At 55.2% G+C, this 115,343-nt stretch carries 102 protein-coding genes and 1 pseudogene (2 of these 103 running past the window's edge); 63 read left to right on the top strand and 40 right to left on the bottom strand.

Going from position 1 to position 115,343, the window contains the following annotated elements; translation table 11 throughout:
- The 5 genes from RW65_RS06800 to trxC form a co-directional block, all read right to left on the bottom strand.
- On the bottom strand, window positions 1–288 hold the 5' portion of the coding sequence (locus RW65_RS06800; protein ID WP_039055942.1) for a YfiM family lipoprotein. 33 nt of this gene lie to the left of the window's left edge; 288 of the gene's 321 nt are visible here — the first part of the coding sequence; it begins with the start codon at window positions 286–288; the stop codon falls past the left edge of the window.
- 45 nt (window positions 289–333) lie between these two features.
- On the bottom strand, window positions 334–1,689 hold the full coding sequence (gene pssA / locus RW65_RS06795) for a CDP-diacylglycerol--serine O-phosphatidyltransferase (RefSeq protein ID WP_039055941.1): 1,356 nt from the start codon (window positions 1,687–1,689) through the stop codon (window positions 334–336).
- Between the two features lie 119 nt (window positions 1,690–1,808).
- Window positions 1,809–4,463: a bifunctional acetate--CoA ligase family protein/GNAT family N-acetyltransferase gene (locus RW65_RS06790; RefSeq protein ID WP_039055940.1), complete on the bottom strand. Its 2,655-nt coding sequence runs from the start codon at window positions 4,461–4,463 to the stop codon at window positions 1,809–1,811.
- A gap of 32 nt (window positions 4,464–4,495) precedes the next feature.
- The gene (locus RW65_RS06785; protein ID WP_039055939.1) at window positions 4,496–5,194 is read right to left on the bottom strand and encodes a tRNA-uridine aminocarboxypropyltransferase; all 699 of its coding nucleotides are present in this window, start codon (window positions 5,192–5,194) and stop codon (window positions 4,496–4,498) included.
- Between the two features lie 69 nt (window positions 5,195–5,263).
- Window positions 5,264–5,683 (bottom strand): thioredoxin TrxC, encoded by a 420-nt coding sequence (gene trxC, locus RW65_RS06780; protein WP_039055938.1) that lies wholly within the window; start codon window positions 5,681–5,683, stop codon window positions 5,264–5,266.
- 204 nt (window positions 5,684–5,887) lie between these two features.
- On the opposite strand from trxC, the gene RW65_RS06775 reads away from it, so the two are divergent.
- The gene (locus tag RW65_RS06775; RefSeq protein WP_039055937.1) at window positions 5,888–7,006 is read left to right on the top strand and encodes a tRNA/rRNA methyltransferase; all 1,119 of its coding nucleotides are present in this window, start codon (window positions 5,888–5,890) and stop codon (window positions 7,004–7,006) included.
- A 48-nt stretch (window positions 7,007–7,054) separates the two neighbouring features.
- On the opposite strand, the gene ung is transcribed toward RW65_RS06775, so the two are convergent.
- A complete protein-coding gene (ung, locus tag RW65_RS06770) occupies window positions 7,055–7,744 on the bottom strand; it encodes a uracil-DNA glycosylase (RefSeq protein WP_039055936.1) in 690 nt (229 codons plus the stop codon).
- A 314-nt stretch (window positions 7,745–8,058) separates the two neighbouring features.
- Here ung and grcA point away from each other — a divergent pair, with 314 nt between their 5' ends.
- Complete coding sequence (grcA, locus tag RW65_RS06765) at window positions 8,059–8,442, top strand: autonomous glycyl radical cofactor GrcA (RefSeq protein WP_039055935.1); 384 nt, start codon at window positions 8,059–8,061, stop codon at window positions 8,440–8,442.
- A gap of 45 nt (window positions 8,443–8,487) precedes the next feature.
- Here grcA and srmB read toward each other — a convergent pair whose 3' ends face one another.
- A complete protein-coding gene (gene srmB, locus RW65_RS06760; protein WP_039055934.1) occupies window positions 8,488–9,819 on the bottom strand; it encodes an ATP-dependent RNA helicase SrmB in 1,332 nt (443 codons plus the stop codon).
- Between the two features lie 131 nt (window positions 9,820–9,950).
- Here srmB and trmN point away from each other — a divergent pair, with 131 nt between their 5' ends.
- Window positions 9,951–10,688, top strand: a complete 738-nt coding sequence (gene trmN, locus RW65_RS06755; RefSeq protein ID WP_039055933.1) for a tRNA(1)(Val) (adenine(37)-N(6))-methyltransferase TrmN — start codon at window positions 9,951–9,953, stop codon at window positions 10,686–10,688.
- On the opposite strand, the gene nadB is transcribed toward trmN, so the two are convergent.
- Window positions 10,673–12,292 carry an L-aspartate oxidase gene (gene nadB / locus RW65_RS06750; protein WP_039055932.1) on the bottom strand — a complete coding sequence of 540 codons (1,620 nt, stop codon included), beginning with the start codon at window positions 12,290–12,292 and terminating at the stop codon, window positions 10,673–10,675. The two genes, trmN and nadB, sit on opposite strands and share 16 nt — an antisense overlap.
- A 422-nt stretch (window positions 12,293–12,714) precedes the next feature.
- On the opposite strand from nadB, the gene rpoE reads away from it, so the two are divergent.
- The 11 genes from rpoE (at window position 12,715) to acpS (ending at window position 22,146) form a co-directional block, all read left to right on the top strand.
- Window positions 12,715–13,290 (top strand): RNA polymerase sigma factor RpoE, encoded by a 576-nt coding sequence (rpoE, locus tag RW65_RS06745; RefSeq protein WP_039055931.1) that lies wholly within the window; start codon window positions 12,715–12,717, stop codon window positions 13,288–13,290.
- 30 nt (window positions 13,291–13,320) lie between these two features.
- Window positions 13,321–13,968, top strand: a complete 648-nt coding sequence (rseA, locus tag RW65_RS06740) for an anti-sigma-E factor RseA (protein ID WP_039055930.1) — start codon at window positions 13,321–13,323, stop codon at window positions 13,966–13,968.
- Window positions 13,968–14,921: a sigma-E factor regulatory protein RseB gene (rseB, locus tag RW65_RS06735; RefSeq protein WP_039055929.1), complete on the top strand. Its 954-nt coding sequence runs from the start codon at window positions 13,968–13,970 to the stop codon at window positions 14,919–14,921. The genes rseA and rseB overlap by 1 nt, the downstream gene beginning before the upstream one ends.
- Window positions 14,918–15,397 (top strand): SoxR-reducing system protein RseC, encoded by a 480-nt coding sequence (gene rseC, locus RW65_RS06730; RefSeq protein WP_039055928.1) that lies wholly within the window; start codon window positions 14,918–14,920, stop codon window positions 15,395–15,397. The genes rseB and rseC overlap by 4 nt, the downstream gene beginning before the upstream one ends.
- A 156-nt stretch (window positions 15,398–15,553) precedes the next feature.
- Entirely contained in the window at window positions 15,554–17,353 is a 1,800-nt protein-coding gene (lepA, locus tag RW65_RS06725; protein WP_039055927.1) for a translation elongation factor 4, read from the top strand.
- A 15-nt stretch (window positions 17,354–17,368) separates the two neighbouring features.
- Complete coding sequence (gene lepB / locus RW65_RS06720; protein ID WP_039055926.1) at window positions 17,369–18,343, top strand: signal peptidase I; 975 nt, start codon at window positions 17,369–17,371, stop codon at window positions 18,341–18,343.
- Window positions 18,344–18,553: 210 nt separating this feature from the next.
- Complete coding sequence (gene rnc / locus RW65_RS06715) at window positions 18,554–19,234, top strand: ribonuclease III (RefSeq protein WP_039055925.1); 681 nt, start codon at window positions 18,554–18,556, stop codon at window positions 19,232–19,234.
- On the top strand, window positions 19,231–20,142 hold the full coding sequence (era, locus tag RW65_RS06710; protein ID WP_039055924.1) for a GTPase Era: 912 nt from the start codon (window positions 19,231–19,233) through the stop codon (window positions 20,140–20,142). Before rnc ends, era begins: the two co-directional genes overlap by 4 nt.
- 122 nt (window positions 20,143–20,264) lie before the next feature.
- Window positions 20,265–20,972, top strand: coding sequence for a DNA repair protein RecO (recO, locus tag RW65_RS06705; RefSeq protein WP_039055923.1), 708 nt, complete (start codon window positions 20,265–20,267; stop codon window positions 20,970–20,972).
- A gap of 62 nt (window positions 20,973–21,034) precedes the next feature.
- The gene (pdxJ, locus tag RW65_RS06700; protein WP_039055922.1) at window positions 21,035–21,766 is read left to right on the top strand and encodes a pyridoxine 5'-phosphate synthase; all 732 of its coding nucleotides are present in this window, start codon (window positions 21,035–21,037) and stop codon (window positions 21,764–21,766) included.
- Entirely contained in the window at window positions 21,766–22,146 is a 381-nt protein-coding gene (acpS, locus tag RW65_RS06695; RefSeq protein ID WP_039055921.1) for a holo-ACP synthase, read from the top strand. Before pdxJ ends, acpS begins: the two co-directional genes overlap by 1 nt.
- Here acpS and RW65_RS06690 read toward each other — a convergent pair.
- From RW65_RS06690 to RW65_RS06680, 3 genes are all read right to left on the bottom strand, one after another.
- Window positions 22,143–22,403 carry a YfhL family 4Fe-4S dicluster ferredoxin gene (locus RW65_RS06690; RefSeq protein WP_039055920.1) on the bottom strand — a complete coding sequence of 87 codons (261 nt, stop codon included), beginning with the start codon at window positions 22,401–22,403 and terminating at the stop codon, window positions 22,143–22,145. The genes acpS and RW65_RS06690 overlap by 4 nt on opposite strands.
- A 56-nt stretch (window positions 22,404–22,459) precedes the next feature.
- Entirely contained in the window at window positions 22,460–23,308 is an 849-nt protein-coding gene (locus RW65_RS06685) for a MurR/RpiR family transcriptional regulator (protein WP_039055919.1), read from the bottom strand.
- A gap of 129 nt (window positions 23,309–23,437) precedes the next feature.
- Entirely contained in the window at window positions 23,438–24,682 is a 1,245-nt protein-coding gene (locus tag RW65_RS06680) for an MFS transporter (protein ID WP_039055918.1), read from the bottom strand.
- Window positions 24,683–24,874: 192 nt separating this feature from the next.
- Between RW65_RS06680 and yfhb the strand changes: the two genes are divergently transcribed.
- Window positions 24,875–25,510 carry a phosphatidylglycerophosphatase C gene (yfhb, locus tag RW65_RS06675; RefSeq protein ID WP_039055917.1) on the top strand — a complete coding sequence of 212 codons (636 nt, stop codon included), beginning with the start codon at window positions 24,875–24,877 and terminating at the stop codon, window positions 25,508–25,510.
- 60 nt (window positions 25,511–25,570) lie between these two features.
- Entirely contained in the window at window positions 25,571–26,080 is a 510-nt protein-coding gene (gene tadA, locus RW65_RS06670) for a tRNA adenosine(34) deaminase TadA (RefSeq protein ID WP_039055916.1), read from the top strand.
- A 10-nt stretch (window positions 26,081–26,090) separates the two neighbouring features.
- Here the strand turns inward: tadA and mltF are convergent, their stop codons facing one another.
- Window positions 26,091–27,650, bottom strand: a complete 1,560-nt coding sequence (mltF, locus tag RW65_RS06665; RefSeq protein ID WP_039055915.1) for a membrane-bound lytic murein transglycosylase MltF — start codon at window positions 27,648–27,650, stop codon at window positions 26,091–26,093.
- A 269-nt stretch (window positions 27,651–27,919) separates the two neighbouring features.
- On the opposite strand from mltF, the gene purL reads away from it, so the two are divergent.
- The 5 genes from purL to glnB all read left to right on the top strand — a co-directional run bounded on the left by purL (window position 27,920) and on the right by glnB (window position 36,257).
- The gene (gene purL / locus RW65_RS06660; RefSeq protein WP_039055914.1) at window positions 27,920–31,807 is read left to right on the top strand and encodes a phosphoribosylformylglycinamidine synthase; all 3,888 of its coding nucleotides are present in this window, start codon (window positions 27,920–27,922) and stop codon (window positions 31,805–31,807) included.
- A gap of 532 nt (window positions 31,808–32,339) precedes the next feature.
- Window positions 32,340–33,773 (top strand): two component system sensor histidine kinase QseE/GlrK, encoded by a 1,434-nt coding sequence (qseE, locus tag RW65_RS06655; RefSeq protein WP_197058870.1) that lies wholly within the window; start codon window positions 32,340–32,342, stop codon window positions 33,771–33,773.
- Complete coding sequence (qseG, locus tag RW65_RS06650; protein WP_039055912.1) at window positions 33,773–34,510, top strand: two-component system QseEF-associated lipoprotein QseG; 738 nt, start codon at window positions 33,773–33,775, stop codon at window positions 34,508–34,510. The genes qseE and qseG overlap by 1 nt, the downstream gene beginning before the upstream one ends.
- The gene (gene glrR / locus RW65_RS06645) at window positions 34,507–35,844 is read left to right on the top strand and encodes a two-component system response regulator GlrR (RefSeq protein WP_039055911.1); all 1,338 of its coding nucleotides are present in this window, start codon (window positions 34,507–34,509) and stop codon (window positions 35,842–35,844) included. The genes qseG and glrR overlap by 4 nt, the downstream gene beginning before the upstream one ends.
- A 74-nt stretch (window positions 35,845–35,918) precedes the next feature.
- Window positions 35,919–36,257 carry a nitrogen regulatory protein P-II gene (gene glnB / locus RW65_RS06640; protein ID WP_002438074.1) on the top strand — a complete coding sequence of 113 codons (339 nt, stop codon included), beginning with the start codon at window positions 35,919–35,921 and terminating at the stop codon, window positions 36,255–36,257.
- 37 nt (window positions 36,258–36,294) lie between these two features.
- Here glnB and hmpA read toward each other — a convergent pair whose 3' ends face one another.
- Window positions 36,295–37,485 (bottom strand): NO-inducible flavohemoprotein, encoded by a 1,191-nt coding sequence (gene hmpA, locus RW65_RS06635; RefSeq protein WP_039055910.1) that lies wholly within the window; start codon window positions 37,483–37,485, stop codon window positions 36,295–36,297.
- A 103-nt stretch (window positions 37,486–37,588) separates the two neighbouring features.
- Here hmpA and RW65_RS23145 point away from each other — a divergent pair, with 103 nt between their 5' ends.
- Complete coding sequence (locus RW65_RS23145; RefSeq protein WP_286133775.1) at window positions 37,589–37,723, top strand: hypothetical protein; 135 nt, start codon at window positions 37,589–37,591, stop codon at window positions 37,721–37,723.
- A gap of 76 nt (window positions 37,724–37,799) precedes the next feature.
- Window positions 37,800–39,053 (top strand): serine hydroxymethyltransferase, encoded by a 1,254-nt coding sequence (glyA, locus tag RW65_RS06625; protein WP_039055909.1) that lies wholly within the window; start codon window positions 37,800–37,802, stop codon window positions 39,051–39,053.
- A gap of 53 nt (window positions 39,054–39,106) precedes the next feature.
- Here glyA and RW65_RS06620 read toward each other — a convergent pair whose 3' ends face one another.
- Window positions 39,107–39,967 carry a nickel/cobalt efflux protein RcnA gene (locus RW65_RS06620; RefSeq protein WP_039055908.1) on the bottom strand — a complete coding sequence of 287 codons (861 nt, stop codon included), beginning with the start codon at window positions 39,965–39,967 and terminating at the stop codon, window positions 39,107–39,109.
- A gap of 140 nt (window positions 39,968–40,107) precedes the next feature.
- Between RW65_RS06620 and rcnR the strand changes: the two genes are divergently transcribed.
- Window positions 40,108–40,380 (top strand): Ni(II)/Co(II)-binding transcriptional repressor RcnR, encoded by a 273-nt coding sequence (rcnR, locus tag RW65_RS06615; protein WP_039055907.1) that lies wholly within the window; start codon window positions 40,108–40,110, stop codon window positions 40,378–40,380.
- Window positions 40,381–40,485: 105 nt separating this feature from the next.
- On the top strand, window positions 40,486–41,628 hold the full coding sequence (locus tag RW65_RS06610) for a 3-phenylpropionate MFS transporter (protein WP_039055906.1): 1,143 nt from the start codon (window positions 40,486–40,488) through the stop codon (window positions 41,626–41,628).
- On the opposite strand, the gene csiE is transcribed toward RW65_RS06610, so the two are convergent.
- Window positions 41,625–42,902 carry a stationary phase inducible protein CsiE gene (csiE, locus tag RW65_RS06605; protein ID WP_039055905.1) on the bottom strand — a complete coding sequence of 426 codons (1,278 nt, stop codon included), beginning with the start codon at window positions 42,900–42,902 and terminating at the stop codon, window positions 41,625–41,627. The genes RW65_RS06610 and csiE overlap by 4 nt on opposite strands.
- Before the next feature lie 123 nt (window positions 42,903–43,025).
- On the opposite strand from csiE, the gene RW65_RS06600 reads away from it, so the two are divergent.
- Both RW65_RS06600 and RW65_RS06595 read left to right on the top strand, forming a co-directional pair.
- Entirely contained in the window at window positions 43,026–43,664 is a 639-nt protein-coding gene (locus RW65_RS06600) for a DUF1007 family protein (protein WP_039055904.1), read from the top strand.
- Complete coding sequence (locus RW65_RS06595; RefSeq protein WP_039055903.1) at window positions 43,655–44,635, top strand: nickel/cobalt transporter; 981 nt, start codon at window positions 43,655–43,657, stop codon at window positions 44,633–44,635. The genes RW65_RS06600 and RW65_RS06595 overlap by 10 nt, the downstream gene beginning before the upstream one ends.
- Before the next feature lie 39 nt (window positions 44,636–44,674).
- On the opposite strand, the gene suhB is transcribed toward RW65_RS06595, so the two are convergent.
- Complete coding sequence (gene suhB, locus RW65_RS06590; protein ID WP_039055902.1) at window positions 44,675–45,478, bottom strand: inositol-1-monophosphatase; 804 nt, start codon at window positions 45,476–45,478, stop codon at window positions 44,675–44,677.
- A 117-nt stretch (window positions 45,479–45,595) separates the two neighbouring features.
- On the opposite strand from suhB, the gene trmJ reads away from it, so the two are divergent.
- The 11 genes from trmJ to sseB all read left to right on the top strand — a co-directional run bounded on the left by trmJ (window position 45,596) and on the right by sseB (window position 54,297).
- Window positions 45,596–46,324: a tRNA (cytosine(32)/uridine(32)-2'-O)-methyltransferase TrmJ gene (gene trmJ / locus RW65_RS06585; protein WP_039055901.1), complete on the top strand. Its 729-nt coding sequence runs from the start codon at window positions 45,596–45,598 to the stop codon at window positions 46,322–46,324.
- A gap of 191 nt (window positions 46,325–46,515) precedes the next feature.
- Entirely contained in the window at window positions 46,516–47,007 is a 492-nt protein-coding gene (gene iscR, locus RW65_RS06580) for a Fe-S cluster assembly transcriptional regulator IscR (protein ID WP_039055900.1), read from the top strand.
- A gap of 120 nt (window positions 47,008–47,127) precedes the next feature.
- A complete protein-coding gene (gene iscS, locus RW65_RS06575) occupies window positions 47,128–48,342 on the top strand; it encodes a cysteine desulfurase (protein WP_039055899.1) in 1,215 nt (404 codons plus the stop codon).
- 26 nt (window positions 48,343–48,368) lie between these two features.
- The gene (iscU, locus tag RW65_RS06570) at window positions 48,369–48,752 is read left to right on the top strand and encodes a Fe-S cluster assembly scaffold IscU (RefSeq protein WP_017459010.1); all 384 of its coding nucleotides are present in this window, start codon (window positions 48,369–48,371) and stop codon (window positions 48,750–48,752) included.
- Window positions 48,753–48,769: 17 nt separating this feature from the next.
- Window positions 48,770–49,093, top strand: a complete 324-nt coding sequence (gene iscA / locus RW65_RS06565; protein WP_039055898.1) for an iron-sulfur cluster assembly protein IscA — start codon at window positions 48,770–48,772, stop codon at window positions 49,091–49,093.
- Between the two features lie 73 nt (window positions 49,094–49,166).
- Complete coding sequence (hscB, locus tag RW65_RS06560; protein ID WP_039055897.1) at window positions 49,167–49,682, top strand: co-chaperone HscB; 516 nt, start codon at window positions 49,167–49,169, stop codon at window positions 49,680–49,682.
- Between the two features lie 17 nt (window positions 49,683–49,699).
- Window positions 49,700–51,550: a Fe-S protein assembly chaperone HscA gene (gene hscA / locus RW65_RS06555; protein WP_039055896.1), complete on the top strand. Its 1,851-nt coding sequence runs from the start codon at window positions 49,700–49,702 to the stop codon at window positions 51,548–51,550.
- 1 nt (window position 51,551) lies between these two features.
- A complete protein-coding gene (gene fdx, locus RW65_RS06550) occupies window positions 51,552–51,887 on the top strand; it encodes an ISC system 2Fe-2S type ferredoxin (protein ID WP_039055895.1) in 336 nt (111 codons plus the stop codon).
- Between the two features lies 1 nt (window position 51,888).
- The gene (gene iscX / locus RW65_RS06545; protein WP_039055894.1) at window positions 51,889–52,089 is read left to right on the top strand and encodes a Fe-S cluster assembly protein IscX; all 201 of its coding nucleotides are present in this window, start codon (window positions 51,889–51,891) and stop codon (window positions 52,087–52,089) included.
- A 100-nt stretch (window positions 52,090–52,189) separates the two neighbouring features.
- Window positions 52,190–53,476 carry an aminopeptidase PepB gene (gene pepB, locus RW65_RS06540; protein ID WP_039055893.1) on the top strand — a complete coding sequence of 429 codons (1,287 nt, stop codon included), beginning with the start codon at window positions 52,190–52,192 and terminating at the stop codon, window positions 53,474–53,476.
- Window positions 53,477–53,520: 44 nt separating this feature from the next.
- Entirely contained in the window at window positions 53,521–54,297 is a 777-nt protein-coding gene (gene sseB / locus RW65_RS06535; RefSeq protein ID WP_039055892.1) for an enhanced serine sensitivity protein SseB, read from the top strand.
- Window positions 54,298–54,327: 30 nt separating this feature from the next.
- Here the strand turns inward: sseB and RW65_RS06530 are convergent, their stop codons facing one another.
- From RW65_RS06530 to RW65_RS06515, 4 genes are all read right to left on the bottom strand, one after another.
- Window positions 54,328–55,098, bottom strand: coding sequence for a MurR/RpiR family transcriptional regulator (locus RW65_RS06530; protein WP_039055891.1), 771 nt, complete (start codon window positions 55,096–55,098; stop codon window positions 54,328–54,330).
- Window positions 55,099–55,941 carry a 3-mercaptopyruvate sulfurtransferase gene (gene sseA / locus RW65_RS06525; RefSeq protein ID WP_039055890.1) on the bottom strand — a complete coding sequence of 281 codons (843 nt, stop codon included), beginning with the start codon at window positions 55,939–55,941 and terminating at the stop codon, window positions 55,099–55,101.
- 96 nt (window positions 55,942–56,037) lie between these two features.
- On the bottom strand, window positions 56,038–57,399 hold the full coding sequence (locus RW65_RS06520; RefSeq protein WP_039055889.1) for a 6-phospho-alpha-glucosidase: 1,362 nt from the start codon (window positions 57,397–57,399) through the stop codon (window positions 56,038–56,040).
- Between the two features lie 12 nt (window positions 57,400–57,411).
- A complete protein-coding gene (locus RW65_RS06515; RefSeq protein WP_039055888.1) occupies window positions 57,412–58,956 on the bottom strand; it encodes a PTS transporter subunit EIIC in 1,545 nt (514 codons plus the stop codon).
- A 277-nt stretch (window positions 58,957–59,233) separates the two neighbouring features.
- Between RW65_RS06515 and RW65_RS06510 the strand changes: the two genes are divergently transcribed.
- The 11 genes from RW65_RS06510 (at window position 59,234) to RW65_RS06460 (ending at window position 76,025) form a co-directional block, all read left to right on the top strand.
- Entirely contained in the window at window positions 59,234–64,195 is a 4,962-nt protein-coding gene (locus RW65_RS06510; protein WP_039055887.1) for an alpha-2-macroglobulin family protein, read from the top strand.
- 1 nt (window position 64,196) lies between these two features.
- Window positions 64,197–66,521: a peptidoglycan glycosyltransferase PbpC gene (gene pbpC / locus RW65_RS06505; RefSeq protein WP_039055886.1), complete on the top strand. Its 2,325-nt coding sequence runs from the start codon at window positions 64,197–64,199 to the stop codon at window positions 66,519–66,521.
- A 150-nt stretch (window positions 66,522–66,671) separates the two neighbouring features.
- A complete protein-coding gene (ndk, locus tag RW65_RS06500) occupies window positions 66,672–67,103 on the top strand; it encodes a nucleoside-diphosphate kinase (RefSeq protein WP_039055885.1) in 432 nt (143 codons plus the stop codon).
- 181 nt (window positions 67,104–67,284) lie between these two features.
- Window positions 67,285–68,451 (top strand): dual-specificity RNA methyltransferase RlmN, encoded by a 1,167-nt coding sequence (rlmN, locus tag RW65_RS06495; RefSeq protein WP_039055884.1) that lies wholly within the window; start codon window positions 67,285–67,287, stop codon window positions 68,449–68,451.
- 291 nt (window positions 68,452–68,742) lie between these two features.
- Window positions 68,743–69,753 carry a cytoskeleton protein RodZ gene (gene rodZ, locus RW65_RS06490; RefSeq protein ID WP_039055883.1) on the top strand — a complete coding sequence of 337 codons (1,011 nt, stop codon included), beginning with the start codon at window positions 68,743–68,745 and terminating at the stop codon, window positions 69,751–69,753.
- Between the two features lie 26 nt (window positions 69,754–69,779).
- Window positions 69,780–70,898, top strand: a complete 1,119-nt coding sequence (gene ispG, locus RW65_RS06485; RefSeq protein WP_039055882.1) for a flavodoxin-dependent (E)-4-hydroxy-3-methylbut-2-enyl-diphosphate synthase — start codon at window positions 69,780–69,782, stop codon at window positions 70,896–70,898.
- A gap of 109 nt (window positions 70,899–71,007) precedes the next feature.
- Window positions 71,008–72,282, top strand: coding sequence for a histidine--tRNA ligase (hisS, locus tag RW65_RS06480; protein WP_039055881.1), 1,275 nt, complete (start codon window positions 71,008–71,010; stop codon window positions 72,280–72,282).
- A 36-nt stretch (window positions 72,283–72,318) separates the two neighbouring features.
- Window positions 72,319–72,939: a YfgM family protein gene (locus tag RW65_RS06475; RefSeq protein ID WP_039055880.1), complete on the top strand. Its 621-nt coding sequence runs from the start codon at window positions 72,319–72,321 to the stop codon at window positions 72,937–72,939.
- Between the two features lie 10 nt (window positions 72,940–72,949).
- Entirely contained in the window at window positions 72,950–74,128 is a 1,179-nt protein-coding gene (bamB, locus tag RW65_RS06470) for an outer membrane protein assembly factor BamB (RefSeq protein WP_039055879.1), read from the top strand.
- A gap of 120 nt (window positions 74,129–74,248) precedes the next feature.
- Window positions 74,249–75,724, top strand: a complete 1,476-nt coding sequence (gene der / locus RW65_RS06465; RefSeq protein ID WP_039055878.1) for a ribosome biogenesis GTPase Der — start codon at window positions 74,249–74,251, stop codon at window positions 75,722–75,724.
- A gap of 85 nt (window positions 75,725–75,809) precedes the next feature.
- The gene (locus RW65_RS06460) at window positions 75,810–76,025 is read left to right on the top strand and encodes a zinc ribbon domain-containing protein (protein ID WP_039055877.1); all 216 of its coding nucleotides are present in this window, start codon (window positions 75,810–75,812) and stop codon (window positions 76,023–76,025) included.
- Here RW65_RS06460 and RW65_RS06455 read toward each other — a convergent pair.
- From RW65_RS06455 to xseA, 3 genes are all read right to left on the bottom strand, one after another.
- A complete protein-coding gene (locus RW65_RS06455; protein ID WP_039055876.1) occupies window positions 76,022–76,363 on the bottom strand; it encodes a protealysin inhibitor emfourin in 342 nt (113 codons plus the stop codon). The two genes, RW65_RS06460 and RW65_RS06455, sit on opposite strands and share 4 nt — an antisense overlap.
- On the bottom strand, window positions 76,363–77,388 hold the full coding sequence (locus tag RW65_RS06450) for a M4 family metallopeptidase (protein ID WP_039055875.1): 1,026 nt from the start codon (window positions 77,386–77,388) through the stop codon (window positions 76,363–76,365). Before RW65_RS06450 ends, RW65_RS06455 begins: the two co-directional genes overlap by 1 nt.
- A 71-nt stretch (window positions 77,389–77,459) precedes the next feature.
- Window positions 77,460–78,833 carry an exodeoxyribonuclease VII large subunit gene (gene xseA / locus RW65_RS06445; protein ID WP_039055874.1) on the bottom strand — a complete coding sequence of 458 codons (1,374 nt, stop codon included), beginning with the start codon at window positions 78,831–78,833 and terminating at the stop codon, window positions 77,460–77,462.
- A gap of 159 nt (window positions 78,834–78,992) precedes the next feature.
- On the opposite strand from xseA, the gene guaB reads away from it, so the two are divergent.
- The gene (gene guaB / locus RW65_RS06440; protein ID WP_039055873.1) at window positions 78,993–80,459 is read left to right on the top strand and encodes an IMP dehydrogenase; all 1,467 of its coding nucleotides are present in this window, start codon (window positions 78,993–78,995) and stop codon (window positions 80,457–80,459) included.
- Window positions 80,460–80,530: 71 nt separating this feature from the next.
- Window positions 80,531–82,108 carry a glutamine-hydrolyzing GMP synthase gene (gene guaA / locus RW65_RS06435; RefSeq protein ID WP_039055872.1) on the top strand — a complete coding sequence of 526 codons (1,578 nt, stop codon included), beginning with the start codon at window positions 80,531–80,533 and terminating at the stop codon, window positions 82,106–82,108.
- Window positions 82,109–83,503: 1,395 nt separating this feature from the next.
- Here the strand turns inward: guaA and RW65_RS06425 are convergent.
- From RW65_RS06425 to RW65_RS06415, 3 genes are all read right to left on the bottom strand, one after another.
- Window positions 83,504–84,466 (bottom strand): GlxA family transcriptional regulator, encoded by a 963-nt coding sequence (locus tag RW65_RS06425; protein ID WP_039055869.1) that lies wholly within the window; start codon window positions 84,464–84,466, stop codon window positions 83,504–83,506.
- A 112-nt stretch (window positions 84,467–84,578) separates the two neighbouring features.
- Window positions 84,579–85,355 (bottom strand): MBL fold metallo-hydrolase, encoded by a 777-nt coding sequence (locus RW65_RS06420; RefSeq protein WP_039055868.1) that lies wholly within the window; start codon window positions 85,353–85,355, stop codon window positions 84,579–84,581.
- A 345-nt stretch (window positions 85,356–85,700) separates the two neighbouring features.
- On the bottom strand, window positions 85,701–86,495 hold the full coding sequence (locus RW65_RS06415; RefSeq protein ID WP_039055867.1) for an AraC family transcriptional regulator: 795 nt from the start codon (window positions 86,493–86,495) through the stop codon (window positions 85,701–85,703).
- A 221-nt stretch (window positions 86,496–86,716) separates the two neighbouring features.
- Here RW65_RS06415 and RW65_RS06410 point away from each other — a divergent pair, with 221 nt between their 5' ends.
- The 7 genes and pseudogenes from RW65_RS06410 to RW65_RS06385 all read left to right on the top strand — a co-directional run bounded on the left by RW65_RS06410 (window position 86,717) and on the right by RW65_RS06385 (window position 93,794).
- Window positions 86,717–88,624: an FUSC family protein gene (locus RW65_RS06410; protein ID WP_231564367.1), complete on the top strand. Its 1,908-nt coding sequence runs from the start codon at window positions 86,717–86,719 to the stop codon at window positions 88,622–88,624.
- Complete coding sequence (locus RW65_RS06405; RefSeq protein WP_039055864.1) at window positions 88,614–88,829, top strand: DUF1656 domain-containing protein; 216 nt, start codon at window positions 88,614–88,616, stop codon at window positions 88,827–88,829. The genes RW65_RS06410 and RW65_RS06405 overlap by 11 nt, the downstream gene beginning before the upstream one ends.
- Complete coding sequence (locus RW65_RS06400) at window positions 88,826–89,701, top strand: HlyD family secretion protein (protein WP_039055863.1); 876 nt, start codon at window positions 88,826–88,828, stop codon at window positions 89,699–89,701. The genes RW65_RS06405 and RW65_RS06400 overlap by 4 nt, the downstream gene beginning before the upstream one ends.
- Before the next feature lie 9 nt (window positions 89,702–89,710).
- A pseudogene (locus RW65_RS21665) lies at window positions 89,711–89,902 on the top strand (hypothetical protein); the annotation flags it as partial.
- 147 nt (window positions 89,903–90,049) lie between these two features.
- A complete protein-coding gene (locus tag RW65_RS06395) occupies window positions 90,050–92,038 on the top strand; it encodes a tetratricopeptide repeat protein (RefSeq protein WP_039055862.1) in 1,989 nt (662 codons plus the stop codon).
- 179 nt (window positions 92,039–92,217) lie between these two features.
- Window positions 92,218–92,514: a helix-turn-helix domain-containing protein gene (locus tag RW65_RS06390; protein ID WP_039055861.1), complete on the top strand. Its 297-nt coding sequence runs from the start codon at window positions 92,218–92,220 to the stop codon at window positions 92,512–92,514.
- On the top strand, window positions 92,514–93,794 hold the full coding sequence (locus RW65_RS06385; RefSeq protein WP_039055860.1) for a type II toxin-antitoxin system HipA family toxin: 1,281 nt from the start codon (window positions 92,514–92,516) through the stop codon (window positions 93,792–93,794). The genes RW65_RS06390 and RW65_RS06385 overlap by 1 nt, the downstream gene beginning before the upstream one ends.
- 56 nt (window positions 93,795–93,850) lie before the next feature.
- Here RW65_RS06385 and RW65_RS21660 read toward each other — a convergent pair whose 3' ends face one another.
- Entirely contained in the window at window positions 93,851–94,042 is a 192-nt protein-coding gene (locus RW65_RS21660; RefSeq protein ID WP_072037709.1) for a YfgG family protein, read from the bottom strand.
- Between the two features lie 352 nt (window positions 94,043–94,394).
- On the opposite strand from RW65_RS21660, the gene RW65_RS06380 reads away from it, so the two are divergent.
- Window positions 94,395–96,611: a sensor domain-containing phosphodiesterase gene (locus tag RW65_RS06380; protein ID WP_039055859.1), complete on the top strand. Its 2,217-nt coding sequence runs from the start codon at window positions 94,395–94,397 to the stop codon at window positions 96,609–96,611.
- A gap of 12 nt (window positions 96,612–96,623) precedes the next feature.
- Here RW65_RS06380 and ppx read toward each other — a convergent pair whose 3' ends face one another.
- The 4 genes from ppx to purM all read right to left on the bottom strand — a co-directional run bounded on the left by ppx (window position 96,624) and on the right by purM (window position 102,176).
- Window positions 96,624–98,165, bottom strand: a complete 1,542-nt coding sequence (gene ppx / locus RW65_RS06375; protein WP_039055858.1) for an exopolyphosphatase — start codon at window positions 98,163–98,165, stop codon at window positions 96,624–96,626.
- 3 nt (window positions 98,166–98,168) lie between these two features.
- On the bottom strand, window positions 98,169–100,229 hold the full coding sequence (gene ppk1, locus RW65_RS06370; protein WP_039055856.1) for a polyphosphate kinase 1: 2,061 nt from the start codon (window positions 100,227–100,229) through the stop codon (window positions 98,169–98,171).
- 271 nt (window positions 100,230–100,500) lie between these two features.
- The gene (purN, locus tag RW65_RS06365) at window positions 100,501–101,142 is read right to left on the bottom strand and encodes a phosphoribosylglycinamide formyltransferase (protein ID WP_039055854.1); all 642 of its coding nucleotides are present in this window, start codon (window positions 101,140–101,142) and stop codon (window positions 100,501–100,503) included.
- Complete coding sequence (gene purM, locus RW65_RS06360; RefSeq protein WP_039055946.1) at window positions 101,139–102,176, bottom strand: phosphoribosylformylglycinamidine cyclo-ligase; 1,038 nt, start codon at window positions 102,174–102,176, stop codon at window positions 101,139–101,141. The genes purN and purM overlap by 4 nt, the downstream gene beginning before the upstream one ends.
- Before the next feature lie 234 nt (window positions 102,177–102,410).
- Between purM and upp the strand changes: the two genes are divergently transcribed.
- The 3 genes from upp (at window position 102,411) to RW65_RS06345 (ending at window position 105,237) form a co-directional block, all read left to right on the top strand.
- Entirely contained in the window at window positions 102,411–103,037 is a 627-nt protein-coding gene (upp, locus tag RW65_RS06355; RefSeq protein ID WP_039055853.1) for a uracil phosphoribosyltransferase, read from the top strand.
- A 110-nt stretch (window positions 103,038–103,147) separates the two neighbouring features.
- On the top strand, window positions 103,148–104,437 hold the full coding sequence (uraA, locus tag RW65_RS06350; protein WP_039055852.1) for a uracil permease: 1,290 nt from the start codon (window positions 103,148–103,150) through the stop codon (window positions 104,435–104,437).
- 98 nt (window positions 104,438–104,535) lie between these two features.
- Window positions 104,536–105,237, top strand: coding sequence for a DnaA inactivator Hda (locus tag RW65_RS06345; protein WP_039055945.1), 702 nt, complete (start codon window positions 104,536–104,538; stop codon window positions 105,235–105,237).
- Window positions 105,238–105,263: 26 nt separating this feature from the next.
- Here RW65_RS06345 and arsC read toward each other — a convergent pair whose 3' ends face one another.
- Both arsC and bepA read right to left on the bottom strand, forming a co-directional pair.
- Window positions 105,264–105,623, bottom strand: a complete 360-nt coding sequence (gene arsC, locus RW65_RS06340) for an arsenate reductase (glutaredoxin) (RefSeq protein WP_039055851.1) — start codon at window positions 105,621–105,623, stop codon at window positions 105,264–105,266.
- Between the two features lie 12 nt (window positions 105,624–105,635).
- On the bottom strand, window positions 105,636–107,102 hold the full coding sequence (bepA, locus tag RW65_RS06335; protein ID WP_039055850.1) for a beta-barrel assembly-enhancing protease: 1,467 nt from the start codon (window positions 107,100–107,102) through the stop codon (window positions 105,636–105,638).
- A gap of 221 nt (window positions 107,103–107,323) precedes the next feature.
- On the opposite strand from bepA, the gene RW65_RS06330 reads away from it, so the two are divergent.
- Window positions 107,324–108,388, top strand: coding sequence for an AI-2E family transporter (locus RW65_RS06330; RefSeq protein ID WP_039055849.1), 1,065 nt, complete (start codon window positions 107,324–107,326; stop codon window positions 108,386–108,388).
- A gap of 39 nt (window positions 108,389–108,427) precedes the next feature.
- Here RW65_RS06330 and focA read toward each other — a convergent pair whose 3' ends face one another.
- The 7 genes from focA to hyfF all read right to left on the bottom strand — a co-directional run.
- Window positions 108,428–109,285: a formate transporter FocA gene (gene focA / locus RW65_RS06325; RefSeq protein ID WP_039055848.1), complete on the bottom strand. Its 858-nt coding sequence runs from the start codon at window positions 109,283–109,285 to the stop codon at window positions 108,428–108,430.
- Window positions 109,286–109,390: 105 nt separating this feature from the next.
- Window positions 109,391–111,340 (bottom strand): sigma 54-interacting transcriptional regulator, encoded by a 1,950-nt coding sequence (locus RW65_RS06320; protein ID WP_039055846.1) that lies wholly within the window; start codon window positions 111,338–111,340, stop codon window positions 109,391–109,393.
- A gap of 108 nt (window positions 111,341–111,448) precedes the next feature.
- Window positions 111,449–111,862, bottom strand: a complete 414-nt coding sequence (locus tag RW65_RS06315) for a formate hydrogenlyase maturation HycH family protein (RefSeq protein ID WP_039055845.1) — start codon at window positions 111,860–111,862, stop codon at window positions 111,449–111,451.
- Complete coding sequence (locus RW65_RS06310; RefSeq protein ID WP_039055844.1) at window positions 111,855–112,631, bottom strand: NADH-quinone oxidoreductase subunit B family protein; 777 nt, start codon at window positions 112,629–112,631, stop codon at window positions 111,855–111,857. Before RW65_RS06310 ends, RW65_RS06315 begins: the two co-directional genes overlap by 8 nt.
- Window positions 112,628–113,176 carry a hydrogenase 4 subunit H gene (gene hyfH / locus RW65_RS06305; protein ID WP_039055843.1) on the bottom strand — a complete coding sequence of 183 codons (549 nt, stop codon included), beginning with the start codon at window positions 113,174–113,176 and terminating at the stop codon, window positions 112,628–112,630. Before hyfH ends, RW65_RS06310 begins: the two co-directional genes overlap by 4 nt.
- Before the next feature lie 11 nt (window positions 113,177–113,187).
- Window positions 113,188–114,921: a hydrogenase large subunit gene (locus RW65_RS06300; RefSeq protein WP_039055842.1), complete on the bottom strand. Its 1,734-nt coding sequence runs from the start codon at window positions 114,919–114,921 to the stop codon at window positions 113,188–113,190.
- Window positions 114,918–115,343 carry the final stretch of a hydrogenase 4 subunit F gene (hyfF, locus tag RW65_RS06295; RefSeq protein ID WP_039055841.1) on the bottom strand. The gene runs 1,158 nt beyond the window's last position, so the window shows 426 of its 1,584 coding nt (coding positions 1,159–1,584); its start codon lies off the right edge, out of view — the gene reads right to left on this strand; it ends in the stop codon at window positions 114,918–114,920. The genes RW65_RS06300 and hyfF overlap by 4 nt, the downstream gene beginning before the upstream one ends.

The following is a 115,343-nucleotide window of genomic DNA, read 5'->3' as shown; positions in this document are numbered from 1 at the left end:
GGTGGCACCGGCAATATCCCAGACAAAATCTTTCCAGCTCCAGCCGCTCCCTGCCGGGCGGCTGTCCCACAACTCTTTTGAGGCACCCAGACTAACGGAAAACATCAGTCCATACGCGGCGCTGCGGTCACGGCTGATACCCTGATGCTGCGCGTACTCATTTCCGGCGGCGGAGAGCATCGCCGAGGCAAGAAAATGTTGCGCTTTATCCTGACCGCTCCAGCTATCATTTGCCATATGGCTACAGCCTGTCAGCAGCATACTCAATGCCAGCAAAGTGTATTTCATTGCAGAACCTGAAAAAAAGCCCCGTCACAAGGAAGGGGCTCAGTTTTAAAGAATACGGCTAATCAGTTTATCAATACGGATTCGACGCAGGCGGCGTATCAGCTTACGCACCTTCACCGGATAATCAGCGATGCTCTGTAAATCACGATAATGATTTACTACCGTAGTATGCGTGCGGATAAGCTCCAGCTCTTTATTACGCTGTGCAGCCAGTTCATGCTTCGGATCGTGGATCAGCACTGCATTTTCCAAATCCAGACGCCAGGCGCGCGGATTGAGGTTATTACCTGTAAGCAGGATCCACTCATCGTCAACCCACATACCTTTCAGATGATAACTGTTATCGTCATCTTTCCACAGACGCACTACCAACTGATCGGTGTTCACATAATATTGCAGGCGGCTTAAGAAGCGACGCAGATTGATCTCATACAGATAGGGCAATGCACCAATAATCTTAAACGGCTGATCTTCAGGGATGAAAAAGTCATTCGCCGTCTTATCGCCAACGATAATTTCCACTTTTTTCCCGTCGCGCAGCAGCTGAATAATATTACGCACCAGCACCGCAGGCAGGTTGAAATAAGGGGTACAAATCGTCAGCTTATGTTCCGCGCAGGGCATAAGATGGAATATGGTTTTATTCAGCAGGCTGGATTTCCCCAGGCCGACCAGCGGCGTAACTGCCAGCTGTTCGTTATCCGCATCCCCCTGGAAATGATACGTCGCATCGCGTAACTCCTGGCGGAACAGGCGAATATCATTTTTGATTTCCGGGCTTTTTGGACGCTGCGCATCATCCAGCCGATTCACGCCGCGGCCCTGAATCAGATTCTGTTCAACCCAGCGCTGCATAATGTCCGCCATTTGCGGGTTGCGGATCAGCTGATATCGGTCATAGCGATACTTATCATGCTGATGCAGGTACACATCATTCAGGCTCGCACCGCTATACAGCACGCAGTCATCAATAATAAAACCTTTGTAATGAAGCACGCCAAGCGCTTCACGGGTATTCACCGGCACCCCGTAAACGGGAATCACAATGCCTGGGTTTTCTTCGGCGAGGCGGCAGTACCAATCCGCATTGGTATTAGCCGCCGCCGCGCCGATACGCCCGCGCTGAGCACGATGCCAGTCAACAAGGACGCGTACATCCAGTTCCGGGCGCTGGCGTTTCGCTTCATACAGCGCGTTCAGAATTCCTTTCCCGCCATCATCCTGTTCAAGATACAGGGCGATGATATAGATCCGGCGCGTCGCGTTAGCTATCTTCGCAAGCAGCGTCTCCCTGAAATCAGCAGGCGCATAGAAAAACGCTATATCATCAGCTGACTGAGAAATCTTGGGTAATTGGGCAAGGTGTTGTTGATGTTTATTACGCTTAAATTTGGACAACATCACAGTGCGTTTCTTCTCTGTTTATTGAAGGGTCTTCTGTAGCATGCAGACGACATAAGCGGACAATAATAACACCGAGCCTGCTAAAGTGGTCAACATTTCCAGTACCTTACTCGGGATTACTCACTCTGCGTAAGAGGGAGGGATAAACTGACAATTCCATCCTCAAGCTGAATATCGACATCAAATCCCAGTTTGCGCGCCAGCGTTATCATGCCGCGATTATTTGGCATAGTAATACCATTCAAACGTTTAAGTCCGTGATCTCGGGTATAACTGATGAGCTTTTCAAGTAAACGGCGTCCGAGCCCAAGCCCTTTTAAATCAGAACGCACCAGCACGGCAAACTCGGCGTCGATATTATCGGGATCGGAGATAGCGCGGGTGACGCCTAAAATTTCCTCGCCGCGATCCGTGCTGCGTACCGCCACGAAAGCCATTTCCCGATCGTAGTCGATCTGCGTCATATTCGCTAAATCATCATGGGTAAATTCGTTGATCTCGCTAAAGTAACGGTAGTAAAGATCCTCTTTCGTCACCCTGGAAATAAACGCTCGTAGCTGAGGTTCGTCTTCGGGAAGAATCGGACGGAACAGGCACCGCTCGCCATTTCTCATCTCTACCTGCTCTTCGAGATGCTGCGGGTAGGGGCGAATCGCAAGGCGGGTTTCGCCATTACCGGCAAAAGGAGCGATGGACATAGTGACATCCAGCGCGGTGAATTCAGTGCCAGACGCGAGCAACGGGTGAATATCAAGGCGTTCGATTTCCGGGCAATCGACAATCAAATTTGATACCTGAACTAAAAACTGGCTTAGACCGGCAATATCAAGGGAGCGTAATGCGCTCCGTCCACGGATCTTTTTACTTTTGATCGCCTGGATGACCAGGTAACGCGCCAGATTCATATTCAGCGGTGGTAGGGCGACCGCTGCCTGATCCTCGGCGCGCCATTCGACGCCGCCTTCGCCCAGCATGATCAGCGGGCCGAACACCGGATCGTGTTCAACCACGACCCGCAGCTCCTGCGCACCGGCGCGGTTCGCCATGCTCTGCACCTGTAGACCGTGAATACGCGCCTGCGGCCAGTTCATTTTCACGCGATCGATAATCGCCTCTGCGGCCTGCTGCACCTCTTTCGCGGTACGCAGATACAGCATCACACCCTGAACTTCCGACTTGTGTGGGATATCCGGAGAACGCAGCTTCAGCGCAACCGGGTAGCCAATCTGTTCCGCGATATGCACCGCTTCCGCACTGTCGTTGGCGATCCACGTTGGCAGGGTTTGTAGCCCCCAGGCGCGTAAGATGGGCTGCACTTCATGGGTATCAAGAGTTGAAGCGCCTTCGGCCAGCGCCCGTTGCAGCAGATGGCGTGCTTCAGCGGTATCTGCCGTCAGGCTAATGGAAAGGGCCGGCGTTTCACGCAGCTGTTTCTGGTTACGCCGATACTCGACCATATGCATAAAGGCGGTAATCGTGCCTTCCGGGGTTCGGTAGGTTGGCAACCCGGCTTCACTGAATAATCGCCTCGCTTCCTGAGAAGAAAACTCGCCGCACCAGTTGGTCAAGACGGTGATATATTTTCCGCGCGGATGTTTTTTCAGCGCCTCAATCAGCGCCACGGCGCTTTCACTGCCTGGTGCTGCGGCGCTCGGCGCATGGATAATCATCAGCGCATCGTAATCCTGGCTGTCGAGGAGAATATTCAGCGCCGTAATATAACGCTCGCTGCTGGCATCATCGCGCAGATCGAGTGGATTGGCGGGGGTAACATATTCTGGCAGCGTGGAACGCAACTGCGTTATCGTCTCTTCACCGAGCGTCGCCAGCTTGCCATTACTTAACCACAGTTCATCGAGCGCCAGTGCGGCGGGTGCCGCGCCATTACTGATGATCATCAGCCGCTCGCCGCGCAGCGGGCGCATATGGCTGAGGGTTTCGACGGCGGAAAAAAGCTCATGGGTATCCTGCACCCGCAGTAAACCGGCGCGCTGAATAGCCGCATCCCAGGCCGGGTCAAGCCCCGCATTGACGTGCAACAGACGCTGTGCCTCCGGGCTGCGTCCGCTTTTAATCACCAAAATCGGTTTATTGCGCGATGCGCTCCTGGCTGCGGAAACAAAGCGGCGGGCATCACTTAAGTGCTCAAGATAAAGCAAGATGGCGCTGGTTTTGCTGTCACGGGCGAGGAAATCAAGCAGTTCATCGACATCAATATCGAGACTGTCGCCGAGGGCGATGAAGTAGGAAAAGCCCATTTCCCGCTGCTGCGCCCAGTCAAGAATGGTATTAGAGACGGCGGCAGACTGGGAAATAAACGCCAGCTTGCCGCGCGTAATCGGTACCGGTGAAAAACTGGCATTCAGCCCCTGCCAGGGAGCCAGCAAGCCAAGGCTGTTCGGGCCGAGCAAGCGCATTTGGTAGCGGCCTGCACAGGCCAGCAAATCAGCATGCTGATCGGGTGGCGCAGAGAGGATAATGCAGGTTTTACACCCCTTTTGCCCCAGCGCCTCAAGCAGCGCCAGGTTACGTTTAGCATGGGTGCAGAGTACGGCAAGATCGGGCGTGAAGGGCAGGCTGGCAACGTCTGGCCATGCCAGCACGCCCTGTACCGCTTTATAGGCGGGCGTCACCGGTAGAACCGGTCCGGCGAAACCGCCAGCCAGTAAATTGCGCATCATTAAATAACCCGCGCGCTCCGGCTTCATCGATGCACCCACCACCGCAATCGATCGGGGACGCAATAACGCTTCCAGCCCTCGTTGGCTCATACCGGCCTCCACAAAAGTGTGATCCGATGATTCTAAACGTTTTCTGCTGCGTTTGCTGTGATGGCGGACGGATGGTGTGGTTTCCCCGCAAGGTAACGTTCGCGAAACAGGGAAAAGTGATCGCTCAGCGCAAGCGCTGCCGCGTTATCGCCTGCCAAATCCAAAAGCGCAATCGCCACTTCTGCGGTGCAGTATTGATCCTCTGCATGGGCTTCGCGTAAACGATAAGCGGAAACGCGTGAAAGATCGACTGAGATCACCGGCAAAGCATCGAGATAGGGGCTTTTACGGAACATTTTACGCGCTTCGGTCCAGGTCCCGTCCAGCATGATAAACAACGGCGGCTTTTCACCGGTCGGCTTACTCAGCACCTGGCGCTCACTCCCGGCATAAGAGGCCGGAAAAACAACCATCGGCTGGTACTCCTCACTGGCGCAGAGATCGATTAACGCCTGCGGCGGTTCGGTCCGTGACCATTGAAAGGCCTGCGTTTCAGGCAGGATATCGGCAATTAAGCGGCCGGTATTGCTGGGCTTCATCGGCTCGGTGTCAAACATCACCAGGCAAAAGCGGCTGGTGGCGCAAGAGGGTTTCAGGCTCTCGCACAGACACTGTTTCAGCGGTAGTAAGCAGCGCTGGCAGCGGCGAATACGGTTGCCGCGCGCAAGAAAGGGACGCGTGGAACGGGCAAGGCGCTCAGCGCGGAGTTGAAGAACGGCGTTATTGGTCATGAAGATCGCGTAAGTAAAACGCCATTGTCGCAGAGGTGAAAACGGGGCACAAGATGCGCCCCGTCTTGATCACAATGATTCGTTAAGCCAGCTATCAAAGGGCGCTTTTGGTACCGCGCCGCTCAGCATGTCAACGACTTCACCATTTTTGAACAACATAATGGTGGGGATACTGCGAATACGAAACCGTGCGCTGAGTTCGCGCTCCGCTTCGGTGTTCACTTTAACAAAGCGTACTTTGCCGCTGCGCTCTTCTGCAACGTCCTCAAAGATCGGCGCAAAGTTGCGGCACGGGCCGCACCAGGGGGCCCAAAAATCGACCACCACCGGTAAATCATCTTTCAACAATTTATCCAGCGTTTCGCCGGTTGCGTTAATCACATCTCCATCGAACAGCTCATGTCCACAGCGCCCACATTTTGCGCCGTCATTCATCCTTTCTTGCGGAATGCGGTTCAGCGCCTGACAGCTTGCACATACGGTATTCATAACTAACCTCAGGGAAGCGATGGTACAAAGCGGCATTTCGCCGATATGTTTCTTCTATGTTGCATATTATTAATAAGAAGGTTTTAAACGACAATGCGATTTATTCAATGAGTACAATAGCCGATAACTTTTGAACGAATTAATGGCTAAGCGACAGCACATCGGGTAATCTGCGCGCTTCGCGCAGCGCTGGTGGAGAAAAGCATGAACGATGAATTAAAGAATAAAAGCGGCAAGGTCAAAGTGATGTATGTCCGCAGTGATGATGATTCCGATAAACGTGGCTACAACCCGCGCACTGGCAAGGGTCCGGCACGTAGCGGAACATCTTCTCGCAGCGGCGATGACCGTCGTACTTCCCGCGATGACAGAAGTCGCGCTGGCCGTGACGATAAAAGCCGTTCTTCCCGCGACGATCGGGGCCGCCCTGCGCGTGACGACAGAAGCCGCCCTCAGCGAGACAATTTCAGCAGCCGTGAGGATTCACCGTGGCGCACCGTTTCCCGCGCGCCGGGCGACGAAACCTCGGATAAACCGGATCACGGCGGTATCAGTGGTAAAAGCTTTATCGATCCGGAAGTGCTGCGCCGCCAGCGTGCGGAAGAGACGCGCGTGTATGGCGAAAATGCCTGCCAGGCACTTTTCACCAGCCGTCCAGATTCGATTGTTCGCGCCTGGTTCGTCCAGAGCGTAACGCCGCGTTTCAAAGAAGCTCTGCGCTGGATGGCCGCGAACCGTAAAGCCTACCATGTGGTTGATGAAGACGAACTGGCGAAAGCGTCCGGTACGGAACACCACGGCGGCGTCTGCTTCCTGATCAAAAAACGTAACGGTTTAAGCGTTGAGAAATGGGTAGCGAACGCGGCAGAAGAAGATTGCGTACTGGCGCTGGAAGATGTGGGTAACCCACATAATCTCGGTGCCATTATGCGTAGCTGTGCGCACTTCGGTGTGAAAGGCGTCGTGTTGCAGGACGCGGGCGTGATTGAATCAGGTGCTGCGGTGCGTACGGCCGAAGGCGGTGCGGAGCACGTTCAGGCGATTACCGGCGATAGCTTTATCGACGCGCTGGAAGCTTTCCGCGCAGCAGGCTATGCCCTGGTGACCACATCGAGTCATAACGGTACGCCGCTGTTTAAAGCAGAGTTGCCGAAGAAGATGGTGCTGGTGCTGGGTCAGGAACGCGATGGCTTGTCTGACGTAGCGCTGTCCCGCGCCGATCTGAGCGTCTCGATTAATGGCACCGGCAACGTTGAAAGCCTCAACGTCTCTGTCGCGACCGGCGTGTTGCTGGCAGAGTGGTGGCGTCAGAATAAGGCCTGATGGAAATCAGCGTCGTCATAAAGAAGCCAGCATAATAGCTGGCTTTTTTTACTCGCTTTCCGCCGGAAGTTCTGGCATCCAGTCGATGGGTTTTTCACCGTGCTGTTCCAGCCACTGATTCGCCAGCACAAAATGATTACAGCCAAAGAAACCGCGATGGGCGGAGAGGGGCGAGGGATGCGGCGCTTTCAGCACATGATGACGCTTGCCGTCGATAATCGCGCCCTTCTTCTGCGCGTGTGAACCCCATAGCAGGAATACCACGCCTTCGCGATGTTCGTTAATTAAGCTAATCACTTTGTCGGTAAAGGTTTCCCAGCCAAGGCTGGCGTGGGAATGCGCCTGTCCGGCGCGCACGGTAAGCACCGTATTCAGTAACAGCACGCCCTGGCGCGCCCAGCTTTCCAGATAACCATGTTGCGGGCGGACAAAACCCGGCACGCTGGCTTCCAGTTCCTTATACATATTCAGCAGAGAAGGCGGGATAGCGATTCCCGGACGCACAGAAAACGCCAACCCGTGCGCCTGGCCTGGCCCATGATAGGGATCCTGGCCAAGTATCACCACTTTCACGTCACCCAGCTCCGTGAAACGAAAAGCATTAAACACATCTTTTTGCGGCGGATAAATAGTGACGCCCGCCTGGCGCTCATCGGCTACGGTGCTGAGCGTATTGATAAAGTAGGGCTGCTGTTTTTCGTCTGCCAGCACATCGTGCCAGGTTAATGAAGTGGTCATTCCGCTCTCCTGCGAAGTTGGTTCCCTTTAGCTTAACTGCTTCTTTCTCTGGAACAAAATCAACCGTCAAGGCAGCCGTGTTTTGCTAAAAAAATTTTAAAGATTTACAAAAATTTTAAGAGCGTGCTACGGGCGTAACTTGATATAAAACAATAATATTCCCTTATGCCCTTTTTCTGTGTGTGGTTTTTCTTGATTTAAATCAAGGTTTGACCAGTGCCAGACTGGTATATAAACAACCAGACAACAATGGTTTTACCAATTGGCCGGAAGGCGTCCGGCAAATCAAATAATGTGCCTAAGGGAGGCTATTCATGATTACGGGTATCCAGATTACTAAAGCTGCCAATGACGACCTGTTGAACTCATTCTGGCTGCTTGATAGCGAAAAAGGCGAAGCACGTTGCGTATGCGCCAAAGGGGGTTTTGCAGAAGATGAAGTGGTTGCCGTCAGCAAACTCGGTGAAATCGAATACCGCGAAGTGCCGATGGAAGTTAAACCTGAAGTGCGCGTAGAAGGCGGTCAGCATCTGAACGTTAACGTACTGCGTCGCGAAACGCTGATGGATGCGGTTGAACATCCGGAAAAATATCCGCAGCTGACCATTCGTGTATCAGGTTACGCAGTGCGTTTTAACTCACTGACGCCAGAACAACAGCGCGACGTTATTGCGCGTACCTTTACTGAAAGCCTGTAATAGGCTTGCGTAAAAACAAAAACGCCGGGAAATCCCGGCGTTTTTTTACTCTTCTTTCTCTTGCGGCGCGCTATTTGCGGCGCTCGGTTTACGTCTTTTACCGACGTTTTTGGTATCGCGATGGCGCTGTTTGACGCGCGGCTTCTCTTTGGCCTCTTTTTTCTTCTCTTCGCGTTTCGCCAGCACTTTCTTCGATGGTTTACCGGTCAGCTTTTCACTCGGCGCGCGCGTTTGCGGGCGTAACTCATCGATTACGCGCGGCTTCAGCGGTTCTTCAACGTAACGGCCCACTTTCCCCAACAGTAAATGGTCGTGCGCTTCAACCAGCGAAATGGCGATACCCTTACGGCCCGCGCGGCCGGTACGGCCAATACGGTGCAAATAGGTATCCCCGCTACGCGGCATATCAAAGTTGATGACGTGGCTAACATCGGGAATATCAATACCGCGAGCGGCAACATCGGTGGCGATCAGGACATTTACGCGGCCATCCGTCAGGCGGCTAATCGCTTCGGTACGCTTGGCCTGCACCATTTCGCCTTCGAGATAGCAGTTATTGATTCCCGCTTCACGCAGCCAGTTTGCCAGCTCATGCACGCGCTCGCGCTTGCGCACAAAGACGATAGAGCGGCTCATTTCAGGCTGTTTGAGCAGATGAACCAGCAGCGCGGTTTTGTGCGCCAGGTCATCGGCGCGGTAGTACCACTGATGGATCTTCTTACGTTCGCGCGTCGAAGGTGTCGCGGAAACTTCCACCGGATCTTCCAGCAGACGCTCGGCGAAATTTTTAATCGCGTCGCCTTCCAGCGTCGCGGAGAAGAGCATGGTCTGCTTGCGCCAGCGGGTTTCACCGGCAATATGCTCGATATCCTGCGCAAAGCCCAGATCCAGCATGCGGTCCGCTTCATCAAGGATCAGGGTTTCTACCGCGCGGCAGTCAAAATTCTCTTCTTTTATATATTGCAGTAGCCGTCCGGTAGTAGCGACAACGATATCCTGGTTCTCGCTGAACACTTCAGCGTGGTTCATATAGGCAACACCACCGGTAATGGTAGCGATATCCAGATGCGTGTTCGCAGCCAGTTCACGCGCATGATCGGCAACCTGCATTGCCAGCTCGCGGGTTGGCGTCAGGATCAGGATGCGCGGCGGGCCGGATTTCTTACGCGGGAAGTCCAGAAGATGCTGCAACGCGGGCAGCAGATATGCCGCCGTTTTACCGGTGCCGGTTGGCGCGGAGCCAAGAACATCACGGCCTTCAAGCGCAGGCGGAATGGCGGCGGCCTGGATGGCGGTCGGGCGTGTGAAGCCTTTGTTCTGGAGCGCATCCAGCAGGCTCTCGTCAAGTTCGAGTTCGGAAAAAGTCGTTACAGTCATGTTCTACCTCTGTGTGGGGCGCTGATTATAGACGTTACGGCTGCAATCTTCATCTGTTGTCTGCTTATCGCTTTTCCGGCGCTTCGCTTTCCCCTATGCTAAACCCGTTTCTGAATCGAGGTTGTAAAAAAATGCTCCAGCCCAAGCCGCAATTGCGTCGTGATGGCTTCACCTTTAAAGAGTTCTTTGTTGCACACGATCGCTGCGCCATGAAAGTCGGCACCGATGGTGTGATGTTAGGGGCCTGGTCACCGGTTTCCAAAGCAAGACATGTGCTGGATATTGGCACCGGCAGCGGGCTGTTAGCATTAATGTTGGCGCAACGTACTTCCCAGGACGTCGCCATCACCGCCGTAGAACTGGATCAGCAGGCGGCTGAACAGGCGCGGACAAATGTCCAGGCTTCGCCGTGGAACCAACGCATTACGGTCCATCAGGCGGATATCCGCCAGTGGAGTACGGAAAATACCGCGCGCTATGATTTGATTGTCAGCAACCCGCCCTATTTTGACGAAGGGGTACAATGCGCCACGCCGGAGCGCGACAAAGCCCGTTATACCACCACCCTTGATCACCAGGCATTACTGGAGATTGCCGCCGCGCTGATAACGGAAGAGGGCTTTTTCTGCGTTGTGTTGCCGATTGAAGGCTGCGAAGTATTTACCGCTAAGGCGCTAAAGCTTGGCTGGCATCTGCGTTTGCGCACCGATGTCAGCGAAACGGAGAGCCGCCTGCCGCATCGTGTCCTGCTGGCGTTTTCACCGCGAGACGGCGAACTGTTTGCCGATCGGCTGGCGATCCGCGGGCCGGATCAGCGCTACTCGGAGAGTTATACCGCGCTGACCCAGGCGTTTTACCTGTTTATGTAAGTTTGCGGGGCCAGCACTGTCGGGCCGGATTCCGGCAGTAAATCGGGGTAATCAAGGGTGTAATGCAGCCCGCGACTCTCTTTACGCGCCATCGCACAACGGACAATAAGCTCGGCGACCTGCACCAGGTTGCGCAACTCCAACAGGTTATTCGAAACGCGGAAATGAGCGTAATACTCATCGATTTCCTGTTGCAGCAGCGTAATACGGCGCAGTGCGCGTTCGAGGCGTTTGCTGGTGCGCACAATACCCACGTAATCCCACATAAACAGCCGTAATTCATGCCAGTTATGCTGAAGAATGACGCGTTCATCGGCATCATCGACGCGGCTTTCATCCCACGCAGGCAGCGTCATCTCCGCTTCTGCCTGCGGTATCCGGCGAGCGATATCTTCTGCCGCTGACCAGCCATACACCAGGCACTCCAGCAGCGAATTTGAGGCCATGCGGTTCGCGCCATGCAAACCGCTATAGCTCACTTCCCCGACGGCGTAGAGCCCGTTCACATCCGTTTGCCCCCGCTCGTCAATCATTACCCCGCCGCAGGTGTAATGCGCAGCCGGTACAATGGGCACCGGTTCTTTGGTTAAATCAATGCCCAGCCCAAGCAGCTTTTCATAAATCATCGGGAAATGGTGACGAATAAATTCCGCGGGCTTATGGCTAATATCGAGATACATGCACTCCACGCCGAGGCGCTTCATCTCATGATCGATAGCGCGGGCAACTACATCCCGTGGCGCTAACTCTCCTCGCGGGTCAAAATCGGGCATAAAACGGCTGCCGTCCGGGCGTTTTAAATGCGCGCCTTCGCCACGTAACGCCTCAGTAAGCAGAAAATTACGCGCCTGCGGATGGAACAGAGCGGTCGGGTGGAATTGGTTAAACTCCAGATTCGCTACCCGGCAACCCGCACGCCAGGCCATCGCAATGCCGTCGCCGGAAGCAATATCGGGGTTGGTAGTGTACTGATAGACCTTCGATGCGCCGCCAGTCGCCAGCACCACGGCTTTCGCCTGGCAGGTTTCAACGTGCTCTTTATTACGATTCCACACCCAGGCGCCTACAACGCGGCGCATGCCCGGCAGGCCGATTTTGTCGGAAACAATCAAATCGACGGCATTACAGCGCTCAAGGACGCGAATATTAGGATGGCTAAGGGCCTGGCTGACGAGGGTATTTTCTACCGCTTTGCCGGTGGCATCAGCGCTATGCAGAATACGCCGATGGCTGTGCCCGCCTTCACGCGTCAGGTGGTAGCTGGTTTCGCCGTTGGTAGCCACTTCAGTATCGAAGGAAACGCCCTGATCGATAAGCCACTGCACACACTGGCGCGCGTTGCTGGCGACAAACTCCGCTGCGTGACGCTCAACGATGCCGGCACCCGCAATCAACGTATCTTCTACATGAGATTCGATGCTATCGGTTTCATCAAATACCGCAGCAATGCCGCCCTGGGCATAAAACGTCGATCCTTCGCTAATCGGTCCCTTGCTTAAAACAATGACTTTATGCAGGGCGGCAAGCCGCAAAGCTACGGAAAGCCCGGCCGCGCCGCTGCCAATAACCAGCACATCACAGGAGTATTCAGGAGTCGTTTTCATAGCGTGTTTAATTTACTAAACAGTGTTGGCGCAGCATAGCACCACACTTCGCCAGGGATCACTATTTTTTGCGTGGTTTGTATGAACGACTAAACAAGGGAAGCGGATAAGGGTAGGGCACGCAGGAAAAAAGGGTTTGCGAAGCAGTTTGTTAGGGAAGATGTATTAGAGGTGAAAAAAAAGCGGTATTGCGTTACTCTCTGGCGATCTTGAGCGCTTTTCTTAAGAAAACACATTGGTCAAAGTTTGCGGACTTATAATGAGTGAGAATGAAAAGTCTGACAACGATGCACAAAAACAAAGGCGTAACGGAACTTTATTCCGGACCGGCCCTCTAACTCGCTGCTTGCTCATATAGTGCAGTTTGGGAGTGGCGTTTCTGGATACGCGTGGAAATTGGTTTTGGGGAGACTTTACCTCGGATGAGCGAGCAGTTAACGGATCAGGTCCTTGTCGAACGGGTCCAGAAAGGAGATCAGAAAGCCTTTAACTTGCTGGTGGTACGCTACCAGCACAAAGTGGCGAGTCTGGTTTCCCGGTATGTCCCTTCGGGCGACGTGCCTGATGTCGTACAAGAGTCATTTATAAAAGCTTATCGCGCGCTTGATTCATTCAGGGGGGATAGTGCTTTTTATACCTGGCTATACCGAATTGCGGTTAATACAGCGAAAAATTATCTGGTCGCTCAAGGGCGCAGGCCGCCAGCCAGTGATGTTGACGCGATTGAAGCAGAAAACTTGGAAAGTGGCGGTGCACTGAAAGAAATTTCGAACCCTGAGAACTTAATGTTGTCAGAAGAACTGCGACAAATCGTTTTCCGCACCATTGAGTCGCTCCCGGAAGATTTACGCATGGCTATAACGTTGCGGGAGCTGGATGGCCTGAGTTATGAAGAGATTGCGGCCATCATGGATTGTCCGGTAGGTACCGTGCGTTCGCGTATCTTCCGTGCGCGGGAAGCTATTGATAATAAAGTTCAACCGCTTATCACGCGCTGAATATAGCGGGATACTGAAAAGGTATTAGGCATGCAGAAAGAACAACTTTCCGCCTTAATGGATGGTGAAACGCTGGATAGCGAGCTGCTCGTTGAGCTGTCTCAGGATCCAGAAATGCAGAAAACCTGGGAGAGCTATCACCTCATCCGCGATTCCATGCGTGGTGATACGGCCGAACTCCTCCATTTCGATATCTCCGCCCGCGTTATGGCCGCTATCGAAAATGATGCTCAAGCACCGGCGCCGTTAATCCCGGAAGCGCAGCCCGCCCCGCATCAGTGGAAGAAAATGCCGTTCTGGCACAAGGTTCGTCCGTGGGCCAGCCAACTGACTCAAATGGGCGTTGCCGCCTGCGTATCCCTTGCCGTTATTGTCGGAGTTCAGCACTATAATGGTCAGACTGAAGCAACCCAACAACCCGAAGCGCCGGTATTTAACACGCTGCCGATGATGGGCAAAGCCAGCCCGGTCAGTTTAGGTGTTCCGGCTGATACCACGGCGAATGCCGGTCAGCAGCAGCAGGTGCAGGAACAGCGCCGCCGCATTAATGCCATGCTGCAGGATTACGAACTGCAACGCCGTTTGCACTCCGAGCAGCTTCAGTTTGAGCAGGCGCAAACCCAGCAGGCTGCTGTACAAGTGCCAGGAAATCAAACTTTAGGAACGCAATCGCAGTAATGAAGCAACTTTGGTGTGCCATGTCTTTTGTGGCTGCTGGCCTGTTGTTATCTGCAAACGCCTCGGCTGATACATCCTCCGGGGCGTTGTTGCAGCAAATGAACGTGGCAAGCCAGTCGCTCAACTACGAACTCTCTTTCGTCAGCATCAACAAGCAGGGTGTTGAATCGTTACGCTACCGGCATGTCCGTCTTAACGATCGGCCTCTCGCGCAGCTGTTGCAAATGGACGGGCCGCGCCGCGAAGTTGTGCAGCGTGGTAATGAGATCAGCTATTTCGAACCGGGGCTTGAACCTTTCACGCTGAACGGCAATTTTATTGTCGATTCACTGCCTTCGCTGGTTTATACCGACTTTAAACGTCTTTCTCCTTACTACGATTTTATCTCCGTAGGACGCACGCGTATTGCCGACCGGCTTTGCGAAGTAATTCGCGTCGTGGCCCGTGACGGCACCCGCTATAGTTACATCGTGTGGATGGATGAGGAGACGCGTCTGCCGATGCGCGTTGATTTGCTCGATCGTGATGGCGAAACCCTTGAGCAGTTCCGCGTCATCGCTTTCACCGTGAACGACCAGGTGACCAGCAGCATGCAAACGCTGGCGAAAGCGACTCTGCCGCCGCTGCTTTCCCTGCCTTCGGGGGATCAAGTTGTCTTTAACTGGGAACCCACCTGGCTGCCGCAGGGGTTTAGTGAAGTCTCAAGCAGCCGCCGCCAGTTGCCGACGATGGATGTTCCCGTTGAATCCCGCCTCTATTCCGACGGCTTGTTCAGCTTTTCCGTGAACGTCAATCGCGCCAATCAAAACAGTAGCGATCAAATGCTGCGCACCGGTCGCCGTACCGTGAGTACATCGGTGCGTGAAAATGCCGAAATTACCATTGTCGGCGAACTGCCACCGCAAACCGCAAAACGTATTGCGGACAGCCTCAAATTTAGGGCCGCGCAATGATTAAAGAGTGGGCGACCGTCGTCTCATGGCAAAATGGCAGCGCGCTGGTTGAGTGTGATGTCAAAGCCTCCTGCAGCAGTTGCGCTTCGCGCGCAGGCTGCGGCAGTCGGGTGCTGAATAAACTCGGCCCGCAAACCACCCATACCATTGCAGTACCCTGCGCCGAGCCGTTAGTTGTCGGGCAGAAAGTGGAATTGGGTATCGCCGAGAGCAGCCTGTTGGGTTCAGCGGTGCTGGTTTATATGTCGCCGCTGGTCGGGCTGTTTGCGATGGGCGCTATTTTCCAGACGCTGTTTGGCGAGGATCTCGCGGCGTTTTGCGGCGCGGTGCTTGGCGGCGTCGGCGGTTTCTTACTTGCGCGCGGTTTATCGCCCAAGCTTGCCACCCGCAGCGAATGGCAGCCGGTTATCCTTAGCGTCGGCCTGCCGCCGGATCTTATCCGTGTCGACAGCGCATCTGCTGAAAGCCGACCGTAATATCCTCGTTAAGTCTTACGATAACCGCGCGGTTTTTCTGCCTGGTATCACCATTTCCCCGCATTGTTGTTGTAGTGTAGAATGCGGCGTTTCAGTACATCGACGTCAGGCGCGAACAGGCCTCTTAGTTACTCGTAAGGCATAAAAACTCACTCTATGAAGAATATTCGTAACTTTTCGATCATCGCTCACATCGACCACGGTAAGTCGACGCTGTCTGACCGTATCATCCAGATTTGCGGGGGTCTTTCCGATCGCGAAATGGAAGCTCAGGTTCTTGATTCCATGGATCTTGAACGTGAACGCGGCATTACCATTAAGGCACAAAGCGTTACGCTGGATTATAAAGCCAACGATGGTGAAACTTACCGACTGAACTTTATCGATACCCCCGGTCACGTTGACTTCTCCTACGAGGTTTCCCGTTCGCTCGCCGCCTGTGAAGGCGCGCTGCTGGTGGTCGATGCAGGGCAGGGCGTGGAAGCGCAGACGCTGGCAAACTGCTATACGGCCATCGAAATGGATCTCGAAGTGGTGCCGGTACTGAATAAAATCGATCTGCCTGCCGCCGACCCTGAGCGTGTTGCAGAAGAGATTGAAGATATCGTTGGTATCGACGCCACCGATGCCGTGCGTTGCTCGGCGAAAACCGGCGTTGGCGTACCCGATGTGCTGGAACGCCTGGTCCGCGATATTCCGCCGCCGGTAGGCGATGCGGACGGGCCGCTGCAGGCGCTGATCATCGACTCCTGGTTCGATAACTACCTGGGCGTGGTTTCTCTGGTGCGTATTAAAAACGGCACCATGCGCAAAGGCGACAAAATTAAGGTGATGAGCACCGGGCAGGTTTATAACGCTGACCGTCTGGGGATCTTCACGCCAAAACAGGTTGATCGCACCGAGCTCAAGTGTGGCGAAGTGGGCTGGCTGGTTTGTGCAATTAAAGACATCCTTGGCGCGCCGGTGGGTGATACCCTGACGTCTGCCCGTAATCCGGCGGATAAAGCGTTGCCGGGCTTTAAGAAGGTGAAACCGCAGGTTTACGCCGGTCTGTTCCCCGTCAGCTCTGACGATTATGAAAACTTCCGCGATGCGCTGGGCAAACTGAGCCTTAATGATGCCTCGCTGTTCTATGAGCCGGAAAGTTCTACCGCGCTGGGCTTCGGTTTCCGCTGTGGCTTCCTCGGTCTGCTGCACATGGAGATCATTCAGGAACGTCTTGAGCGTGAATACGATCTGGATCTGATCACTACCGCACCGACGGTTGTATACGAAGTGCAGACCACTAACAAAGAAATTATCTACGTCGACAGCCCGTCGAAGCTGCCGCCGCTGAACAATATTGAAGAGCTGCGCGAACCTATTGCCGAATGTCATATGCTGCTGCCGCAGGAGTATCTGGGCAACGTTATTACGCTGTGTGTGGAAAAACGCGGTGTGCAAACCAATATGGTTTACCACGGCAATCAGGTTGCGCTGACTTACGAAATTCCGATGGCGGAAGTGGTTCTGGACTTCTTCGATCGTCTGAAGTCAACCTCGCGCGGCTATGCTTCGCTGGATTACAACTTCAAACGTTTCCAGGCTTCTAACATGGTGCGCGTTGATGTGCTGATCAACGGCGAGCGAGTCGATGCGCTGGCGCTGATCACCCATAACGAGAATGCGCCTTACCGTGGCCGCGAACTGGTGGAGAAGATGAAAGATCTGATCCCGCGTCAGCAGTTTGATATCGCGATCCAGGCGGCGATTGGCAACCACATCATTGCCCGCTCAACGGTCAAACAGCTGCGTAAAAACGTTCTGGCGAAATGCTACGGCGGTGACGTAAGCCGTAAGAAAAAGCTGCTGCAGAAACAGAAAGAGGGTAAGAAACGCATGAAGCAGGTCGGTAACGTCGAGCTGCCGCAGGAAGCGTTCCTGGCCATTCTGCATGTAGGCAAAGACAGTAAATAATCTTAAGGAGTTGGCATGGCGAACATGTTTGCCCTGATCCTGGTGATCGCGACGCTGGTGACGGGTGTTTTATGGTGCATGGATAAGTTTATTTTTGCACCAAAACGCCGGGAACGTCAGGCCGCTGCGCAGGTTGCGACAGGCGATGCGCTCGATGAGAAAACGTTGAAAAAGATCGGTCCGAAGCCAGGCTGGCTGGAGACCGGTGCCTCCGTTTTCCCGGTGCTGGCGATTGTGCTGGTGGTGCGTTCGTTTATCTACGAACCGTTCCAGATCCCGTCGGGTTCGATGATGCCAACCTTGCTGATCGGCGACTTTATTGTGGTGGAGAAGTTTGCCTACGGCATTAAAGATCCGATTTATCAGAAAACGCTGATCGAAACCGGGCATCCGAAACGCGGTGATATTGCGGTATTTAAATACCCTGACGATCCGCGTCTGGATTATATCAAGCGTGTTGTCGGCCTGCCGGGCGATAGAGTCTCCTACGATCCGGTGGCTAAACAAGTTACCGTGCAGCCGAACTGCAGCTCCGGGCAGGCGTGCGGCAGCGCGTTGCCGGTGACCTACAGCAACGTGGAAGAGAGCGATTTTGTGCAGACCTTCGGTCGTCGTTCCGGCGGCGAAGCCAGCAGCGGCTTCTTCTCGTTACCCAAAGGCCAGAGGCTGTCCGATGGCGTACGCTTAGCTGAACGTAAAGAGACGCTGGGCGAGGTCACGCACCGCATTCTGACGGTGCCTATCGCGCAGGATCAGGTCGGCATCTACTATCGCCAGCCCAACCAGCCGCTGGCCAGCTGGATTGTGCCGCCGGGTCATTACTTTATGATGGGCGACAACCGTGATAACAGCGCAGACAGCCGCTACTGGGGCTTTGTGCCGGAAGCGAATCTGGTCGGCCGCGCCACGGCAATCTGGATGAGTTTCGAAAAACAAGAAGGTGAATGGCCAACAGGCGTCCGCTTAAGTCGTATCGGCGGCATTCATTAATTCACCGGGGCGCACGCATTGCGCTTGCGCCCCGAATTATTTGCAAGATTATTCCCACCAGGCTAACGACAACCCCGGTCGTTGCGTATAGAATATTCCCCCTAAGTTTAGGCTGGTTCCCACGGGCACCACAGCACACGAAACCGCGTTGGTTTTCTCAGGTCGGTTTCGTGTGCTGCATTGTTGACGCATTTATTTATTTGGTATCGCATGAACCCCATCGTAATTAATCGGCTTCAGCGGAAGCTGGGCTACACTTTCCAACATCATGATCTGTTGCAGCAGGCGTTAACGCATCGCAGCGCCAGTAGCAAACATAATGAACGCCTCGAATTTCTCGGCGACTCCATTTTAAGCTATGTGATTGCTAATGCGCTCTATCACCGTTTCCCGCGTGTGGATGAAGGGGATATGAGCCGGATGCGCGCGACGCTGGTACGTGGAAACACGCTGGCAGAAATCGCCCGTGAATTCGAACTGGGTGAATGTCTGCGCTTAGGGCCGGGCGAATTGAAAAGCGGTGGTTTCCGCCGTGAATCGATCCTGGCGGATACCGTTGAGGCATTAATCGGCGGGGTCTTCCTCGACAGCGATATTCAGACCGTCGAACAACTCATCCTGAGCTGGTATCAAACCCGCCTCGATGAAATTAGCCCCGGCGATAAACAAAAAGATCCGAAAACGCGCCTGCAGGAGTTTTTGCAGGGTCGCCATCTGCCGCTGCCCTCCTATCTGGTGGTGCAGGTGCGGGGCGAAGCGCACGATCAAGAATTTACTATCCACTGCCAGGTCAGCGGCCTGAGTGAACCGGTGGTAGGCACGGGTTCCAGCCGTCGTAAGGCGGAGCAGGCTGCCGCCGAACAGGCGCTGAAAAAACTGGAGCTGGAATGACCACTGAAACTGAAAAGAGTTACTGCGGGTTTATCGCCATCGTTGGACGTCCCAACGTCGGTAAATCAACGCTTTTGAATAAACTGCTCGGGCAGAAGATTTCGATCACTTCCCGCAAAGCGCAGACCACGCGCCACCGCATTCTCGGTATCCATACCGAAGGGGAATATCAGGCGGTTTACGTCGATACCCCCGGTCTGCATATGGAAGAGAAGCGGGCCATCAACCGTCTGATGAACAAAGCGGCCAGTAGCTCTATCGGTGACGTTGAGCTGGTAATTTTCGTCGTTGAAGGCACGCGCTGGACGGCGGATGACGAAATGGTGCTTAACAAGCTGCGCGACGGCAAAGCGCCGGTGATCCTCGCGGTTAACAAGGTCGACAACGTGCAGGAAAAAGCGGACCTGCTGCCGCACCTGCAGTTTTTAGCCAGCCAAATGAACTTCCTCGATATCGTGCCGCTCTCGGCGGAAACCGGTACTAACGTTGATACCATCGCCAGCGTCGTGCGTAAGCACCTGCCGGAAGCGGTTCACCACTTCCCGGAAGATTACGTCACCGACCGCTCACAGCGCTTTATGGCCTCGGAAATCATCCGTGAAAAACTGATGCGTTTCCTCGGCGCAGAGCTGCCGTACTCGGTAACGGTAGAGATCGAACGCTTTATCACTAACGAGCGCGGTGGGTATGACATCAACGGGCTGATCCTCGTTGAGCGCGAAGGGCAGAAGAAAATGGTGATTGGCAATAAAGGCGCCAAAATTAAAACCATCGGTATTGAAGCCCGTAAAGATATGGAAGAGATGTTCGAAGCCAAAGTTCACCTTGAACTGTGGGTGAAGGTGAAATCCGGCTGGGCCGACGACGAGCGCGCGCTGCGTAGTCTCGGTTATGTAGACGATCTTTAAGCGCCTGCTCTCGATAGTTTGTGGGTTGCAGGCGGGCGGCAAGAAGATGAAATTTTTGGCGCTGACGTTTATCTGCGCGCGCCTTGTGCGCAGGCTCCTGCAATCTGAACGACGAGAATAATATGGAAGGCTGGCAGCGCGCCTTTGTTCTGCATAGTCGCCCGTGGAGCGAAACCAGCCTGATGCTGGATGTTTTCACGGAAGAGTCAGGCCGCGTGCGCCTTGTGGCTAAAGGCGCGCGTTCCAAACGTTCTAATCTAAAAGGCGCATTGCAGCCTTTTACCCCCTTGCTGGTTCGCTTTAGCGGGCGTGGCGAAGTCAAAACGCTGCGCAGCGCAGAAGCCGTCTCCCTTGCGCTACCGTTGAGCGGCATCACGCTATACAGCGGTCTCTACGTTAACGAACTTATCTCCCGCGTCCTCGAACATGAAACGCGCTTCTCCGATCTGTTTTTCGATTATCTGCACTGTATTCAGGCGCTGGCAGGCGTAACCGGCTCGCCGGAAGCGGTGCTGCGTCGCTTTGAGCTGGCGCTGCTGGGGCACCTGGGCTATGGCGTCGATTTCCTTCACTGTGCGGGCAGCGGCGAGCCGGTCGATGATGTAATGACCTATCGTTACCGGGAAGAGAAGGGCTTTATCGCCAGCGTAGTGCTGGACAACAGCAGCTTTACCGGGCGGCATTTACGCGCCCTGGCGGAGCGGGAATTTCCCGACATCGACACGTTACGCGCCGCAAAACGCTTTACCCGCATCGCGTTAAAGCCGTATCTTGGCGGCAAACCGCTTAAAAGCAGGGAGCTGTTTCGGCAGTTTATGCCGAAAAGGTAAAAATTAACCGGGCGGGCGCGGCGAGGGTCGCGCCACAACCTTTGAGAACATTGAGGATTGTCATGGCTGAATTACTGTTGGGCGTCAACATCGATCATATTGCCACTTTGCGTAACGCGCGCGGTACGGCGTATCCGGATCCGGTGCAGGCGGCCTTTATCGCTGAACAGGCGGGTGCCGATGGGATCACGGTGCATTTGCGTGAAGACCGCCGCCATATTACCGATCGCGATGTGCGCATTTTGCGCCAGACTCTGCATACGCGCATGAACCTCGAAATGGCGGTCACCGAAGAGATGCTGGCCATTGCCTGCGAAACTCAGCCCCATTTCTGCTGCCTGGTGCCGGAAAAACGTCAGGAAGTGACTACTGAAGGCGGGCTGGATGTCGCCGGACAGCGTGAGAAAATGCGTAATGCCTGCCAGCGCCTCGTCCAGTCGGGGATTCTGGTCTCGCTGTTTATCGATGCAGACGTTGAGCAGATCAAAGCCGCCGCCGAGGTTGGCGCACCCTATATCGAAATCCATACCGGCTGTTACGCCGATGCCGAAAACGACGCTGAGCAGGCCAAAGAGCTGGCGCGCATTGCCAGCGCCGCAACGTATGCAGCTAGCCTGGGTCTGAAGGTCAATGCCGGGCATGGCCTGACTTATCACAACGTCAAAGCCATTGCTGCGCTGCCGGAAATGCATGAGTTGAATATCGGCCACGCCATTATTGGCCGCGCGGTGATGAGCGGTCTGCAAGAGGCGGTGGCAGAGATGAAACGTCTGATGCTGGAAGCGCGTGCATAATGGCAATTCTTGGGCTGGGAACCGATATCGTTGAGATAGCCCGCATCGAAGCGGTGATCGCCCGCAGTGGCGATCGCCTGGCGAAACGGGTGCTCAGCGATAACGAATGGGCGCTCTACCAGGCGCATCAGCAACCGGTACGCTTTCTGGCGAAGCGCTTTGCCGTTAAAGAGGCGGCGGCGAAAGCCTTTGGCACCGGTATCCGCAACGGTCTTGCGTTTAATCAGTTCGAAGTGTTTAACGATGCTTTAGGTAAACCGAGCCTGCGTCTGTGGGATGAAGCGCTACTGATGGCAGAACGGCTGGGCGTGCGAACCATGCACGTGACGCTGGCGGACGAGCGCCATTACGCCTGCGCGACGGTGATTATCGAGAGTTAAATCTTATCGGCGTGGTGCAGCAGAACAAATTTATCCCACAGCTGTTCTTCTGTTTCCACGCGTGCGGTATCTTTCAAAATAGTGTTCGGGATCGGGCACACTTTCTGGCAGGTAGGCGTTTCGTAGTGGCCGACGCACTCGGTACAGCGATCGCTGTTAATCTCATAAATGCTGTCGCCCATCGAAATGGCTTCGTTCGGACATTCCGGCTCGCACATATCGCAGTTGATACATTTTTTGGTAATTAACAGCGCCATCAGGAAATTCTCAGAAACAACACCAACAGGGCGGGCATTATACGATCAAATCCTGCTCAAACCAGTTTTTTCACCAGCTCTTCGCTGTGGCGAATACGTTCCGGCGCATGTTCCAGATCCTGCTGCACCAGCGCCATAAACAGTAAGTCCGTCAGCATCATTTGCGCGCTGGTGGAAGAGATCGCCGCGCTGCGTGTCGCCTGCTCTTCCGCAATAGTGTACAGACAGTGGGTGGCGCGCTGCTGCAGCGCATTAGGGGTAAAGCCGGTTATCGCCAGAATTTTGCCGCCGACGCGCAGCGTCTCATCCGCCGCCATATTAATCTCACGGCGCTCGCCGCTATAAGAGACCGGCAGCAGCAAATCCCCCGGCGCCATCGCCTGGACGGTTGCCAGCAGCGCGTGCATATCCTGCTCAACCACCGCATTCAGACCGATCTTCATCAGTTTCCAGCCAAAGTTACGCGCCACCAGCCCGGAAGCGCCAATGCCCGTCAGGACAACACGTTTCGCCTCGCGTAGCATACGCACGCTGTGGATCAGTTTCTCTTCACTGTTCACATCCAGCGAAGCATGCATCGCGCTCTGGTACTCTTTAATTAGCTTCTCACCGACAACCCTTAGGGCATCGTCGCCGCGAATTTGGTTATGCACCGGGACTGACCAGGGGTTGCTGTTGCTGGCCAGCGCTTCGCTGATCGCCAGTTTCATCGCCGGGAAACCTTTAAAATCCATTTTCTGCGCGAATTTCACCACGCTAGACTGGCTAACGCCCGCTTCAGCCGCCAGCTGTTGCGAACTCAGATGGCGGGCGCGATCGGGATTTTCCAGCAGAAACTCCGCCAGTTTTCTATCGCTTTGCGCAAGGCTGGGATAGCGCTGGCGAATGCGAATTAAGCAATTCATAAGATCTCCGGGAGCAAAACCCATCCGCGACAGGCTGTCGATGAACGAATTTAATATTCCAATAATTGATAGTAATTATGAATTAAAAATTCTTTCAGTACAAAGCATCCCAGCAAAGGTTAATGGCTTTTATGAGGCGTCACGCAAATCATGCTGTTTGAGCTGCACAGAATTATCGAGCCGACGAATAGCCGGGGTCAGGCTGGCAACAAGGGAGGCGATCACCACCGCCGTCGCCGAGGCGATCAAAACCTTGCTGGTGCCATAGTGCATTGCCAGCGGCCCGGCCGCCAGCTCACCGACCGGAATAGCGATAAATGACCCCATCGCATCATAGGCATAAACGCGCGCCAGCTTCTCGGGGGGAATATGGGTTTGCAGTGATTGCGCCCACGCTACGCCAAACAGACCAAAGCTGACGCCCGCGAGGAAAAAAACGCCCATCAACCATGGGGCTGGCACGCTCTGGCTAAGCAGCCCGGTCGGAAGGGCGCAGATGCCCACTAATATCACACCGATAAATAAATCCCGCCGCGGACGCCAGCGCAGCGCAAGGAACGAGCCGACAATCAGGCCAACGCTCTGCGCGGCGACGATGATCCCCCAACTGGCACGGCCAAAGGAGGCATCGGCAATCACCGGTCCCAGCACCATCACCACGCCGCTAAAGGCGGCATTAATAATGGTGAACTGCACCACAATCACCCACACCCAGGCGCGGCTGATAAACTCTTTCCAGCCGTCGCGCAGATCGTGGAGGATATGGGTTTGCGCAGCCGTTGCCTGAATGGCACCACTGCGAATCAGCAGATAGAGCGGTGCCGAGGCGGCAAATCCGAGTGCGTCAATCGTCAGCCCCCAACCAGGACCGACGGCGCTGGTGAGGATGCCGCCAAGGGATGCGCCAATCACCGTTCCGCTATAAATACCGAGCTGAATAAACGCATTGGCTTCGCGCAGGTTATGGGCCGGTACCGTTTGCGGCACCAACGCGGAGGAGGCCGGTAGCGCGATGCCCGCCGCCGCGCCGTTAATCGTGCCGAGTAACGCCAGAAGCATCACCGTTGCCGACCCGTCCAGCACCAGCCAGGCAACCATCCCTTGCGAACAGGCGGCCACCAGCGAGGAAACAACCAGCACCCGGCTGCGCGAATAGCGATCGGCCAGCACGCCGCCCAGCAGCAAAAACGCCACGTTAAACAGCGAACGTGCGGCCACCACGATCCCCAGTTCGGCGGCGGATCCGCCTATATCCAGCACGGCAAACGCCAGTGCAATAGGCGCAATGCCGTTGCCCAACACCGTTAGCAGGCGGGCAAAAAAGAGTCGGCGAAAGGGGGCAAAATGAAAGGCGCGCGTGGTGTGTGATGTCATTAGGATCGCAATTAATAAAGGTTCAGGCCGAAGTCGAGGATATTTGTCTGGTTAACCCAGGCGCTTATTATTGCAGGTATCGATGTCTGATTGTTACCGGAAAAGTGAGGTTCTATCTGTTAGGCTATTAAATGAGGGATCGCCAGAAGGAGAGAGTCGGCGGTCGAAGGTTAACCAACGGAGGATTACCATTTGGCTAACAGCGAGCGCCGCGTCGTTTTTTTTGACCTTGATGGAACCCTGCATCAGCAGGATATGTTTGGCACGTTTCTACGCTTTGTTCTGCGTCATCAGCCATTAAACGCATTGCTGGTGCTGCCTTTGCTGCCGGTAATTGGCGGCGGGTTATTAATCAAAGGCCGCGCCGCGCGCTGGCCGATGAGTTTGCTGCTGTGGGGCTGCACCTTCGGTCATAGCGAACGCCATCTGTATGCCTTGCAGGAAAAATTCGTCAGCTGGTTTCGCAGCCACGTCACCGCCTTTCCGGTGGTGCAAACGCGGCTCACCAACTACCTTGCGGCGTCCGACGCCGATATCTGGCTGATTACCGGTTCGCCGCAGCCGCTGGTGGAGCAGGTCTATTTTGATACCCCATGGCTGCCGCGCGTCAACTTGATTGCCAGCCAAATCAGCCGCCGTTACGGCGGCTGGGTGCTCACCATGCGCTGCCTCGGGCATGAAAAAGTGGCCCAGCTTGAGCGCAAAATCGGCACTCCGCTGCGCCTTTACAGCGGTTACAGCGACAGCAAACAGGACAACCCGCTGCTCTATTTTTGCCAGCATCGCTGGCGCGTCACGCCGCGTGGCGACCTGCAGCAACTGGAGTAGTGTCGAACCGATGACGGCTGTGTATAATGCGCCCCGCCTGAATCAATGGAGTAACACCCTGTGTCCAATCCTGAACTGACCCATGATCACTGGATGCGCCATGCGCTGACGCTAGCTCAGCGCGCCTGGAACGAGGGGGAAGTGCCCGTTGGCGCGGTGCTGGTGCATAACGGCCAGGTCATAGGCGAGGGCTGGAACCGGCCGATTGGTCGCCACGATCCCACCGCCCATGCGGAGATTATGGCGCTGCGTCAGGGCGGGCTGGTGCTGCAAAACTACCGTCTGATTGATACGGTTCTCTATGTCACGCTGGAGCCCTGCGTGATGTGCGCAGGCGCAATGGTGCACAGCCGAATCGGCCAACTGGTGTTTGGCGCGCGGGATGCAAAAACCGGCGCGGCGGGATCCCTGATTGATGTGTTGCACCATCCGGGAATGAATCACCGGGTAGAGATAATCGAAGGGGTATTACGCGATGAGTGCGCCGCCATGCTCAGTGACTTTTTCCGCCACCGTCGGCTGGAGAAAAAAGCGCTGAAAAAAAACGCTGGCACATCACCGACGCAGTAAAATTCTGGCATTAATGTTTAACCTTTACCGGCTGTTGAACCAGCGTGTCCGGTTGCAGTAAAGGATTACGCGGGAAAGCGTCATTAGCAGTTAAGGCGCTAAAGGGCAGCACGCCATAGTTCGGGCGATTAAGCTCCTCGGTCGACACCGCCGGATAGTTTTGTGCCATCTTCAGTGTTCTGGCAGCATTCTTCTCTTTTTCCAGCAAATAGCCCACCAGACTGATTTCATACTTACGGATATTTTCCACATAGGCATAGGCCTCATGGCCGCGGGCATAACCGTAAGTTAGCTTACTGTAATAGGGCTTCTGGCTGAGCAGCGGCAGGCGCTGTTTGACGTCCGCCCAGCTGTCCGGGTTGCCTTTGGTCTTTGCCGTCAGCGCGCGGGCATCGAGCATATGGGCATAACCCATATTGTAAGCCGCCAGTGCGAACCAGATTTTTTCATCCTGCGGTACGCTGTCCGGCACCTTGCTCATCATATCGACCAGGTAGCGCGCGCCGCCGCTGATACTCTGCTCTGCATCGGTGCGATCGTTTAAACCTAAGCTTTGCGCCGTATTGCGGGTGAGCATCATCAGCCCGCGAACGCCGGTGGGTGAGGTTGCCTGCGCATCCCAGTGCGACTCCTGATAAGAGATAGCCGCCAGTAACCGCCAGTCGATCTGCTGGGCGTATTTTTCAAACAGCGGTTGCAGATCCGGCAGCACGCTATCGATAGCGCGTAAAAAGGCACGCGTGTCGACATAATCAAAATCGTCGCCGTGACCGAGATATTTTTCCTCAAGTCTGGCGAGCGTGCCGTCCTCATTAATATTGTTGAAAAAATCGAGCATCGCCGCCGACAGGGTATTATCGTCATCGCGTTTACTAAACCAGGTCACCGGCTGCTCATCGGTAATATCCAGCGCCACCGCCAGTTCAGGATGTACGCGTTGAAAAAGACTGATCGCTACAGAATCGGCAATGGTGTAACTCAGCTTGCCTTCGACCACCTGCTGCAGCAGGGCGTTGGTACCGAGTTTCTCTTCAACCGTCCAGCTGAGTTGCGGATACTTAGTCTCTTTAATCACCCGCAGATCGTCCAGTGCGACATGGCCAGGCGCAATGGTCAATTGACTGGCATTGACGGATTCCAGCGTGCGCGGTCGGTAGCTGCCCACGCGATAAACGAGCTGCTGGGATACGGAGTAGTAAACCGGGCCGGTTTGGTAGGTTTTGACGCGCTCGCTGTTATAGACCAGTCCGGCGGCGAGCATATCGGCGTCGTCATTGTCCAGATCGTCAAACAGTTGGCTAATATTCTGCCGCACCGTCACTTTTAATTTCACGCCGAGATAATCGGCAAATTGTTTGGCGAGCTCGTAATCCAGGCCGGTGGTTTTGCCATCAATAGTGGAATAGGTGAGGGGCGTGGCAATAGTACTGACGCGCAATTCTCCGCGGGCTTTGATCGCCGCGATACGGTTGTCAGCTATGCCACCCCATGGCACAGAAGGCCACAGCGCCGCTGCCAGCAGCAGGGTAACAATGCCGATGAGCAGATAATTAATCTTAAATCTTTTCAAGGAGTTAATTCTCTGCGCCGTGCTTTGCCTCGGAAGGTTTTCGTGCTGATAACGGTAATATATATCGGTGAATGAGCGGCATTCTGCGTAACAAAACGCCAGTTGGCAACTAATTACAGTATTCGGCGACAGCGATTAGGAAAAATTTACCGTGATTTTATTTCGACGCAAACGGTTTCGTCGCCGCGCAGGATTCTCTATAATGGCGCCCGTTTTCCCCTGCACACTTTGAGCGTCCCCGACGCTTCGTAATCGAAGACGAGAGACTTATGATGGAAATTCTGCGTGGTTCGCCTGCATTGTCCGCTTTCCGTATCAACAAACTGCTGGCACGCTTTCAGGCCGCCAACCTCCCGGTAAGCAACATTTACGCCGAATACGCCCACTTTGCCGACCTGAATGACGGGCTGACGGAAGAGGAGTATGCACGGCTCCAGCGCCTGCTGGAATATGGCCCAAGCCTTAGCAGCCATACGCCGAGCGGAAAATTACTGCTCGTCACGCCACGTCCCGGCACCATCTCTCCCTGGTCTTCTAAAGCTACCGATATCGCCCACAACTGCGGCCTCAATAAGATTAACCGTCTTGAACGCGGCGTCGCGTATTACATCGACGCGACCGGGCTGACCGGTGCGCAGTGGCAGGACGTTGCGGCCGAACTGCATGACCGCATGATGGAGAGCGTCTTTACCGCGCAAAGCGACGCGGAGCGCCTGTTTGAACATCATCAGCCTGCGCCGGTGCAGAGCGTTGATCTGCTCGGTAAAGGCCGTCAGGCGCTGATTGACGCCAACCTGCGGCTTGGTCTGGCGCTGGCGGATGATGAAATCGACTATCTGCAGCAGGCGTTTACCCGTCTTGGGCGCAACCCGAATGACATCGAACTCTATATGTTCGCGCAGGCGAACTCTGAACACTGCCGGCATAAAATTTTCAATGCCGACTGGGTGATTGACGGTGAGCAACAGCCGAAGTCGCTGTTCAAAATGATCAAAAACACCTTCGAGCAAACCCCGGATTTCGTGCTGTCAGCTTATAAAGATAACGCTGCGGTGATGGAAGGCTCGGAAGTAGGCCGCTTCTTCGCCGACCGTGGCGAAGGGCGTTACGACTACCATCAGGAAGCGACGCATATTCTGATGAAGGTGGAAACCCATAACCACCCGACGGCGATCTCTCCGTGGCCGGGAGCGGCGACAGGCTCCGGCGGCGAAATTCGTGACGAAGGGGCGACCGGACGTGGGGCGAAGCCAAAAGCGGGACTGGTCGGCTTCTCGGTCTCTAACCTGCGTATTCCAGGCTTTGAACAGCCGTGGGAAGAGGATTTTGGCAAACCGGATCGCATTGTTACGGCGCTGGATATTATGACCGACGGCCCGCTGGGCGGCGCGGCGTTTAATAACGAATTTGGTCGACCGGCGCTGAATGGGTATTTCCGCACCTATGAAGAGAAAGTGAACAGCCACAACGGCGAAGAGCTGCGCGGCTATCACAAACCAATCATGCTGGCGGGCGGCATCGGCAATATTCGCGCCGATCACGTGCAGAAAGGCGAAATTACCGTGGGCGCGAAACTGATCGTGCTCGGCGGTCCGGCAATGAATATCGGTCTCGGCGGCGGCGCGGCCTCGTCAATGGCTTCGGGCCAGTCCGATGCGGATCTTGATTTCGCCTCTGTACAGCGCGACAACCCGGAAATGGAGCGCCGTTGCCAGGAAGTTATCGACCGCTGCTGGCAGCTTGGCGATGCCAACCCAATCCTCTTTATTCATGATGTCGGTGCGGGCGGTCTGTCGAATGCCATGCCGGAACTGGTCAGCGACGGGGGTCGCGGCGGCCGTTTTGAGCTGCGCGATATCCTCAGCGATGAGCCAGGCATGAGCCCGCTGGAGATCTGGTGTAACGAATCCCAGGAGCGTTATGTGCTGGCAGTAGAGGCCGACAGGCTGGCGCTGTTCGACGAAATGTGCCGCCGCGAGCGTGCGCCGTACGCGGTGATAGGTGAAGCCACCGAGGCACAGCACCTGACGCTAAACGACCGGCACTTTAACGATCAGCCGATTGATATGCCGCTGGATGTGCTGCTGGGCAAAACGCCGAAGATGACCCGCGATGTTGAGTCTCGTCAGGCGACGGGCGACGCGCTGAATCTGCAGGGAATCACCATTGCCGATGCGGTCAGTCGCGTTCTGCACCTGCCGACGGTGGCGGAAAAAACCTTCCTCGTCACCATTGGTGACCGTACGGTAACCGGTATGGTCGCTCGCGATCAGATGGTCGGTCCGTGGCAGATACCGGTAGCAAACTGCGCGGTGACCACCGCCAGCCTCGATAGCTACTACGGTGAAGCGATGGCCCTTGGCGAACGCGCGCCGGTGGCGCTGCTGGACTTTGCCGCCTCGGCCCGTCTGGCGGTGGGGGAAGCGCTCACTAACATTGCGGCGACGCAGATTGGCGATATCAAACGTATCAAGCTTTCGGCGAACTGGATGGCGGCGGCCGGGCACCCTGGCGAAGACGCCGGCCTGTACGCGGCGGTGAAAGCGGTAGGCGAAGAGCTTTGCCCGGCGCTGGGGTTAACCATCCCGGTGGGTAAAGACTCGATGTCGATGAAAACCCGCTGGCAGGAAGGCAGCGAGCAGCGTGAGATGACCTCGCCGCTGTCGCTGGTGATCACCGCCTTTGCCCGCGTCGAAGATGTGCGCCGCACGGTTACCCCGCAGCTCTCCACGGAAGAGAATGCCCTGTTACTGATTGACCTGGGTAACGGTAACAACGCACTGGGCGCGACTGCGCTGGCGCAGGTTTACCGCCAGTTGGGGGATAAACCGGCGGATGTGCGTAACGTTGAGCAACTGAAAGGCTTCTTTGACGCCATGCAGGCGCTGGTAGCGGAACGTAAACTGCTGGCCTATCACGATCGTTCCGATGGCGGCCTGCTGGTGACGCTGGCAGAAATGGCCTTCACCGGCCATTGCGGTATCAATGTCGATATCGCATCGCTGGGAGAGGATTGTCTGGCGGCGCTATTTAATGAAGAGCTGGGCGCGGTAATTCAGGTACGTGCCGCCGACCGTGAAGCGGTTGAGAGCGTGCTGGCGGCCTATGGTCTGAAAGAGTGCGTCCATTATCTGGGGCGCGCCGTTGCCGGCGATCGCTTTGTGATTGAGGCCGCAGGCCAGGCCGTGTTTAGCGAAAGCCGTACCCAGCTGCGCATGTGGTGGGCGGAAACGACCTGGCAGATGCAGCGCCTGCGCGATAACCCGGAGTGCGCGGATCAAGAACATCAGGCGAAAGCCAATGACAACGATCCGGGCCTCAATGTGAAACTCTCGTTTGATATTAACGAAGATATCGCCGCGCCGTACATTGCCCGCGGCGCACGCCCGAAAGTGGCGGTACTGCGCGAACAGGGCGTTAACTCACATGTTGAAATGGCTGCGGCATTTCACCGTGCCGGTTTTGATGCCATTGATGTGCATATGAGCGATCTGCTGGCAGGCCGTACCGGGCTTGAGCACTTCAATGCGCTGGTTGCATGCGGCGGCTTCTCCTACGGCGATGTGCTGGGCGCTGGTGAGGGATGGGCGAAATCGATTCTCTTCAACGACCGCGTTCGTGATGAGTTCGAAACCTTCTTCCATCGCCCGCAAACGCTGGCTTTAGGGGTGTGCAACGGTTGCCAGATGATGTCGAACCTGCGCGAACTGATCCCCGGAAGCGAGCTGTGGCCGCGCTTTGTGCGTAACCATTCCGATCGCTTCGAAGCACGCTTCAGCCTGGTGGAAGTGACGCAAAGCCCATCGCTGCTGCTGAGCGGAATGGTCGGTTCACGGATGCCGATTGCCGTTTCTCACGGTGAAGGCCGCGTGGAAGTGCGCGATGGCGCGCATCTGGCGCAGCTGGAGAGTAAAGGGCTGGTGGCGCTGCGCTACGTTGATAACACCGGCGCGGTGACGCAAACCTACCCGGCAAACCCGAACGGCTCACCGAATGGTATTACCGCCGTAACCAGCGAAAGCGGCCGCGTGACTATCATGATGCCGCACCCGGAACGCGTATTCCGCACCGTCTCGAACTCCTGGCACCCGGAAAACTGGGGCGAGGATGGCCCGTGGATGCGCATCTTCCGCAACGCCCGTAAGCAACTGGGCTAATAGTCGCGCTCAGCATAAGCCCTCTTCTTCGCAAGAGGGTTTTTTTTGCCCGTATAAAAGTGTATTCATTTCACGACAATCGCGGTTATCAGGCGTCTCCAAATGGAGACATTTAACCTATTGAATATAATGTATTTATTTTTTATGGCGCGACTGTGTTGCTAAACAGCGACAGTCTGGCGAAATGATAAGCACATCACACTTTTATTTTTTATATTTAAAATTATTAAAAATCAATAATTTAAATTATAAGTGAAATGTTGGCACAAACCCTGCATAATACTGCCCAGTGGCTCATTCACCCTCTTATGTCAGCCCCTTCGGGACGCGCTACATAAACTTCGAATGACGCACATAAAGGTGCCTGCCGTCCAACTACTGATTATTGCTCTGCTTTATCAGGTCCGGGCGCAACGTCGAGTAAGGCACCGCCTAATTTCATCACAAAGCCGGGTTAATACCCGGCTTTGTTGTTTCTGGCTTTTAGCAAATCAGTTAGCATCTCTGAATCGACACTTGCGAGAGTACTGTATTGAAACGCTGGTCAGTTTTCCCCCGCTCGCTTCGCCAACTGGTTATGATGGCGTTTTTATTAATTCTGCTGCCGTTGCTGGTGCTCGCCTGGCAGGCATGGCAAAGCCTGAACGCACTGAGCGCGCAGGCGTTGCAGACTAACCGAACCACGCTGGTTGATGCGCGTCGCAGTGAAGCCATGACCAACGCCGCGCTGGAAATGGAGCGCAGCTACCGGCAATACTGTGTTCTGGATGACGCTACCCTTGCGCGCGTTTACCAAAACCAGCGCAAGCGCTATAGCGAAATGCTGGATGCCCATGCGGGCGTCCTTCCCGATGAGAAACTCTACCAGTCCCTGCGCCAGCATTTAAACGCCCTTGCCCAGTTACAGTGTAAAAATAGCGGGCCCTCCGCTGAGGCTTCCGCGCAGCTGGAAGCTTTTGCCGCAGCCAATACCGACATGGTGCAGTCAACGCGCGCGGTGGTCTTTTCCCGCGGGCAGCAGCTACAGCTGGAGATTGCCGAACGCGGCCAGTTCTTCGGCTGGCAGGCGCTGGTGCTGTTCCTGCTAAGCCTGGCGCTGGTACTGCTGTTTACCCGCATGATCATCGGTCCGGTGAAGAGTATTGAACGGATGATTAACCGCTTAGGCGAAGGGCGCACCCTGGGCCGTAGCGTGGTGTTTAAAGGACCGCGCGAATTGCGTTACGTCGGCGAGCGGATCATCTGGCTGAGCGAAAGGCTGGCGTGGCTCGAATCCCAGCGCCATCAGTTCCTGCGTCATCTTTCCCACGAACTTAAAACTCCCCTTGCCAGTATGCGCGAGGGGACGGAGCTGTTAGCCGATCAGGTTGTCGGGCCGCTGACGCCGGAACAAAAAGAGGTGGTGGAGATCCTCGATGACAGCAGCCGCAATCTGCAAAAATTGATTGAACAGCTGCTCGATTACAACCGCAAGCTTGCCGAGAGCGCGGTGAAGCTGGAAACCGTGGAACTCGCGCCGCTGGTCGAAATGGTGATCTCAGCCCACAGTTTGCCTGCACGAGCTAAAATGATGCATACCGATGTCGCCCTTGATGTGGCGACCTGCCAGGCCGAACCCCTGTTACTGATGAGCGTGTTGGATAATCTTTACTCCAACGCGGTGCACTATGGCGCTGAATCCGGTAACATTTCGCTGCACAGCTTTATTGCCGACGCACGACTCTGTATTGAAGTGGCAAATACCGGTACGCCAATACCTGAACCGGAGCGTGAAATGATCTTTGAGCCATTTTTTCAGGGCAGCCATCAGCGGAAAGGGGCGGTAAAAGGTAGCGGGTTAGGGCTGAGCATTGCCAGAGACTGCATTCGCCGTATGCAGGGCGAGCTTCATCTGGTGGCAAGCAGCAAAGCCGATGTCTGTTTCCGTATTGAGTTACCCCTTAATGCGCCGGAAAAATCCATTTAATGAATCTAAATCTGATAAGTATGTCGCATGTTTCTTCTCGCGTGATTAACGCGGTTACACAGCAACGCGCCTGGCTTCGCGTGCTTCCCTGCCTGCTGCTGGCAGCGTGCGCAGCGCAAAAGCCGACCAGCGAGATTCACGACGCACGGGAAGAACAACTTCCTGTACATCAACTGGCTGATTTCCTCTCCACAGATTGCGATGATATCTGGTCGCTGTCCGGGCACAACGTCGACAATAACCCGCTTTACTGGCTGCGCGGTATGGATTGCGCTCAGCGCTTATCGCCCGCTGTGGCGCGCGCCGAAGCGCGTTCATGGTCTGACGAAAGCTGGCAGGCAACTTTCCGCCGCGGGATTTTGCTGTCGAATGCGAAAATTTCGCCCCTTGAGCGCCGTGATTACATCGAGCGGCTGGACGTGTTAAGCCCGGCTATTTCGCCGCAGGTTCGTCCATTGTTTCAACTGTGGCGCGATGGCGAGAAAGCGCAACTGCAGCTGGCGGAAGAGCGTTCACGCTACGCGAAGTTGCAGCAATCCTCCGACAGCGAGCTGGACAACCTGCGCCAGCAGAAACAGTTCCTGCGCGAACAGCTGGAAACCACCACGCGTAAGCTGGAAAACCTCACCGATATCGAGCGCCGTCTTTCAACACGCAATAAACCTGCCGCCACCGATCTGCCGGACAGCGCCCACCCGGCGAAAAGCGACGGGACTCAGGAGGATGTGAAACCATGATCAGTCGTAAACCTGCCCATCTGTTGCTGGTGGATGACGATCCGGGTCTGCTGAAACTGCTGGGGCTGCGCCTGACCAGCGAAGGTTATAGCATCGTGACTGCTGAAAGCGGCCAGGAAGGGTTGCGTATTCTCGGGCGGGAAAAGGTCGATCTGGTGATAAGCGATCTGCGGATGGATGAGATGGACGGCATGCAGCTGTTCGCCGAGATCCAGCGGGTACAGCCGGGCATGCCGGTAATTATTCTGACGGCGCACGGCTCCATTCCCGACGCGGTAGCGGCTACCCAGCAGGGCGTATTCAGCTTTCTGACCAAACCGGTGGAGAAAGAGGCGCTGTACAAAGCGATTGACGAAGCGCTGGAGCACAGCGGATCTGGCGTGGACGATGGTTGGCGCGAAACTATCGTTACCCGCAGCCCAATCATGCTGCGTTTACTGGAGCAGGCGCGAATGGTGGCGCAATCGGACGTCAGCGTGCTGATCAATGGCCAAAGCGGCACCGGGAAAGAAGTGCTCGCCCAGGCGATTCATAACGCCAGCCCGCGCAGTAAAAACGCCTTTATCGCCATCAACTGCGGCGCTTTACCGGAGCAGTTGCTCGAATCCGAATTGTTCGGCCATGCGCGCGGTGCCTTTACCGGCGCGGTCAGCAGCCGCGAAGGGCTGTTTCAGGCGGCGGAAGGCGGTACGCTGTTCCTGGATGAGATTGGCGATATGCCGATCCCGTTGCAGGTTAAACTGCTGCGCGTGCTGCAGGAGCGCAAAGTTCGCCCGCTGGGCAGTAACCGCGATATCGACATTGATGTGCGCATTATCTCGGCCACCCATCGCGATCTGCCAAAAGCGATGGCGCGCGGGGAGTTTCGTGAAGATCTCTACTACCGCTTAAACGTGGTGAGCCTGAAGATCCCGGCGCTGGCGGAACGGGCAGAAGATATTCCCCTGCTGGCAACGCATCTGCTGCGCCAGTCGGCGGAAAGGCATAAACCTTTTGTCCGCGCCTTCTCTACCGATGCGATGAAACGGTTGATGACCGCCAGCTGGCCCGGCAATGTGCGCCAGTTGGTGAACGTTATTGAGCAGTGCGTGGCGCTAACCTCGTCGCCGGTGATCAGCGATGCGCTGGTTGACCAGGCGCTGGAAGGGGAGAATACGGCGCTGCCGACCTTTGTCGAGGCGCGCAACCAGTTCGAACTGAACTACCTGCGTAAGCTATTGCAAATCACTAAAGGCAATGTCACGCATGCCGCGCGGATGGCCGGACGCAACCGCACCGAATTTTATAAATTGCTCTCCCGCCATGAACTGGACGCCAACGACTTTAAAGAGTAATGGCAAAATGATTATGGTACTGTGAGCAACCGATTACGATGCAGCCGACTGGCAAAAGTGTGTAAGGAACGACGATGAAAAAGATTGATGCGATTATTAAACCTTTCAAACTGGATGACGTACGTGAAGCACTGGCTGAAGTCGGCATCACCGGGATGACGGTAACAGAAGTCAAAGGTTTTGGTCGTCAGAAAGGCCACACGGAACTGTACCGTGGCGCTGAGTATATGGTGGATTTTCTGCCGAAGGTGAAGATTGAAATCGTCGTCACCGACGACATCGTGGATACCTGCGTGGACACCATTATTCGCACCGCCCAGACCGGTAAAATCGGCGACGGCAAGATTTTCGTCTTTGACGTCGCGCGCGTGGTGCGTATTCGTACCGGCGAAGAAGACGACGCCGCAATCTGATTTTTCTCCCTCACCCCGCAGGGTGAGGGAAACGCCTTTACAGCACCTTATGCGGGCCAAAGCATTCGTAGTGAATCTGCTCTTTATTGACGCCAAGCTCCACCAGCTGTTGTGCGGCAAACTGCATAAAACCGACCGGGCCGCAGAGATAAAACTGCATCGCCGGGTCGCTGAATGACCCCTCCAGCGCTTTTAAATCCATCAACCCTTCGCTCTGATAGCGGCCAGAATTGATGTCCGTTGCTAACGGCTGTTGATACCAGACATGCTGGTTAAAATGGCTCAGGGAGGCACCCAGTTTGCTGACTTCATCGACAAACGCGTGCACTTCGCCATTCATCGCGGCATGGAACCAATTGACCTGCGCGGCATGCTGCGCTGCTGCCAGGCTATCGAGCATTGCCAGCATCGGCGTTTGGCCGACACCGGCGGAAATCAGGGTGATCGGCGTGTCGCTTGCCACATCCATAAAGAAATCCCCGGCGGGAACGGCCAGATGCACAATGTCGCCTGGCTGCGCGCTATTATGCAGCCAGTTTGAAACCTGGCCGCCCGCTTCGCGTTTCACGGCAATGCGGTAGCTTTTGCCGTTAGGCTGACGGGTCAGCGAATATTGGCGGATCTCCTGATTGGCGAAATCGTCCGGTTTCAACCAGATACCAAGATACTGTCCTGGTCGGTAGTCAGCGACAGGTTGGCCGTCGACGGGTTCGAATTCAAAACTGGTAATCAACGCGCTCTGCGGCGTTTTCGCTACCAGGCGGAAGGGGCGAGTACCTTGCCAGCCGCCGGTTTTTTCGGCATGTTCGCTATAAATTTGTGCTTCACGATTGATAAATACCCCCGCCAGCACGCCGTAAGCTTTGCCCCAGGCATCGAGTACCTCCTGGCCCGGGCTGAACATCTCATCCAGCGTCGCCAGCAGGTGCGCGCCGACAATGTTGTACTGCTCCGGCTGGATCTGGAAGCTGGTGTGCTTCTGCGCGATCTTCTCCACTGCTGGCAGCAGCGCGGCCAGGTTATCGATATTACTGGCGTAGGCGGCAATGGCGTTAAACAGCGCTTCACGCTGATCGCCGTTGCGCTGGTTGCTCATATTGAAGATCTCTTTTAATTCCGGGTTATGACTAAACATCCGGTCATAAAAATGTGCGGTGAGTTTAGGGCCGGTCGCCGCTAATAAAGGGAGAGTGGACTTGACCGTAGCGATGGTTTGAGCGTCGAGCATAGAGCTTCCTTTTTTTCAGAACATTTAAAGTTGTATTTTAAATGCATCTTATAGCGCAATAAGCGGGGTTGTAAAGAGCGTACAATGTAAAGGGATTCATATCATGAATAAGTTGCATCACAAACCTGAAAAGAAATCCGCTTTCACCGTTCACGGCATCATCGCTGAAACCCTTACCTGGCTTGAAGCCAATCGTTTGCGTAAAAACCTTTGTCAAGACCTGTTATCAGGTTATTAATCAGTTATACTGTGAGCCGTTCCCCACATTGGGCCCTCGTTAAGAGTCGTTTTGTTAGCTGAGTCAGGAGATGCGGATGTTAAAGCGTGAAATGAACATTGCCGATTATGATGCCGAACTGTGGCAGGCTATGGAGCAGGAAAAAGTACGTCAGGAAGAACACATTGAACTGATCGCCTCCGAAAACTACACCAGCCCGCGTGTAATGCAGGCGCAGGGTTCTCAGCTGACCAACAAATACGCCGAAGGCTACCCGGGCAAACGCTACTACGGCGGTTGCGAGTATGTCGATATCGTTGAGCAACTGGCGCTTGACCGCGCGAAAGAGCTGTTTGGCGCCGATTACGCCAACGTGCAGCCGCACTCCGGTTCTCAGGCTAACTTCGCGGTATACACCTCTTTGCTGCAGCCGGGCGATACCGTGCTCGGCATGAACCTGGCCCACGGCGGCCACCTGACGCACGGTTCTCCGGTGAACTTCTCCGGCAAGCTGTACAACATCGTACCTTACGGCATCGATGAGACCGGCCATATCGATTACAACGATCTGAATGAGCAGGCGCAGAAACATAAACCGAAAATGATTATCGGCGGCTTCTCCGCCTATTCCGGCGTGGTTGACTGGGCGAAAATGCGCGAAATCGCCGACAGCATCGGTGCGTATCTATTTGTTGATATGGCGCACGTTGCCGGTCTGGTCGCCGCTGGCGTCTATCCGAACCCGGTTCCCCATGCCCACGTAGTGACTACAACGACGCATAAAACCCTGGCAGGCCCGCGCGGTGGTTTGATTCTGGCGAAAGGCGGCAGCGAAGAGCTGTACAAAAAATTCAACTCCGCCGTCTTCCCTGGCGGCCAGGGCGGCCCGCTGATGCACGTGATCGCCGGTAAAGCGGTTGCGCTGAAAGAAGCGATGGAGCCTGAGTTTAAAACCTACCAGCAGCAGGTAGCGAAAAACGCCAAAGCGATGGTAGAAGTGTTCCTGAACCGCGGTTACAAAGTGGTTTCCGGCGGCACGGACAACCACCTGTTCCTGCTGGATCTGGTGGATAAAAACCTCACCGGTAAAGAAGCTGACGCCGCACTGGGCCGCGCTAACATCACCGTTAACAAAAACAGCGTGCCGAACGATCCGAAAAGCCCGTTTGTCACCTCTGGTATCCGTATCGGCAGCCCGGCCGTTACGCGCCGTGGTTTTAAAGAAGCGGAAGTGAAAGAGCTGGCTGGCTGGATGTGTGACGTGCTGGATAGCATCAATGACGAAGCCGTTATTGAGCGCACCAAACAGAAAGTGCTGGATATCTGCGCCCGCTTCCCGGTTTACGCGTAAGTTAATCCTCTCTCAAAACAGCCCGCATTTTTTAATGCGGGCTGTTTTACATCCTATTGCAGCCCGTGGTAGCCGTGAATCGCCATATAGACGCCGACCAGCGCAATCAGCGCGCTGGAAAAGTAGGGCGCTTTACGTGCCAGCCGGTTAAAACCTGACCAGCGCTTTGCCGCTTGCTGTACGCTGATAGCTGCGCCAACCCCGACCGCGACGAGAGTCAGCGCCAGACCAACACTAAAACTCACCACCAGCGTAGCGCCTAAGGTAATGGCTTTAAGCTGGATACAGATCAGCAAAATAGTAATCGCTGCCGGGCAGGGGATCAGGCCGCCGGTCAAGCCAAACAGCAGGATCTGCGCGTTAGTCACCTCTCCCCCGGTAAAGCGTCGCTCAATATCCCGCGCGTGCGCCCGCTCATGGGCATCCTGATACTCCTCTTGTGGCGTCACTTTTCGCAGGGAGAGAATTGTTGGCTGGGCGCTCATTCTGGCCGGTTGCGCTGGTTGAAGCACCAAACGGGGAGCGGAATGCGTATGCCCACGATCGGCATGATGATGCCCCGCCAGCCAGCCGCGTTCGCCTTGCCAGGTACGCAAAAACATCCATATCGCCGTCGCAAAGATGATCGCTGCTGATACCATTTGCAGCCAGGGTTCAACGGCCTGGGCGGTGAATTTTTGGCTGAGGTACATCCCACCGAGGGCAATCATCCACACCACCAGCGTATGGGACAGCGTGGCGGCAAGCCCGAGCATAACGGCCTGTTTAACCGTACCTTTAATGGCAATGATAAACGCCGCCATCATGGTTTTGGAGTGCCCCGGTTCGAGGCCGTGCAGCGCGCCGAGCAGGATGGCGCTCGGAATAAAAAACCAGGCGTTCCCTTGCTGAAACAGCGTGGTGAAGTCATGCATGAGAATAATTCTCTGTTAATAATTGTGCGCGAGAATCTACTCCCCCCCAGTAAAAAATACTACCCCCCAGTAGAAATAAACGCGCTCAGGTTGATGCATGGTATGCTTACGCCGTTTACGCACTGTCGATTGAGGTCTGTATGTCGCACACCATCCGGGACAAGAAAAAGCTTAAAGCGCGGGCGAGCAAAATAGAGGGGCAGGTTGGCGCGTTAAAAAAAATGCTCGATGAACCTCATGAATGCGCCCAGGTTTTGCAGCAAATAGCCGCCATCCGCGGGGCGGTAAATGGTTTGATGCGTGAGGTGATCAAAGGCCATTTGACCGACCATATCGTGCATGAGAATGACGAAATAAAACGGGAAGAGGATCTGGATGTGGTCCTGAGCGTGCTGGACTCTTATATTCGTTAGTCAGCGGCGTTTACAGGCATTTGTTAGTTGATGCTTGTTACCAGATTGTTTCTTGCCAGCTCCGCTATTTATCGCCAGACTATCGCCTCCATTCAGGAGGAAATCATGGTCTTGCAGTCCACGCGCTGGCTGGCGCTCGCTTATTTCACCTACTTTTTTAGCTACGGAATCTTCTTACCTTTCTGGAGCGTCTGGCTCAAAGGCGTTGGGCTTACGCCGGAAATCATCGGCATGCTGCTTGGCGCAGGCCTTATTGCCCGTTTTCTTGGTAGCCTGCTTATTGCCCCGCGCGTCAGCGATCCTTCCCGTTTGATCTCCGCCCTGCGCATTCTGGCGCTATTGACGCTCATCTTCGCGCTGGCTTTTTATGCCGGAACCCATGTGGCGTGGCTGGCGGCAATAATTATCGGTTTTAACCTCTTTTTCTCGCCGCTGGTGCCGCTGACGGATGCGCTGGCGGGCACCTGGCAAAAACAGTTTCCGATGGATTATGGCCGCGTGCGGCTGTGGGGTTCTATTGCCTTTGTAATTGGCTCGGCGCTCACCGGTAAGCTGGTAAGTCTGTTTGATTATCACGCCATTCTGCTGCTGCTGACGTTGGGGACGGCATCGATGCTGCTGGGGATGCTGCTGCGCCCTGCAATCTTGCCGCAGGGCGAAAACCGCCACCAGGACGGCGCAGGCTGGCAGGCATGGCGTTTGTTAGTGGTGCAGAACTGGCGTTTTCTGGCCTGCGTGTCGCTGCTGCAGGGGGCGCATGCGGCCTATTACGGTTTCAGCGCCATTTACTGGCAGTCGGCGGGCTATTCTGCGTCTACCGTCGGGTATTTATGGTCGTTGGGCGTGGTCGCGGAAGTGGTGATTTTTGCTTTAAGTCACCGGCTGTTTCGTCGCTTTAGCGCGCGCGATTTGCTGTTGCTCTCTGCCGTCTCCGGGCTGATACGCTGGAGCCTGATGGGCTGGACCACCGAACTTCCGTGGTTGATTGTCGCGCAGATCCTGCACTGCGGCACCTTCACCGTGTGCCATCTCGCCGCGATGCGCTATATCTCGGCGCGTCAGGGCAGCGAAGTGATCCGCCTGCAGGCGGTCTACTCGGCAGTAGCGATGGGAGGAAGTATTGCATTAATGACCATGATCGCAGGCTTCCTGTTTGAACATCTGCACCAGGGGCTGTTTTTCGTGATGGCGGTGCTGGCTATTCCGGCGATGTTCCTGCGCCCGAAAGTGGCGGCGCAGGCCGGTTAACCTTCGAGCATATCGCGGATATGTTGCTGCTGCTGCCCGCTCAACGGCCCGTCGGTGTGAATCAACGGCGGTGAGAACAGCGGCAGCGGCGTGGTGTAGGGGGTAATAATTAATGTCACATCTTTTGGCGCGCCTGCATCGCGAAATTCCGCCAGCGGCAGATATTTAATACTCAGGGGCAGCAGCGTTAATTCGCGCAGCTGCTGTTCGATCTGCTGCTCGCGCGCGCTGTCTTCCCCGGTGATGAGAACCACCTGCTTTTCTTGCAGATCGCACTCCTGCATTAGCCACGCGCCAAAAATCACCGCTACCAGGCCTGCTTCTTCATCACTAAAGCGCAGCGCGTACTCTTGCTCAAACTCTTCCAGTGCCGCGCGGGTGGTGCGCATCAAGCGCGGGTAAAGCAAATGGATCTCTTCCGGCAGGCTGTTATCAATACCAATACCGAACAAGCTGCGATCGAGCGCCTGCGCCAGATGGATATAGAGTTGGTTACTCAGGCCATGCTCGTCACTAAAGCGCAGCCCCGCCAACTGATGAAAGCGGCTAATCATGCTTTTAATAGCCCGCTGTAACCGCCTGTCCTGGGGATGTTCGTCACGTAGCGGATCCGGCGTGCGCACCAGCATAAACAGCAGCGATAAAAAGAGGTGTTCGTTTTCCGCCGGAGAGTTAACCACCCGCCGTTGCCAGTGACGCACTATCTCTTGCGCCGCCTGATACTCGGCATGAACCTGCGCCCACGCTTGCTGCACCGGGGTAAATTCTGGTGCCGGCCCGTGATGATGCTGCAATAAGCAGTATTGCAAGTAGAGGCGCAGAAACTGCGTGTCACGACATTCAAACACGCGCTGCAGGCGGCGTGAGCAGAGGTTGATTAATGCCAGCAGATTTGTGTCATCATATAACGTTCTGGCAATGCCCTGCTGTTTAAGGGCGGTTTTAAGCGTCGGGGTAAAATGATGGGTGATAAATTGCGGGCACAGACGCAGCGCGCGCCTGAGCCAGTGGAGCAGGCATAAGCGCTGATCGAGCGAAGCGCCCTCAATCCGTAGGCTGCCATTAGGATGCACGATGATAGAGAGCCGGTGGTAACGCTGGATTTCGCTTTCCATTTCTGCGATATCCTGACGGGCCAGGGCCTCGTCCACTCCATTTATCGTGCTGATATGTTCCATGGTAACTTGTTGCCCCGGCACGGCGAGCATCAAAAGCACCTGGCAGCGGCGCTGCGGACTGGAGAGCACAGATGGCGGCGTCATCACAATAGTCATCTGTCAAAATCCAGTAGGGGTTTTGATAAGCGTAGCTAAAGCTTTACACAGCGATAGTGTAGCGGCGACTCTTTCCGTCAGGATTGCCGGAGAACATCACAGAATTTTTCACGTGAGGAATTCATGCAAGGAGTTAAACAATGCGCCACGGGTTTCGTTCTCGCATTTTTATCGTTTACGGCGGCTGCGCATCCACACAGTTTTATCCGCTTGAAAACGCAGGTATTAACCGACAACCATTTTTTCACTGGTTTGAAAATGCGCTGGACGATGGATGAAATTACTTCAGCGGATCTGCTGTATGATGCGGGCGCGGCAAAACCCGGTGATGAAATATGGAAAAAGCTGGCGGCAGAAGTGATGGCCAATGTACTGGGGCAGCACTACTTTACCGAAGTGTGGCATAACGGGCAGAAGATAAAATTTCTCAATCGCCCCACCGAGTACGGTATGGAGCGGGTAGGGCACCAGGCGGTGCTGACCTTTATTTTACCCCTCGCCGAGCCGCAGCCGCTTTCGGGTCAACAGTATCGCTTTTCCACTTTCGATCCCACTTACTATGTCGACATGAGCTACGAAAAAGAGAGCGATGTGACGCTTTCTGCCACCGCGCCACAAAATTGCACGCTGGCGCTGCATACCCCTCAGCCCGGCGAAGAGGTGCTGAATTATGCCCAGTCGCTGGATAAAGCCGATGCGCCGGAGGAAGACCGGGAACTCGGCAAACAATTTGCGCAAACGGTAACCCTTACATGCCCGTGACCCATCGCGTGAGCGCGCGAAAACGACGCGTAATCCCCTGGTGGCCGCTGGCGCTGTTTGCGCTTTGCGCGCTGATTGCCGCACTGTGGCTGTGGCAGGCCTGGCCGCAGGTGATGCTCAAAAGCATCATCTGGCAGCGCGAAGTGAATAGACAAATGAGCGGCTTATTGCAGGCGGTAGCGGAAAATCCCCAGCAGGCGGGCGGTGCGCTGCTGCTGTTCAGCTTTGTTTATGGCGTGCTGCATGCCCTCGGGCCGGGTCATGGTAAAGTGGTTATCACCACCTGGCTTGCCACCCATCCTTCAAAACTGAAACCGGCCATTGGCTTAACCCTTGCCTCTTCTTTATTACAGGGCGTAGTGGCGATTGTGCTGGTCACGGTCGTCTTAACGCTATTGGCGCTTCCCGCGCGCCAGCTCCATCTCAGCAGTTACTGGCTGGAAAAGGGCAGTTACCTGCTGGTGGGCATGCTTGGGCTGCTGCTGTGTGTCAGAGCGCTAAGAAAGCTTCGCGCCCTGCTGAGTGCGCCGAAATTTCGCGCCTTTACGGTGCAGCACGAGCATCATGAAGGCTGCGGTTGTGGGCATCAACATCTGCCCAATCCAGCGCAACTGCAGAGCGGCGAAGAGTGGCGCGCGCGGTTGATGATTATCTTATCAATGGGCATGCGTCCCTGTTCCGGGGCGATTATGGTGCTGCTGTTCAGTAAGGTGATCGGTGTATTTGCATGGGGTGTGGCGTCGGCGCTGGTAATGGCGGCAGGCACATCTCTGACCATCAGTTCGCTGGCGTTACTGGTGCACGGTTTTCGTCAACTGGCGGTGAAATTAAGCGGGCATCGCGCGCCGGTATTGTGGCGACAGGTCGGCTGGACCACGCTGGCGCTGGCGGGCGGCGTGATACTTATTGCTGCGGCAGTGGTGATGTGGATAAGTGCATTACCGCCGGGTGGCGGACTGCGGCCTTTTTGACAGTACCCGGCGGCGAATGGCTGCCGGGCACTCACAGGCTTAGCGTTTCAGCGCGTCGCTCAGTTCGTCACGCATATTCGCCAGCATTGATTTCACTACGCGCGGGTTACCGGCAACGATATTGCCGCTCAGCATGTAGTTATGACCACCGGTGAAATCGCATACCAGACCGCCCGCTTCACGTACCAGCAGCTCACCGCCGGCAAAATCCCACGGCTTGAGGCCAATTTCAAAGAAACCGTCTACGCGGCCAGCGGCAACGTAGGCCAGATCCAGCGCAGCGGAACCGGTACGGCGGAAGTCCGCGCATTCGCTAAACAGTTTACCGACGATATTGATATAGGTGGCAGCGTGTTGTTTTGCTTTGAAGGGGAAACCGGTCGCCAGAATCGTACCGTCCAGGTCGCGAGCGGTGCCGCCGCGCAGACGGTAGCCGTTCAGCTGTGCGCCCTGACCGCGAGTCGCGGTGAAGAGTTCGTTACGCATAGGATCGTAAACCACAGCGACTTCGGTGCGGCCTTTAATACGTACGGCGATGGATACCGCGAAGTGCGGCAAGCGTTTAATAAAGTTGGTGGTGCCATCCAGTGGATCGATAACCCATTGAACATCCTGGTCTGTGCCTTCAAGCTCACCACTCTCTTCGGTGATGATGGTGTGTTGCGGGTAAGATTTGCGGATTGTTTCGATAATCAGCGCTTCGGCGGCCTTATCGACATTGGTCACGAAATCATTGCTGCCTTTCTGGCTGGTTTCTACGTTATCAGGCGTTTCGTAGTTTTTGGCAATTAAATTACCCGCCTTGCGCGCAGCACGCACGGCGATGTTCAGCATCGGATGCATCGGTCTCTCTCACTGGATGTTAAAGAACGGAAAACGGCGCACATCATAGCAGCGAATTCGGAATCTGTCTTTGGTTTATGATAGTATGCGCGAATATTCTTTAGCCGTTGAAAATCTATGCTGCAAAATATTCGAATCGTACTGGTAGAAACCTCCCACACCGGCAACATGGGCTCCGTTGCCCGTGCTATGAAAACCATGGGCTTGACCAATCTCTGGCTGGTGAATCCGTTGGTAAAACCGGATTCGCAGGCGATCGCCTTGGCCGCAGGTGCCAGCGATGTGATTGGCAGCGCCAATATCGTCGATACGCTGGATGAAGCCTTAGCTGGCTGTAGCCTGGTGGTGGGCACCAGCGCGCGCTCCCGCACGTTGCCATGGCCAATGCTCGATCCGCGCGAGTGCGGTATTAAAAGCGTTGCCGAAGCGCAACATGCGCCGGTCGCGCTGGTATTTGGTCGCGAACGTGTGGGCCTGACCAACGAAGAGCTGCAAAAGTGCCATTACCACGTTGCGATTGCCGCCAACCCGGAATATAGCTCGCTGAATCTGGCGATGGCGGTACAGGTTATTGCCTATGAAGCGCGTATGGCCTGGCTGGCAACCCAGGAGAGCGGCACGCCGACTGAACCTGAACAGACGCCGTATCCGCTGGTGGACGATCTCGAGCGGTTCTACGGTCATCTGGAACAAACCTTGCTGGCGACGGGTTTTATCCGTGAAAACCATCCCGGCCAGGTGATGAACAAACTACGCCGTTTATTTACCCGCGCACGCCCGGAAAGCCAGGAGCTTAATATCCTGCGCGGTATCCTGGCGTCGATTGAACAGAAGCATAAACAGTAGTGTGATAAGGGCGGGAAAAACGCCCTTTTTCGACCTAAGCCTATGAAAGCATTAAATGACAAATACCTGACTAAAACAGTCAACTAAATAGTTGACCAATTTAGTCGGGAATGTCAGACTTGCGTCTGCTATGCAACATTAACATATAAATAATACACCCCGGGCAGGGGCGAGTTTGAGGCTTGTAAGACATGAGACTGACATCTAAAGGGCGTTACGCTGTGACCGCAATGCTGGACGTTGCACTCAACTCTGAGTCGGGCCCGGTGCCGTTGGCTGATATTTCCGAGCGTCAGGGGATCTCCCTCTCTTATCTGGAGCAGCTTTTCTCCCGTCTGCGTAAAAATGGCCTGGTGGCCAGCGTGCGTGGTCCGGGCGGCGGTTACCTGCTGGGTAAAGACGCAAACACCATTGCCGTTGGCGAAGTGATTAGCGCCGTTGACGAATCCGTAGACGCGACCCGCTGTCAGGGTAAAAGCGGCTGCCAGGGCGGCGATAAGTGCCTGACCCATGCGCTGTGGCGCGATCTGAGCGACCGTCTGACGGGCTTTTTGAACAACATTACGCTGGGCGAACTGGTGAACAACCAGGAAATTCTTGATGTGTCCGATCGTCAGCACAGTAACGAATCCCATCGCAGTACCCGCGCTCAAGACGCGATCGACGTAAAGCTGCGCGCATAATAACAAAACAGTATTCAGAATCGGGCCAGAGCATACAACAGGTGCTCTGTTAACACGGTCGTACATCCAGCCGGTTGCCCGATTCCTTGCATTAGAGCGATGTACGGAGTTTAAAGAGCAATGAAATTACCGATTTATCTCGATTACTCCGCAACCACGCCGGTGGATCCGCGTGTTGCCGAGAAAATGATGCAGTTTCTGACCCTGGACGGGACCTTTGGTAACCCGGCTTCCCGTTCCCACCGTTTTGGCTGGCAGGCTGAAGAGGCGGTAGATATCGCCCGCAACCAAATTGCTGAACTGGTTGGTGCGGATCCGCGCGAAATCGTCTTCACGTCCGGTGCAACCGAATCCGATAACCTGGCGATCAAAGGTGCTGCCAACTTTTATCAGAAAAAAGGCAAGCACATCATCACCAGCAAAACCGAACACAAAGCCGTGCTCGATACCTGCCGTCAGCTGGAGCGCGAAGGGTTTGAAGTGACCTATCTCGCCCCGCAGAGCAACGGTATTATCTCTCTGCAAGAGCTGGAAGCGGCGATGCGTGACGACACCATCATCGTCTCCATTATGCACGTGAACAACGAAATCGGCGTGGTGCAGGATATCGCGGCCATCGGCGAAATGTGCCGTGCGCGCGGCATTATCTATCACGTTGATGCTACCCAGAGCGTGGGCAAACTGCCTATCGATCTGAGCCAGCTGAAAGTGGATCTGATGTCCTTCTCCGCCCATAAAATTTATGGCCCGAAAGGTATTGGTGCCCTCTACGTACAGCGTAAACCGCGCGTACGTATCGAAGCGCAGATGCATGGCGGCGGTCACGAGCGCGGCATGCGTTCCGGTACGCTGCCTGTTCACCAGATCGTTGGTATGGGTGAAGCCTACCGCATTGCCAAAGAAGAGATGGCAAGCGAAATGGAACGTCTGCGCGGTCTGCGTAGCCGTCTGTGGAATGGCATCAACGATATCGAAGAAGTTTACCTGAATGGCGATCTTGAACACGGCGCGCCAAACATCCTTAACGTTAGCTTTAACTACGTTGAAGGCGAGTCGCTGATCATGGCGCTTAAAGATCTGGCCGTCTCCTCCGGTTCTGCCTGTACCTCGGCAAGCCTGGAGCCGTCCTACGTGCTGCGTGCACTGGGTATGAATGATGAGCTGGCGCACAGCTCCATCCGTTTCTCCTTAGGTCGTTTTACCACCGAAGAAGAAATTGACTACACCATCGCTCTGGTACGTAAATCCATCGGCCGTCTGCGTGAACTCTCTCCGCTGTGGGAAATGTTCAAACAGGGCGTGGATCTGACCACCATCGAATGGGCTCATCATTAATCGTTGCGCAAGCAGGAGAATAGAAAATGGCATATAGCGAAAAAGTAATCGATCACTACGAAAACCCGCGCAACGTTGGCTCCTTTGACAACGACGATACCGTGGGCAGCGGCATGGTTGGCGCACCGGCGTGCGGCGACGTGATGAAACTGCAGATCAAAGTTAACGATAAAGGCATTATCGAAGACGCGCGTTTCAAAACCTACGGTTGTGGCTCTGCGATCGCCTCCAGCTCACTGGTCACCGAGTGGGTAAAAGGTAAATCACTGGACGAAGCGCAGGCGATCAAAAACACCGATATTGCCGAAGAGCTGGAACTGCCGCCGGTGAAAATTCACTGCTCTATCCTGGCGGAAGATGCGATTAAAGCCGCGATTGCGGATTACAAAAGTAAACAAGAAGCGAAATAAGGCAGGAGGTTGTTGTCATGTCCATTAGCCTGAGCGACAGTGCTGCCGCACGCGTTAATACCTTTCTGGCCAACCGCGGTAAAGGGTTTGGCCTGCGCCTGGGGGTAAGAACCTCCGGCTGTTCGGGTATGGCCTACGTGCTCGAATTTGTCGACGCGCCGAATGACGAAGATACGGTGTTTGAAGACAAAGGCGTAAAGGTAGTGGTTGACGGCAAAAGCCTGCAATTCCTTGACGGCACTCAGCTGGACTTCGTCAAAGAAGGCCTGAACGAAGGGTTTAAGTTTACCAACCCGAACGTAAAAGACGAGTGCGGTTGCGGCGAAAGCTTCAACGTTTAATCGCCTTTTCCCGATGACCCCACCGCAGCGTCCTGCGCGTGGGGTTTGTTTCGATTGCCTACCCGGAATTGTTATGGATTACTTCACCCTTTTTGGGTTGCCGGCCCACTATTCCCTCGATGTTCAGGCGCTGGCGACACGTTTCCAGGATCTGCAACGTCAGTTCCACCCCGATCGCTTCGCAAGCCGCCCGCAGGCGGAACAACTGGCCGCTGTCCAGCAATCCGCTACCATTAATCAGGCATGGCAAACCCTGCGCAATCCGCTCACCCGTGCGGAATATCTGCTGTCGCTGCACGGCTTCGATTTAGCCTCTGAGCAGCATACGGTGCGCGATACCGCCTTTTTGATGGAGCAACTTGAGCTGCGTGAAGAGCTGGACGACATCGAGAAGGCTGAAGACGCAACCCGGCTGGCAGCCTTTCAGCAGCGTGTAAAAGGGATGTACGACGCGCGCCATCTGCAAATGGTTGAACAATTAGAGCGCCAGACGTGGGACGCGGCGGCGGATACCGTGCGTAAACTACGTTTTCTCGATAAACTGCGCAGCACAACAGAACAACTCGAAGAAAAACTGCTCGGTTTTTAAATTTTTGGAAGCTCCTTATGGCCTTATTACAAATCAGTGAGCCCGGTCTGAGCGCCGCACCACACCAGCGTCGTCTGGCGGTGGGCATCGATCTTGGCACCACCAATTCATTAGTTGCCACCGTACGTAGCGGGCAGGCTGAAACCCTGGCCGACAGCGACGGTCGCCACCTGCTGCCGTCGGTGGTTCACTACCAGGCCGACGGTCATAGCGTAGGTTATGACGCCCGTGCTAACGCCGCGCTGGACTCCGTCAACACTATCAGCTCCGTTAAACGCCTGATGGGCCGCAGCCTGGCGGATATTCAGGCGCGCTACCCGCATCTGCCGTGGCAGTTCCAGCCGAGCGAAAATGGTCTGCCGATGATCGTCACTGCCGGTGGCCTGGTAAACCCAATCCGCGTGTCGGCGGATATTCTCAAAAACCTGGCCGCGCGCGCGCAAGCAACCCTTTCCGGTGAGCTCGACGGCGTGGTGATCACCGTTCCGGCCTACTTTGATGATGCGCAGCGCCAGGGCACTAAAGACGCGGCGCGTCTTGCGGGCCTGCATGTGCTGCGTCTGCTGAATGAACCGACCGCCGCGGCTATCGCTTACGGTCTGGATTCCGGCAAAGAGGGCGTAATTGCCGTTTACGATCTCGGCGGGGGCACCTTTGATATTTCCATTCTGCGCCTTAGCCGTGGCGTGTTCGAAGTGCTGGCAACGGGCGGTGACTCAGCCCTTGGCGGCGACGACTTCGATCATCTGCTGGCGGATCACATTGCCGCTCAGGCGGGAATGTCCGATCGCAGCGATCCGCGCCAGCAGCGCGAACTGCTCGATGCGGCGATTGCCGCCAAGATTGCCCTCAGCGATGCCGACAGCGTAAACGTTGACGTAGCGGGCTGGCAGGGCACTATCACCCGTGCCCAGTTTGAAGAGCTGATCGCCACGCTGGTGAAACGCACCTTACTCTCTTGTCGTCGCGCGCTGAAAGATGCTGGCGTTGAAGCCCAGGACGTGCTGGAAGTGGTGATGGTTGGCGGTTCAACCCGCGTTCCGCTGGTGCGCGAGCGCGTCGGCGAGTTCTTTGGCCGCACGCCGCTGACCTCCATTGACCCGGATAAAGTGGTGGCGATTGGCGCGGCAATCCAGGCGGATATCCTGGTCGGCAACAAGCCGGACAGCGAAATGCTGCTGTTGGATGTCATTCCGCTGTCGCTGGGGCTGGAAACCATGGGCGGTCTGGTGGAGAAAGTGATCCCACGCAATACCACTATTCCGGTGGCGCGCGCTCAGGAGTTCACCACCTTTAAAGATGGCCAAACCGCAATGTCCATTCACGTTATGCAGGGCGAACGTGAACTGGTGACGGATTGCCGTTCACTGGCGCGCTTTGCGCTGCGCGGTATCCCGGCGATGCCGGCGGGCGGGGCGCATATTCGCGTTACCTTCCAGGTGGATGCCGACGGCTTGCTGAGCGTCACCGCGATGGAAAAATCCACCGGCGTGGAAGCCTCTATTCAGGTGAAACCCTCGTATGGCCTGACGGATGGCGAGATCGCCAACATGATTAAAGACTCCATGAGTTTCGCCGAGCAGGACGTGAAAGCGCGCATGCTGGCGGAGCAGAAAGTGGAAGCCGCGCGCGTGCTGGAAAGCCTTGCCAGCGCGCTTGCCGCTGACGCCGCGCTGTTAAGCGCCGCAGAGCGTGCGGATATCGACGAAGCGGCTGCGCAATTGCGTGCGGTTGCTGAAGGCGATGATACCGACGCGATAGAACAAGCCATTAAAAATGTAGATAAACAAACCCAGGAATTTGCCGCGCGCCGTATGGACCATTCTGTTCGTACCGCGCTGAAAGGCCATTCCGTCGACGAGGTTTAATATGCCTAAAATTGTTTTTCTGCCTCATCAGGATCTCTGTCCGGATGGCGCAGTTCTGGAAGCGAAGAGCGGTGAAACGATCCTTGATGTTGCCCTGCGTGGCGGCATTGAGATTGAACATGCCTGCGAAAAATCCTGTGCCTGCACCACCTGCCACTGCGTCGTGCGTGAAGGTTTTGACTCGTTGCCGGAGAGCACCGAAGACGAAGATGACATGCTGGATAAAGCATGGGGACTGGAGCCGGAGAGCCGTTTAGGCTGCCAGGCGCGCGTCACCGACGAAGATCTGGTGGTCGAAATTCCGCGTTACACCATCAACCATGCGCGGGAGCACTAATATGGGATTGAAATGGACCGATAGCCGTGAAATCGGCGAAGCGCTGTATGACAGCCGTCCGGATGTGGATCCCAAAACGGTGCGTTTCACCGATCTACACCAGTGGATATGCGAGCTGGAAGAGTTTGACGACTCACCGGACGCATCGAATGAGAAAATTCTCGAAGCGATTCTGCTAGTCTGGTTAGACGAAGCATCGTAATCATCTAACGGGCTGCCTTCGGGTGGCCCGTTTTCATGAGTACATTCAGGCCGCAGCAGCCGATGACGCCGCTCGGCGCCTGCTAAAAGGGATAAAAATAATGACAGAAGCTATGAAGATTACCTTAACCACACAACCTGCTGATGCGCGCTGGGGTGAAAAAGCCGCATGGAGCATCAATAACGACGGTATCGCGCTGCATTTGAGCGAGAAAGACGAGTTAGGTCTTATTCAGCGCGCGGCACGTAAGATCGACGGGATGGGCATTAAACATGTTGCCCTCAGCGGCGAAGGCTGGAACGCAGAGCGCAGCTGGGCCTTCTGGGCCGGGTTTAAAGGGCCGAAAGGCACGCGTAAAGTCGAGTGGGCGCAGCTTAACGAGAGCGAGCAAAAAGAGCTGGATAATCGCCTGAAGGTAATCGACTGGGTGCGCGATACCATTAACGCATCGGCGGAAGAGCTGGGACCGGAACAGCTGGCGCAGCGCGCGGTGGATCTGCTGCACAGCGTCGGCGGCGAACATGTCTCTTACCGCATTACCAAAGGGGAAGATCTGCGCGAGCAGAACTACCTCGGCATTCATACGGTTGGTCGCGGTTCTGAACGCCCGCCGGTACTGCTGGCGCTGGACTACAACCCGACCGGTAACCCGGAAGCGCCGGTGTACGCAGCGCTTGTTGGCAAAGGCATTACCTTCGATTCCGGCGGTTATAGCATTAAGCCAACTTCATCGATGGATTCCATGAAGTCCGATATGGGTGGCGCGGCGCTGGTGACCGGCGCGCTGGCGTTTGCTATCAACCGTGGTCTTGATAAGCGCATCAAACTCTACCTCTGCTGCGCCGATAACATGGTCAGCGGTAACGCCTTTAAGCTGGGCGATATCATTCGCTACCGCAACGGTAAAACGGTGGAAGTGATGAACACCGACGCGGAAGGGCGTCTGGTGCTGGCCGATGGCCTGATCGACGCTTCGGCGCAGAAACCGCAGATGATTATCGATGCGGCAACCCTGACGGGGGCGGCAAAAACGGCCCTCGGCAACGATTATCATGCGCTGTTCAGTTTTGATGATGCGCTGGCCGGTCGCCTGCTCAGCAGTGCGGCAGCGGAAAACGAGCCATTCTGGCGTCTGCCGCTGGCGGAATTCCATCGCAGCCAACTGCCGTCTAACTTTGCCGAACTGAATAACACCGCCAGCGGTTCATTCCCGGCGGGCGCCAGCACGGCGGCCGGTTTCCTGTCGCACTTTGTTGAAAACTACCAGCAGGGCTGGCTGCACATCGACTGCTCTGCAACCTACCGCAAAGCGGCGGTTGATCAATGGGCGGCGGGCGCAACGGGCCTGGGCGTGCGTACCCTGGCGAATCTGTTAACCGCGAAGTAACCTTTTTCCTCTCCCGTAAGGGAGAGGAACTTTCTGGAACCACTATGTCAGAAACTAAAAACGAATTAGAAACCCTGCTGGAACAGGCGGCGACCGAGCCGGCTTACCGTCCGGCATTTTTCCGCACCCTGCTGCAATCCACCGTCTGGGTACCGGGTACGGCGGCGGAAGGTGAAGCCGTTGTCGAAGACAGCGCCCTCGATTTACAGCATTGGGAAAAAGATGACGGCAGCTCCGTAATCCCCTTCTTCACCTCGCTGGAAGCACTCCAGCACGCAGTTCAAGAGCAACAAGCGTTTGTGGTGATGCCCGCGCGCACGCTGTTTGAAATGACGACGGGCGAAACGCTGTTCCTCAACGCTAAACTGCCGACGGGAAAAGAGTTCACCCCGCGTGAGATAAGCCATCTTATCGGCGCTGAAGAGAGCCCGTTAAGCCAGCAGCAAGTGCTGGAAGGCGGCATGGCGCTGCTGCTCTCGGAAGTGGCGGAACCGCCCGCGCAGATGGTCGATTCGCTAACAACACTGTTTAAAAACATGAAAACCGTTAAGCGTGCTTTTCTCTGCTCAATTAAAGAGCAAGCCGATGACCAGGCCAATCTATTGATTGGTATCGAGGCGGAAGGCGATGTTGAAGAGATCATTCAGGCGGCGGGAAGCGTGGCGACCGATACGTTGCCTGGCGATGAGCCGATAGATATTTGCCAGGTGGCGGAAGGGGAAAAAGGCATTAGCCATTTTATGCTGGCGCATATTACCCCGTTCTACGAACGCCGCTGGGGTAGTTTCCTGCGCGATTTTAAAAACAACCGCATTATTTAATCCGCGCGCGGTACGCAACGTACCGCCCGCTTACTGTGTCGCCTCCAGCAGCAACAGATCCATCAGCAGCACCAGATTGGATTCAAACGAGGTGATCCCGGCCGCCTCGGCGGCAAAATGCACCGCTTCGTCATACAGCGCGAAATGGATATCTGCCATCTCCGCCAGCGGATTGACCGAAGCGCGGGTGAAAGCGACCACCGTCATACCAACGGTATGCGCAATGCGCGCTTTATCCAGTACCTGCTCCGTTTCACCGCTGCGCGAGACGGCAATAAACACCTGGTAGCGCGCCGCGTTACTGAGAAAAATATTTCTACTGTCGCCCGGCCCGGAAATAAACGCCGTTTTGCCCAGCACCTGCAGCTTCTTGGTCAGGTACTCGGCGAAGAGATAGGAAAACCCCGCCCCGTAGAGAAAAAAGCTCTCTTTCTCACGCAGAAGCGCGGTAAAGTGCCGCCTTTTTTCTGCACTGACCCACTGAAAGGTGCGCTGGTAGTTTTCCATAAACTGTGCGAAAGCGGCAGGGAGTTCGGCCGTTTCGCTTTGCGGCGCGCTAATCTGCGGGATATCCGCCAGCCGCTGCTTGCAGTGCCAGATAAATTCACTAAAGCCGCTAAAACCGAGCTTCTGACACAACCGAATAATGGTGGCGGTGGAAACGAACGTCGCCTGCGCCAGCGCGCGGACGGTAATTTTCCCCACCAGCAACGGGTGCTCCGTCAGATGTGCAAGCACACGGTATTCCGCGCGGGTTAACGACTCCCCGCGCGTCAACAGAGGTGCCAGTCGGTTGTCCATTTATGCCGTTTCGACGGGTAAATCGTCGCGCGCGCCCCATTCGCTCCACGAGCCGTCGTACAGGGTCACGTTATCTGCGCCAAGGGAGGCCAGGGCGAGGATCACCACCGATGCCGTGACGCCCGAACCGCAGCTGGCAATAATTGGCTTATGCAGATCCACCCCCTGACGACGGAAAATGGCCGCCAGCTGATCTGTGGTTTTCAGCTCACCGTCCACGACTAAATCTACCCACGGTACATTCAGCGCGCCGGGAATATGCCCGCGTTTCAGGCCGGGGCGCGGCTCATCCACTTCGCCATTAAAACGTGGAGCAGGGCGGGCATCGACAATTTGCGCGCTGCCTTCGTGGCTTGCCAACAGCACGTCGGTGACTTTTTTAACTACCGACGGGTCGAAATTGGCGTTGAAATCAGACTCCGGCAGCGGGACATCACCTTTTTGCAGCGGCAAGGCATCGCGCTGCCAGCCCGCCAGCCCGCCCGCCAGAATCGAGACCTTTTCCACGCCATGATTGCGCAGCATCCACCAGGCGCGTGGAGCGGAGAAGAGATTGCCTTCGTCGTACACCACCAGATGTTTGTCCTGGCTGATACCGAGTTCACGCATCGCCACGGCGAACGCTTCCGGGCGGGTCAGCATATGGGGCAACGGTGTGGTGTGATCGGAAAGGGCTTCAATATCAAAATAGACCGCACCGGGAAGATGCCCGGCGCGGTATTCTGCTCTCATATCGCGATGTTCCTGACCAACCGGCGCCATCCGGGCGTCAATCAACTGAATTTCAGGATCATCGCTGTGCTCTATTAGCCAGTCGGCGGCGACAAAAAACGAGGTGGACATGGGTCTCTCCGTGTCATCAACAGTAACCTGAATTGTTAACGTTTTTTCATGACCCGACAAGCCGCCATTACCAGGTTGCGAGCAAGCTCGTTATTTTTATCTCGGCTGACCACTTTCCCATGCTTTTTGCAGTGCTGGCCAGTAGTCACGGTTGGCCTCGATCATCTCATCGAGAATCGCTTTCGCGTGCTGCATGGTCGGTACGGTGCGATTAAGCGTAAATGCCTGCAGCGCCTTCTCATAACTGCCTTCAATGGTGGCTTCCACCAGAAGCTGCTCGGAAGCCAGCTGTTGCATCAACAGGGTCTGGTGGAACAGCGGCACCGCGCCCATGCGCACCGGTTCAGGCCCTTCGCAGGTAATATAAGCCGGTACTTCTACCATCGCGTCGTACGGTAGGTTGGCGATGGCGCCTCGGTTTTCCACAATCACCAGGTGACGCTGGCGCAGATCGAAGGCCAGCGAGCAGGCAACATCCACAATAAACGCACCATGAACGCCTACGTGGAAGGCATCGGGCAGAATACCGGTGCGCTGATATTCTGCGGCGGCGGCGAACAGTTTCTTCTCGCGCCCGTCCATCACTTCATTGGCGCGGGTGTAATCGGGATTTTGATGCGCCACGATGTCGTTTGGCATCAGGTAATATTGCAAATAGGGGTTCGGCAAAAACTCCGGGAAGTGATCCATAATTGGCTTAATATTGCGCCAGGTTTTCACCCATGACGGATCTGCGTGCTGCGGATCCGTTTGCGCAGCGTCTTCCGTCAGCAAGCCAAAACGGGCAACGTGTTCGCGCAGTTCCGCCATGCGATCTTCGCCATCGACACGCACTTTCGTAAACCAGCCAAAATGGTTCAAACCAAAGTAATCAACGTCCAGTTTGTGACGATCCACGCCGAGGATCGCGCCGATATTGCGCATCGCCGCCACCGGCATATCACAGATATTCAGCACGCGCGCGTTCGGACGCAGGCGGCGCACACCTTCAGCAACTATCGCCGCCGGGTTCGAATAGTTAACGATCCACGCTTTCTTATCGGCGTAACGCTCCACCAGATCGATAAGTTCTACCATCGGCAGAATGGTACGCAGCCCGTAAGCCAGCCCGCCGGGTCCGCAGGTCTCCTGGCCGACAACGCCGTGGCGCAGCGGGATCTTTTCATCCTGCTCGCGCATCTTGTACTGGCCGACGCGCATCTGTGCAAAAACAAAGTGCGCGCCGCGAAAGGCGGTTTCCGCATCGCTGGTGACAGTAAATTTGATGCTCTGGCTGTGATCGCGAATGACTTTCTCCACCACCGGCGCAATGGTGCTTTGGCGCGCTTCATCAATGTCATAGAGACGAATCTCCGCCAGCGGAAAATCGTCCAGCCGAACCATCAAGCTTTTGACGATGCCCGGCGTATAGGTGCTGCCACCGCCGGCGATGGATAAAATAAACGGGGATTTAACCATTTCTGGACTCCTTCAGAGAAACATCTCAACGGCTTCTCGCATTTTTTTGACATGCAGCCCGTAGACCACCTGAACGTTATTGCCTTGTTTGATAACGCCTTTCGCACCCGTCGCTTTCAGCTGCGGCTCGTTAATCACCGCCACGTCTTTCACCGTGACGCGCAAACGGGTGTAACAGTTATCAACCACTTCAATATTGGCGCGCCCGCCTAATCCTTCGATAATCGCTTCACCCACTGCGTCGTTGTTACCTTTAGCCTGATAATCCTGCTTGCTGTACAGGCGCGTCTCTTCGCTCTCCTCTTCACGCCCCGGCGTTTTCATATCGAAACGCGTAATCAGGAAGCGGAAGATAACGAAGTAGAGGACGAACATGATCAGCCCGACCAGGATGTACATTGGCCAGTTGGATTTCGTCGTACCGAGCGGCAGGTTGTAGAGAATGAAATCGATAATGCCGTTGGCGCCGATAGCATGAACGCCAAACAGTGAAAACAGCATCATGCCAATGCCCGTCAAGACGGCGTGCACGACGAACAGCAGCGGCGCGACAAAGAGAAAAGAGAACTCAATCGGTTCGGTCACGCCCACCAGTAAAGAGGTCAGCGCCGCAGGGATCAAAATGGCTTTTGCGGCGGCTTTACGCTCCGGTTTCGCTGTCACATACATCGCCAGCGCGGCGGCGGGCAGGCCGAACATTTTACTGATCCCGCGCGCGTCCCATACCACGGTGCTGCTTAGCTGGGTCACGCCAGGGCAGGCCATTTCGGCAAAATAGATATTGCGTGCGCCCTGATAAGTGCTCCCGCAAACCTCCGCCGTACCGCCCAGCTCGGTGTAGAGGAACGGGGTGTAAACCAGATGATGCAGCCCTGTCGGCACCAGAATGCGCTCCAGGAAACCGTATATCGCCACGCCAAACGACCCCGCGCCTTTAATCGCCAGCGCCAGCGTACTAATACCGTGCTGGGCAAACGGCCACAGCTCGCTCATCACCACGCCCAGTACCATTGAAACCGGCAGCATAATAATGGCGACAAAGCAGTGCCCTGAGTAAATAGCCATCGCGCCGGAAAACTGCACGCCGGAATATTTGTCGTATAGATAGCCCGACAGCGCACCGGTAAGGATGCCGGCAAAAACACCCATCTCCAGCACCTGTACGCCTAATACCATCCCTTGACCCGCCGCTTTCATCTCTGCAACGGGCGCGAGTGCACCCTGCATCTGCAGGGTAACGTTCATGGCGTTAATAAAAACAATAAAGGTCACCAGGCCAATCAGCGCGGCAAAGCCTTTATCACGGGAGGCGAGCCCAACGGGAATACCGACGGCAAACACCAGCGCCAGGTTCGCCAATACCGAGACGGCAGATTTCGCAATCAGTTGCCCGGTATGTTGAATAAAGGGATGGCCGAGAAAGGGTAAATATTCGGCAAGGTTGCCGTTACCAAAGATATTACCAAAGGCAATAAATAGACCGACGATCGGTAAAATAAGCACCGGACCAAAAAGGGACTTACCAAAATTTTGTAGGGCATTCACGGCTCTGGACATAATGTTCTCTCTTATTAGAACCGCGCACAAAGGTGCACAGACCGCTTAACGTTAGCAGTCGTCAGCGAGAGTCATCCAGCTATCTTATTGTTTTAAAAACAAATGACGCTTAACGTAACATGTTACATTACGCAGTGTGATCCACGTAACAAGGCAACCGCGGCGTCATTTTTATTTTGCGAGGCGCTTTCCAGGATGTTGCACGGATTTTGTAATTGTCACAGTTGTGAATAATAATGTTGCCACTTTCAGCAGGTTAATTAACCAGGGATTACGAATGAAACCGCTACGTCTTGCGGCGCTCACGCTTGCGCTCGTCACTGCCTTTACGCTCGCTGGCTGCGACAATAACGATAAACCCGCAGCCTCTGGCGCGTCTGCATCACAGGCTGCGTCCGCTACGGAGCAAAAAAACCAGTCGGCGATGCCGGATAAAGCAAAGCTTGCCGAGCTTGCCGCCCGTAGTGAAGGCAAGGCGTTAACGCTGCTGGATGCTTCCGAAGTGCAGCTCGACGGCGCATCGACGCTGGTGCTGACTTTTTCGATACCGCTGGATCCGGCGCAGAACTTCGCCACCAGCGTGCATCTGGTCGATAAAAAGAGCGGTAAAGTGGACGGTGCCTGGGAGCTGGCACCGAACCTGAAAGAGCTGCGCCTGCGCCATCTCGAGCCGAATCGCGAATTGCTGGTGTCGGTGGATAAAGGGCTGGTAGCGCTGAACAAAACCACTTTTGGCAGCGATGTCGAAAAAACCATTACCACCCGCGATGTACAACCGAGCGTTGGCTTTGCCAGCCGCGGTTCGCTGCTGCCGGGAAAAGTGGTTGATGGGCTGCCGGTGATGGCGCTGAACGTCAATAACGTCGACGTCAACTTCTACCGCATTAAACCGGAATCGCTGGCATCGTTTATCAGCCAGTGGGAGTACCGCAGTTCGCTGTCGAACTGGGAATCGGATACCTTATTGCCGATGGCGGATCTGGTCTATACCGGCCGTTTCGACCTCAACCCAACCCGCAATACCCGTGAAAAACTGCTGCTCCCCCTCGCGGATATCAAACCGTTACAGCAAACCGGCGTCTATATCGCGGTGATGAATCAGGCCGGGCATTACAACTACAGCAATGCCGCGACGCTGTTCACGCTGACCAATCTTGGTCTTTCCGCGCACCGTTACCATAACCGGCTGGATATCTTTACCCAGGGGCTGGAAAACGGCGCGGCGCTCTCTGGTATCGAGGTCGCGCTGTTAAACGAGAAAGGACAAACCCTCGCGCAGGCGACCAGCGACAGCGACGGCCATGCCACCCTCAACACCGATAAAGAGGGGGCGCTGATCCTCGCGCGTAAAGACGGTGAAACCACGCTGCTGGATCTGAAATTACCGGCGCTGGATCTGGCTGAGTTCGCTATTGCCGGCGATCCGGGCTACAGCAAACAGTTCTTTATGTTTGGCCCGCGCGATCTCTATCGTCCCGGCGAAACGGTGATCCTTAATGCACTGATGCGCGACAGCGACGGCAAACCGCTGGCCGACCAGGCGGTGAAACTGGAAGTGGTAAAGCCGGACGGCCAGGTGATCCGCACCGCAGTCAGCCAGCCGCAAAACGGGCTGTATCAGTTTACTTATCCGCTGGAAGCGAGCGCGCAAACGGGTATGTGGCATATTCGCGCCAATACCGGCGACAATCTCTCCCGCGAGTGGGCATTCCACGTTGAAGATTTTATGCCGGAGCGCATGGCGCTGAATATCACGCCGCAGGAGGAGCCTCTGGAGCCTGCCGCAGATGTGGTGTTTAACGTTAACGGTCGTTATCTCTACGGCGCGCCCGCCAGCGGCAACAGCCTACAAGGCCAGCTGTTTTTGCGTCCGCTGCGCGAAGCCGTACCTGCGCTACCGGGTTTCCAGTTTGGTGATATCACTGAAGAGAACCTCAGCCGTAGTCTGGATGAAGTGCATCTGACGCTGGATAAGCAGGGGCTTGGCGAAATCTCTACCCCGAGCCAGTGGCAAGATGCGCATTCGCCGCTGCAGGTTATCCTCCAGGCCAGCCTGCTGGAATCCGGCGGTCGTCCGGTGACGCGCCGTGCCGAACAGACCATCTGGCCTGCACAGACGCTGCCGGGGATTCGCCCTCAGTTTGCTGCGAAAGCGGTGTATGACTATCGCACCGACACCACCGTGAATCAGCCGATTGTCGACGAAGGCAGCAACGCCGCGTTTGACATTGTTTATGCCGACGCCAGCGGGACGAAAAAAGCGGTCAGCGATCTCCAGGTGCGTTTGATTCGCGAGCGCCGTGACTACTTCTGGAACTGGTCAGAAAACGAAGGCTGGCGTTCCCAGTACGATCAAAAAGATCTGGTCGAAGGGGAGCAGAGCCTGACGCTTGCGGCCGATGAGACGGGTAAGGTCAGTTTCCCGGTGGACTGGGGTTCCTACCGCCTGGAGGTGAAAGGGCCGGATGATACCGTCAGCAGCGTGCGCTTCTGGGCAGGCTACAGCTGGCAGGACAATACCGATGGTGCGGGTGCCGCACGGCCCGACCGCGTTACCATGAAACTCGATAAACCCGCCTACAAGCCGGGCGATACCATCAAGCTGCACGTCACCGCCCCAGCCGCAGGCAAAGGCTATGCGATGATCGAATCGGCTGAAGGCCCGCTGTGGTGGAAAGAGATAGACGTATCGGCAGAGGGCACGGATCTGAGCATTCCTGTCGATCAGAAATGGCAGCGCCACGATCTGTATATCACTACGCTGGTGGTGCGTCCTGGCGATAAGTCGAAGTCCGCAACGCCAAAACGTGCGGTCGGGATCCTGCATCTGCCCATGGGCGACGAGAGCCGTCGTCTCGACGTAACTCTTAACGCGCCGCAAAAAATGCGTCCGAACCAACCGCTGACGGTCAAAGTCAAAGCGGCGGTGAAAAACGGTGCGACGCCGAAACAGATCAATGTTCTGCTCTCGGCAGTGGATAGCGGCGTACTCAACATTACCGACTACGTCACCCCCGATCCGTGGCAGGGCTTTTTCGGTCAGAAACGCTACGGTGCGGATATTTACGATATTTACGGTCAGGTGATTGAAGGCCAGGGCCGTCTGGCGGCCTTACGCTTTGGTGGCGATGGCGACGAGCTTAACCGTGGTGGCAAACCGCCGGTCAACCATGTGACTATCATCGCGCAACAGGCGCAGCCGGTTACCCTTGATGAAAACGGCGAAGGTACCGTCAGTATGCCGATTGGTGATTTCAACGGTGAACTGCGCGTGATGGCGCAGGCGTGGACGGCGGAGGACTTTGGCAGCAGCGAGAGTAAAGTTACCGTAGCCGCGCCGGTGATTGCCGAATTGAATACGCCGCGCTTCCTCGGCAGTGGCGATACCTCGCGTCTGACGCTGGATCTCACCAACCTGACGGATCAACCGCAAACCCTTAGCGTTGCGCTGGAAGCTCACGGCCTGGTGGCGCTGGAAAGCGCCCAGCCGGAGCCGGTGAAACTGCCCGCCGGGGAACGGACCACGCTGTTTATTCCGGTGCGCGCGCTGGAAGGCTATGGTGATGGCGAAATTACCGCACAAATCAGTGGCCTGACGCTGCCGGGTGAGACCTTCGCGCCGGAGCATAAGCAGTGGAAAATTGGCGTGCGTCCGCCGTTCGCTGCGCAAACCGTCAACAGCGGTGTGATGCTTAATCCGGGTGAAAGCTGGCATACGCCGGGGCAACACCTTGCCAATATCTCACCGGCAACGCTGCAGGGGCGTTTATTGCTGAGCGGCAAACCGCCGCTGAATCTTGCTCGCTATATCGAAGAATTGCGCGCCTATCCGTACGGCTGCCTCGAGCAGACCGCCAGCGGATTGTTCCCGTCGCTGTATACCAATGCGGCGCAGTTAAAAGCGCTGGGTATTAAAGGCGACAGCGATGAGCAGCGCCGTGCGGCGGTGGATATTGGTATCTCCCGTCTGCTGCAAATGCAGCGCGAAGATGGCGGATTCTCCCTGTGGGATAAGAATGGGCCGGAAGAGTACTGGCTGACGGCGTACGTCTCTGACTTCCTGGTCAGCGCCTCGGCGCAAGGTTACAGCGTGCCGATGGAGGCGCTGAACAACGCCAATAACCGTCTGCTGCGTTATTTACAGGATCCGGCAACGCTGTCGATCCGCTACACCGACGATGCGCCCGCCACCAAGTTTGCCGTGCAAAGTTATGCCGCGCTGGTGCTGGCACGTCAGCAAAAAGCGCCTCTCGGTGCATTGCGTGAAGTCTGGAACCGTCGCGGGCAGGCAAAAGCAGGTCTGCCGCTGATGCAGCTTGGCGTCGCCCTGAAACTGATGGGCGATGCGCAGCGCAGTGACCAGGCGCTGGCGCTGGCGTTGAAAACCTCTCGCCCGCAGGCCGAACGCTGGCTGGCGGATTACGGTAGCGAACTGCGTGATAACGCGCTGATGCTGGCGCTGCTGGTGGATAACAAGCTGCTGGCGCAGGAGCAGCCGCGACTGCTGGCGACGCTTTCAGAACAGGCTTACGGCAAGCGTTGGCTGTCAACGCAGGAGAGCAATGCGCTGTTTTTGGCCGGTCGTAATCTGCAAAATGTCTCTGGCGCATGGCAGGCGCAAACCTCCCTTGATGCTGCAGCATTGGGCGGCGATCATGCGCAAAACCGTAACCTGACTGCAGACCAGCTTGCAGCCTTGCAGGTCACCAACAGCGGCGCAACGCCACTGTGGTTGCGTCTTGATACGACAGGCTACCCGGAGCAGGCCCCGGCACCGTCGGGCAGTGTGTTGAACATTGAACGTACCTTCCTCGGCACCGATGGCCGCAGTAAATCCCTCTCGTCCCTAAAAAGCGGTGAGTTGGTGCTGGTGCGTCTTGATGTGAATGCCAGCCAGAACGTGCCGGACGCGCTGGTCGTTGATTTGCTGCCTGCCGGTCTGGAGCTGGAAAACCAGAACCTCGCCGACAGCAGCGCCAGCCTTGCCGATAGCGGCAGTGAAGTGCAGGATTTGCTCAACCGCATGCAGCAGGCGGATATTCAGCATATGGAATTCCGCGACGATCGCTTTGTAGCGGCGGTGCCGGTAAACGCCGGTGACTGGGTCACGCTGGTCTATCTGGCGCGCGCGGTCACACCGGGGACTTATCAAATCCCTGCTCCACAAGTTGAGTCGATGTATGTCCCGCAGTGGCGGGCGACCGGCGCGGCCAGCGGTCCGATGATTATCGTACCGTAACGTGAAGATAGTTCGTCTGATACGCACCCGCTGGTGCTGGCTGGCGGGTGTACCGCTGCTATTAGTGCTGGTCATTATTGCGGCCGATAAAATTTGGCCGCTTCCGCTGTCGGAAGTCGATCCGGCGCGGGTGGTGGTCGCCGAAGACGGTACACCGCTGTGGCGTTTTGCCGATGCTGATGGTATCTGGCGCTACCCGGTAACCATCGAAGAGGTATCGCCTCACTATCTGCAAGCGCTTATTCAGTATGAAGATCGCTGGTTCTGGGCACATCCCGGGGTTAATCCTCTGTCTATTGCGCGCGCGGCCTGGCAGGATCTGCGCTCGGGGCACGTGGTTTCCGGCGGCAGCACCCTGACCATGCAGGTGGCTCGCCTGCTCGATCCGCATCCGCGCACCTTCGGCGGCAAAGTTCGCCAGCTATGGCGGGCGCTGCAGCTGGAGTGGCATCTTTCCAAACGCGACATTCTCACCCTCTATCTTAACCGTGCGCCGTTTGGCGGCACGCTGCAGGGCGTGGGTGCGGCCAGCTGGGCTTACTTAGGTAAATCTCCGGCGAAGCTGAGCTATTCCGAAGCGGCGCTGTTAGCGGTGCTGCCGCAGGCCCCCAGCCGTTTACGCCCGGATCGCTGGCCGCAACGGGCGCAGGCCGCGCGCGATAAAGTGCTTAAGCGCATGGTTTCGCAGCAAGTGTGGTCCGCCGCGCAGGTGGCTGAGTCACAAGAAGAACCGGTCTGGCTGGCCCCGCGGCAGATGCCGCAGCTGGCACCGCTCTTTTCGCGCCGCATGCTTGGCGAAAGCAAGGCGCTGAAAATCACCACCACGCTCGACGCCAGCCTGCAACGGCAGCTCGAAGAGCTGGCGCTCAATGTCAAAAACCGCCTGCCGGCGCGCAGCTCCCTGGCCATGATCGTCGTCGATCATACGGATATGAAAGTGCGCGGCTGGGTTGGTTCAGTCGATATCAATGACGACAGCCGTTTCAGCCATGTCGATATGGTCAGCGCCGTGCGTTCGCCCGGCTCGGTGCTGAAACCGTTTATCTATGGCCTGGCGATGGATGAAGGGCTGATTCATCCGGCATCGCTGTTACAGGATGTGCCGCGCCGGGTCGGGGATTATCGGCCCGGCAATTTCGACAGCGGATTCCACGGCCCGGTAAGCATGAGTGAAGCGCTGGTGCGCTCCCTTAATTTACCGGCGGTGCAGGTGCTGGAAGCCTACGGGCCGAAAAAATTTGCCGGAAACCTGCGTAACGCCGGACTGCCGCTGATCCTGCCTGCTGGTGCGGAGCCGAACCTCTCGCTGATCCTCGGTGGCGCTGGCGCGCGGCTGGAAGATATTGCCGCCGCCTATAGCGCGTTCGCCCGCCACGGTAACGCAGCAAGCCTGCGCCTGCGGCCTGAAGAGCCGCTGATGGAGCGACGGCTGATGTCACCGGGCGCGGCGTGGATTATTCGCCGTATCCTGGCCTCAGAAGCGCAGCCTGTGCCCGATGAAGCGTTGCCGCAGGTGGTGCCGCTGGCATGGAAAACCGGTACCAGCTATGGCTATCGCGACGCGTGGGCGATAGGGATAAATGCTCGCTACGTGATTGGTATCTGGACAGGACGGCCCGACGGTACGCCGGTGGCCGGACAGTTTGGTTTCGCCAGCGCCATACCGTTACTTAACCAGGTCAATAATATCCTTCAGCCGCGCTCGGCTCTGGAACAGGCGAGACTGCCGCGCGATCCGCGTCCGCAAAGCGTCAGCAGCGGGGTGATTTGCTGGCCGGGCGGGCAGAGTTTACCCGCTGATGACAGCAACTGCCGCCGTCGCCTTTCGACCTGGTTACTTGACGGCAGTCAGCCGCCAACGCTGTTAATGCCGGAGCAGGAAGGCGGGCACGGTATTAATTTCCCCCTTTGGCTTAACCGGGAAGGTCATCGAGTGGCGGCAGATTGCCCGGATGTGCAGCAGAAAACCTGGATTAGCTGGCCTTTACCGCTGGAACCCTGGCTGCCCGCAGGCGAGCGTCGGGCGACCCGTTTACCGGTGGCGGATAAGCGTTGTCCGCCGCGTGACGATAACGCACCGCCGCCGCTGTTAGTGAATGGCGTACGCGAAGGTGCCGTTATCAGGCGCGTGCCCGGTCAGGCGTCGGCTTTGCTGCCATTACAAAGTAGCGGCGGTGAAGGCGGGCGCTGGTGGTTTTTAAATGGTGAGCCGTTAGCTTCCCGCAGCAATTCCCTCAGTCTGACCCTTGATAAATCCGGGGAGTATCAGTTAGTGGTGATGGATGAAGCAGGGCAGGTTGCAACGGTGCAGTTTTCCGTGCTGTAAGCGGTAAAATGGTGTAATGAGAGCAATGTGTTGCTGAAAATAATCTCATTTTAAAAAAATGTTATCTTCATCCATAGGCAACGCCCGGATAGCTCTTTATAATCCGCGCCACACCTATTCCGGACAACAGAACGACTTACAGAGGTAATCATGGCTATTGAACGTACTTTTTCCATCATCAAGCCGAACGCGGTGGCAAAAAACGTTATTGGCAACATCTTCTCTCGCTTTGAAGCGGCGGGTTTCAAAATTGTTGGCACAAAAATGCTGCATCTGACCGTTGAGCAGGCGCGCGGTTTTTACGCTGAGCACGAAGGCCGCCCGTTCTTTGACGGTCTGGTTGAATTTATGACTTCTGGCCCGATCGTCGTATCCGTGCTGGAAGGCGAAAACGCAGTACAGCGTCACCGCGATCTGCTGGGCGCAACCAACCCGGCTAACGCCCTGGCGGGTACGCTGCGTGCTGACTATGCAGACAGCTTCACCGAGAACGGCACCCACGGTTCCGACTCCGTTGAGTCCGCTGCTCGTGAAATCGCCTATTTCTTCGCTGAAGGCGAAGTTTGCCCGCGCACCCGTTAATCACCCGTTAAACGTGTAACGAGGTTTACACTTTAATTTGTGAAAAGCCGCGTGCAAACGTGGTATCTGTGCGCCAGAATTTGTACAATGCTGCGCCCCAGGATGAGCCAATGCTTACCTGGGGCGCTTCTTTTTAACCCTCCACGGGCCACAACGTGTAATAACGAGGCCGGAAAAAATTATGTCTGAACAGATTGCCATGCCTGAGAACGACGCTCTCACTTTGCCAAACAAAGATGCAAAAATTAACCTGCTGGATTTAAACCGTCAGCAGCTGCGCGAATTCTTCAAAAACTTAGGCGAAAAACCCTTCCGCGCCGATCAGGTGATGAAGTGGATGTATCACTATTGCAGCGACGACTTTGATGAGATGACTGACATCAACAAAGTGCTGCGCAATAAACTTAAAGAAGTCGCCGAGATCCGCGCACCGGAAGTTGTGGAAGAGCAGCGCTCCTCCGACGGTACGATTAAATGGGCGATTGCCGTCGGCGATCAGCGCGTTGAAACCGTCTATATTCCCGAAGATGACCGCGCCACTCTGTGCGTCTCGTCTCAGGTCGGTTGTGCGCTGGAATGTAAATTCTGCTCGACCGCTCAGCAAGGTTTTAACCGTAATCTACGGGTTTCGGAAATTATTGGTCAGGTATGGCGCGCGGCGAAAATTATCGGTGCGGCGAAAGTCACCGGTAACCGTCCGATCACCAACGTAGTAATGATGGGCATGGGCGAGCCGCTGTTGAACCTGACGAACGTCGTTCCGGCGATGGAAATCATGCTGGATGATTTCGGCTTTGGGCTTTCCAAACGTCGCGTCACGCTCTCCACCTCCGGTGTGGTTCCGGCGCTGGATAAACTCGGCGATATGATTGACGTTGCCCTCGCCATTTCGCTGCACGCGCCAAACGATGAAATCCGCGATGAAATTGTCCCGATCAACAGAAAGTACAATATCGAGACTTTCCTCGCCTCCGTGCGCCGTTACCTGGAAAAATCCAACGCCAACCAGGGCCGCGTAACCATCGAGTATGTCATGCTCGATCACGTTAACGACGGTACCGAGCATGCGCATCAGTTGGCAGAGTTGCTGAAAGATACGCCGTGTAAGATCAACCTGATCCCGTGGAACCCGTTCCCCGGCGCGCCGTATGGTCGCAGCTCAAACAGCCGTATCGATCGTTTCTGCAAGGTCTTGATGAGCTATGGTTTTACCACGATTGTGCGTAAAACCCGCGGCGATGATATCGATGCGGCGTGCGGCCAGCTTGCCGGCGATGTCATTGATCGCACAAAACGTGCTCTGCGTAAGCGCATGCAGGGCGAGCCCATTGAGATCAAGGCGCTATAATCATAAGTTGTGGCACGAAGAATGTGCTGCATTTGTGTAAATGTTGCCTATTTGGCCTGTAGCGATACGGGCCAAGAATAATTACGGTGCGTTTCTCCTGACTTTAAGGCAGTATGTAGTGATGGAACAAAGGCTTAGCAAAAAATGCTTAAAGCTGTTCTGTTATGACAAGCCTGACAGTCCTATACTGTGGGTCCAGGTTTAACCGACCCGGTTTTTTCGCGGCGCGTGTAGGCATTGCGGTTATACGCGCCTGAATGTTTAATTTTCACGTACCAGTAGTTGTAGCGAATGAATACTGAAGCCACTCACGATCAAAACGAAGCACAAACTCCTGGCGTTCGTCTGCGCAGCGCCCGTGAACAACTTGGACTCAGCCAACAAGCGGTTGCGGAACGCTTATGCCTGAAGGTCTCCACGGTACGCGATATTGAAGAGGACCGATCGCCCGCCGATCTGGCTTCGACATTTGTCCGCGGTTATATCCGCTCCTATGCCCGCCTGGTGCATATTCCTGAAGAAGAGCTGCTGCCGATTCTTGAAAAACAAGCGCCGGTGAGAGCCGCGAAAGTCTCGCCGATGCAGAGTTTTGCCCTCGGTAAACCGCGCAAAAAACGCGGCAACTGGATGATGAGCTTTATCACCTGGCTGGTTTTCCTCGTCGCGATTGGTTTGACGGGCGCATGGTGGTGGGATAACCACAAAGCGCAGCAGGAAGAGATAACCACCATGGCCGATCAATCCTCGGCTGAGCTGAACGCCGGTAACAGCAACGCACAAAACGTTCCGCTGACTGACGATACGGCCAAAGATCCGGCAGAAGAAGCTAATACGCCGGTTGAGGCACCTGCCCCAGCCGAGAGCGCACAAACGCCAGCCGCCAGCGCCCCGCAGGCGACGGCGAATACAACTCCCCAGAATAACACCGTTGTGGCACCGTCCCAGGCCAATGTCGATTCTATGGCGCAGCAGCCTGCCGCTACGGCCAATACCGCACAGTTACCAACGGATCAGGCCGGTGTATCAGGTGCGCAAGGCAATGCTAACGCGCTGGTCATGAACTTTACCGCCGACTGCTGGCTGGAAGTGAGCGATGCGACCGGTAAGAAATTATTCAGCGGTCTGCAACGCAAAGATGCGACGCTAAATTTAACCGGTCAGGCGCCGTATAAGCTGAAAATTGGTGCACCCTCAGCAGTCCAGATCCAATATCAGGGTAAACCTGTCGATCTGAGTCGTTTTATCAGAACTAACCAGGTTGCGCGTCTGACCCTCAATGCCGAACAATCAGCAGCACAGTAACAGACGGGCAACGCGGGAGATTTTTCATGCATAACCAGGCTCCGATTCAGCGTCGGAAATCGAAACGGATTTACGTTGGTAATGTGCCCATTGGCGATGGCGCACCTATCGCCGTGCAGTCCATGACAAACACCCGTACTACGGATGTTGAAGCCACGGTCAACCAAATTAAAGCTCTTGAGCGCGTCGGCGCTGATATTGTTCGCGTCTCCATCCCGACGATGGATGCGGCGGAAGCATTCCGGTTAATCAAGCAGCAGGTGAATGTTCCGCTGGTGGCGGACATCCATTTTGACTATCGCATTGCGCTGAAAGTCGCCGAGTATGGCGTTGACTGCCTGCGTATCAACCCCGGCAACATTGGTAACGAACAGCGTATTCGTACCGTTGTCGACTGCGCGCGCGATAAAAACATCCCCATTCGTATCGGCGTAAACGCCGGTTCGCTGGAAAAAGATCTGCAGGAAAAATATGGTGAACCGACGCCGCAAGCGCTGCTCGAATCCGCCATGCGCCATGTCGATCACCTCGATCGTCTCAACTTCGATCAGTTTAAAGTCAGCGTCAAAGCCTCGGATGTCTTCCTCGCCGTGGAGTCCTATCGTCTGCTGGCGAAACAGATCGATCAGCCGCTGCATCTTGGCATTACCGAAGCCGGTGGCGCGCGCGCAGGCGCAGTGAAATCGGCTATTGGCCTGGGTTTGCTGCTCTCGGAAGGCATTGGCGATACGCTGCGTGTTTCGCTGGCTGCCGATCCGGTAGAAGAGATCAAAGTCGGTTTTGATATCCTTAAGTCACTGCGCATCCGTTCGCGCGGCATCAACTTTATCGCCTGTCCGACCTGTTCGCGTCAGGAGTTTGACGTGATTGGCACGGTTAACGCCCTTGAACAGCGGCTGGAAGATATCATCACTCCGATGGATGTCTCGATTATCGGCTGTGTGGTCAACGGTCCTGGCGAAGCGCTGGTGTCGACCCTTGGCGTGACCGGCGGCAACAAGAAGAGCGGCCTGTATGAAGACGGCGTGCGTAAAGATCGCCTGGATAACAGCGATATGATCGCCCAGCTTGAAGCCCGTATCCGTGCGAAGGCGTCGATGCTGGACGAAGCGCGTCGTATCGATGTGCAACAGGTAGAAAAATAAGGTTGCTGGGAAGCCGCAGGCTTCCCGTGTATGATGAACCCGCCCGGCGCGACCCGCTGTTCGTCGCAGCCCTGAGGGTTCATTTTTTGTATTAATAAAGAGAATAAACGTGGCAAAAAATATTCAAGCCATTCGCGGCATGAACGATTATCTGCCTGGCGAAACCGCCATCTGGCAGCGCATTGAAGGCACTTTAAAAAACGTGCTCGGCAGCTACGGTTACAGTGAAATCCGTTTGCCGATTGTAGAGCAGACCCCGTTGTTCAAACGCGCGATCGGTGAAGTCACCGACGTGGTTGAAAAAGAGATGTACACCTTTGACGATCGCAACGGCGACAGCCTGACTCTGCGACCCGAAGGGACGGCGGGCTGTGTACGCGCCGGCATCGAGCATGGTCTTCTGTACAATCAGGAACAGCGCTTGTGGTACGTCGGGCCGATGTTCCGCTACGAGCGTCCGCAGAAAGGGCGCTACCGTCAGTTTCACCAGTTGGGTGTCGAAGTGTTTGGCCTGCAGGGCCCGGATATTGATGCCGAACTGATTATGCTTACCGCCCGCTGGTGGCGCGAGCTGGGTATTGCGTCTCACGTTGCCCTTGAACTCAACTCTATCGGCTCGCTCGAAGCGCGCGCGACCTACCGCGATGCGCTGGTTGCGTTCCTGGAGCAGCACAAAGATAAGCTCGACGAAGATTGCCTGCGTCGTATGTATACCAACCCGCTGCGCGTGCTGGATACTAAAAACCAGGATATTCAGGCGCTGCTCAACGATGCGCCGAAGCTGGGCGATTACCTTGATGACGAGTCCCGTGAGCACTTCGCCGGTCTTTGTGCGTTCCTTGACGCCGCCGGTATTGCTTATACCGTTAACCAGCGTCTGGTGCGCGGTCTGGATTACTACAACCGCACCGTTTTCGAATGGGTGACCACAAGCCTCGGCGCGCAGGGTACCGTCTGTGCCGGCGGGCGTTATGATGGTCTGGTGGAGCAGCTTGGCGGTCGTGCGACCCCGGCTGTGGGCTTCGCGATGGGCCTTGAACGACTTGTTTTGTTAGTTCAGGCAGTTAATCCGGAATTTAAAGCAGAATCCGTTGTCGATATTTACCTGGTGGCCTCTGGCACCGATACGCAGTCCGCTGCGATGCAGTTGGGCGAAAAGGTGCGCGATGCGTTACCTGGCGTACGGTTGATGATGAACCACGGCGGCGGCAATTTTAAAAAGCAGTTTGCCCGTGCGGACAAGTGGGGCGCTCGCGTTGCACTGGTGCTCGGCGAAACTGAAATTGCCGACGGTAATGTTGTGGTGAAGGATTTACGCTCTGGTGAGCAGAGTACGGTAACGCAGGAGAGCGTTGCGGCGCATTTGCGCACACTACTGGGCTAATCTCGCCGGTGATTTATCGTTTAGGAGAAGGACTGCGTGGAAATTTACGAAAACGAAAACGACCAGGTAGACGCAATTAAGCGCTTCTTTGCTGAGAATGGCAAAGCGCTGGCCGTTGGGGTTGTTTTGGGTATTGGCGCGCTGATTGGCTGGCGCTACTGGACCAGCCATCAGGCAGATTCAGCGAGAACGATTTCACAGGCGTACGAAAACGCCGTTGCCGGGCTTTCCGCTGGCAAACCCGAATCGCTCACTGCCGCAGAGAAGTTCGCCGCGGACAACAAAAACACTTACGGTGCGCTGGCGTCGCTGGAACTGGCGCAGCAGTATGTTGAGAAGGGTGAACTCGATAAAGCCGCCGCTCAGCTGCAGCAAGGGCTCGCCGCGACCAAGGATGAAAATCTGAAGTCGATGATCAACGTGCGTCTGGCACGTATTCAGGTACAGCAGAAACAACACGATGCTGCGCTGAAAACGCTTGATGCTGTGAAAGCGGAAAGCTGGTCAGCGATTGTCGCCGATCTTCGCGGCGAAGCGCTGCTGAGCAAGGGCGATAAACAAGGCGCGCGCACCGCATGGGAAAACGGCATCAAAAACAATGCTTCTCCTGCGCTGAGTGAAATGATGCAAATGAAAATTAATAATTTGTCCATCTAAGAGGGACCCGATGCAATTGCGTAAATTACTTCTGCCAGCGCTGCTTTCCGTCACGCTTTTGAGCGGCTGTTCCCTGTTTAACAGCGAAGAAGATGTTGTCAAAATGTCCCCGCTGCCGGTGGTTGAAAACCAGTTCAATCCGACCACTTCGTGGAGCACATCCGTTGGCAACGGTATCGGTGACTTCTACTCGCACCTGCACCCGGCGTTTGTTGACGGCGTGGTTTACGCCGCCGATCGCCACGGGGTAGTGAAAGCGGTCAGCATCGATGATGGGCATGAAATCTGGTCAATCAATCTGGCTGAAAAAGATGGCTGGTTCTCAACGCGTGCTGCGCTGCTGTCCGGCGGCGTGACCGTTTCCGGCGGCCATGTGTATGTCGGCAGCGAAAAAGCGCAGGTTTATGCGCTGAACACTAGCGACGGTTCGCTGGCGTGGAAATCAAAAGTAGCTGGCGAAGCGCTTTCCCGCCCGGTTGTCAGCGACGGTCTGGTGTTAATTCATACCAGCAACGGTCAGCTGCAGGCGCTGAACGAAGCCGACGGTGCGTCCAAATGGACCGTAAACCTTGATATGCCTGCGCTTTCCCTGCGCGGTGAATCTGCGCCGACGTCCGCCTTTGGCGCTGCCATTGTTGGCGGTGATAACGGTCGCGTAAGCGCGGTTCTGCTACAGCAAGGGCAGCTGATTTGGCAGCAGCGTATCTCCCAGGCTAACGGGCCGACCGAGATCGATCGTCTGAGCGATGTGGATACCACGCCGGTTATTGTCGGCAACGTGGTTTACGCGCTGGCCTATAACGGCAACCTGACGGCGCTGGATCTGCGCAGCGGCCAGATTATGTGGAAGCGCGAGCTGGGTTCCGTAAGCAATTTCGTGGTTGATGGCAACCGCATCTATATGATCGATCAGAACGATCGGGTGCTGGCGCTGACTACCGATGGCGGCGTAACTCTGTGGACGCAAAGCGATCTGCTGCACCGTAACCTTACCGCTCCGGCGTTGTATAATGGTTATATTGTGACAGGCGATAGCGAAGGCTATGTCCACTGGATTAACGTTGAAGATGGTCGCTTTGTCGCCCAGCAAAAAGTCGACAGCTCTGGTTTCCTGACCGAGCCGGTGGTTGCGGGCGGTAAGGTGCTTATTCAGGCGAAAGACGGCACGCTGTACGCCCTGTCGCGCTAAGCGCGTCGGGTTTGTCGTTTATCAAGACGGCTCCTGTTGCAGGAGCCGTTTTCCTGTTTTTAAAACGGCGCGTAAAAGGCGGCGTTTTGCTAATGAATTTTCTGTAATGAGGCTTTAAACATGGTACCTGTGGTCGCGCTTGTCGGGCGCCCTAACGTTGGAAAATCCACGCTATTTAACCGTTTAACACGCACCCGTGATGCGCTGGTAGCGGATTTCCCGGGTCTGACTCGTGACCGTAAGTACGGTCGTGCTGAAGTGGAAGGCCGCGAATTTATCTGCATTGATACCGGTGGTATTGATGGCAATGAAGATGGCGTCGAAACGCGCATGGCTGAACAGTCGCTGCTGGCGATTGAAGAAGCCGATGTGGTGCTGTTTATGGTCGATGCGCGCGCGGGCCTGATGCCTGCCGACTCGGCCATTGCCAAACATCTGCGCGCGCGTGAAAAACCGACTTTCCTGGTGGCGAATAAAACCGATGGTCTGGATCCGGATCAGGCAACGGCCGATTTTTACTCCCTTGGTCTCGGTGAAATCTACGCCATCGCGGCGTCCCACGGGCGCGGTGTTACCAGCCTGCTGGAACACGTGTTAATGCCGTGGATGGATGAGCTGAATCCGCCGGAAGAGGTGGATGAAGAGGCGGAATACTGGGCGCAGTTCGAAGCCGAGCAGAACGGTGAAGAAGCCGAGCCGGAAGACGACTTCAACCCGCAGGATCTGCCGATCAAACTGGCGATTGTGGGCCGTCCGAACGTCGGTAAGTCAACGCTAACTAACCGTATTCTCGGTGAAGAGCGCGTAGTCGTATACGATATGCCGGGCACCACACGCGACAGCATCTATATTCCGATGCAGCGTGATGAGCGCGAGTATGTACTGATTGACACCGCGGGCGTGCGTAAGCGCGGCAAAATCACCGATGTGGTTGAGAAGTTCTCGGTGATTAAAACCCTGCAGGCGATTGAAGATGCCAACGTGGTCCTGCTGGTGATTGACGCGCGTGAAGGGATCTCCGATCAGGATCTGTCGCTGCTGGGCTTTATTCTAAACAGCGGCCGTTCGCTGGTGATTGTCGTCAATAAGTGGGACGGCCTGAGCCAGGAAGTGAGAGAGCAGGTTAAAGAGACGCTGGACTACCGTCTGGGCTTTATCGATTTTGCCCGCGTGCATTTTATCTCTGCCCTGCACGGCAGTGGCGTCGGCAACCTGTTCGAGTCCGTTCGCGAAGCCTACGACAGCTCCACCCGCCGCGTGAGCACCGCGCTGCTGACCCGTATTATGACCATGGCGGCAGAAGATCATCAGCCGCCGCTGGTGCGTGGCCGCCGCGTGAAGCTGAAATACGCCCACGCCGGCGGTTACAACCCGCCGATTGTGGTGATTCACGGTAACCAGGTGAAAGACCTGCCGGACTCCTACAAACGTTACCTGATGAACTACTTCCGCAAATCGCTGGAAGTGATGGGTACGCCAATCCGTATTCAGTTCAAAGAGGGCGAAAACCCGTTTGCGGATAAGCGCAACACCCTGACGCCGAACCAGATGCGTAAGCGTAAGCGCCTGATTAAGCATATTAAGAAAGGGAAGTAATCCTTACATCAAAACCCGCCAGGCCTGGCGGGTTTTTGTTTTCTGCGGTGTATAATAACCACAGCCAATAATTTAGGAGCGCGTTATGGATCTTAACTGCCCAACCTGCCACAACCCGCTGGAGCTGGCGGGAGCCCAGGCGCACTGCGCAGTCTGTGATAAAGATATGGATGTGCAGGCCAATTGCCCGGAATGCCATCAGCCGCTGGAGGTATTGAAAGCCTGTGGCGCGGTGGACTTTTTCTGCCAGCACGGCCACGGGCTTATTTCAAAAAAACGCGTCGAATTCACGCTGCGCTAATTCTTGCAGATACAGGCATCGCCGTCGCGCCACAGCTCAACAAATGAGGGGGGCGCTTTGCTTTCCGGGATCAGCAACAGCACATCGGTTTGCCGGGATGACCAGGTGATTTGCAAGCGGTAGAAACGTTGATCGCCGCGGCCAGGCGAGTCGGGCTGGCCCGGTTGCTCGGCGAGCGGTAGCGTCTGGTGCAAAATATCCACCAGCCGCTGGCGCTGCTCCTCACTGAGTTCAGCAACGATAAACGTGCGCTTGCCGCTCAGTTTGGGGATATAAGCCAGCCCGCCTTCGCGTGCTAACTCGACCACCGCATCGTCGGTCAATTCGGGTTCGTTCATTATAATACTCCGACATCTTTCCACGCCTTTTCGATAGCGGCGGCGACGTTCTTGCCGGAACGTTTTTCGCCATGTTTGATAGTGAATTTAGCAAAAGTGGCGAAATCGGCATTTTGCGCAAGCTGCTTATCGCAGACGGTATCGTACCAGGCATAACCCGCTTTTTCCCACGCATAGCCGCCAATAGCCGTTGCCGCCAGATAAAACGCCCGGTTTGGGATACCTGAATTCAGGTGCACGCCGCCGTTATCTTCGCGGGTTTTAATAAACGCTTTCATATGCGCCGGCTGCGGATCTTTACCGAGCAACTTATCATTATAGGCGGTACCCGGCTCTGACATGGAACGTAGCCCCTTGCCCTGAATACCTTTTGCCAGCAGCCCTTCGCCGATAATCCAGTCGGCCTGGTCCGCTGTTTGCTGCAGGTGATACTGTTTGACCAGCGAGCCGAATACATCAGATAACGACTCATTTAACGCGCCGGACTGTTCAAAATAGATCAATCCTGCTTCCGTTTCTGTGACACCGTGGCTGAGTTCATGTCCCACAACATCAATAGCAATAGTAAAGCGGTTGAAAATTTCACCGTCGCCATCGCCAAAAACCATCTGCTGACCGTTCCAGAAGGCGTTCTGATACTCCTTGCCATAATGCACGGTGCCGCTAAGGATCATCCCCTTATCATCCAGTGAATTACGCTGATAAACCTGCCAGAAAAAATCGTGGGTGACGCCAAGATAGTCATACGCTTCGTCGACGGCGATATCGCCATTTGACGGCTGGCCTTCATAGCGCACCTGTTCGCCGGGCAGGCTCTCTTTTTGCTGGGCGTCGTAAATATCACGTACCAGTTCCCCGGGAGAAGTGACCAGCGGCGCATCGACTTTGCCGTGGCCGTGAGCCATCAATGTTTGGACATGGGTTAAGGTCTGACGAGCACAGCGCTGCTGCACTTCGGAACCGTTATCGATAATGCGGCGCAGAATATAGGGCGGGATAACGCTAAACGAGTGACGTGCCTGCATGTTGATCTCCTTGATAAAACAACAAAGAACAACAAAAAGTATAGGTACGTCTTATTTATTGAGCGCGTGAATTATTGAGATTTGCGTTGGCGCGTTTTTTTGAGCGCTGTGACGGCTTTCACTTCACTCTCCACCCAGCCATCGTTCAGCCGCGTGGTTAGCGTATCGCCCGCTTGAACCTGTTTAGTTTGTTTGAGCACTTTGCCGTCGGTGGCGGTGGTCACGCTGTAACCGCGCGCCAGCGTCGCCAGAGGGCTGACGGCTTCCAGATGCGTAATAGCGGACCCAAAGCGCTCACGGGTGCTGCTTAAGCGCGAGCGGATGCTCTGACTGAGGCGAAACTCCAGCTGCTGAATGCGGGTTTGCGCCCGGTGGATGCGCGGCTGAGGGTTTTGCTGGTTTAAACGCTGAATAATACGCTGCTGTTTGAGAGAAGCGCGTTTCATCTGCGTATCCAGCGCGTTATGCATACGCTGCTGCAGGCGTTCGAGCACCGTTTGCTGACGCGCCAGGCGTAACTGCGGATGCTGCTGTTGCAGACGATGATTGAGCTGGGCGAAGCGGCGGTTGCGGCCTGCCAGATAATAATCCATCGACATCTCTAAGCGCTGTTGCAGCGTCTGCACCTGGCGCAGCAGTTCCAGCTGATTGCGGCTGACCACTTCCGCCGCCGCCGAGGGGGTTGGCGCACGCAGATCGGCAACAAAATCAGCAATGGTGACGTCGGTTTCATGGCCGACGGCGCTAACTACCGGAATGCGGCTGGCAAAAATGGCCCGCGCCACGCGCTCATCGTTAAAGCTCCACAAATCTTCCAGCGAACCGCCGCCGCGCCCGACAATCAGCACGTCGCACTCCTCACGGGCGTTGGCCAATTCAATGGCGCGCACAATCTGCGCGGGCGCATCTTCACCCTGTACGGCGGTGGGGTAAATCACCACCGGCAGCGACGGATCGCGGCGTTTAAGTACATGCAGGATATCGTGCAGTGCGGCCCCGGTTTTTGAAGTGATAACTCCAACGCAATGGGCGGGTGAGGGGAGCGGTTTTTTAAACTGCTGGTCGAACAGCCCTTCGGCGGCAAGTTTGGCTTTGAGCTGCTCGTATTTCTGTTGCAGCAGCCCTTCACCGGCCGGTTGCATACTTTCGACAATAATTTGGTATTCGCCGCGCGGTTCGTACATCGTGATATTGGCGCGCACAAGCACTTGTTGCCCGTGCTGCGGGCGAAACGTCACCCGACGGTTGCTGTTGCGGAACATCGCACAGCGCACCTGCGCGGTATCGTCTTTTAAGGTGAAGTACCAGTGACCGGAAGCGGGCTGGGTAAAGTTGGAAATTTCACCGCTGATCCACACCTGGCCAAGTTCGCGTTCCAGCAGTAAGCGCACCGACTGATTAAGGCGGCTAACCGTATAAATTGAAGGGGACTGGAAGGAAGACATGTGAGCCAGATCAAATTCTAAATCAGCAAGTTATTCAGTCGATAGTAACCCGAAACGAAGGGATGGCAAGTTTTTTTCAGAAAAAAATGTAGATGCAATCGGTTACGCTCTGTATAATGCCACGGCAATATTTAACCCCCCAGGTCAGAGATATTGCCCATGCTACGTATTGCTAAAGAAGCCCTGACGTTTGACGACGTCCTCCTCGTTCCCGCCCATTCCACCGTTCTGCCGAATACCGCCGACTTGAGCACGCAGCTCACTAAAACCATTCGCCTGAACATTCCTATGCTCTCTGCGGCGATGGATACCGTGACGGAAGCGCGCCTGGCGATTGCCCTGGCACAGGAAGGCGGCATTGGCTTTATTCACAAAAACATGTCTATCGAGCGCCAGGCGGAAGAAGTTCGCCGCGTGAAAAAACATGAATCCGGCGTGGTTAAAGATCCGCAAACCGTGCTGCCAACCACCACGCTACGCGAAGTGAAAGCGCTGACGGAACGTAACGGCTTTGCCGGTTACCCGGTAGTGAATGGCGACAACGAACTGGTCGGTATCATCACCGGTCGCGATGTGCGTTTCGTTACTGACCTGAACCAGCCAGTTAGCGTCTACATGACGCCGAAAGAGCGTCTGGTTACTGTTCGCGAAGGTGAAGCCCGCGACGTCGTTTTCGCTAAAATGCACGAGAAACGTGTTGAGAAAGCGCTGGTTGTCGACGACAGCTTCCATCTGCTCGGCATGATCACCGTTAAAGATTTCCAGAAAGCAGAACGTAAACCGAACGCCTGTAAAGATGAGCAGGGCCAGCTGCGCGTTGGCGCGGCCGTTGGCGCGGGCGCGGGCAACGAAGAGCGCGTTGATGCGCTGGTAGCTGCAGGCGTAGACGTACTGCTGATCGACTCCTCTCATGGTCACTCTGAAGGTGTGCTGCAGCGCATTCGCGAAACTCGTGCGAAATACCCGAACCTGCAAATTATCGGCGGTAACGTAGCGACCGGTGCAGGCGCACGTGCGCTGGCAGAAGCGGGCGTGAGCGCGGTGAAAGTCGGTATCGGTCCTGGCTCCATCTGTACCACCCGTATCGTCACCGGCGTGGGCGTTCCGCAGATTACCGCTGTATCCGACGCGGTAGAAGCGCTGGAAGGTACCGGTATTCCGGTTATTGCTGACGGCGGGATTCGTTTCTCCGGTGATATCGCTAAAGCGATCGCCGCAGGCGCCGCCGCCGTGATGGTGGGTTCTATGCTGGCGGGTACCGAAGAATCACCGGGCGAAATCGAACTCTATCAGGGCCGTTCTTACAAATCTTATCGCGGTATGGGTTCGCTGGGCGCAATGTCGAAAGGCTCTTCAGATCGTTATTTCCAGAGCGACAACGCCGCCGACAAACTGGTGCCGGAAGGTATCGAAGGCCGCGTTGCCTATAAAGGCCGCCTGAAAGAGATTATTCACCAGCAGATGGGCGGCCTGCGTTCCTGTATGGGTCTGACCGGCTGTGGTACTATCGACGACCTGCGCACCAAAGCGGAATTTGTCCGCATCAGCGGTGCGGGCATTCAGGAAAGCCACGTTCACGACGTGACTATCACCAAGGAATCCCCGAACTACCGTATGGGTTCTTAATGATTTTTGCGCCCGGTGCTTGCACCGGGCGCTGACGTTTTTTTATCGCCACTTGCCTCGGAAGCTTGTCAATGACGGACAACATTCATAAACATCGTATTCTTATCCTCGATTTCGGCTCTCAGTACACCCAGCTGGTTGCGCGCCGCGTGCGTGAACTGGGCGTGTATTGCGAACTGTGGGCCTGGGATGTCACCGAAGCGCAGATCCGCGACTTCAATCCAAGCGGCATTATCCTTTCCGGCGGCCCGGAAAGCACCACGGAAGATAACAGCCCGCGCGCGCCGCAGTATGTGTTTGAAGCCGGTGTGCCGGTGCTCGGCGTGTGCTACGGCATGCAGACTATGGCGATGCAGCTGGGCGGCCACGTTGAAGGGTCAAACGAGCGTGAATTCGGTTATGCGCAGGTTGAAGTACAGACCGACAGCGCGCTGATCCGCGGTATTGAAGATTCCCTTACTGCCGATGGCAAAGCGCTGCTCGATGTGTGGATGAGCCACGGCGACAAAGTGACGGCGATCCCGTCTGACTTTGTGACCGTCGCCAGCACCGAAACCTGCCCGTTCGCGATTATGGCGAACGAAGAGAAACGCTTTTACGGTGTGCAGTTCCACCCGGAAGTGACTCATACCCGCCAGGGCCTGCGTCTGCTGGAGCGTTTTGTTCGCGATATCTGCCAGTGTGAAGCGCTGTGGACCCCGGCAAAAATTATCGATGATGCCGTTGAGCGCATCCGCCAGCAGGTTGGCAACGATAAAGTCATTCTCGGCCTCTCCGGCGGCGTTGACTCCTCCGTAACCGCCATGCTGCTGCACCGCGCGATCGGCAAAAACCTGACCTGTGTATTTGTCGACAACGGTCTGTTGCGTCTGAACGAAGCCCAGCAGGTAATGGACATGTTCGGCGACCACTTCGGTCTGAATATCGTTCATGTTGAAGGCGAAGCCCGTTTCCTGTCGGCGCTAGCTGGCGAGAACGATCCGGAAGCCAAACGTAAGATCATCGGCCGCGTATTTGTTGAAGTGTTCGACGAAGAAGCCCTGAAGCTGGAAGATGTAAAATGGCTGGCGCAGGGCACTATTTACCCGGATGTCATCGAATCTGCCGCCTCCGCGACCGGTAAAGCGCACGTTATCAAGTCTCACCACAACGTGGGCGGCCTGCCGAAAGAGATGAAGATGGGCCTGGTTGAGCCGCTGCGTGAGCTGTTCAAAGATGAAGTACGCAAAATTGGCCTCGAGCTGGGCCTGCCGTACGCCATGCTTTACCGCCACCCGTTCCCGGGTCCGGGCCTCGGCGTTCGCGTGCTGGGCGAAGTGAAGAAAGAGTACTGCGATCTGCTGCGCCGTGCCGATGCGATCTTTATTGAAGAGCTGCATAAAGCCGATCTCTACAACAAAGTGAGCCAGGCATTCACCGTCTTCCTGCCGGTACGTTCCGTCGGCGTCATGGGCGACGGTCGTAAATACGACTGGGTTGTCTCTCTGCGCGCAGTTGAAACCATCGACTTTATGACCGCACACTGGGCGCACCTGCCGTACGACTTCCTGGGCCGCGTTTCTAACCGCATTATCAATGAGGTTAACGGTATCTCCCGCGTGGTGTATGACATCAGCGGCAAGCCGCCAGCGACGATTGAGTGGGAATGATTTCCCAACAGGAAATGTCTTGCACTAACAGGCACTAAATCAAACTTAAGTCCGCGTAATAGCGGGCTTTTTTTATTTTTAACTTAGTCATTTTTGGCAATGTCTGGCAACGCCAGGCACGGTTTGACCGGGGTATTTTGATGGGTATGATTCATGGTAATGCCATGGATTACGCCCGATGCCATGCAGAGTGTTTTTGATGGGCATGGCATAAAATGTCATATCTTTCTTTGGTTCGTAAAAGCGAATGACACGACGTAACCCGCATTTAGTATTTTTTTCTCGCCAGGTTAGAGAAATTCTGATTGCGCATAAAAAATTTGCCGGCACTGGACAGTTGTTATTATTGCCTTCAAAATATAACTCTCTGAATACATCCAAAAAAGTAATATTGTATCTTTTTTGAAATGGATTTAAGTTCAACCGGGTTGTTATAAATATTGTATAAATAGTTTTGATGTTAATGTATTGTCCTTGATAGCACCGCTACCTTTCACCATACAAATCTATTAGAAAGGTAGCGGTACACTTTAATTTTTAATTGATTTTTTTGAATCTATGAGCAATGTATATGATTAGCGCTACTAAAAGTACTGATGCAATTGTTAATGCTAAGAAGTAATACTTATCCCATGTATAATCGGGAAACATACCTGTAATAGATGTTAGCATTTTATACATTTGTGCTTCTGGCAGGATTGCATATAACAGTACAACAAAAATCACAAATAATAGGTATTCACCGATCCAAAGTAGAACATATTTCATTTAGTATACCTGTACTGTCCCAAACGCAGTTAAGGATGATGTAAAGTCCATTTTGTAGATGTATGGGCTTGCTGTATCAAATTATTTTTGAAAATTTTAAGTGCGCTGAAATCGTCATTATTTAACCTTTTAGTAGTTGAAAAGAGTTATCCAGCGCCGATGTTATTATTATTTTCAAAGGGTAAAGGACTGAAAATTCTTATTGCGTAAAAATTGTGATGTAGATTTGGTATTTTCTTTGTGGGATTTTCAGTGCTGATTCAGTATTAGTGCGGATTGATATTTTGGAGGGCTATGTCGTCGCGTAGCTGCTCAGACTATATTGTTTACATTCCAATTATCTAATAATGATGCTATCGCATTGGATTAAAAAAGAGTATCTATTGGCTGTGCTTAATTAATAGGCCACTGCCTTTACTGACAAAGTTGCTCTCTCCCCAAACTGTACGGGCGGGTGGCAGTTCGCCTCATTGTTTTGGGCGTATTGATCTACGAGTAAAATCAAAAGTCAGCAAAACGTCGTGCCAAACTTTAGCGTAATCATTTTGTTCACTTCGCTGATAACGCGCACGAGCAGATTTAGCCTGTATTCAACGGCTGAACGGTAATAAGAATGGAGCAGGATGCTTAGCTCAGCAGGTTTGGCCCGCGAAAGGTGCGGCGCCACTCGCTCGGGCTGACATTAAAGCGCGCTCTGAAACGTTGGCGGAAGGAAACAGGTGACTTATAGCCTGCCAGAGCTGATACGGTTTCAATGCTGTGATCCGTTGTTTCCAGCAGCTCCTGGCTGCGCTGCAAGCGCTGGGCGCTGAGCCAGTCCCCCACGGTCATACCTGTTGCTTTAATAAAGTGCCGCGTAAGCGTACGCCTGCTCATGCTGCAAAACCCGGCGAGAGAATCAATATCATGCTGTTTATCCAAATTGCGCCGCAGGTAGCCGAGCAGGTCGTTGATCTGCGTGTCTCGCGTTGTTTCTGGAATCACATGTTCAATAAACTGCGCCTGGCCGCCTTCACGGTAAGGGGGAATAACCATTCTGCGGGCGACGCGGTTTGCCAGTGCAGCACCGTGATGTTCACGGACAATATTCAGGCAGCAGTCTATGCCCGCCGCCGTACCGGCTGAGGTAATAAGACGTTCGTCACAGGTATAAAGCGCATTGCTGTCAAGCCGGACCTCGGGAAAGCGAGCGGCAAAATCCCGCTCAAACTCCCAGTGCGTGGAGGCCCTGCGGTTATTCAGCAGCCCGGCATAGGCGAGTACATACGCACCGAGGCACAGGCCTACAACTTCGGCCCCACCTTGCCAGGCGCTACGTAGCGCATCAAGCAGCATCGGCGAAGGGCGTGTTTCAGGATGCTCCCAGAAAGGCACAATAATAATGTCTGCGCTATCAAGCCGCTCCAGCCCATGCTTCACGTTAAGGGAGATACCGATATCAGATTCCACCGTTCCGGGCTGCTCCGCACAAATATCCACGCTGAACAGTCCTGGCTCCGGCATCGCCTTATCAAAAATTATCGCAGGAACGGAAAAATGAAACGGGCTGAATCCCGGCGTTGCGATAATGACAACGTGCAGAGCGGACATAATTCTAATCCTTGCTGAAAGAATCCACGATGTGTAAAACCGGTAAATTTCCCGTCCGGCATGGGGGCGAACAGGCAGCAGAGTTTCAGGCTGCCTGTCCGAGCGCGGCGCGTTAGAAAATCAGCGTTTCGCCATCTTCCGGCACCAGTACATTTTCTTTAATGCCCTTCTGCGCTGCAAACTCCCGCAACTCGGCGCGGCTCAACAAGCAGTGGTTAACCGCTTCCATATGGGTCGCCACAATTTTGGCGGACGGCAGCACCTCATGGGTACGCAGAGCATCTTCCTTACCCATGATAATAGCCCCAATGCCATCGACGTTGGCGAAACCTATGTTTAGCACGACGATCTCTGGCGTATATTTTTTCAGGATTTCAACATACGGCGGTACCCAAATAGTATCCCCGGCCACGTACAGGGTTTTTTCACTTTCATGAGAAAAAACCAGCCCGCACGCCTCTCCCAGTAATGCGGCAAGGTCAGGAATGGCGTACGCTTCATCGCTACCGTGCTGTCCGTCGGTTTTCACCAACGTAATACCGTCAATCATCGTGGTGTCAGAGAGTACCTTGACCGCGCTGAAGCCCTGGGAACGGAGCAGCGTGGCATCGCTGTCGTTCTGCGTGTAGATCACCTGGTCTTTGGGGATCAGCCGCTGGGCCGCTTCATCCCAATGATCTTCATGGGTGTGGGTGACGATAACAACGTCCACATCCAACAGTTCTTCGACAGGCACCGGCAGTTCAACCATAGGGTTGCGCAGGTGGGAACGTGCAGTACCGGGAAAACCGGGCCAGGTATCCTTAGCAGAGAGCATCGGATCGATAAGGAAGCGAGTACCGGCATATTCCAGTTTCAGCGTGGCGTTACGTATTTGAGTCAGTTTCATTCTTCACTCCAGTAGAAAAGCCACAGGTGTGCGGCCTGTACAGTAAGAGTGCAGTATAAAAAAGAGACCGGGAGAAGGTGAGTGGCTCACAGGTCATTATTCGATGAAATCGGGTCAAGCGCTCTGTTTAATGAATACCTTGCTTTATCATCCTGCCTTCAAATAGCTGGTACTTCATCATCCACACAGCCAAAGAACAGGCAGCGGATGTTACACCTGCCGGTTTACTCGTCGGCTGGCGGCAAACCCATCGTCATGAGTTCATTAGCATGATTGCTATTGAGGTTTATCTGCCACCGATCGATATATGGCTGAAAGTCAGTAGCATCTTCGTTGCCAGGCTCTTTAACGCGCGCTTATCTTACGTTCGGCAAAATAGTGCGCGGGCGTGCTGCCCATCGTTTTCCGGAACATGGTGATAAAAGCATTCACGGATTCATACCCCAGCTTCGCCGCTACGTTTTGCACCGATACGCCGCTTGCCAGCTCCTGAAGCGCAATAACCAAATGCAGCTGCTGGCGCCAGCGCCCGAAGGAGAGCCCCGTTTCGCGCTGCATTAGCCGCGCTAATGAGCGCTCGCTAAGGGCCAGTCGTTTTGCCCACGCTTTCAGCGTGCTCCGATCGTCAGGACGATTCACCAGTGCATCAGCCATGGCGCGGATTTTGGCATCAGATGAAACCGGCAGGCTCAATTTTTGCTGCGGCATGCTGGCTAATTCATCAAGCGTCACCCTGGTCAGCCTTGCGGCATGGCTATCCGGCGGGTAATCAATCTCCTGCTGAGTTAAACGCTCAACTAACTCTTTAATCAGCGGGGAAATGGCAAGGGTGCAACATCTCTCCGGCAGCGCTGCGGCGCCTGGCTCGATAAATAAGTAATTTAGATGCGCGTTCCACGTTGCGCTGGCGCTATGGGCGATCCCGCCGGGGATCCAGACGGCACAATCTGGCGGCACGATCCAAATATCATTTTCCGCCCGACAGATAACCGCGCCATACAGCGCAATGATCAGTTGGCCTTTACGATGGCTATGTACCGGTACTTCAGCTGTGTAATCAACAAAATCAAGATGACGCGCAACTGCCGGGCAGGGCGTTGCATCCGGATCAAACAGCGTGGTGGCAAACCGTGATGTCATAAGATTGGCAGGATTTAGGTATTTTTTGACAGAATAGAGTATTTAAGCGGGTAAGCAAGCCGGTAATAATCCCCGGCATGAAAAATATCTTTTTTAACCGCTCGCCTTTGTTACCGCGAATCGGTCACGCGCTACGTTCCATGAGCACCGTTCACTCCGTAACGGCTCTGCTGAACGATGCCAATGCCTTACTCTATTCTGCACGCAGTTTTGCGGCAGCGATGCTCGCTTATTACATTGCCTTGTCGATAGGGCTTGAACGTCCCTCTTGGGCAATTATTACCGTTTATATCGTTTCGCAAACCTCGGTCGGCGCGTCATTGAGCAGAAGTCTCTATCGTCTGGCCGGAACCCTGGTTGGTGCCGGGGCAACGGTTTTGATCGTACCGGCTTTTGTGAACATGCCGATTTTTTGCAGCGTGATGCTAACGGGCTGGATCACGTTTTGCCTCGGTTTATCTCTGCTTGAACGCACTCCGCGCGCCTACGCCTTCGTATTAGCCGGGTACACCGCAAGCCTGATTGGTTTTCCGGCGGTCGCCGATCCCGCGGCGATTTTTAACATCGCCATTATCCGCGTACAGGAAATAATGATTGGTATCTTCTGCGCCGCGCTGATCCACCGGTATGTTGTCCCCGTGCGGATATCCGGGCTGTTTAACAGCAAGTTATCGCAGACATTACGCTCGGCGCGCCAGCAAATTGCCGACACGTTAGCAGGCAAACCTGCTGCGGTTTCAGCGCCTCTGCATCTGGCGCTGGCGCTGCAGTTTCTCCAGGGCATAAGCCATCACATCCCCTATGATTTTGCGCTCTCGGTTCCGGTGCGGCATGCCAGAAAAGCGATTCATGATCGACTGGCGCGATTAGTGGTGGTGAACTGTGAATTACGCGATCGCTTACAGATTATCGAAGCGGTGCCTGTCGATGTGCAAAACCTGCTGGAGGAACTCCACTGCTGGCTGGTTTGTGAGGATGAAGGAGAACGGAAAAGCAGGGTGACAGCGTTAATACAACGCAGTGCGCTGTTAATGCAGTCGCGTGCTGTGCATGCGTTGACCTTTGAAGAGGCGCTTCTCGGAAATTTCGTGCGCTACCTGAGCGAGGCGATAACGCTGCTGCAACAGTGCGAACGCCTTTCTGCAGCTATCCACCATGCGCGGCCCGACCCAGCGTTGCCAGAAGGCCGCGCGGTGAAAGGGTATGTTTTTCACCGCGATCCCCTGACCGCTGTACGCACTGCGCTGGGCGCATTTGCCATTATTCTCAGCGGTTGCCTGCTGTGGATTTACTCAGCCTGGTCCGAGGGCGGCACGGCAGTGTCGATTCTTGGCGTCTGTTGCACCCTGTTTGGCAGCTTCGACTCTCCCGTTCCGCATATTGTGAAATACATTATGGGTTCCGCCTGGGGCGTGGTGATAAGCCTGCTGTATAGCTTTGTTCTGCTACCCCAGGTGAGTGATTTTAGCGTGCTGGTTGCGGTGCTTGCTCCGGCATATCTCCTTGCGGGCTCTCTACAGGCTCGCCCGCCTACAACATTTATGGCGATGGGGATCACCCTGACGCTACCGATATTATGCGAGCTCGGTGCGCGCTACAGCGGAGACTTTGCCGTGGCGCTTAACACCGCTATCGCCTTATTTGCCGCGACCGGCTTTGCTGTTCTCAGCATGAGCCTGCTGCAAACCGTGCAGGCCGATGCGGCCATCAACCGTCTGCTAAAGCTGTGCCAGCGCGACATTCGCCGCAGCATAAATGGCGGGTTTAAAAGCGATGAAACGCACTGGACCAATTTGATGATCGACCGCGCGGCGCTGCTGTTGCCGCGCTTACAGCGCAGCAGTCAGTCGTCAGAGCTGGCGCTCAACCGCCTCCTGCATTATGTGCGCATTGGCCTGTGCGTGATGCACTTACGCCAAACTGATGCGCAAGCGGGCAACGAGCTCACCGAGGTGCTTACTCTGCTTAACCGCACCACAGACAGCGAGGCCTTGCGCCAGCGTATTGCCGCCATGGCGCGCCTCTCTTTGCCAGCAGTCGATGACTCCTCGCGTCTGTTGGTCGACAGACTGGTTGATCTGCATTGTGCGCTTCGCGAGCAAATAAGGGAGAGCCTGGATGATAAATGATCTCAATATTGGCGGCGTATTGATTCCCGGGCTGCTGGTCATTGCCCTTGCCGCCCTGATCTGCACGCTACTGCTGGTGCCCCTTTTCACCTTCAGCAGGCTTTATCGGCGTTTGCCTTTTCGTCCGCTGATCGATTTTTCTACCTTTATCGTCACCTGTTTCCTGCTGTTGCAGGGTCTAACCGCACTGGGGTTTTTTGCATGAAATCTTTACTCTCTCTGTTGGGTCGTTACGCGCTGACGCTCAGCGCAGTCGCGCTGGCAACCCTGGTCGCTTTTATGCTGTGGAAACATTATGCGCAGACGCCCTGGACGCGCGATGGCCGGGTTCGGGCTGATGTTGTGCAGATTGCCCCGGAGGTTTCCGGGCCGGTGAGCAGCGTAGCGGTGGTGGATAATCAGTGGGTTAATCGCGGCGATATTCTCTATTCCATCGATCCGCACTGGTTAACGCTGGCGGTGGTGAGCGCGCAGGCCGACGTGGAAGCCAAACGTCATGAAATGCTGATGCGTCAGGATGCGGCCCGGCGTCGCGCACAAATCAAAGGTGTCATTTCCGGCGAAGACTTACAGCAAACAGGCAGTGCAGCAAACGTTGCGGTGGCGAATTATCATGGTGCGCTGGCCGCGCTGGAACTGGCGCAGCTTAATTTATCTCACGCCGTGGTGCGCTCACCCGTTGCCGGATATGTCACCCATCTGCGGTTACGCCCCGGCAACTATGCAACGGCAGGGGAGACGACAGTCGCCATCATCGATGCCCACAGTTTTTGGGTGGTAGGTTATTTTGAAGAGACCAAACTGCGCCATATCCATGTGGGCGATGCCGCACAAATCGCGCTGATGGGCGTTGATCCCATGATAAGCGGGCATGTAGAGAGTATCGGCCACGGTATTGGTGATAATAATGACGAGACGGGCGGGCTGGGCCTGCCGGAAGTCGAACCGACCTTTAGCTGGGTACGCCTTGCACAGCGCATTCCGGTTCGCATTCATATCGACGCCTTACCGGCGGGAGTGGAATTGGTGGCGGGATTGTCTGCCAGCGTCTCTATTAACGCTACGCGTAAGTTTTAACAAGTACACCTGCTGCTGAGTTCGTTGCTGATCCTCTCGCTGATAATCTGGCGCATCACCTGCGGTACCATTGCCTTGAGTTCTGTGAACAACGGTGTCACCGAGAGGTTTTACTGGGTGACGATTATGTTTTCCCAAACCCTGGGCACGGCGTTAGGTGACTGGACTGCAGATAGTGAAGGTTTCGGCTATGCAGGCGGTGCTTTTGCCTCACGGCAGATATCCTGGCGCTGCAGGTATTCGTTCTTTGCACTAACCCCCCGCATTTAGTGGCTTTTTTTTAAACTTGTCGGCGGATAAGGTCTGGGTTATTACAGGTAAACCCTCTTAACCGACAAGGCACGCGCCATGTTTAAACGTCTTATCACCGCCCTTAGCGGCAAAAAAACGGCTGAAGCGGCTCCGGCAGCCATCGCCCCCTCAGGCGAATCCACCGCCAAAGATGAACTGATAGTGGCCTATGATGCTTATGGTCGCGAGATGCAGATCCTGCGCAGTGAATGGCGCGAGAAAGTGTTCCTGCCATCGCTGGAAGAGAAACGTAACGACGCGGCTGAACTCTATCAGGCGATCGTCAGCGGGCTGAATGATGGCTTTGCCGCCGATCTGCTACCGGCGGCGGAACGTCTGGTGGAAATTGATGATATTCCCGAGCGCAGCCACACCATTCAGGCCATCGTGCTGATGAAAAATGGCGAGCTGACGGCGGCGGAACGTACGTTGCGGGTAGGCATCGAAAAAGCGGGGGCGACCGGCACGCTGTTGACCAACTTAGCGAAAGTGTTTGCCGAGCGTGGCGAAGAGGATCGCGCAGACGATACGTTGTGGCAGGCGATTCAGGCCGATCCGAATCAGGATAACGGCCTGCTGTGGTGGGTGAGTATTCAGCAAGAGCGCGGCGGTGAAGCGGCGTATGTCGCGGCGCTGAAAACCGTTGCCGCTTTACCCGAAAGCTGGCGCGCGCAGCTGTGGCTGGCGCGTCATTATCTGGAACACAACGAAATAGCCACCGCTCGCGCGTACTATCAAGAGGTACTGGCGGGCGAACGCTACGACAGCGGTGCGCTGATGATGATTTCCGGCGATCTCGGTAATAACGGGCAGATCCCGCTGATCGCCGAGCTGGTGGCGCCGGTGTATGACGAACACCGTCACGATCCGATGGCGGGACTGAATTTACTGCGTGCCTGGCAGGCGTTGGGTAACGTCGAGGAGGGCGAGAAGCTGCTGGCGCGCATGTACGCGCTGGGCTATGCGCCGCTTAAACAGCACCTCGACGAATTTGCCAGCGCCTTTCAGGCGATGCAAAAGCAGGCGGCCGTTTCGACGCCAGCCGATCCCGCAGCGCTGAAGATAACTACGCTTTCCCTCACGCAACCGATCTGGCATTACGGGTTAAATAAAGCCGACTGGCTGTTTGCCCAAAAAGCGGAAGAGTTGCCGTCGGTAGGCTTTTTTGCTCTCTCCAAACGCGTTGAGGGTGCTGTGCGCAGTGAATCGCAGCGTGAAGATGAGATCGGGCGCATGACGCGAGCTATCTCGCTCTATTTTGCCGAAGCGGCGCACTACTGGACCGACTACGCCAGCCGGTTCTATGTGCAGGTGGTAGAAGGCGGCGGACCGGTGCTAATGGGCGGCGAAACCGATGGCAATGCGCTGTTCGAAATTGTTCCACCGACGATGCACTATTTTGTTACCGGCGAAATGGGTTGCAGCGGGGAGGGCGATCGCTGCGAATGGCAGCTTTCGTTAAGCCTGTGGGATTGCAAAGCGCGACAGAAAATCGCCACGGAAAGTAGACGCGTAGAACATGCCGGGCTGGGTGTGCTGGTGCTGGATCTCGAACAACGTCTACTGGCGCACATCGGCCAACGGCGCGAGCAACCGCTTGATGCCTTCTATCAGCGCCCGTCGGTAGAAGCGATGGCGATTTATCTCGGCGAACTGGCGCAGGCATTCACCCTAACGCTGGTGGCGAACAAAATAACCCCGCGCGATGCCATGTGGGGAGAGCGCGCGATGCTCGACTGGCCGCTGCAAATGGCGCTGCAGTGGCCGGAGAATGAAGTGTTGAAACTGATGTATCTCTCCGGGCTGGGTAAAGCGTTTGATTATCAATCCTCCGTATTGATGGAGTACCAACAACGCACGCGCGAACTGCTGCGCGAAGCCAGTATACACAGCCCGGTTGCCCGCCTTGCGCCTCTGGTGTGGAAAATCTTTGCTATGAATAGTGAATTCGAGACGCATCGCCAGACTTTACCTGCCGATGCCAATGAGGTTTACCGAAATTGGCTGGACGGTTTGGCCAGCAAAGTTCCTGTAACTAATGCATAAAGCAGGCATATAAAGGCTTATATTTAAACTTTTACCTGAGATATAGGCCTTTAATGGTTCTTATATGGCCTTTAAGAAGATCTTATAAATTTATTTAATAATGGTTATTTATAAACCTTAAAGGCTAATAAAGCGGTATAATGGTTTATATATGAACATTAATGAGATAGGCCTGAATCATGTCGTTTATGCATCTCCTCTACTCGCCTGCCGATATCGCACAGCAAGTGGGAAGTCACGCGAAAAAGCTCCGCCTGGCGAAAAACCTTTCGCGTAAAACGCTGGCTGAAAAATCAGGCGTCTCAGAATCAACCATCAAACGTTTTGAAACCACCGGCATTGCCACGCTCGAGGTCGTTATTCTGCTGGCAACCGCGCTGGATGATCTCTCACCCGTGACACGGCTTTTTAATCCAGAGCATCCGGCTTCACTTGATGAGCTTAAAAACAGCAGGCGTAAACGGGGGATGAGATAGTGGCTAAACGCTTCCAGCACACTGAAGCTCTCGTTGTGCTTAAAGAGGGCGTTAAAATTGGTGAACTTAACAAGGCGCCGGGTAGAGGGATTTACTTTACCTATGATGAGGGCTGGCTTGCGCGTGGTTTTAATCTCTCGCCATTAACGATGGCATGGGACGCTAAACCTCAGTTGGCCAGCGACTCAAGGCTCTTTGAGGGGCTGCATGGGCCTTTTGCTGACTCCCTGCCCGATGGCTGGGGGACATTGCTGATGGATCGCTTCTTTGATAGCACCTTTGGCGAGGGGACACATTTAACCATTACCGCACTCGACCGCCTGGCGTATATGGGCGATCGGGGGATGGGAACGTTTGAATATCAACCCAAAGCGGATAAAACCGTTCTGGTTGGCCCATTGAGTCTCTGCCAGCTTTATGAAGAGTCAATCGAGGTTCAACAAGGCGAAACATCGGCGGTATTGAACAAACTGCGCCTTGCAGGTGGCTCTCCGGGCGGGGCCAGGCCAAAAGCTATTGTTGCTCTATCTCCGGAAGGTGACGAAGCCACCTCCGCCTTTGGTCCCTTGCCGAAGGGCTACGCGCACTGGATTGTGAAATTCCGTGCTAAAAAGGAACCGGTTGAAACGGGGGCCATTGAGTTTGCCTATGCAGAAATGGCCCGCGCCGCGGGTGTAAATATGGCGGAATCCAGCCTGTTACATAGGCAAATGCCGGATGGGAGACACGAATATTTTTTTGCCACCAAACGCTTTGACCGGGTAGGGGATCGCAAGCTGCATATGATGACCGTCTCTGCACTACTCTATGCGGATTTCCGCATGCCGACTCTCGACTATTCCAGTCTGCTAAAACTGACATATGTGATGACCAATAGTGCGGCTGAGGTGGAAAAGATGGCGCGTTTAATGATTTTTAACGCGCTAGCGCATAACCATGACGATCATGCAAAAAACTTTGCCTTCCTTTGCCATGAGCCGACGACCGCTGGTGAAAAAGAGAAATGGGTATTAGCGCCGGCCTATGACGTAACTTTCTCGACGGCGGGGGGCGAGCATACGACGGGTTTTGGTGGCCGTCATCCGGGAACGCCTACTCGCAAGCGCATTCTTGAAATCTGTCGCGACTATAAATATCTCGATGCAGAAGCGTATATTGAACAAACCCTGGCGGCATTAGCCCATTGGCAGGCAGTATTCTACAGGCTGAACATTCCCCATCAAGCCGGGCGAGGGATCTTTAACGTACTGCAAAAGGTGCATGATGAGTTTGAGCAGTAAAATTCAGACATGCATAAGCCCACGCGAGAAGGCGTGTTCAACAAGAAGGGAAAAAACTAGCGTTGTGCGGAAGGGTCGATAGTCTGGCTGACTTGTGGCAACTGGGCTTTGTCCTGGAGGTGATACCAGGCGCCAACAGAAGAATAGACGAAACGGCCGAAGAAAAAGAGAAAGCTGATAAGAAGTACGATACGGGTCATGCGACTGTCAAATCGATGTCGTTTTCGCATACTGGTTGCCTGACTCACAATGGTTCCTTTAGGAATGCCCGATCCACGGGCGACTGCGACATTAATGCACACTCTTTTCATCAGGTCAATTCAGCCTGGCGTAAAAATAAGATGATTAAAACATCACCAGAAATAACATAAGATAAATTAAATATTTACGTGGAGAATATAATCTGGACAATCGTTGCCGATAAAAGTGGGAATAAACATAGTCAGGTGTAATTTTTTGATTTAGATCAATTAATAGATATTTTCCGCAATTAGAATTTCCCTTTGTTTGCAAACCGGCACCCCACGGGTGCAGCGCATTTTCAGGTCGGATACCTGCCTGAAACACTCTCCGGGATCCGGGCAGAGCTATCGAGCATCTATGACACTTATAAAAAAATATCATCGTCTGAAGGATCAGTGGTGGGCTTTGCCGCTCGTTACGCCAATTGTGTTATATCCACTCTTTAGTCTGGCTAATACATTTACCGCAGTTTCCGGGCAGGTGGTGATTCTCTATTATTTGCCGATGGCGTTGCTGATAGCCCTGATGATGTTTTATGGCTGGGCGGCGCTGCCGGGCATTATGCTGGCGCTCGGTTGGCACTACTGGCCGGCGCTACCGCAGGATATGCTGTCCAGAGGCGCGCATTTATTGTTACCGGTGCTAATAAGCTGGGCGGGCTACCGTATTTTTGCTACCCGACGGCACCGGGTGGCTTACAGCACCGCCACGCAAGTCTCGCAACGTTTTTTCTGGCAAGTCCTCTGTCCGGCGTCGATCTACCTGTTTATTCTTGAACTTGGCGCGTGGCTGAATTTTTACGATCGGTCGACAGGCGATGGCGGGGCGCTATTAATGAATGTGCCGACGCTGATTAATTATCAGGCCTTGCTGGTGGGCACCATGACCGGGGTGCCTTTTAGCTATGTACTGATCCGCGTTATTCGCCATCCCCGTTACGCTATTTCGTGGTTATCGCAGATGCGCCACGAATTCGACCGTAAAGTAACGTGGCCTGAGATTGTGGTCTGGTTCAGCGTGGTGTGCGGTATTCTGCTGCTGTTGCTGATGCCGATGAATAAAAACAGTTCGATTTTCAGCACCAATTACACCCTGTCGCTGCTGTTGCCGGTGATGCTGTGGGGATCGATGCGCTACGGCTATCGGTTTATCTCACTGGTGTGGACGCCGCTGCTGATTATCTCCATCCACTTTTTTTACCGTTATTTGCCACGGGTCCCGGCTTACGACGTCCAGTTAGCGATTGCTTCGTCAAGTTACCTGGTCTTTTCATTCATTATTCTCGCCATGGCCATGATGGCGACACGCCAGAGAGTGGTAAATGAACGCGCCCGGCGTCTGGCGTTTATCGATCCCGTTGCCAATATGCCCAATCTGCGAGCCCTAAGCCGCGCGCTGGCAGATACGCCCTGGTCGGTGCTCTGTTTTCTACGCATTCCTGAACTTGAACTGCTGGGGCGCAACTATGGCGTGCTGCTGCGTATTCAGTACAAACAACAGATGGCGAACTGGCTTAAACCGCTGCTGTCGGCGCAGGAGTGCGTGTACCAGCTCTCCGGCTACGATCTGGTCATTCGCCTGACGACCCAATCCCACCAGACACGCATTGAGGAGCTCGATGCCCGTATCAAGCAGTTCCGCTTTTTATGGGATAACATGCCGCTGCAACCGCAGGTCGGGCTCAGCTACTGCTACGTGCGATCGCCGGTCAAACACCTCTATTTGCTGCTGGGGGAAATGAGCACCATCGCCGATCTGTCGCTGGCGACCAATCACCCGGAAAATCTGCAAAACCGCGGCGCGGCGAATCTGCAACGCGGCCTGAAAAACAAAGTGGATATGATGAACCGCCTGCAGCTGGCGCTGGAAGAGAATCGTTTTATCCTGATGGCGCAGCCAATATGCGGCGTCCGCGGCGATGATTATTACGAAATCCTGCTGCGCATGAGTGAAGAGAATGGCGACATTATCAGCCCGGATGCGTTTTTGCCGGTAGCCTATGAGTTCGGCCTCTCATCGCGCATCGATCTGTGGGTGATCGAGCATGTTTTAATGTTTATGGACCAGCATCGTGCGCAGCTCCCCGCGCAGCGCTTCTCCATTAACCTCTCTCCGGCTTCAATTTGCCGTACGCAGTTCACCCAGCAAGTGCGGCAGTTATTACAGAAATACCATATTGAAGCCTGGCAGCTGATTTTTGAGATCACCGAAAGCCACTCAATGACCAATCTTAAGCAGGCTAATCAGACGCTGGGGCAGCTGCAGCAGATGGGCTGTCGCGTGGCGATTGATGATTTTGGCACCGGCTATGCCAGCTATGCGCGGCTGAAAAACGTCAATGCCGATATCCTGAAAATCGACGGCAGTTTTATCCGCAATATTGTATCAAACAGCCTGGATTATCAGATTGTGGCATCGATTTGCCATCTGGCGCGCATGAAGAAAATGCTGGTGGTGGCGGAGTATGTTGAAAGCGAAGAGATACGCAGCGCGGCTATCGCGCTGGGTATCGATTATCTACAAGGGTATTTGATTGGTCGGCCGGTGCGGCTACAAACGCTGATCAAAAGGTAACAAACGGGCGGCTCAGGCCGCCGCTTCCGGAGATTGCTCTTCTTCGATTTTTAAACGCCAGCCGGTCACGCCTTCCCAATACTCCTGCTCTTTCTCCAGATCCAGCAGCACCAGCGCGTTCTGGCTAAACCAGTCGTGCGGGAAACTAAGCGTCCAGTGATTCGCATCGGTGGTCAGACGCAGCGTCGGCGGGGTGGTCGTGGCCTGGCGCTGGTTATTTAGCAGCACACCGAGGCGTAAAATCTGCACCAGCGGTAGATACTGTTTCTTTTTAAACAACGTAAAGCGCGGCAGTTCATCAATTTTGATCGCCTTGCGATGACAGCGCACCAGCGTGGCCATCATTAGCTGCTGCTCCTGGTTAAAACCGGGCAGATCGCTGTTTTGCAGAATATAGGCCGAATGGCGATGCATTCCGCTGTGGTTAATATTTAATCCCACTTCATGCAGCATCGCGGCCCATTTCAGCAGGGCGGCCAGCTGTGGATTAGCGAGCTTCGCGTTTTGCTCCAGCCACTGTTCGTAAATCAAGGTGGTGGTTTCCAGCACGCGTCGCGCCTGTTCGCGGTCGATATTGTACTGGCTGGCGAGGCTTTGGGCGGTGCGGCTGCGAATATCCTGATGGCGGAAACGGCCTTCCATCTCATACAGCACACCTTCACGCAGCGCGCCGTCGGAAAGGCGCAGCTCGCGGATCGCCAGCGCATCGAACACGCCGCAGAGGATAGCCAGCCCCGGCACAAACACCTGTTTGCGCTCTTCGGAAAGGCCCGGCAGGCTCAGCTCAGCGAAATTTTTATACTTCAGCACCTCGGCGACCAATTTTTCCAGCCGCTCCGGGGTGATAAAGCCATCTTTTTCGCCCGAGGCGATCAGCACTTCATGGGCGGCTTTAATGCTACCCGATGCGCCCAGCGCCACATTCCAGCCCTGAATACGGTACTGCCATGCCAGCGACTCCAGCTTCTGCGTTGCCGCCATACGTGCACGGCGGAAATTCTCACCGTTGATGATGCCGCCCGCAAAATACATCTGCGCAAAGCTCACGCAGCCCATACGACGGCTTTCGACCAGCTTCGGTTGAAAATCTTCACCAATAACTAGTTCCGTCGAGCCGCCGCCGATATCGATCACCAGCTTGCGGCCTTTTTCCGGCTGCGTATGCTCCACGCCCATAAAAATCAGACGCGCTTCTTCATTGCCCGGAATGATCTCAATAGGGTAGGGGATCACTTTTTCAGCGCGTTTAAGAAATTCAGAGGCATTCAGTGCCTGGCGCAGAGTATGGGTACCGACAATGCATACGCTTGCCGGATCAAAGCCCTGCAGACGCTCGGCGAACAGCGCCAGGCAAGCCAGCCCGCGCTCCATTGCCTCTTCGCTCAGCATGTTATTGCTGTCCAGACCATCTGCCAGGTGCACGCGCTGTTTCAGACGACCGATGATTTGCATCGCCCCATCGACCACGCGCGCGATTACCATGTGGAAACTATTGGAACCCAGATCGACCGCAGCAAACTCTTCCGGTCGTGGCGTATTCTCATTTATCGGCATAGATTAATTGGGCTGTTCGAGTGATTTGATGTAGTCGTAAATCGCCTGCTGTGCGCGCACTTTACGGCGGTTGCCCCGCGGCACATAGCGATTACTCAGTTCTTTATCGATATACCTGGCCTTCACGGTATCACTTAACAGCAATTCAATGATATCCAGAACGCGCTGTTTCAGGCGCGGATCGAGGAGCGGCGCGGCCACTTCGATACGGTAATCGATATTACGTGTCATCCAGTCTGCGGAGGAGAGATAAACGCGTTTATCACCGCCGTTCTCAAAAATATAGATGCGATCGTGCTCAAGATAACGATCAACGATACTGATGACACGAATATTTTCGCTGATGCCTTCCAGTTGCGGAATCAGCGAGCACATACCGCGTACCAGCAGGTTCACCGGCACGCCAGAACTGGACGCGGTATAGAGCCTGTCTATCAGCCCTTTATCGACAAGATTATTCAGCTTCAGCGTGATGCCCGACGGGTTCCCTTCCTGCGCGTTGGCAATTTCCGTATCGATCATTTTGTACAGCAGGGTGCGCGAATTCTGCGGCGAGACCAGCAAATAGTCGAAATTGACCGGACGATAGGGGTTTTCAATAAAATTGAACACCCGACGCACTTCATTGGTGATGCGCGGATCGGCGGTAAGCAGTGAATAGTCCGTATAGAGCCGGGCGGTTTTCTCGTTAAAGTTACCGGTGCCAATATGCGCATAGCGCACCACTTCTTCCCCTTCCAGACGGGAAATAAGGAACAGTTTGGCATGGATTTTCAAACCCGGTGCCGAGAAAATAACCTGCGCACCGGCATCCGTCAGCTGTCTCGCCCAATGGATATTCGCCTCTTCATCGAAGCGCGCCTGTAGTTCCACCACTACGGTGACTTTTTTACCGTTGTGCGCCGCGTGGATCATGGCATCAATAATGCGTGAATCTTTCGCCACGCGATAAATATTAATTTTAATTGCCACTACGCTCGGGTCGAAAGAGGCCTGGCGCAGCAGTTCCAGCACGTGTTCAAAGGTGTGATAAGGGTAGTAGAGCAGCACATCGCGTTCGCGAATAGCGTCGAAACCGTTGCGGAATTTGTCGAACCAGATATGGCGCAGGCGCGGCATCGGTTTATTAACCAGCGTGGCTTTGCCGACGTTCGGAAAACCAATAAAGTCTTTAAAGTTGTGGTAACGCCCGCCGGGAATAATCGAGTCGTAGCGGGAGATGCTGAGCTTGTCGCGCAGCATTTCCACCATCGCTTCCGGCATGTCGCGCTGATAGACAAAACGCACCGGCTCGGCGGTCAGGCGCTGTTTCAGGCTCGAGGACATCAGCTCCATCAGGCTCGATTCCATCTCGTGCACCAGGTCATATTCGGCGTCACGGGTCATTTTCATCGAATAGGCATTGAGGGCGTCATAATCGAAGAAACCGCTGAAAATATCATCCAGGCAGTAACGCAAAATGTTATCCAGCAGGATCATCGGTTTGCGACGACGGGGCGCTTCCGGCGGCAGATTAACAAAGCGCGGCACTTTATCTGATGGGATCTCCAGCAGCGCGTAACGTATCTCTTCCCCGCGAATGATCTCCACCGCCAGATAGGTGTAATCATCCTTCAGGAACTTCACCAGGTTGGTTTCGCGGTTGATAATCGTCGGCGTAATGTGCTGGCGCAGAAACTGTTTAAAGTAACTGCGCAGCCACTCCTGCTGTTTTTGCGACAGCTGGCGTTCGTTAATCAGGAAAATTTCATTGCGTGCCATTTCCAGCAGCAGGTCGTTGTAAAGACCGTCGAACTCCTGATCGGCTTTTAGTACGCGGGACTGGATCTTGCCCAGCAGATGACGCGAATTGGTAATCACGCCTTGCTCTTCGCTAATGATTAAGCGGCGTTTCAGTTCAGCAAAGCGAACTTTATAAAATTCATCGAGATTATTGGAATAGATACCCAAAAAACGCATGCGTTCGATAAGAGGGTTACTTTTATCTGCCGCTTCCTGGAGAACGCGTTCATTGAAGCACAACCAGCTTAGTTCTTTTTCGAGATATAACTTTTCCTGACCCATTCCTGTTTACACTCCGGTTCTTACTCGGGACATGGCAAATCTTTCTCGCTCTCGCGGTGCCCTGACCTTCCAGGTGAACGTAGCTGGCATCCCTGCATATGGCACAACTTATTATGGCGAGCTTTACCATCAGATGTCCAACTGTGGCAAAAAAGTATGACAGTAATCCGTCGATTAGCGCTAAGACAATGGAAATAAAGTGACTTTTTGTAGGGAAGAGGAAAGTAACCCTGCCGCAGCGGGCAGGGAGAACAGCAATTAAGCGCGGGAATTATTCATCAGCCGCATAGCCTTCAGGGGGTAAGCGCACGCCATCCAGCCAGGCGCTATTACCGTCCATTTTCAGACGACCGTCAACAAACCAGCTCACCACCAGCGGGTAAATAGCATGCTCCTGGGACTGTACGCGCTCGGTTATCTCTTCTTCCGTATCGCCATCGAATACCGGTACTTTGGCCTGCAAGATAACCGGGCCGCCGTCCAGCTCATCGGTGACAAAGTGCACGCTGGTGCCGTGCTCTTCGTCCCCGTTTTCCAGCACCTGGCGATGCGTATGCAGGCCAGGATACTTGGGCAGCAGGGAAGGGTGAATATTCAGCAGACGTCCGGCGTAGTGGGCGACAAACGCCGGGCTAAGAATACGCATATAACCCGCCAGCACCACCAGATCCGGCGCGTAGGCATCTATCTCCTGCATCAGCTCGCGGTCAAAGGCATCGCGGCTGGCAAACTGTGTGGCGCTCAGCGCGTGGGCGGGAATGGCGGCTTCCCGCGCACGCTCAAGGCCGAACGCATCGGCCTTGTTACTGAAGACTGCCCGCAGGGTGCCGTTGATTTTTTTCTGTTTGCAGGCATCGATAATCGCCTGCAAATTGCTCCCGTTACCGGAAATCAGCACCACAATGTTTTTCATTCAATAACCACACGCTCGCTGGAATCGGAAGCGTTGATAGTACCAATTTTCCAGGCCTTTTCACCTTTCGCCGTCAGCAGGGTGATGGCTTTGTCCGCTTCAGCGGCCGGCAGCGCAATCACCATCCCAACGCCGCAGTTAAAGGTGCGGTACATTTCGTGACGGCTAACGTTACCGGCACTTTGCAGCCAGTTAAACACCGCTGGCCACTGCCAGGAGGATTCGTCGATCACCGCCTGAGTATTATCCGGCAGTACGCGCGGAATATTTTCCCAGAAACCGCCGCCCGTCAGGTGCGCAATGGCGTGGACATCGACATTCTCAATCAGCTCAAGCACCGATTTAACGTAGATACGGGTCGGTTCCAGCAGATGATCCGCCAGCGGTTTGCCTTCAAGCTGCGTGGTTAACGGATCGGCAGCGCTGACTTCCAGCACTTTACGCACCAGTGAATACCCGTTGGAGTGCGGGCCGCTGGAGGCCAGCGCCAACAGCACATCGCCGTCGGCGACTTTTGAACCGTCAATAATTTCTGATTTTTCTACCACGCCGACGCAGAAACCGGCGACGTCGTAATCTTCCCCGTGATACATGCCCGGCATCTCCGCCGTTTCGCCGCCCACCAGCGCGCAGCCGGATTGCAGACAGCCTTCGGCGATGCCGTTAATCACGCTGGCGGCGGTATCGACATCCAGCTTGCCGGTGGCGTAATAGTCGAGGAAGAACAGCGGCTCAGCGCCCTGTACCACCAGGTCGTTGACGCACATCGCCACCAGATCGATACCGATGGTGTCGTGACGTTGCAGATCCATCGCCAGACGCAGTTTTGTCCCAACGCCGTCAGTGCCGGAAACCAGTACGGGTTCACGATATTTTTGCGGCAATGCGCACAGCGCGCCGAAGCCGCCCAGTCCGCCCATCACTTCCGGACGGCGGGTTTTCTTCACCACGCCTTTGATTCGGTCCACCAGAGCATTGCCCGCGTCGATATCAACACCGGCATCTTTATAGCTGAGAGAGGTTTTATCGGTCACTGCTTCAGTCCCCACGCTTTGACTTGCGGTAGAAATAAATTTCGGCGCAATTCTAGCAGCCAAGGCAAACGTTTGCGAGTCCATTATTTCAGGGTGCGACGGAATCTTGCGATATACTCATTTCCATTCTGATTGATCGTGATCAAGCGCCTTCCTGTAGCGCAACGGAAAAAAAGCGGTATAATCCGGCGATTTTTTTTGTGGCTGCCACCTGTCTGGGGAAAGGAGAAGAGTATGAAGGTCGTGGAAGTAAAACACCCACTCGTCAAACACAAGCTGGGCCTGATGCGAGAGAACGACATCAGCACCAAACGCTTTCGTGAACTCGCCTCAGAAGTGGGCAGCCTGCTGACCTATGAAGCAACGGCGGATCTGGAAACCGAGAAAGTGACCATCGAAGGATGGAACGGCCCGGTTCAGGTTGAGCAGATTAAAGGTAAGAAAATCACCGTTGTGCCGATCCTGCGCGCAGGCCTGGGCATGATGGAAGGCGTGCTTGAGCACGTTCCGAGCGCGCGCATCAGCGTGGTTGGTATCTACCGTAATGAAGAGACGCTGGAGCCGGTTCCGTACTTCCAGAAGCTGGTCTCCAACATTGACGAGCGTATGGCGCTGGTTGTTGACCCGATGCTGGCGACCGGCGGTTCGATGATCGCCACCATTGACCTGCTGAAAAACGCCGGTTGTCACAGCATTAAAGTACTGGTGCTGGTTGCCGCACCGGAAGGTCTGGCGGCGCTGGAAAAAGCGCACCCGGACGTTGAACTCTATACCGCGTCGATTGACCAGGGGTTGAATGAGCACGGGTACATTATTCCGGGCCTCGGCGACGCCGGTGACAAAATCTTTGGTACGAAATAAACGATAACAATGCGAAAGCCGACTTTGATAGTCGGCTTTTTTTTGGAATTCATAACACTGCTCGCCGTTTTGGACGGGCGGATTAACGACAACACACTGAGGAAAACACTATGACGCGCCGTGCTATCGGGGTGAGTGAAAGACCGCCGCTTTTGCAGACGATCCCGCTTAGTTTACAGCATCTGTTCGCCATGTTCGGCGCAACCGTGCTGGTGCCAATCCTGTTCCACATTAACCCGGCCACCGTGCTGTTGTTCAATGGTGTCGGAACGCTGCTATATATCTTTATTTGTAAAGGGAAAATCCCGGCCTATCTCGGCTCAAGCTTTGCCTTTATCTCGCCGGTGCTGCTGCTGTTGCCGCTGGGTTATGAAGTGGCGCTCGGTGGATTCATTATGTGCGGCGTACTGTTCTGCCTCGTCGCGTTAATCGTTAAAAAAGCGGGTACCGGCTGGCTGGATGTGATGTTCCCGCCTGCGGCGATGGGCGCAATCGTTGCCGTCATCGGTCTGGAACTGGCGGGCGTGGCGGCGAATATGGCCGGACTGCTGCCGGCGGAAGGGCAGAGCGCGGATTCGAAAACCGTGATTATCTCGCTGGTGACGCTGGGCGTAACGGTGTTTGGTTCGGTACTGTTCCGTGGCTTTATGGCGATTATCCCGATCCTTATCGGCGTGCTGGCGGGCTATGCGCTCTCTTTTGTCATGGGTGTTGTTGATACCACGCCGATTGCGCAGGCGCACTGGTTTGCCCTGCCAACCTTCTATACGCCGCGCTTTGAGTGGTTTGCCATTTTCACCATTCTGCCTGCTGCGCTGGTGGTAATTGCCGAGCACGTCGGTCACCTGGTGGTGACGGCGAATATCGTCAAAAAAGATCTGATTCGCGATCCGGGCCTGCATCGTTCGATGTTCGCCAACGGCCTTTCCACCATGATCTCCGGCTTCTTCGGCTCCACGCCGAACACCACCTACGGTGAAAATATCGGCGTTATGGCGATCACCCGCGTTTACAGTACCTGGGTGATTGGCGGCGCGGCGATTATCGCCATTCTGCTCTCCTGCGTCGGCAAACTAGCGGCGGCGATCCAGATTATCCCGGTTCCGGTAATGGGCGGCGTGTCGCTGCTGCTGTACGGCGTGATCGGCGCGTCCGGTATTCGCGTGCTGATCGAGTCGAAAGTCGATTACAGTAAGGCGCAAAACCTGATCCTCACCTCGGTTATCCTGATTATCGGCGTCAGCGGCGCGAAAGTGCATATTGGTGCCGCCGAGCTGAAAGGGATGGCGCTGGCAACGATCGTTGGCGTCGGCTTAAGCCTTATCTTTAAGCTGATTAGCGTCCTGCGCCCGGAAGAAGTGGTGCTCGATTCGCCAGACAACGACAGTGCGCAGTCATAACTATGTGCTGAATTGAACCGGGCGCAGTGCCCGGTTCAAACCGCGCAACATTATGTGATAGACTCACTGCGTTTTTTGTAAGCCCTGAAGAGGTATCTCTGAACACGCCGGCACAGCTCTCCCTGCCATTATATTTACCCGATGACGAAACCTTCGCGAGTTTCTGGCCGGGTGATAACCCCTCTTTACTGGCGGCGCTGCAAAACGTCTTGCGCCAGGCCCATAGCGGTTATATCTATTTCTGGTCCCGTGAAGGCGCCGGGCGCAGCCATTTGCTGCACGCCGCCTGCGCCGAACTCTCCCAGCGCGGCGATGCGGTCGGCTATGTGCCGCTGGATAAGCGCACCTGGTTTGTGCCAGAAGTGCTGGAAGGGATGGAGCATCTCTCGCTGGTGTGTATTGATAATATTGAATGCATTGCCGGGGATGAACTCTGGGAGATGGCAATATTCAATCTCTACAACCGCATTCTCGAGCAGGGCAAAACGCGCTTGTTAATTACCGGCGATCGTCCGCCGCGCCAGCTTAATTTGGGGCTGCCGGATTTGGCATCACGGCTGGACTGGGGGCAAATCTATAAACTGCAGCCCCTGTCCGATGAGGACAAACTGCAGGCCTTGCAGCTGCGAGCGCGGATCCGCGGTTTTGAACTGCCGGAAGATGTCGGACGGTTTCTGTTAAAGCGGCTGGATCGCGAGATGCGCACGCTGTTTGATACGCTGGACGAACTGGATCGCGCGTCGATCACCGCCCAGCGCAAGCTGACCATTCCCTTCGTTAAAGAGATCCTCAAACTCTGAACCCTCGCCGTCCGGCGAGGGTATTATCACGCTAAAATTTCCAGCACCTGCTCCGGCGGGCGGCCGATACGCGCTTTCCCTTTATTGACCACAATCGGGCGCTCGATAAGCTTCGGGTTTTCAACCAGCGCCTGCACCAGCTGCTCTTGCGTAAGGGTGCTGTCGTCAAGGTTCAGCGCCTTATAGAGATCTTCTTTGCTGCGCATCAGTTCGCGCGCGCTGGACATGCCGAGCATCTGCAGCAGCTTTTCAATCGTTGCGGCGTCCGGCGGCGTCTCGAGATAAAGCACGATTTCTGGCTCCACGCCATGCTCTTTCAGCAGCGCGAGGGTTTCGCGGCTCTTGGAGCAGCGTGGGTTATGATAAATCGTCACCGTCTCTGACATCTCTTCTCCTTATTACATCTTCTGGTACGGCTTGAACCGCAGCTGCAGCTGGCGTAGCTGGTCGATGCGCGCATCGTAACGTGCCTGCTGCAGGCTGCCGAGTTTGACCTGCGAACTGGCGCTGCTCAGCAAGGTAATTGCCTGATCCAGTCTCCCCGCCAGCGCTAAACCTTCAGCGCGGGCCGCCAGTTCCTGATCGCGGTTATGCAGCGCTGCTTGCGTCTGGGCGAGTAAATCCCAGCCGTTAACATCATCTTTATTGGTAAAGGTGTAACGGTTAAGAATACGCGCCGCTTCTGCTGGCTGACCGCCTTCCAGGTAAGCATTCGCCAGATTCAGTTGCAGCACCGGATTGGTTTTCAGTTCGCTGGCGGCATTAAGACGTTTAATGGCCTCGGCGCTTTTGCCCTGCCCAAGGTCGATATCCGTCGCCAGATCGAGATACCAGGCGTTGTTGGGATTTTCACTCAATAGGGGCTGGAGGATTTTTGCCGCCTCGCTATAGTTTTTCGCTTCCATCGCCTGTAACGCCCGGCCATATTGCGCCGCGCGCTGCTCACGCACATTGCCTTTCGACCAACTATCCAGCAGATCGCTGCTCAGCTGATTACGCCCCGCGTTGTACATGCCCAGGGTGCGGGCCTTCGCCATATAAAAATCTGCGGAGGATTGCGCTACCACCGGGCGCATTTGGTTGGCGCGGTTACGTGCATCCGACAGACGGCTTTCCGGCAGCGGGTGCGTCAGCAAAATTTCCGGTGGACGCGAGGAGTAGCGCGACTGATCGAGCAATTTTTCCAGGAAAGTCGGCATCGCCTGCGGATCAAAACCGGCACGTTGCAAAACCTGAATGCCAATACGATCCGCTTCCTGTTCATTCTGTTGGGTAAAACTGATCAGCCCCTGTTGGGTGCCGGCCAGCGTGCCCGTCAGCGCACCCATTCCCGCTTGCGGGCTCGCCATCGCCAGTAAAATTGAACCCAGCACGCCCGCCCAGGTCAGCGGTGCGTTGCGTTTTTGATCTTCCATCGCCCGCGCCAGGTGACGCTGGGTGACGTGGGAAATTTCATGGGCCATCACCGAGGCGAGCTGGCTTTCATTATCCGTATAGCGAAAGAGTGCGGCGTGCAGCACGACATTACCGCCAAAAAAGGCGAAAGCGTTGAGCTCATCGTTATTGATCAGATAAAAGTGAAAAGGGGTTTTAACCGAATCCGCGTGGGCCACCAGCCGCATGCCGAGGCCATTAATGTACTGCACCAGCAGGGGATCGTTGATCAGCGGCGCGCTGCCGCGAAGCTGGCGGACGTAATAGTCGCCCATCTCCAGCTCCTGACCAATGGAGAGCGTGCTGCCGGCCGAGGTGCCCATATCCGGCAGCGTGCTATCAATGGAATCTGCCCATGTCGGGGCGATAGCGCCCGCACTGAGTGCGGCAATCAGGGTTGCGACCAGCGTTCGTTTCAACTGCCTGAACATAACCTCTTTCCTGTATTGGGAGTGACTCACTAAAGACCTGCTTTCGGCGGCCTGGTTCCGGTTTATCGGCCTTCGAGTGTAGCCGCCTTCAGCAATGAAAAACACCCTCTGTAATCGATCGTTATGTTTCCCGTAAAGGAGACAAAAAGCGAAGTCTTTTTTGTGACATTTAGATACAATTCCACTCCTTAACCGCGCTCAGAAGATTTGAAAGGAACGTTATGCTCGAAATGTTAACGCAGTGGTACCGCCGCCGCTTCAGCGATCCGGAGGCGATTGCGCTACTGGTCATTCTGCTCGCGGGTTTTTGTATTCTCTTCTTCTTTAGCGGTCTTCTCGCGCCGCTGTTGGTGGCGGTTGTCATCGCCTATCTCCTTGAGTGGCCCACCGCGCGTTTGCAGCGCATCGGTTGTTCGCGTACCTGGGCGGCGACAATTGTCATGGTGCTGTTCGTCGGCATCCTGCTGGTGATGGCGTTTGTGGTGATGCCGGTAGCCTGGCAGCAGGGCATTTACCTGATTCGCGATCTGCCCGGTATGTTAAGCACGCTGTCTGATTATGCCGCCACCCTGCCGCGCCGTTACCCGGCATTAATGGACGCCGGGATTATCGATGCGATGGCGGAAAATATGCGCGCGCGGATGCTCGGCATGGGCGATTCAGTGGTGAAATACTCCCTGGCATCATTGGTCGGTCTGCTGACGCTGGCGGTCTATCTGGTGCTGGTGCCGCTGATGGTCTTCTTCCTGGTGAAAGATAAAGAGCAGATGCTAAATGCCGTGCGCCGCGTACTGCCGCGCAATCGCGGGCTGGCGGGCCAGGTGTGGAAAGAGATGAACCAGCAAATCACCAACTATATCCGTGGCAAAGTGCTGGAGATGGTTGTTGTCGGTATCGCCACCTGGATTGGTTTTATCCTGTTTGGCCTTAACTATTCGCTGCTGCTGGCGGTGCTGGTCGGTTTCTCGGTATTAATTCCGTATATCGGTGCCTTTGTGGTGACCATCCCGGTGGTCGGCGTGGCGCTGTTCCAGTTCGGCCTCGGTACTGAATTCTGGAGCTGTTTTGCCGTCTATCTGATTATCCAGGCGCTGGATGGCAACCTGCTGGTGCCGGTGCTGTTCTCCGAAGCGGTGAATTTACACCCGCTGGTAATTATTTTATCGGTGATTATCTTCGGCGGGCTGTGGGGATTCTGGGGCGTCTTTTTTGCCATTCCGCTGGCGACGCTGATTCAGGCGGTGATTCACGCCTGGCCCGATTCGCCGGTAATAACACAAGAGTAACGCGCGCGGGCGACAATACGCTGTCGCCCGCCGTTAGCCTTAATGCGCCTCTTTCTGATGGCGCAGATAAATAATCCAGTAAGTAATGCCCACCAGTAGGCCGCCGCCGATAATATTGCCAATCGTCACGGGGAAGAGATTATCGGTAATCACGTTGCTAAAGGTCAGCGCCGGGAAGTTATCCGGCGAGCTGTGCACCGCGCTCCAGAAACTCTCCGGCGCAAAGTAACGGATAATCACCGCCAGCGGCAGCAGAAACATATTGGCGATACTGTGCTCAAAACCGCTGGCGACAAACATGCCGATCGGCAGCAGCATCGCCATGATTTTGTCCGTCAGTGTATGTCCCGAATAACTTATCCACACCGCCAGACAGACCATTAAATTGCACAGCGTGCCGAGACAAACTGCTTCAATAAAAGTGTGATGCATTTTGTGATCGGCGGTTTGCAGAACATTCAGCCCCCACAGGCCGTTGCTATTCATCGTCTGCCCGGCAAACCAGATCAGCGCCACAAAAAACAGCGCTCCCACCAGGTTACCGAAATAGACAATCACCCAGTTAACAATGAGCTGCCGCCAGCTAATAAGCCCGCTGGCTTTCGCCATGACCGTCAGTACCGTCGAGGTGAAGAGGTCCGCACCGCAGACCACCACCAGAATCAACCCGAGGGAAAAACAGACCCCGCCCGCCAGTTTCGCCAGTGCCGTAGCCGGCGCAGGGCCAGCGGTGACGGTAATGTAGAACACGAAAGCAATGGAAATAAATACCCCTGCGGTTATTGCGAGGAAGAATGACTGCTCTTTCCGCTTGCTGACTTTATATAATCCAGACTGCTCGGCGACTTTTGCCATTTCCGCAGGAAGGCGCAGGTCAAATGCGTTGCCGGTTTCCATATGATTCTCCTGATCCAATGTACATACGCGAGATGCCCGTCAGCCTATGCATAGCGCATACCAGCGTCCTGGCGTCGAGCGTTAACGGGTTCACAGAATCGGGAGTTACAGCACTTCGCGCACGGCAATACCGAGGCGCTGCATGCGGGAGAGAAGCGTGGTGCGTTTCATACCGAGTTTCGCCGCCGCGCCGCGCGGCCCGGCAACAATGCCGTTGGTTTCGCGCAGAACCTGAATAATCTGCTGGCGTTCCGCTTCGTCATTTTCCGGCGGCTCCGGGCGCATCATTTCGGCGACTTTAGGCAACGTAAAGGGGAAAGGATCATGGCTCACCGGCTGCACCATGCTAACGGTTTGCGTATGCAGATGCAGATTAAGGGTGTTATCCCGCGCCAGCAGCACGGCGCGTTCAATCACGTTTTCCAGCTCGCGTACGTTGCCCGGCCACTCATAGCGCAGCAGCTGGTTAATGGTGTCGGCGGGAATGGTATCGATAGTGCGGTTAAGGCGGCGCGCCAGCTTTTGCGTAAAGTAGCGCGCCAGTAACGGGATATCCTCCGGGCGCTCGCGCAACGGCGGTAGCATCAGCGGGAAGACGTTGAGGCGATAAAAGAGATCGTTGCGAAACTCGCGGTCAATCACCATCTGGCGCAGATCGCGGTTAGTGGCGGCGATCACCCGCACATTGACCGGAATAGTTTTCGTGCCGCCGATACGCTCAATCTCACGCTCCTGCAGCACGCGCAGCAGCTTTGGCTGCAGCTCCAGCGGCATATCGCCAATCTCGTCGAGAAACAGCGTGCCTTCATCCGCCATCTCAAAACGCCCGCGATGCGCATTAATGGCCCCGGTAAAGGCCCCTTTATCATGACCAAACAGTTCACTTTCCAGCAGGCTGGCGGGAATGGCGGCGCAGTTGATTTTCACCAGCGGTTTATCTTTACGCGGGCTCATCTGATGCAGGGCGCGGGCGATAATCTCTTTCCCCGTGCCGGTTTCGCCAAGGATCAGTACCGTGCTATCGCTGAGGGCGACAATATTGACCTGCGAAAGCACGTCGTGCATGGCGTCGCTCTGGTAAATGATGTCGCCAAAACTTTGACCGGAGGCAATTTGCTCATTCAGCTTGCGGTTTTCGCTGTTGAGATTCTCTTTTAAGTGGATCACCTGCCGGTAAGCGTCGGCATTATCGACGGCAATGCCAATTCTGTCGGCGATCTGCTGCAATAATCGACAGTTTTGCTCAGTGAAAATCGTAGCGTCACGGTGCGCCAATACCAGCACCCCCGGCGAATGGTGGCTAAAGATCAGCGGCAAAATATAAACCACGTTTAAGCTCTGCATCGCCAACTGCTGCAGAGCCGGATCGCGCTGCCATAACCCTTCGTCCCGATCCTGCTGTAGCAGTGCGCTGCGGTTGTCATTAAGCGCCGCCAGCACCACCTCGCTATCGCTGCGCAGGGTAAAGCGTTCAGTTTCCGGCGGGCAGTGGGGAAAATGGGTGGCATGGCAAATCAGCTCGCGGGAGTGCAGCGAATCGCGCAGGATCACGCGGATATTGTCGATGCCGAAAAAGCGATGAATCTCCTGCGATACATCGGCAACCAGTTCATCCAAATCCAGATGGGAGAGCACCGAGTTGGTGATATCCACCAGCACACGATGGTGATCGCGCTCTTCGCGTAGCGCGTCCATCGCCTGGCTGAGCCTCGCACGGGAAAGTTCCTCTTCCAGCGCCTGGCCAGCCAGCCGTGCCAGCCAGCCGAACATTGCGCTGTCCTGCTCGTTGAAGTGACCGTTATCGGTGCGGACAAACCGCAGCTCCAGCATATCGTTTTGCGCAAGCCGGATGAGATGCAGCACGCTGTCGCTGATTTTTCCGCCGTATTCGCAGCCGCCACTCTCATGGCTGCCATCGTCAAAGCAGCGCCAGAACCAGGCGTTATTCAGACGTAATTCAATAAACTGGGCGGGGCTGAAAGGGGGCGGTAAGGGGATAAACGCCCCGAGCAGGGAAGTGAGATTACTCTGTTCCAGCAACTGCCGTAAGATCATGGATACATCGCCCTTATTGGTGAGCGTGAATAGTACAATACCCCTGTTTTTTGTAGTGTTACAAGCTTCACGGATAACTCACCGGGCTGACTTTTATCTGCCGTAGGTTCAATCAATCTTACGCACCATCAGATAGAGCGCAGGCTCCTGCGCCATATCCTGTAAGTGTTGCAGCAACTGGCGACTCCATTCGCGCCACGGCGATTGGGCGGTTTCGGCAAGCTGCGCAAAGGTTGGTGCCAGGGTGTTAATGTGGCTGGCATCAATGACGATTTCGCCAAAGGTTAATAGCCCCTGCATTTTGCGCCTGGCGTCGGCATCATCGAACAACGTGAGCCACTGCTGATAGTCGGCGGCCGGGCATTCGAGGGTCACGTTTAGGCAGTCGATCACCCCAACGTGATGGCCAATCGCCAGCGAGTAGTACATCACCTGGCGGCTCTTCTCCTCAAGCTCGACGCTGTTATCGACAAACTTTTGCCGCAGCAGCCAGAACATCACTTTGCCGTCGTGTTCAGACATGGGCGCGCTCCAGCTCGTTCATCAATTGTGAAACGATCGCCGTCAGGCGCGGATCCTCCGCCTGTTGCAGCCACGCATTTACCCGCTGCGTGGCCTGCGCCGGATCCCCGGCGACCACCAGACTAAACAAGTGGTCGGCAATCTCTCTTCCCTGACGATAGCCCGCTAACTGGCGCGCCAGTCGTTCAATCGTTACGCGTAAGGCCAGCGGCAGATCAGGCCAGCGCACGCTGGCGGTTTCGTCCACCGCCTGTTGATGATCGACGGCGTGCAGTTTTTGTTTCAGCAAGCCGAGGGCAACGGCAAACCCGTGAATAGTCGCCGCAGGCGTGGGTGGGCAACCGGGGATCCACACATCAATGGGCACAATGGTGTCGCTGCCGCCCCATACGCAGTAGAGATCGTGAAAGATGCCGCCGCCGACGCCGCAGGCGCCGTAAGAGATAGCAATTTTATGATCCGGCGCGGCTTCCCACGCGCGCAGGGCAGGCATGCGCATGGCGCGGGTGACCGCACCGGTAAACAGCAAAATATCGGCATGGCGCGGAGAAGCCACCACTTTGATACCAAAGCGTTCGGCATCGAACAGCGGCGTAATGGCGGCAAAAATTTCGATTTCGCAGCCGTTACAGCCGCCGCAGTCCACGCGATAAACGTAGGCGGAGCGCTGGATATCACGCAGCAGCAGCTGTTTCATTTTCTGCGCGGATTCATCAAGCTGCACCGGCTGGCTAACATGCTGCCTGGACACCTTCACCTCGCTGCTCATGCTTGCTCCTTAAGATAGTAATGAACATTAACGCTGCCGCGATGCTCCAGCGCGGCGCGACGGCGACAGGCCGGGCACAGCGAAGCCTGCGCACGTAAGTGCTCGACCTGCTGCGGCGCGTTTTGATTCAGCGCCAGCAGCTCAACCGCCAGCGCCACGGATTTCTCCGGCGCGAAGGGCACGCCGCACTCGCGACAGTGCTGCAGACGGAGCGTGGCGCGAACGTAGAGATCGGCTTTATGGGTCACCGCCAGCTCGAACTCTTCCGACAGACGAATTGCCCGCGTCGGGCAGACCTCCTCGCAGCGTCCGCAATAGATGCAGCGGCCAATAAACAGCTGCCAGACGCGGCGGTTCTCTTCGCTCACTGTCTCCATGGTCAGCGCGTTTGCCGGGCAGGCGGATGTGCACGCCCCACAGGCGATACACTGCAGCGGATCCAGCTCCGGTTTGCCGCGAAATCCCGGACAGACCTCCAGCGGCGCGAAGGGGTATTTCACCGTCGGCTCGCCCGCGTGGAGAATGGTTTTCAACAATTTCAGCATCGTCTCTTTCCTTACTTCAGCGGCGAGTGGCGCCTGTCTATGGCGTAACGTTCGATCTCTTTATAGGGCACGGTGGTGGATTTACGCTTGCGCACATCCACCAGCGTTACGCGGTCAGTACACGAATAGCAGGGATCGAGGCTGCCGATAATCAGCGGCGCATCGGACACGGTGTTGCCGCGCAGCATATAGCGCAGCACCGGCCAGTTAGCGTAGGTCGCTGCGCGACAGCGCCAGCGGTAAAGCTTCTGGTTGTCGCCGAGCATGCTCCAGTGCACATCTTCCCCGCGCGGCGCTTCCACATAGCCGAGGGCGAATTTGTGCGGCTGATAGCTAAAGCCTTCCGTCAGCAGCGGCGTATCCGGCAGGTTATCGAGGGCAAATTCAATCATCGACAGGGAATCGAACACCTCTTTGACCCGCACCATCAGGCGCGAAAAGACGTCGCCATCGGCGAAGCTGAAGAGGGTTTTCGGCAGGTTGCCGTAATCGGCATAAGGATGATCGAAGCGCAGATCGCGGGCGAAACCGCTGCCGCGGATAAGCGGCCCAACCGGGCTGAAATCCCGCGCTATCTTGCGATCGAGGATGCCGACGCCCTGGGTGCGCTGCGCCATATTCGGCGTCGACAGCAGCATATCGACCAGTTGCGTTACTTCCGCCCGCATCTCTTTTACCAGTTGAATGGTTTTCACCCGCTGCTCTTTCAGAATGTCACGACGGATGCCGCCAATCAGATTCAGACCGTAGGTTTTGCGCGAGCCGGTCAGCAGCTCCGCCATGGTCATCGATTTTTCGCGGATGCGGAAAAACTGCATAAAACCGGTGTCGAAACCGACAAAGTGGCAGGAGAGGCCAATATTCAGCAGATGGCTATGCAGGCGCTCAACTTCCAGCAAAACCGAACGGATGGTGTGTGCCCGCTGGGGGACGATAATGCCCAGCGCATTCTCCACCGAGGTGGTATAGGCCACGCTGTGAGCAAAGCCGCAGATGCCGCAAACCCGGTCGGAGAGAAAGGTTACTTCGTTATAGCCCATGCGGGTTTCTGCCAGCTTTTCCATGCCGCGATGGACATAGAACAGACGGTAATCGGCATCGACAATGCGTTCGCCATCGACAAACAGACGAAAGTGTCCTGGTTCATCGGAGGTAATATGCAGCGGGCCAATCGGTACGATGCGCGCGGAACTGCCGCCATCGTTAATAAACGAGTAGTTTTCCGTGTCGCTGGTGGGTTCCGGGCGCAGGCGGTAATCCATGGTGTCTTTACGCAGCGGGTGCAGATCGTCCGGCCAGTCATCCGGCAACACAAGGCGGCGCTGATCCGGTAAACCGACCGGGATCAGGCCGTACATATCGCGGATTTCGCGCTCGCCCCACACGGCGGCAGGAACACGCGGCGTTACCGAGGGGAATTCGCGCGTGTTGGCATCGACCAGTGCTTTAACCACGATCCAGCACTTCTCTGCGCCCTCCATCGACAGGGCGTAATAGACCGCGTAATGACCATTCAGGGCGCGTTCATCGTTGCCAAACAGCACCGGCAGCCAGCCGTCATGCTGGTAATAGAGATAGTGCACAATTTCCGGCAGCAGGTTGAGTTTCACCGTAATCGTGACTTGTTCAAAAGTCTGGCGCTCCTCGTCCAGCACCGCGCCGGGAAACTGCGCCTTCAGTGCGGCAAGACAGGCGTTGCCGCGCGGTTGCTGAAGGTTGACGCTTGCTAAATAACTCACTTTCACTCTCCCTGACGATGCGGCGGTGTTGCCGAAGTAGCGGTGGTATCGAAACTGGCCCATAGCCAGCCGAGCTGGGTGGGATGTTGATCGTTATCGGGCTGTACAATGCTTGCGGCATTGACCAGTAAGCGGCTGACGGGCTGTGGAATATGTGTACCCATCACCAGCATCATCACCAGTAAAACTGCCATTGGCGCGGTAGTAAGCCAGCCCAGTTCGCCGCTGGCGACCTGCTGTGGCGGCGTGGCAAACAGCACTTTTGCCACCATGCGCACCAGCCCGGCGAGCACCAGCGTCAGCAGGACAAGCAGCAGAATAGTGAGAGCGAGATGTTCTGCCGCCAGCCCGGCGGTGATAGTCATAAATTCGCTGAGGAAAATATTGAACGGCGGCATGCCGCCCAGCGCCAGTGCGCCGCCTGCAAG

The organism is Enterobacter sp. Bisph1 (genome assembly GCF_000814905.1).
Classification (GTDB): domain Bacteria; phylum Pseudomonadota; class Gammaproteobacteria; order Enterobacterales; family Enterobacteriaceae; genus Kosakonia.
This window is presented reverse-complemented; position numbering and strand designations above follow the sequence as displayed.

Excerpts from the sequence above, each read along its gene's own strand:
- hscB (WP_039055897.1), top strand. The coding sequence starts at position 49,167 with ATGGATTACTTCACCCTTTTTGGGTTGCCGGCCCACTATTCCCTCGAT.
- RW65_RS06685 (WP_039055919.1), bottom strand. The coding sequence starts at position 23,308 with ATGAATTGCTTAATTCGCATTCGCCAGCGCTATCCCAGCCTTGCGCAA.
- rseB (WP_039055929.1), top strand. The coding sequence starts at position 13,968 with ATGAAGCAACTTTGGTGTGCCATGTCTTTTGTGGCTGCTGGCCTGTTG.
- csiE (WP_039055905.1), bottom strand. The coding sequence starts at position 42,902 with ATGACTATTGTGATGACGCCGCCATCTGTGCTCTCCAGTCCGCAGCGC.
- qseG (WP_039055912.1), top strand. The coding sequence starts at position 33,773 with ATGAATCTAAATCTGATAAGTATGTCGCATGTTTCTTCTCGCGTGATT.
- RW65_RS06600 (WP_039055904.1), top strand. The coding sequence starts at position 43,026 with ATGCAAGGAGTTAAACAATGCGCCACGGGTTTCGTTCTCGCATTTTTA.
- iscS (WP_039055899.1), top strand. The coding sequence starts at position 47,128 with ATGAAATTACCGATTTATCTCGATTACTCCGCAACCACGCCGGTGGAT.
- der (WP_039055878.1), top strand. The coding sequence starts at position 74,249 with ATGGTACCTGTGGTCGCGCTTGTCGGGCGCCCTAACGTTGGAAAATCC.
- grcA (WP_039055935.1), top strand. The coding sequence starts at position 8,059 with ATGATTACGGGTATCCAGATTACTAAAGCTGCCAATGACGACCTGTTG.
- rpoE (WP_039055931.1), top strand. The coding sequence starts at position 12,715 with ATGAGCGAGCAGTTAACGGATCAGGTCCTTGTCGAACGGGTCCAGAAA.
- pepB (WP_039055893.1), top strand. The coding sequence starts at position 52,190 with ATGACAGAAGCTATGAAGATTACCTTAACCACACAACCTGCTGATGCG.
- RW65_RS06315 (WP_039055845.1), bottom strand. The coding sequence starts at position 111,862 with ATGTCTGAACACGACGGCAAAGTGATGTTCTGGCTGCTGCGGCAAAAG.
- xseA (WP_039055874.1), bottom strand. The coding sequence starts at position 78,833 with ATGTCTTCCTTCCAGTCCCCTTCAATTTATACGGTTAGCCGCCTTAAT.
- iscA (WP_039055898.1), top strand. The coding sequence starts at position 48,770 with ATGTCCATTAGCCTGAGCGACAGTGCTGCCGCACGCGTTAATACCTTT.
- RW65_RS06420 (WP_039055868.1), bottom strand. The coding sequence starts at position 85,355 with ATGAAACTGACTCAAATACGTAACGCCACGCTGAAACTGGAATATGCC.
- sseB (WP_039055892.1), top strand. The coding sequence starts at position 53,521 with ATGTCAGAAACTAAAAACGAATTAGAAACCCTGCTGGAACAGGCGGCG.
- focA (WP_039055848.1), bottom strand. The coding sequence starts at position 109,285 with ATGGAAACCGGCAACGCATTTGACCTGCGCCTTCCTGCGGAAATGGCA.
- RW65_RS06515 (WP_039055888.1), bottom strand. The coding sequence starts at position 58,956 with ATGTCCAGAGCCGTGAATGCCCTACAAAATTTTGGTAAGTCCCTTTTT.
- ppk1 (WP_039055856.1), bottom strand. The coding sequence starts at position 100,229 with ATGGGTCAGGAAAAGTTATATCTCGAAAAAGAACTAAGCTGGTTGTGC.
- trmJ (WP_039055901.1), top strand. The coding sequence starts at position 45,596 with ATGCTGCAAAATATTCGAATCGTACTGGTAGAAACCTCCCACACCGGC.
- RW65_RS06330 (WP_039055849.1), top strand. The coding sequence starts at position 107,324 with ATGCTCGAAATGTTAACGCAGTGGTACCGCCGCCGCTTCAGCGATCCG.
- RW65_RS06450 (WP_039055875.1), bottom strand. The coding sequence starts at position 77,388 with ATGCAGGCACGTCACTCGTTTAGCGTTATCCCGCCCTATATTCTGCGC.
- ispG (WP_039055882.1), top strand. The coding sequence starts at position 69,780 with ATGCATAACCAGGCTCCGATTCAGCGTCGGAAATCGAAACGGATTTAC.
- trmN (WP_039055933.1), top strand. The coding sequence starts at position 9,951 with ATGCTCCAGCCCAAGCCGCAATTGCGTCGTGATGGCTTCACCTTTAAA.
- RW65_RS06415 (WP_039055867.1), bottom strand. The coding sequence starts at position 86,495 with ATGACATCACGGTTTGCCACCACGCTGTTTGATCCGGATGCAACGCCC.
- RW65_RS06680 (WP_039055918.1), bottom strand. The coding sequence starts at position 24,682 with ATGACATCACACACCACGCGCGCCTTTCATTTTGCCCCCTTTCGCCGA.
- rnc (WP_039055925.1), top strand. The coding sequence starts at position 18,554 with ATGAACCCCATCGTAATTAATCGGCTTCAGCGGAAGCTGGGCTACACT.
- trxC (WP_039055938.1), bottom strand. The coding sequence starts at position 5,683 with ATGAATACCGTATGTGCAAGCTGTCAGGCGCTGAACCGCATTCCGCAA.
- RW65_RS06595 (WP_039055903.1), top strand. The coding sequence starts at position 43,655 with ATGCCCGTGACCCATCGCGTGAGCGCGCGAAAACGACGCGTAATCCCC.
- RW65_RS06310 (WP_039055844.1), bottom strand. The coding sequence starts at position 112,631 with ATGAGCAGCGAGGTGAAGGTGTCCAGGCAGCATGTTAGCCAGCCGGTG.
- rodZ (WP_039055883.1), top strand. The coding sequence starts at position 68,743 with ATGAATACTGAAGCCACTCACGATCAAAACGAAGCACAAACTCCTGGC.
- srmB (WP_039055934.1), bottom strand. The coding sequence starts at position 9,819 with ATGACTGTAACGACTTTTTCCGAACTCGAACTTGACGAGAGCCTGCTG.
- RW65_RS06620 (WP_039055908.1), bottom strand. The coding sequence starts at position 39,967 with ATGCATGACTTCACCACGCTGTTTCAGCAAGGGAACGCCTGGTTTTTT.
- RW65_RS06410 (WP_231564367.1), top strand. The coding sequence starts at position 86,717 with ATGCTCGCTTATTACATTGCCTTGTCGATAGGGCTTGAACGTCCCTCT.
- iscU (WP_017459010.1), top strand. The coding sequence starts at position 48,369 with ATGGCATATAGCGAAAAAGTAATCGATCACTACGAAAACCCGCGCAAC.
- sseA (WP_039055890.1), bottom strand. The coding sequence starts at position 55,941 with ATGTCCACCTCGTTTTTTGTCGCCGCCGACTGGCTAATAGAGCACAGC.
- glrR (WP_039055911.1), top strand. The coding sequence starts at position 34,507 with ATGATCAGTCGTAAACCTGCCCATCTGTTGCTGGTGGATGACGATCCG.
- recO (WP_039055923.1), top strand. The coding sequence starts at position 20,265 with ATGGAAGGCTGGCAGCGCGCCTTTGTTCTGCATAGTCGCCCGTGGAGC.
- RW65_RS06610 (WP_039055906.1), top strand. The coding sequence starts at position 40,486 with ATGGTCTTGCAGTCCACGCGCTGGCTGGCGCTCGCTTATTTCACCTAC.
- RW65_RS06460 (WP_039055877.1), top strand. The coding sequence starts at position 75,810 with ATGGATCTTAACTGCCCAACCTGCCACAACCCGCTGGAGCTGGCGGGA.
- ung (WP_039055936.1), bottom strand. The coding sequence starts at position 7,744 with ATGACCACTTCATTAACCTGGCACGATGTGCTGGCAGACGAAAAACAG.
- fdx (WP_039055895.1), top strand. The coding sequence starts at position 51,552 with ATGCCTAAAATTGTTTTTCTGCCTCATCAGGATCTCTGTCCGGATGGC.
- RW65_RS06790 (WP_039055940.1), bottom strand. The coding sequence starts at position 4,463 with ATGAGCCAACGAGGGCTGGAAGCGTTATTGCGTCCCCGATCGATTGCG.
- suhB (WP_039055902.1), bottom strand. The coding sequence starts at position 45,478 with ATGCATCCGATGCTGAACATCGCCGTGCGTGCTGCGCGCAAGGCGGGT.
- RW65_RS23145 (WP_286133775.1), top strand. The coding sequence starts at position 37,589 with ATGAATAAGTTGCATCACAAACCTGAAAAGAAATCCGCTTTCACCGTT.
- iscR (WP_039055900.1), top strand. The coding sequence starts at position 46,516 with ATGAGACTGACATCTAAAGGGCGTTACGCTGTGACCGCAATGCTGGAC.
- ppx (WP_039055858.1), bottom strand. The coding sequence starts at position 98,165 with ATGCCGATAAATGAGAATACGCCACGACCGGAAGAGTTTGCTGCGGTC.
- RW65_RS06520 (WP_039055889.1), bottom strand. The coding sequence starts at position 57,399 with ATGGTTAAATCCCCGTTTATTTTATCCATCGCCGGCGGTGGCAGCACC.
- RW65_RS06405 (WP_039055864.1), top strand. The coding sequence starts at position 88,614 with ATGATAAATGATCTCAATATTGGCGGCGTATTGATTCCCGGGCTGCTG.
- ndk (WP_039055885.1), top strand. The coding sequence starts at position 66,672 with ATGGCTATTGAACGTACTTTTTCCATCATCAAGCCGAACGCGGTGGCA.
- RW65_RS06690 (WP_039055920.1), bottom strand. The coding sequence starts at position 22,403 with ATGGCGCTGTTAATTACCAAAAAATGTATCAACTGCGATATGTGCGAG.
- RW65_RS06530 (WP_039055891.1), bottom strand. The coding sequence starts at position 55,098 with ATGGACAACCGACTGGCACCTCTGTTGACGCGCGGGGAGTCGTTAACC.
- lepB (WP_039055926.1), top strand. The coding sequence starts at position 17,369 with ATGGCGAACATGTTTGCCCTGATCCTGGTGATCGCGACGCTGGTGACG.
- RW65_RS06785 (WP_039055939.1), bottom strand. The coding sequence starts at position 5,194 with ATGACCAATAACGCCGTTCTTCAACTCCGCGCTGAGCGCCTTGCCCGT.
- RW65_RS06775 (WP_039055937.1), top strand. The coding sequence starts at position 5,888 with ATGAACGATGAATTAAAGAATAAAAGCGGCAAGGTCAAAGTGATGTAT.
- bepA (WP_039055850.1), bottom strand. The coding sequence starts at position 107,102 with ATGTTCAGGCAGTTGAAACGAACGCTGGTCGCAACCCTGATTGCCGCA.
- nadB (WP_039055932.1), bottom strand. The coding sequence starts at position 12,292 with ATGAAAACGACTCCTGAATACTCCTGTGATGTGCTGGTTATTGGCAGC.
- glnB (WP_002438074.1), top strand. The coding sequence starts at position 35,919 with ATGAAAAAGATTGATGCGATTATTAAACCTTTCAAACTGGATGACGTA.
- RW65_RS06400 (WP_039055863.1), top strand. The coding sequence starts at position 88,826 with ATGAAATCTTTACTCTCTCTGTTGGGTCGTTACGCGCTGACGCTCAGC.
- pssA (WP_039055941.1), bottom strand. The coding sequence starts at position 1,689 with ATGTTGTCCAAATTTAAGCGTAATAAACATCAACAACACCTTGCCCAA.
- RW65_RS06395 (WP_039055862.1), top strand. The coding sequence starts at position 90,050 with ATGTTTAAACGTCTTATCACCGCCCTTAGCGGCAAAAAAACGGCTGAA.
- glyA (WP_039055909.1), top strand. The coding sequence starts at position 37,800 with ATGTTAAAGCGTGAAATGAACATTGCCGATTATGATGCCGAACTGTGG.
- hmpA (WP_039055910.1), bottom strand. The coding sequence starts at position 37,485 with ATGCTCGACGCTCAAACCATCGCTACGGTCAAGTCCACTCTCCCTTTA.
- RW65_RS06510 (WP_039055887.1), top strand. The coding sequence starts at position 59,234 with ATGAAACCGCTACGTCTTGCGGCGCTCACGCTTGCGCTCGTCACTGCC.
- RW65_RS06455 (WP_039055876.1), bottom strand. The coding sequence starts at position 76,363 with ATGAACGAACCCGAATTGACCGACGATGCGGTGGTCGAGTTAGCACGC.
- lepA (WP_039055927.1), top strand. The coding sequence starts at position 15,554 with ATGAAGAATATTCGTAACTTTTCGATCATCGCTCACATCGACCACGGT.
- era (WP_039055924.1), top strand. The coding sequence starts at position 19,231 with ATGACCACTGAAACTGAAAAGAGTTACTGCGGGTTTATCGCCATCGTT.
- purN (WP_039055854.1), bottom strand. The coding sequence starts at position 101,142 with ATGAAAAACATTGTGGTGCTGATTTCCGGTAACGGGAGCAATTTGCAG.
- rseC (WP_039055928.1), top strand. The coding sequence starts at position 14,918 with ATGATTAAAGAGTGGGCGACCGTCGTCTCATGGCAAAATGGCAGCGCG.
- bamB (WP_039055879.1), top strand. The coding sequence starts at position 72,950 with ATGCAATTGCGTAAATTACTTCTGCCAGCGCTGCTTTCCGTCACGCTT.
- rseA (WP_039055930.1), top strand. The coding sequence starts at position 13,321 with ATGCAGAAAGAACAACTTTCCGCCTTAATGGATGGTGAAACGCTGGAT.
- upp (WP_039055853.1), top strand. The coding sequence starts at position 102,411 with ATGAAGGTCGTGGAAGTAAAACACCCACTCGTCAAACACAAGCTGGGC.
- hyfH (WP_039055843.1), bottom strand. The coding sequence starts at position 113,176 with ATGCTGAAATTGTTGAAAACCATTCTCCACGCGGGCGAGCCGACGGTG.
- purL (WP_039055914.1), top strand. The coding sequence starts at position 27,920 with ATGATGGAAATTCTGCGTGGTTCGCCTGCATTGTCCGCTTTCCGTATC.
- acpS (WP_039055921.1), top strand. The coding sequence starts at position 21,766 with ATGGCAATTCTTGGGCTGGGAACCGATATCGTTGAGATAGCCCGCATC.
- guaB (WP_039055873.1), top strand. The coding sequence starts at position 78,993 with ATGCTACGTATTGCTAAAGAAGCCCTGACGTTTGACGACGTCCTCCTC.
- RW65_RS06390 (WP_039055861.1), top strand. The coding sequence starts at position 92,218 with ATGTCGTTTATGCATCTCCTCTACTCGCCTGCCGATATCGCACAGCAA.
- arsC (WP_039055851.1), bottom strand. The coding sequence starts at position 105,623 with ATGTCAGAGACGGTGACGATTTATCATAACCCACGCTGCTCCAAGAGC.
- pdxJ (WP_039055922.1), top strand. The coding sequence starts at position 21,035 with ATGGCTGAATTACTGTTGGGCGTCAACATCGATCATATTGCCACTTTG.
- RW65_RS06380 (WP_039055859.1), top strand. The coding sequence starts at position 94,395 with ATGACACTTATAAAAAAATATCATCGTCTGAAGGATCAGTGGTGGGCT.
- guaA (WP_039055872.1), top strand. The coding sequence starts at position 80,531 with ATGACGGACAACATTCATAAACATCGTATTCTTATCCTCGATTTCGGC.
- hscA (WP_039055896.1), top strand. The coding sequence starts at position 49,700 with ATGGCCTTATTACAAATCAGTGAGCCCGGTCTGAGCGCCGCACCACAC.
- iscX (WP_039055894.1), top strand. The coding sequence starts at position 51,889 with ATGGGATTGAAATGGACCGATAGCCGTGAAATCGGCGAAGCGCTGTAT.
- rlmN (WP_039055884.1), top strand. The coding sequence starts at position 67,285 with ATGTCTGAACAGATTGCCATGCCTGAGAACGACGCTCTCACTTTGCCA.
- rcnR (WP_039055907.1), top strand. The coding sequence starts at position 40,108 with ATGTCGCACACCATCCGGGACAAGAAAAAGCTTAAAGCGCGGGCGAGC.
- RW65_RS06425 (WP_039055869.1), bottom strand. The coding sequence starts at position 84,466 with ATGTCCGCTCTGCACGTTGTCATTATCGCAACGCCGGGATTCAGCCCG.
- RW65_RS06320 (WP_039055846.1), bottom strand. The coding sequence starts at position 111,340 with ATGATCTTACGGCAGTTGCTGGAACAGAGTAATCTCACTTCCCTGCTC.
- uraA (WP_039055852.1), top strand. The coding sequence starts at position 103,148 with ATGACGCGCCGTGCTATCGGGGTGAGTGAAAGACCGCCGCTTTTGCAG.